Source organism: Natronomonas halophila (assembly GCF_013391085.1).
Taxonomy (GTDB): domain Archaea; phylum Halobacteriota; class Halobacteria; order Halobacteriales; family Haloarculaceae; genus Natronomonas; species Natronomonas halophila.
On the sequence record NZ_CP058334.1, the window covers coordinates 2305521 to 2415866 of the forward strand.

Consider the following 110346-nt stretch of genomic DNA (forward strand, 5'->3'; position numbering starts at 1 on the left):
CAAGATGGGCCAACTCATCCAGGAGTTCGAGACCAAATACGAAGGGCAGGGCGCCTCTGCGCCGTCTCTCGAAGGCTAAACTGCCGATTCGGCCGATATTCTACTTCTCTCCTCGCTCGCCTCGACAGCGCGAATCGTCGCTCTTGGTTTCTCGGTATTGTATATTTCTCCCAAAACTCTTAATTACTGACGGTGCCTACGAAGAGGTGATGGCAGCAGACACCGCATCCGAGACCAGCACCGAAACGCCCACCGAACCCATCCACATCGACGGGCAGGCACACCTCCAGGAGGTCGCCGACGAATACGACGTGCTCCTGACGGACTTCTACGCCGACTGGTGTGGCCCCTGTAAGATGCTCGAACCGACGGTCGAGACCCTCGCCGCCGAGACGGACGCGGCCGTCGCGAAGGTCGACGTCGACGCCAACCAGCAGCTCGCCGCCGCCTTCGGCGTGCAGGGCGTGCCCACGCTGCTCCTGTTCGTCGACGGCGAGCAGGCCGAATCCATCGTCGGCGTGCAGGGCGAAGACCAGCTGCGGTCGCTCATCCAGCAGTACACCGAATAAACGCCCGGCGACGAGCCCGGCGGCCAGTTGACGCTGACCACCGATGTCGAGAACTTCCTCGGCTTCCCGAGGGCGTCGGCGGGATGGTATGCTCTCTGCGAGCGCGCTATGCCCGCGGGGAACTCCCCGACGAGGCGTTCGAACGGCAACGGCGACGCCTGAAGACTGCGGCTGACCGGACCGACTGTTCTCGGCCGCCGACACATACAACTCCCCACCCTGAGTAACCGTTCCCGATGAGCGAGCAGGACGACGATTCGGAGATGTCCAAGTGGTCGTGGCTCGGCCTCGGCGGCATCGCGAGCCTCTGTTGTGTGTTCGCGGCGCCGTCGGGTGCTGCCGCCTTGAGTGGCGCCGCCGCGGCCGGTGGGACGACTGCCGCTCTGGGCGGTGACCTGATTCGCATCGCTGTCGTGACTCTCACCGTCGGCGCCATCGCTCTGGCGTTGCGGCTCCGCGGATAGTACTACCGGGGCGTTCCGGACAGCGGCCGTTCCCGTCGTACGGGCGAACCCTTATGCAATATTCGCCCAATGTAGGGATATGTTCGCTCCCCTCCAGCTCGGTGGCACCATCTTCCCCATCGTCGCGCTGCTGTTGCTCGTGGTGGCGGTCGTGGCGGTCTATCAGGCCGTCGAGATAGTCAACGCCTACGAGAAGCGGGCGCTGACGGTCTTCGGCGAGTACCGCAAACTCCTCGAACCGGGTATCAACTTCATCCCGCCGTTCGTCTCACGGACGTACACCTTCGATATGCGGACCCAGACGCTCGACGTCCCGCGACAGGAGGCTATCACGCGGGACAACTCCCCGGTCACGGCCGACGCCGTCGTCTACATCAAGGTCATGGACGCCCGGAAGGCGTTCTTAGAGGTCGACAACTACAAGAAGGCCGTCTCGAACCTCGCCCAGACGACCCTCCGGGCCGTGCTGGGCGACATGGAACTGGACGACACGCTGAACAAGCGCCAGGAGATCAACGCCAAAATCCGGAAGGAACTCGACGAACCCACCGACGAGTGGGGGATTCGCGTCGAGAGCGTCGAGGTCCGCGAGGTCAACCCCTCGAAGGACGTCCAGCAGGCGATGGAACAGCAGACCTCCGCCGAACGGAAGCGCCGTGCCATGATTCTGGAAGCCCAGGGTGAGCGGCGCTCCGCCGTCGAGAAGGCCGAAGGTGACAAGCAGTCCAACATCATCCGCGCGCAGGGTGAAAAGCAGAGCCAGATTCTGGAAGCACAGGGTGACGCCATCAGTACGGTCCTGCGGGCGAAATCCGCCGAATCGATGGGCGAACGCGCCGTCATCGAACGCGGCATGGAGACCCTCGAAGAAATCGGCAAGGGCGAATCGACGACGTTCGTCATGCCGCAGGAACTCACCTCGCTGATGTCGCGGTACGGCAAGCACCTGACCGGCAGCGACGTGGCGACCGATGGCGAGATGCTCGAGAGCATGGACTTCGACAGCGAGACGCGCGAACTGCTCGGCCTCGACGACATCGAGGAGATTCTCGGCCAGATCGAGGAGGAAACCGAGATGGACATCGAGGAGATGGAACAGCAAGCCCAGGCCATCAAGGAAGGCGCGGACCCGGCCGACATCAAGGACCCCGACGAGGTCATCGCCGAGATGGACGAGGAGATGCCCGAAGGCGAGGACTTCGAGACCGAGACGGAATAAAAACGCCCGGAAGCGGGCGGCGAAGGGGTTTTATCGGCGACTCGCCAAAGGCCTCCAATGAGCGAGCGGGGTATCGACGAGAGCAAGCGGGCAACGCTCAAGCGCTTCGCGGCGCTGGGAGCGACGACGCCGCTGGTCCGCCTCTCCGGCGAGGACGGCGACAGCGACGTCCGCGACGCCATCGTCGGCTACCTCGCGACGACGCCCGGGGCCCACTTCTCGAAACTCCGCGACGACCTGCAACTCGGGACCGGCGAGACCCAACACCACCTCCGCCGTCTGGAGCGGGACGGCGCCGTCGAACACCGCAAGGACGGCGAGTACAAGCGCTATTTCCCCGCCGACCGCTTTTCGGAATTCGAACAGCGCGCGCTCGGCTATCTCCGCCGGGAGACGCCCCGGAAGATGGTGCTGGCCCTGCTTGCGACCCCCGATGCGGCCGGTGCCGACATCGCCGAGTCGGCGGACGTCTCGCGGTCGACCGTCTCGAAATACGCCGCGGAACTAGAGGAGGCGGGCCTGCTCTCCCGCGAGGGCGGCTACGAAATCCGGCGGCCCGAAACCCTCTTGACGCTGGTCGTCCGCTATGCGGATTCCTTCGGCGACGACGCGATGGCCTTCGCGGGGCAGGCCGACGACCTGGTTCGCTACGACCCCTGAGACGTTTTGACAGGCCTCCCGAAAACCCTTACCGGGCGGCGGCGTCGACCGCCGTATGCCTGGCCCCGTATTCATCCGCGGCGACCACATCGACCTCAGAACCGTTACCGACGAGGACCTCTCGTTCGTGACGACGTGGCGTAACCATCCCGACGTCCGGCGGTGGATGCCGCGGAGTCGCCCCGACCTGACCGACGATATCGAGGCGTTCCGCGAGGGCTTCGTCGATGACGAGGGCGTCAACCTGTTGGCGTGCGACGGCGACGAGCGGCTCGGCCTCGTTTCGATGTTCCTCGTCGACGCCGACTCCCGGCGGGCCCGCCTCGGCGCGTGGTTGAAACCCGACGCGCAGGGTGGCGGCTACGGGACGGAAGCCGCTTCGCTACTGGTCGAGTACGCTTTCGAGGAGCGAGCGCTCCGGAAACTCGTCGCGAACGCCCGCGCGGACAATGCGCCCTCCCGCGGAACGCTCGAGAAACTCGGGTTCACGGAGGAGGGCCGTCAGCGGGACCACTACTACATCAACGGCGAGTACGTCGACCGGGTCATTTACGGCCTCTTCGCCGACGAGTGGCGAGGAACCGTCTAAACCGTGACCTTCCAGGTCGTCCCCGAGGAGTAGCCCCACTTCTCGACGTCGATGTCGAAATCGCCCTCACAGATGGCGGTCATGTTCGTGCCGACTTCCTTCGCCGAGAGGTCGAGTTCCTCCCCGATGAGTCGGGACTTGAAGTAGGTCTTCATCTGGCCCTTCTCACGGAGATACGAGAGGATGCGCTGTTGTTTGTCCGAGAGGTCGGTCGCCGGTGCCTGGACAGTCGCGCTCATACACTACTGAAGGCGGTCACCCACAAAAGGCGGTTTGGTACGGTCGGACAACGGGCCGCTGTATTGCGGTTTTGGCGGCCAGAGGCCCGAAACAGGAGGCTCCATGCCCCGGTATTGGTACGAGCGGTCAACGATGCGCGAGTCCCGATTACTCCGCTTCCGCGTCGTCGGACTCGTCGTCCTGTATTAGCCCCCGCCGAAGGGCGCGAATGAGTGGTTCGAGGTCTTCGGGGTCCGCATCGAGGTTGACATCCAGCGAAAGCGCGTGGTCGGTGCTCGCCGACGAATCCGAGCCGGCGGTGACGTTCACCGACCCGTCGGCATTCGCGTCGGCCGCCCCGCCTGCCTCTTGGGCCGCTTCACGCGCCTCCTCGGCCGCATTCCGGGCCTCCTCGACGGCTGAAGTAATCTCCGCCAGTAGCGCCTCAATATCCGAGACGTCGGCTGATTCGGCGAGCTCTTCGAGTGCGGCTTCGACGTCTACCTCGCCTTCGCCTGCTTCCTCCGACGGTTCCGCTTCGGTTTCGTCCTCTTCAGCGGCTTCTTCGGTTTCCGATTCTTCCGTCTCGGTTTCCGGTTCTGCTTCCGCCTCCTCGGTGGCCTCCGCCGCGCCCTCGTCGGCCGTTTCCCCGCTTTCTTCGACCGCCGCCCCGTTTGCGGCTTCCCCCTCGCTGTCGACGGAGATGGTAATGCCCGGTCCGGCGTCGATTTCGACCGTCACACCGTCGCCTTCGGAAACGTCGATATCGCTTCCCCCGCTCGACTCGTCCCCATCCTCGTCCTCGGAGACGTCGATGCCACCGTCGGTCTGTAGGTTTTCGGCTCCCGTATCGCCGTCCGATTCCTGGTCGTTTTCGCTGCCGGCGACGCCGATGTCCCCGAGGTCGATATCGCCGTCGAGGGTAATCTCGACGCCGTTCTCCTCGTCGACGCCGATCTGAACCTCCGTCCCGTCGCCGAGTTCGAGTTCGACTTCGGGCTGGGGTTCGGATTCGGACGCCGCTTCTGCCGCTGCTTCGGCTTCACTGGCGGCTGCTTCTCCGGCTTCGCCGTCGGTCGCTTCCGTTTCCTCGACGGTAGCCTCCGCTTCCTCAGTGACCTCTTCGACGGCGGGTTCGGCTTCCTCGATAGCCGCCCGGGCCTCTTCGAGTGCGTCGTCGGTCACCGATTCGGCGGCTTCCTCACCTGCCTCGGGGACAGTCTCGACTGCCTGGCCCGCTTCGGCTATCGTTTCGGCCGCCTCCTCGGCGAGTCCCTCGACTCGCTCGGCCTCTTCGGCGGCTGATTCGGCCGCCTCTTGGGCAGCCTCGGCAGTGGCTCGTGCTTCTTCGGCCGCTTCCAGCGCGGCCCGAGCGGCCGCCTCGACCTCGTCGACCAGCGACGCGACTTCGGAACTGTCCGCGGCGTCGAACGATTTCTCCGCCGTTGCCGTTTCCTCGGCTTCTTCGACCGTTTCCGGCGTCGCTTCGGCGACTTCGTCCATCTCTTCGGCGACCTCTTCGACCTCCGCGACTGCTTCTTCGGCTTCCGCTACGGCCGCTTCGGCCCCCCTCTCGGCAGCCACCGCGTCTTCGCCTCCGGGGGGTTCCGCTCCGGCGGGGGCAGTCCTCTCCGTATCCTCGGTGACCTCCCCCGTCGCTTCGGTCATTCGTTCGATCTCCGCGGCGGTCGCTTCGACGGCTTCGGGAACGCCCTCGTCGACTTCGGCCGCCGCGGTTTCCTCCGGTTCTTCCGGCGCTTCGGGTTCCTCGGCCTTTTCGTCGGGAAGCCGATATCGGTCCTGCTCGTCTCGGTCGAGCAAGCCGGCCCACTCGTAGAGGTCCAACAGCGTGGTGATGCCGCTCCGCACCCGGCTTACGTCGATGTCTTGGCCCGTGACGTCGGCGACCAACGGCACCAGCGTTTCCTCGTCGGTCGGGTTCTGTCGGAGAATGCCCCGGACTTCGTCGGTGACCGGCCACTCCGATAGCAGTTCGCGGGCACGTTCCTTCGCGCGCTCTTCGTCGTCGGCTGCGAGCGCGCCTGCGAGGTCCTGTCCACGTTCCGTGAGCCGTTGCTTCTGTCCTTCCTCTTCGAGGACGCCCAACTCTTCGAGGAATCGGGTCTGTCGACCGACCGCATCTGTAACCCCCGTCTCCTCTTCGACTGCCGAGGTGTACATGGGTTCGGCCGCGGCGCCGACCGCATCCCACCCGGCGATGATTTCCCGGAGCGTGTCGAGGCTCACGCCCTTCGGAACGTGATGTGTGGTCATATCCGGGATTCAACAGCTACTATTTAAAAAATCGGATGCCTAAATGATTGCCACACCTCTCCTCACTCCAGTGTCTTTGCGGGTCCACAGCCACTCCCGCGGCTTGGTCGGAGACTATACTTAAACCCACCCAGTACGGTGGGAGCTACGAGGATACGTCTACACGCCGTTTCTGGAGGTATGTCGCACGATAACTGTGCCTGCGGTGCGACCACGGACGACCGAATCGATAGCGGAGGAACGTTCCTCGGTCGACAGGACGAACCGCTCGAAGCGCCGCTTCCGAACGATGTCGGGACGGCGCTGGGACGACTCTTCGAGACGGGGTCCGTACCGACGCTCGGTGCGTGGGTTCGGGAGGTGCGCCGTCGAACCGGCGGGGGCGCCATCGCCGTCGAGGACCTCTGTCACGCGGCGGACGAGACGCCGCACTGGGGCGAAATCGACGGTACTCGTCATCACTTCGTCTGCTTTTACGACGCGGTGGTGCTCGCGGCGTTGCGCGACCGACCGGTCGATATACGGACGGAAAGCCCCGACGGGGAGCCAATCGAGTTACGTGCTGTCGGGGAAGACGAACTGAACGTCTCCCCCGAGAAAGCGGTCTTTTCGTTCGGCGTCGAGAAGGGCGCCGAGCCACCCGCGGACCGTGACCCGCGGCGCGAAGACGTCTATGCGGCCGTCTGTCCGTACGTGAAGGCGTTTCCCGACGTGCAATCGTACAAGCGGTGGGCGGAAACGGTGCCGGCCGCAACCGTCGCGATGCCGCTGTCGGGGGCGACGGAATTCGCGAGCGAACTCGTCAGCTAATCCCCGAGGAACTGTTCCAGCAGGTTCCGTTCGGCGCGTTGCAGATGCTCGACGACAGTCGAGTCGTCGAGGTCCAGTTCGGCGGCGATGTCCTCGGCGGCTGTCGCCCGCGGCACCTCGAAGTAGCCCATGTCGTAGGCGGTTTCCAGCACCTCGCGCTGGCGGTCGGTCAGTTCGTCAAGCGGTCGGTCGCGGCCCTCGTAGGCGCCGAGTTTTCGGAGGTCGGGGTCGACGCCCGCGGTCTCGTAATCCCGAAGCGTCGCGGAAATCGCCTGCTGTGGCCCGACCAGCGACATCGTCGCGGATTCGTCGGCAATCTGCGGGTCGCAGGTCCCGACCAACTCCTCGGAGCGGTCGGCGAGACTGGCCGGCAGGTCGGGTGCTCGGAAGGTGATGACGTAGACGTGGCCGGCATCGGTTTCGGCGACGTGTTCCCAGTTGTCGACGTACTCCAGTGCCGACAATCGGGGCTCGTCGTACCGGGACTCGACTTCGGCCCGGACGACCGAACTCGTCCCGTGGCAGGCCAGTTCCTCGAAATCAACGACGGTGGCCTCTCGGGTGAGGGCGACGAGTTCGTCGATGCCCATCTCCTCGAAGGCACCATCCCTGATGGTGAGGTTCGCTTCGCGCACTAATTGGGGTTCGTCAAAGACCGAATAAAGCGTTGTGCCCAGAATACTGGGCATGATGATAGAAGTGGAGTAAACTGCCGTACTGGTTCGGGAGTATGGGATATAAATAGAGGTAGCATCCGCGAGCGCCCGCAGGGCGCGAGCGGTTCCGCCGCGCGACCGGAGGGAGCGCGGGACCGAGGCCCGACCGTAGGGAGGGCCGACGGTCTTTTTCATGAACGTTTTTGCCGGCGCGGGTTGCGGGCGTAGCCCGCAACCGAATGACGTGGCGGCGAAGCCGCCACGCTCGCGAAGCGCGCCGTGCAAAAAGTTTCTATTCGATAATCTCGCCGACCGCGAAGTTCGACTTGACCTCGGAGATTTCGACCTTGACGCGTTCGCCGACCTCGCCGCCGGGGACGATGATGACGTAGCCGCGCTCGACGCGGGCGATGCCGTCGCCCTGCTTGCCGAGGTCTTCGATTTCGACGTAGCGGATTTCACCTTCCTCGACGGGGGGTTGCGGTTCGTCGCTCGGGGCGGGGCCAGCGGCCTCGGACGTGGAAACGGCCTCGCCCTCGCCGGAGATGAGTGCAACGCGGTAGGTGTCGCCGGGGTCGACGGCGCCGGTTTCGATTTCCCGTTTGGGTACTTCGACGATATAGCGGTCCTCTTCTTCTTCGACCTCGGCGCTGAACAGACACAGGAGTTTATCGGAGATTTCCATAGACCTTCGGTCCGGACATGAAGGCCCCGCTATATAGTAGTTACCGGCTCTCAAGCGGCGTTCCGTCGGGTCGCTTGGCGCCCTCCGAATCGTGAACTACGACACCGTCGACGTCGGGGCGGGGTTCGTAGGCGTCCCGGAGGTCGATGGCCTCCTCCAGTTCGCGGACGGCGCGTTCCTTGAGGGCGGCCGCCAACTCTTCGGCCTCCTCCCGAGAGATGTCGCGTCCGAGGCCCTCACACTCGTGTGCGCGGACCATCCCCTCGCTGTCGACGGCCTCGCCCATGGGCTGGCTGGTGCCGCCCAGGGCGACGCTGAAGGGGTAGGTCCGGCAGACGAGCGGCCGGCTGTCGTGGACGGTACAGGCGCCGGTGCCGTCGTCGTCCTCCTCGTAGAAGGTGCAGTTCCCGCAGTCGTCGGTCCGGATAGCCCATTCGAAGGTTTCGCCCTCCGGGCCGTCGTCGCCCTCGCTGATGCCGTAGGGCATCGGGCGGGCGACGTCGCGCCAGTCGTACTCCTCCTCGAAGTCGTCCGCGGTGGCGTCCTGCAGTTCGCGGGCTTCGTCCGGAAAGAGGGTCGCGGTGTGGGGTTCTTTGCCGCCGTCGTCGGTATCGGCGGCCTTACAGCAGGCGCCACAGCGGGTGCACTCGAAGCCGATGGATTCGATGGCATCGGCCAGTTCGGCGACCGACAGGTCCTTGGCGCGTTCGAGTTCGGCTTCGAGGCTCTCCATACCCGACCGTTTCGCGTCGGGAGGCAAAAGGCCGCCGCTTAGGCGAGTTTGTAGCTGATGATGTATATCATCAGGCCGACGGTGTTCAGCGCCAGGCCGAAAATGGAGATGAGGATGTTCCAGGTGTTCTGGGCGTTCCACGTCTCCGGGTCGAGGGCGTTCGGGACGGTCATGCCCATCATCGCGTAGATGACGACGCCGACGCCGAGCAGGAAGACGCCGAGCGAGAAGGCACGGAGCGTACCGAGCCATCGTCGGCCATCCGGCCGTTTGACGTATTCGTCGGTGTTGTTGAGCGGGGCCGTCAGGACGACGTTCCTCGTGGCGCTGCCGTGGACGTGGCCACAGCGGCCGCATTTCACCGGGGAGCCGTTGATACGGTTGACTCGCGGGCTGCCACACCGGTCACAGGTCGGCGTGGTCAAAAAGAGGGCGGCGAACGCGAGACAGCCGCCGACCAGTATCCCCACCGCCCCCAGGAACTGTCCTTGTAGATACATGCCGGCCACCCCACCCCCGGCGACTAACGCCAGGGGACCCATGATTCTGGCCGTCCTCACCCACTGAGTCATGTGCGTTCTTGGAGGTTGTTCGACTATATTTCTTGCGTGGATACCGTCCGGGGAATGGAAGTTCAGGCCGGTCGCGCTCGCTCGCCGTCCCACTCGACCCGGCCCTCGGCGGCGAGTTTCTCCAGATGCGCCCGGACGGTGGCGCCCGCGAGGTCACGGACGCCCGCGAGGTCCTTCTCGTAGGCCGCGTCGAGAATCGCCGCGACGGACTCGTTGCCCGCGGTTACGGCCTCGAACACGCGTCGCTCGCGAGTGAGACGGTGGTCGATGAGTCGCTCGCAAGTCTCGCGTGGCTCCTCGATGACGGGGCCGTGGCCGGGATAGATGCGGTCGGGCGACAGTCCGAGCACGCGCCGCAGCGAGGAGATGTAGGCGCGCATATCGCCCTCGGGCGCGCCGACGACGACGCTGCCGGCGGCGACGGCGAGGTCACCGCCGACGAGGGCGCCGGCGGCCTCGAAGCCGACGTGTTCGGGCGCGTGACCGGGCGTATCCCGAACGACGACGGGGCCGCTTCCGGTTTCGATGTGTGTTCCCTCACGGAAGGTGCGGTCCGGTTCGACGTCCGTTGCGGCGGCGAAGGCCGACTCGCGGCCGTAGCGACACCAGACGGTGGCGTCGGTGATGGCGGCGTACTCGGCGGCGGCACCGACGTGGTCGGGATGGTGGTGGGTGACGGCGACGTGTTCGACGTTGTCGAGTTCGGCCTCGATGCGTTCGTCGGGGGCCGGCGGGTCGACGAGCAGGGCGTCTTCGCGGCCGAGAACATAACAGGCGGTCTGTCCCGTCGGCGCGCGGGTCGGGACGTCCACGGAGATTCGCTCGATGTGCATACCGGGAGGTGCGACGGGGGAGGCTTAAGAGTGGGCGACGGTAGCGTAAACATCGAAGAAGGGCAAGCATCTGCGCGAGCGAAGCGAGCGCGGTTCCCCGGCGCCGACCGTAGGGAGGCGCCGTAGCGCGCACGGACTGGAGCGGCGCCTCCAGCGCCGCGGAAGGAGTACGCGCGCATATTTTCACCACGTTTTTGCCGCGGAACCGTGTCGCGCCCCTCCCGGGCGCGACCGGCGGAGCGTGCAAAAAGTGGAGTCTATTCAGTAAGGAAGTAGACCTGCTTGCGGGCGTCGTGGAAGGAGTATCGGGAGTCGACGAGGTCCTCGTCCTCGAGGCGGTTCAAGGCGTATCGAACCGTCCGGTCGGGAAGCAGGGACTCCTCGGCGAGCTGGCCCTGCGAGAGCGGCGAGGCGCCCTCCAGCACCTTGGCGACGAGTTTGGCGCTCGGGGGGAGTTCGCGCAGGGTATCGCGGAACTCGGGGTCTGATAGTGGCGAGTCGGTCTGGCGTGAGCGTTCCTCCGTGGTCGTGCTCATGAGTGCCCGTGTGTGAAACCTACTGGTAAAACTTCGCTATATGTGTGACAAAACAATACGTACACTTGGGTGTGTATAATGGTCCCTTATACTTTGAACGCTTACATAGTATGGACTGGCAACAATTGCGGCAAGATATGTGGGTGAAATGCCGGTCCTTCACGGTTCTTTCATATACGAACGGCCAGTTCCTGCGTCAAGGTAGCACCCCCGACGGACAATATACTCTGTATTCTGATATGTAATGCCGGGAAACAACCGGTCGCCGGAATCGTTCCTTCGGATGAAGGTCGGCCGGGATTGTGGGCTAACATGGCGATTATCCGACTGGCGCGCGAGCGGTCACCATGGAGACGATTCCCGAACGGTTCCACAGTCTGTTCGACACCCGGACAATCGCGCACTTTTCGACACTCATGCCGGACGGCACGCCGCAGTCGACGCCCGTCTGGATCGATTACGACCCCGAAGCCAATCGTCTGCTCGTCAACACGGCCCGCGGCCGACAGAAGGTCGATAACGTCGAGCGGGAGCCGAAGGTCGGGGTGAGTATGTGCGACCCCGAGGACCCCTATCGGTACGTCTCCGTGCGCGGAGTCGTCGACGAGGTGACCGAAGACGGCGCAGTCGACCATATCGACGCGCTCGCAGGGCGGTATATGGGCGTCGACGAGTATCCCAATCACGGCGAGGAATCGGGCGCGCGCGTTCTGATTAAAATACGACCGAAGCGGGTCGTCACGAACGGCGACTGACCGGTCCATCGGTACGAAAGCGCGTCTCGGAAAGCGTTGTATCCAGCATCCTTTTATGCTGTGGGCGGGTCGATTCGGATAACGTGAAGGGACAGGAGTGGTATCAGGCGGACGACATCGCGGAAGCGTACGACGAAAAGCGCTTCTCGCAGGGGGGTCGGTTTATCGACCGCCGCGAAAAGGAGGCGGTGCTGAACGCGCTGTCGCCGCTGGAAGACCGGAAGATTCTGGAAGTGGCCTGCGGGACCGGCCGGTTTACCGTCATGCTCGCCGACCAGGGCGCCGATATCGTCGGGATGGACATCTCCGAGGCGATGCTCGAACAGGGACGTCGGAAGGCCCACGCCGCCGGCCTCGAAGACACCATCCAGTTCATGCAGGGCGACGCCGGCCGACTACCCTTCCCCGACAACCATTTCGACGCCGTCTTCGCGATGCGCTTTTTCCATCTCGCGCCGGACCCCGAGGGGTTCATCAAGGAGATGCGCCGGGTCGCCAAAGAGCAGATATTCTTCGATACCTTCAACCGCTATTCGACCCGCTCTATCTATAACTGGGCGCTCCCGATGGGGTCGCGACTCTACTCCGAACGCGAGGTCAAGGAACTCGTCGTCGGCGCCGACCTCGAGTTGGTCGATGCCGCCCACGATTTCGTCTTCCCCTACGGCTTCTACCGGGAGGTCCCGGGGTGGCTGGCCCGCCCGTTCCGGAAGTTCGACCAGACGCTGGGTCGGACGCCCGTCGGCGACAAACTCGCCTCGGTCTCCTACTGGGACACCCGCGTTACCGAGTAACTCGGTGCACCACCACCCGCGGAACTTTTAGGCATCGGCCCCGCTATCCGGTGTATGGACCTCTCGGTGGTCGTCCCGACGCTCAACGACCGCGACGAGCTTCGCCGCTGTCTCGACGCGCTCGCCGCGGAGGACTCCACCGAAACCATCGTCGTTAACGGCCCCTCGACGGACGGCACCTCGGGCATGGTCAGAGACCACGAGGCTGCCGACGTTCTCGTCGAAATCGACGAGCGGAACGCCAACGTCGCTCGCAACGCCGGCCTCGACCGGAGTCGGGGTGATGCCGTCGCCTTCGTCAACCCGTCACTGACCGTCGAACCGGGCTGGCGGGCGGCGGCCGTCGAGACGCTCGCGGATACCGACGTGGCGACCGGCCCGACCCACGAGGAGTTGCGGGCCGGCGTCGCCACCGACAGCGTCGAATCCCGGACCATCCGTGGCCGCTCTGTCACCTACTTCAACGGCGGCAACGTCGCCTTCGACCGCGAGGCTATCGAGGCCATCGACGGCTTCGACGAGTACCTCGATACGGGCGGGGCCCGCGATGCGGCCCACCGACTCGCCGCTCAGGACTTCGGCGTCGCCTGGAGCGCCGAGATGTGCGTCTCCCGGGAAACGGCCGCGGACGGCGGCCTCGCCGAACGCGACTGGACCTCGCGGTATCGGTCGCTTTCCTACCGGCTGGCGAAGAACTACGGCTTCCATCCGACCGTCCCGTATCGGACGGTTCGCCACGCGATGGCCGACGCCTACAGCACGCTCCGCGACGTCGCCAGCGGCGACGCGAAACCCACAAGCTGGTTCGGCAACGGCCGGAGCGTCCTCGTCGGCAGCGTCGACGGCTACGCCGACGGTATTCGAGCCCGCTATGCCGACCGAAGCACACAGCGGAACCCGAACGGCTGGTCGGACCGCACCGACCGCGCCGTCGCCGTCTACGACAACAGATAAACCCCCCGACGCGAGCCCCGTCGAGCGCTCCCCATCTCCCGGTCGTTGCGGAATCTTTATATAGAACTGCTGACCACATATTCAATGAACATGTCACAGCAGATGCGCCAGCGGCGCGGTCAGCCGCTTTTCATTCTCAGCGAGGACACGGAGCGTACCCGTGGCAAGGACGCCCAATCGTCGAACATCACCGCCGGAAAGGCCGTAAGCGAGTCCGTACGGACGACGCTCGGTCCCCGCGGGATGGACAAAATGCTGGTTTCCGACTCCGGCGACGTCGTTATCACAAATGACGGCGCGACCATCCTCCAGGAGATGGACATCGAGCACCCGGCCGCTCAGATGATCGTCGAGGTCGCTCAGACACAGGAGGAGGAGGTCGGTGACGGCACCACGACCGCCTCCGTGCTGGCCGGTCAGCTCCTCGCGCAGGCCGAGGACCTGCTGGACGACGACGTCCACCCGACCACCATCGTCGAGGGCTACCGAGAGGCCGCCGACCTCGCGCTGGAAGCCATCGAGGACGTCACCCTCGCCGACGACGTCGACGAGGACGAACTCCGCGCGGTCGCGGAATCCTCCATGACCGGCAAGGGTACCGGCGACATCGACGCCGCCGCACTCGCCGAGACCGTCGTCGACGCGGTCCTTCAGGTCCAGACCGACACGAGCGTCGACCGCGACGCCATCACCATCCGCACCCAGACGGGTGCCGGCGCCTCCGCGACCGAACTCGTTCAGGGTGTCATCAGCGAGGAAGAACCCCTCCACGAGGACATGCCCCGCGCCTTCGAGGACGCCGAAGTCGCCGTTCTCGACCTCGACCTCGAGGTCCGCGAGGCCGAAATCGACGCCGAATACGACATCTCCGACGTCGACCAGCTGAACGCGGCCATCGAGGCCGAGGAATCCGAACTCCGCGGCTACGCCGAAAGCGTCGCCGACGCCGGCGTCGACGTCGCCTTCGTTACCGGTGACGTCGACGACGTCGTCGCGTCCTACCTCGCCAACAAGGGCGTGCTCGCCTTCGACGGCGTTGACGACGACGAAGCCGCATCCATCGCTCGCGCAACGGGCGCGACGACGGTCGGTACGCTCTCGGACCTCGACAGCGAGGTCCTCGGTTCCGCCGACTCCATCAGCGTCCAGAAGTTCGGTTCCGACGAACTCGCCTTCATCGAGGGCGGCGCGGCCGCGAAGACGGTCACCGTCTTCGCCCGCGGCGGCACCGAACACGTCGCCGACGAACTCGAACGCGCGCTCCGTGACGCCCTCGACGTCGTCACCGCCGCCATCGAGGAAGGCGGCGTCGTCCCCGGCGCCGGCGCGACCGAAATCGCCATCGCCGACCACATCCGCTCGGAATCCGCCGCCGTCGAGGGCCGCCGGCAGCTGGCCATCGAGGCCTTCGCCGACGCCGTCGACGTCCTGCCGCGCACCCTCGCGGAGAACACGGGCGCCGACCCCATCGACGCCCTGGTCGACCTCCGTTCGACCCACGACTCCGAGGGCCGCGCCGGCCTCATCAGCGAAGGTCAGACCGGCAACGTCGGCGACCCCGTCGAACACGGCATCCTCGACCCCGCCGCAGTCAAGCGCGAGGCCGTGGAAGCCGCGACCGAAGCGGCGACGATGATCGCCCGCATCGACGACGTCATCTCCGCCAGCTAAGGGCCGCGTTCCCGTCTTTCGAATACTCCTTTCTTTCGACGCCACGCCGGTAGTCCCGCATCTCGCCGCGCCCCTCGCGTTTTTCCGGGTGCCTTCCAAGAGACCACTATGGGACGACTCGACGACGAGACGGTCATCGTAACCGGTGCCAGCCGCGGTCTCGGCGCGTCGATGGCGAAACGCTTCGCTCGCGAGGGCGCGAATACGGTACTTTCGGCCCGCAGCGCCGACGACCTGCAGGCGGTCGCCGACGAGGCCGACGGCGAGACGCTCGTGGTTCCGGCGGACGTGACCGATGAGGAATCGGTCGAAGAACTGGTCGCCGCGACGGTCGACGAGTACGGCGACCTGACGGGGCTGGTCAACAACGCCGCGACCGGCCTGTTGACCCTCTACGACGAACTGCGGGAGGTGCCCGATATCGACGCCGACGACTGGCGACACATCATGGAGGTCAACACGACGGGGCCGTTCCTCTGTGCGAAACACGCCGTCCCGGAGATGAACCGCGGCAACGTCATCAACATCTCCTCGGGACTCGGCCGCCGTGGTGAGGCCGGATGGGCACCCTACGTCGCCTCGAAGTGGGCGCTGGAGGGCTTCTCGCGGACGCTCGCTGACGAATGCGAACCCGATATCAACGTCAACTGTCTGGACCCCGGCGGCCGCGCCGAGACGGGCTTCTGGGATCACCTGCCGGAGGCAGAACGCGAGTCGATTCTCGACCCCGACGTGATGAACGACGCCGCCGTCCTCTTGCTCGAACAGGGGCCGGGCGGCGTCACCGCCGAATCGATGCCCGCAGGGGACTGGGAACAGCGACTCGGTTGACGGAAGTAGCCGTATCGACGGGTACACAAGCCGCGAACCCCGAGCGCGTTTATGAGCGAACTCAGCGTCGAACCGGTCGAATCGGTCGACGACGCGGACGTGCCGGCGGGCATCGACGCCCCCGAATACGTCCTCTACGGCGGCAAGGGCGGCGTCGGCAAGACCACCTGCGCGGCCGCGACGGGCCTGGCCAGCGCCCGCGACGGGACGGCAACGCTCGTCGTCTCGACGGACCCCGCCCACTCCCTGTCGGATACGCTCGGGACCGACATTCCGTCGGAACCGGCCAAAATCAAAGAGGACATCCCCCTCTTTGCGGTCGAAATCGACCCGGAGGCCGCGCCGGAGGGGCCCTTCACCGGCCCCGAGGGCGGACCCGAAGTCGAGGGCGAGAGCGACGCCGACGCGGGCGGGTTCGGCCCGATGGGCGGCGACGACGGCATGAGCGGTATGGGTGGCATGGCCGAGATGCTCGGCGGCGGTGGCCACCCGCTCGCTGGCGGTGCGATGCCCGGCGCCGACGAGGCGGCGGCGATGCAGTTGCTCTTGGAGTACCTCGACGACCCGCGGTTCGACCGCGTCGTCGTCGACACGGCGCCGACCGGCCACACGCTCCGACTGCTCGAACTGCCGGACGTGATGGATTCGATGGTCGGCCGTCTGCTTTCCTTCCGCGAGAAACTCTCGGGGATGGCCGGCAGTCTCGGCAATTTGGGCGGCCTCTTCGGCGGCGACGATGCCGACGAGCAAATGGACCAGGGCATGGACGACCTGAAGGAACTCTCGGCGAAAATCGAGCGCCTGCGTGCGGCGCTTCGGGACCCCTCACGCACCGACTTCCGAGTCGTGATGGTGCCCGAGGAGATGAGCGTCGTCGAGAGCGAACGCCTCATCGACCGCCTGGAGGAGTTCGAAATTCCGGTCAACACCGTCGTCGTCAACCGCGTCAGCGAGGACTTAGCGGACGTCGCGGACTTCGACCAGGACTGGTTCGTCGCGCCGGATACCGAACACTGTGAGTTCTGCCAACGCCGCTGGGAAGTCCAGCGCAACGCCCTCGGGCGCGCCCAAGAGTTGTTCCGCGGCCGGGACGTCAAGCGGGTGCCCCTGTTCGCGGAACCCGTCCACGGCGAGGCGATGCTCGGCGTCGTCGCGGCCTGCTTAGAATAATCGACGCCGGTCCTTTTTCAGGCACTTCGCGCGATACCGATACCGAGTACGACGATAAGCGCCGCGAGAACGCCCTGTAGAACCGCGTTGACGGGGTCGTCGTTGAGCAGGTTCCAGACCGCAACGGCACCGAACAGCACCGCTCCCACGACGTGTAGCGACAGTATTCCGACGATCCGTGGCTCCACGGCCGGCCTGACGCGGGACTATGGCAAAACGGTGTCGGCCGTGCTACCCGTTCTCGGGAACGACGACGACCCGGAGGTCGTTGACGTTCGTCCCCGTCGGGCCGGACCGGAGCAACGCGTCGCGTGCATCGAGGAAGTGGTAGCTATCGTTCGCCGTGAGGGCGCGGCGCGCGGCCTCTACATCGTCGACCGCGTTCGAATCGACGATGGCGCCCGCGGCGTCGGTGCTGCCGTCGCTGCCGTCGGTATCGACCGCCGCGAAGACGGTACCCTCGGGCGCGTCGAGGGCCGCCGCGAGCGCCCATTCGAGGTTCGGCCCGCCCGTCCCGTCGCCGGTGACCGTCACCGTCGTTTCGCCGCCCGACAGCAGGACTGCTGGCGGCGAGACCGGATTATCGGAATCGAGTGATTCCGCGGCGATAGCGGCGTGGAACCGCCCCGCGTCGCTTGCTTCCCCTTCGATGCGGGTCGACAGCAGACACGGCTCGTAGCCGGCCTGATGGGCGACGTCAACGGCGGCGTCGACGGCGTCCCGTCCCGAGGCGATGACGTGGTTCTCGACGGTAACGGCGGGTGCGGCCTCGGAGGCGGCGGCCTCCAGCCACGCCTCGACGTCGGGTGCGTCGACGTCGTACCGGTCCAGCACCGTGAGGGCGGCCTCGGGGTCGACGGCCGCGGGAACGGTCGGCCCGCTGGCGATGACTGCGGGGTCGTCGCCGACCACGTCGCTGACGAGTAGACCGACGACGGTGGCGGGGGCGGCCGCCGCCGCGAGGCCACCGCCCTTGATGTTCGAGCAGGTCCGCCGCACCGTGTTCACGTCCTCGATGGGTGCGCCCGCATCGAGCAGCCCGTCGGTGACCCGCTGGAAGGAATCGAGCGAGAGGCCCTCGGCCGGCGCACACAGCAGCGCGCTACCGCCGCCGGTAATCGCCGCGAGTACGAGGGTGCGGTCATCGGCCGACTCGGCCGCCTTCAGCACCGCCTCGGCGCCGGCCACGCTGTCGGCGTCGGGAGTTGGATGGCCGCCCGTTCGGACGGTCACACGCTGGGGGTCAGCAGTCCGCTCGTTGGTCACGACGGCGCCGCCGTCGATACGGTCGCCGAACAGGGTTTCGAGGGCCGCCGCGAGGTCGTCCGCGGCCTTGCCGCCGCCGAGAACGAGGATACGGTCGAAGTCGTCGAGGTCGTATTCGGCGTCCCGGATACGGAGCGTGTCGTCCGCTACGGCACAGTGACGACGCACTGCGGTTTCGGGGTTGGCAGCCTCGATGCCCGCCCGCAGGCAGTCGATTGCGAGTTCGTGGGCCGGCGACTCCGGGTCGCGGTCGAACACGCTACGAGGTGAACTTCCGGACGGCCGCGAAGACCCGGTCGCTCAGGGGGTCGGGCAGGTGGCTGGCGAGCAACATCGCCTGTGCGACGCCGCCGACCGGGTAGCGTGGGTCGGGGTCCGGCGTGACCGCCGCCTCGACGATGACTTCCGCGACTTCGGCGGGATGGACCGCGATGGGGCTGTCCGAGCCGAACAGCGAGGCGTCCTCCTGGAACTCGTAGAGGTCCTCGTAGGCGTCGGTGCGGTCGAGGCGTCCGAGTTCGTCGCCGACCCGGTCGCGGAAACTCGTTTCCACGGGACCGGGCTGGACGACGCTAACGTCGATGCCGAAGGGTTCGACCTCCAACCGAAGGGCGTCGCTGTACCCCTCGATGGCGTGTTTCGAGGCGGAGTAGGCGCCCATCCCGGGTGCGGCGAGGCGGCCGGCGACCGAGGAGACGTTGACGATGGTGCCGTCCTCGCGTTCGCGCATGTGCGGGAGAACCTCGCGGATGAGGCGATGCGGGCCGAAGACGTTGACGTCGAACTGCTTTTCGAAGAGGTCGTCGTCGACGTCCTCCAGCGGGCCGTGCTGGCCGTAGCCAGCGTTGTTCACGAGGGCGTCGATGCGGCCCTCCTCTTCCATGATGCGGTCGACGACGCGTTCGACGTCCTCGGTGTCGGTGACGTCGATGGTGCCGATGTCACAGCCCGCTTCGCCGAGTTGCTGGATGTCGGCGGGGTTGCGTGCCGTCGCGTACACTCGCCACTCCTCGTCGAGGAAGGCGTAGGCCGTCGCCCGGCCGATACCCGACGAACAGCCCGTAATCAGAACCGTCCGATTGCTCATACAGGCGGGTCGGCGGGCCGGTAGTTAGTGTTAGTCCTTCGTCCGCCCGGAGACTACAGGTCGCCTTTCAGGTCGTCGGCGTACTGGTCGGCGAGGCGTGTGGGTCGGGGGAGTTTATATTGCCCGCCGCTGGCTTCCACGCAGTCGACGGCCGTCTCCGCGGACACGCGATGGCCCGCCGAGACGTAGAGCGGGTTGATTTTCGTCGAGTCGGGATACTGGCGGCTCTGATAGGCGTAGCCGACCGTCTCGCCGTCCGGCGCGGTCATCGAGTCGTCGGCCTCGATGGCGACGCGGGCGCCTTCCGGCAGCGAATCGACCGACTGGCGCGGGCGGCCACACAGCAGGCTCTTGGCAACGCCGACGGCGGGCGTCTCGAAGATGACGCCGACGTGGGTCGCGATGCCGGCCTCCCGGAAGTGGATGCGGCCGCTGCCGTCGAACACGAGCAAGTCGGGGTCGACGTCGAGTTTTTCGAGGGCGGCAACGATGGGTTCGCCCTCGCGGAAGGCCAGCAGGCCGGGGATGTAGGGAATCTCCAGCGGCGTGACGGCGTGGGCGCGGGCGACGACTTCGTCGCCGCGCAAGACGACGACCGCCGAGAGTGCCCGGTCGTCGAGAAACGCCTGGTCGACGCCCGCGACGAGGACGTCGCCGGCCGGGATGTCGGCGGGTTCGAAGTCGATATCGTCCTCGAAACCCGCCGTCTCGGCGATTTCCCGCTGCATCGCCTCCATCTCCTCGTGGGAAAGGGCGGGGTCCGGAAGGAACCGCTCGCGTTCGACCTTCATGGGAATCGGCCGGGACCGCCGGGGCCGTTACCGCCGCGGCCGGGTCCGAGGTTGACCTGCTGTGGGCCGCCACGGATGCGGTCCTTGACGCGGTTGCCGTACCAGAGGCCGATGACGAGGCCCGTCAGGTGTGCGAAGTGGGCGACGCCGCCGAGGATGTCCCCGGAGACCGCAAACAGCGAGAAGGCCGCAAAGAGGATGGTCAGCGTCCGGATGGACATGGGGATGAAGAAAAACAGGAGCACCTTCAGGTCCGGCGAGGTAATCGAGAGAACGCCCATGATGGCCATGAGCGCGCCGGAGGCACCGAGGACGCGGACCGTCTCGCCGGTCGCGAGGCCGAGGCCGACCTGTGCGAGACCGGCGGCCATGCCGCTGATGAGGAACAGCGCGGTGAACTTCTTGGAGCCGACCTGTCGCTCGACGATGGGCGCGAAGAAGTACAGCGCGATGCCGTTGAAAAGCAGGTGGGTCGGCCCGTTGTGGGCGAACACCGAGACGACCCACGTCCAGACGTATTCGGGGTTGGTCGTGGTGAGCGTAAAGAGGCCGTACCACTGCTGGGAGCCGATGGGAACGCCGAAAAGCGGCGCGAGGAGGTACTGGATTCCGAAGACGACGACGATGACGCCGAGGAACAGATACGAGACGTTGTTCCGGAAGTAGCCCAGCGGACCGCCGGCGCCGGTATCGAGGCCGACCTTGGCCAGCAGCCCCTGCGAGCGACCGCCTCGGCTTTCGACGGAGTCGTCGAAGCCGCTATCGAAGACCCCCTTCGGGTCGTTCCAGTTCTCGAGGCCGGGACAGCCGTGGTTCTCCGGCAGGCGGTGGTCGCTACAGAAGGTCCCACCGCAGTGCCGACAGTTGTACGGCATGTTCTCGTGGGCCCCGCACACGTCACACTTCGCCATTACCCCGTCGTAGCCGTCGAGTCGGCAAAGTCGTTGGGATGTGTGGCAACCGCTGGAACGCCCTCCGCCCCCGCCAAACGGTGCCGCGGCGGCCAGCGTTATCCCCCCTTCACGAGATAGCTAGCCTATGGTCGCCCATCTCGGCCACGTCCACCTGAAGGTTCGCGACGTCGAACGGGTAGGTTCCTTCTACACCGACGTGTTCGACCTCGCGATTACCGAACGGGTCGGCCGATACGCCTTCCTCTCCTTCGGCGAGCAGCACCACGACGTCGCCTTACAGGGTGTCGGCGCGGATGCGCCCACCCCCGCTCCGGGCGTCGGCCTGTACCACGCCGCCTTCGAAGTCGAGAGTTCGGACGAACTGCGTGCTGTCTACGAGACCCTCGATGAGCGCAGCGTCGACGTCTCGCCGGTCGACCACGGCATCAGCAAGGCGCTCTACTTCGATGACCCGTCGGGTAACGGACTGGAGGTGTACCTCGACACGCGCGATACCATGGAGGAGGACTGGGTGGGCACCAACAGCCGATTCGACCCGACGGCGCTGTAGGCCGCCCTATTTCACCTCGAAGGCGTCCGGCGGTTGGCCGGCCGCTTCGAGCACTTCGTCGGAGACCCGAATCGGGCAGTCGACGCGGAGGGCGATGGCGATGGCGTCGCTGGGGCGGGCGTCGAGGACGACCTCCCGGCGTTCGCCGTCGGCGTACCGCTCGGCGTCGATTTTCGCGAGGAAGGTGTTCTCCGAGAGGTCGTCGATGCGCACCCGGTCGATGGCGCCGCCGAACTCGGTGAGCATCTCCACGAAGAGGTCGTGGGTCAGCGGCCGCTCGAAGGGCCGGCCCTCCAGCGCGTGCGAGATGGACTTCGCCTGGTCGGCGCTGATGAATATCGGTATCGCCTCATCGCGTGCCCGCAGCACGACGACCGGTGCGCCTTCGTCGCCCCCCTCTTCGACGCTTACCCCAAGGCCGTGGACGGTCGCCTCGTGTGTCATCATATACCAATCGGGCGAGCGGCACCAAAACTTTTCGCACGAGGGGGTCCCACCGAGGGGTATGAGCGACCCCTACGTCGTCGTTATCAAGCCCTCCGCACGACGGGTGAGCCGTGCGGCGGGCGAGTGGGTCGCCCGGGAGGGCCGCTTCAGGCCCTTCGATTCGAAGGCGCTGGCCCGCGAGTGGGCCCGCGAGGCCAGCCCGCAGGGTCGGACGCTCTGGGTACAGGATGCCCATCCGGACGACGACGGACCCGCGGACGGCTATCTGCTCGCTCGGGCCAGTCGCCTCAGAAGTAACGAAACGGAGTTGCCCGGCGAGCAGCGGGCATTCGGTGACTTGCTCGCCAACGGGCAACGGAACCCGGGGCCGAAGGCGGACCGGTCCTGAACGCACGGGTCAGCCATCGACGGGTACATCCCCACCCCGCTTGCGCGGCCCCGACCGAAGGCAAGGCGGCGAGGGAGCATTAGAGTACCCCGTGCAATCGTTGCACGGTGTGCACACTGGATTCAGAACGCCTCGGCCGGGATGACCGTTGCCTCGGCGTGGTAGGCCTCGTAGAGGTCCTCCGCCCACTCGCGGACGCGCTCGTCGGTCGCCTCCAGCAGCGCTCGGGGAAAGCCCTCGTCGTCCTCGACGCCGATCTGGACGGTTTCGCCGTCGGCGATACCGAGAAAGAAGGGCGGGTCCGACGACATCTCGAGGACCGTCATCCTGCCCGTCGCCAGTTTCTCGCGGAACAGCGGCGCGAACTCCCCTGACGTAATCGTCTCCTTGACCGAGGGCGAGACGATGAGTTCGGCTTCGAGGGCGTCGCTGGTTATCTGCTCGTGTGCGAGTCTCGTCCCTTCGATATCGACCGAGGGAAACACCGCACGGAATCGGTCGGCATCACGGATGCGTTCGACCTGCGCTCGCGCGGGCGTGTAGGGGTCGCCCTCCGACGGTGTCACCACCCTCGCGTCCGACAGCGCCGTAATATCGAGGTCGAACTCCTCGGTCGGGAACCACCGCAGGAAGGGCGCGAGGTCCTCGGCGGCCTCGACGGTTTCGGCGAGGTTCCGCGTGGCCTCGATAATCTGCTGGCCGACCGGCGTCAGTCGGTAGGTATTCCCGCTGTTTTGGACCCATCCGCGGTCCTGGAAATCGTTGAGCGCGCGGGTGACCGTCGAGCGGGAGGTATCGAGGTCGACCCTGAGTTCCCGCTGGGTCGCCGCCCCCTCGTCGAGCAACCGCTCCAACAGCCGGACCCGGGTCTCCGACCGGGTCAGAAAGGAGATGCTGTCTATCGTTGCTTGGTCCATTCGATTGGGTGATGATTCTTCGTGAATAAAACACCTGTCCCGTTTCCCCGCCACGTTTTAATATCGACCACGGGACAGCATCGGTATGGAATCAGTTGGCACGGGTCTGGCAGCAATCGACTACGAGACGCCGCGGGCGGACGTCTATCTCTCGCGGCCCGACAAGCGCAACGCGATGACGACCGACCTGATGCGCGACCTGACGACCGCCATCGAACAGGTCAGCGCGAACGACGATGTCTACGCGATGACACTGCTCGGCGAGGGCCCCGTCTTCTGTGCGGGGATGGACCTCGAGATGATGCGCAACCGGGTCGAGGAGGACTCCGACATCGAGCGGGACGTCTTCCCCGAGTTGCTCGATACCATCGAAACCGCCCGCCAGCCCGTCGTCGCGGGCATCAAACGCGCCGCCCCCGCGGGTGCCTTCGAGTTGACGCTGCCCTGTGACTTCCGCGTGCTCGGCTCGGAGGCGACCTACGGCGTCATCGAGGTGAAACTGGGGACCTTCCCCCACGGCGGCGCGACCCAGCGACTGCCCCGGCTTGTCGGCCTCTCGAAGGCCAAGGAACTCGTGTTGACCGGCGAGTTCATCGACCCCGAGGAGGCGCTGGACTGCGGGCTGGTCCACGAGGTCTGCGAGGACGAGGCCGTCGACGAACGGGCGAAGGCCTTCGCCGACCGTCTCTGTGAGAACGCGCCGCTGGGGCTCCGAGAGGGGAAGAAAGCCCTCAATGCGGCCTTCGAGACGCCGCTGGAGCAGGGTCTCGAACTCGAACGCTCGCTGGGGCGGGCACTTGACGACACCCACGACTACCGCGAGGGCTTCGAGGCGCGCATCGAGGACCGAGAACCGGAGTTCCGCGGCGAATAGGCCTCGGGCCACGAAACTGCCATAAGATACTTTCAGGCCCAGCGATAGGAATCGGTATGCGCTTGTCACCGCTGGCTCTCGGACTCGCGGTTCTACTGACAGTCAGTCTGGCGGGGATGCCCGCCGCTGCGGCCGTACAGGAACGCGAGAACGACCCCGGCGCCGGCGAGGTTGCCGCGGCGTACAACGAGAACGTCGATAGCCTCCCGGGCGTCATCAAAGACCGGGCCGCCAACGAACGAGTCGAGTTGAATATCGAGTCCTCGGAGGGCGGCACCGAAACCTACACCGCCATCACCGACGGTGATGCCCGCATCACCGGGCTTCAGGAGGGCAGCCACGACCCCACCCTCCGTGTGAGCACCGACGAGGCGACCATCCGTGAAATCGCGAACGCGGAGAACACTGGCGCGGCCGCCGCCGAAGCCTACGAATCCGGCGATATCCGAATCGAGGGCGTCGGCATGGTCAACACCGTCACGGTCGAGGCCGTGAAGGTCGGCCACAGCGTCGGTTCGGCGCTCGGCCTCCTGTAACGGCTCTCTTTCTGCCGCTCGCGTTCCCCGACGACTAACGAGGCGTTTTTCTCGCCAGCGTTCCAAGGTCGGATATGGACGACACCGACGGGGGGTTCCAGAAGGGCCGCAAGGCAGCGACGTTCCTCATCCTCCCCTTCGTCGCGCTGGGCATCGGGAATCTGATTCTCATCCTCCAGTGGGGTATCGACCCGCTGTGGGGCTTCGTGCTCCTCCCGCCGATTCTGTTCATCTCGGCTATCGGCTGGATTGCCATCCGCGGCGGCTTCGCCGAGGACCGGACCGGGGACAGCGACTACAACGGCGGCGTCTAGGAATTGGTGTTCTGTAGGTTTTTCTCTGATGTTTAAAAGGGGTCACTACCTCCGAAGCCCTCGGCCGGCTGGCGGTCGCTACGCGGGATATCCTCACTTCGTTCGGATAGTGCCCGCTTAGCGACTAAATTGAACGCCACCCGCCCTCGCCCTTCGATTCCGCCAGGAAACCGCAGCCACACACCTCCCCAACCGACTCCCTCCTTCGCTTCGCTCAGTCGGTCGTCCCTCGCGCGCTTTCGTCCGACCGCCGCTCACGGGTGCGTTCGCGGCGGTCGGCCAGCGCGCGCCATTTATAAAAGCCAGTCGGCCGGGAGGATGGGTCGGCCGCACGGCCGACCATCCGACCCGGGGAAGGGCAGGTGCTGTCCCTGGGGGACTGAAAGGGCGAGGCGCGCGAGACGCGAACGGAGTGAGCGTCTCGGTCTGGCTGAACGGCGAACGAAGTGAGCCGTGAGGCCGTCTGGCGCCGCAGGGGAGTCGCTACGCGGGCACTACGCGAGCGAAGCGAGCGTATCCCGCGTAGCGACCGCCAGCGCGCCGAGGGCTTTCGAGGTGGTTGCAGTCCGGTTGTCGCCAAGCTCAACTTATAAACGAACTCCTAGTGCCCGTTCCGAACCGGGGCGGGAGCGTACGACTGGTCGCGAGCGACGACGGATTCAGGCTCTATCCGAACCAGCAGCGCGGTGTCGGTCGGATCGGCGACGTAGCCCGAAAAGCGGGGGTCCCAGTCGGTACGGTCGGGGCCGAGATACCGGGCCAGCAGTCGCTCGGCGAGGTCGCGGTCGAACGGTTCGACGGTGCCGGTGCCGCGGATCCCGACGTGCTGGACGAGGCCGCGTTCGGCGTCGAAATCGACGACGCCGAGGGCACACCCGGAGTGCTTCTCGACACGGTCGGGGAAGGTATCGGTCGCGGAATCGCCGAGTATCCAGGCGGCCTCGTCCTCCCAGAGATACCAGACGGGCGATTCGCGGGCGCCTTCCGGCGCCGCCGTAGCGAGATGGCCGAACAGCGGCCGGGCGAGAAAGGCCTCGATGCTGGCACCGAGGGTGTTCTCGACGACGTTCATACCCGTACTGCGGGCGGTTCGGGGATGAATGTGGCGATATTTGCCGGAAAAATTGCGGTCCCGTCGCTGGTCGGTGTGGAATGTTGAGAACGCCGAGGAGGAGATTTGAACTCCTGAGTCCGTGAGGACAGTTGCTCTCGAAGCAACCGCCTTGGCCAGGCTAGGCTACCTCGGCTCACCTATTCGTGGGGGTGTGGCGACTTTATGGGTTTCGGTCCGCGGCCGTCCGGTGGTTCGGGAGAGCCGATAGCACCTCAGTCCTCGTGGCGAACGACGGTGACGGGCACGGGCGAGCGGCGGACGACCGTCTCGGCGACGCTGCCCAGCAGGACCCGCGAGACGCCCTCACGGCCGTGGCTGCCGATGACGACGTGTTCCATGTCGTGTTCCTCGGCGTAATCGACGATGCCTCGCGCGGGCCGGCCGACGACGGAGTCGGTCGTGATGTCGATGCCGGCCTCGGCGGCCATCGCCTCGGCCTCCTCGAGGACGGTGTCGGCCCGCTCCTCGGCGGCGGCCATCCAGTCGTCGGCGCTCCCGGGCCCCCACGCCGTCGCACCGTCGACGGGGTCCATCACGTAGAGCGCGGTAATCGAGTCGGCCGCGAACTGTTCGAACGCGTGTTCGAGCGCGACGTCGGAGGGGTCCGAGCCGTCGACGGGAACGAGTACCTGCATGGACGACGGTTGCAGGGGCCGACATATAAAGCCGGTAGGCCTTTGGCCGGCGGCCGTGAGGGCCACGGTATGTACGATGCGGTGCCGTCGCTGCTGGACCGGACCGCACGCATCGCGGCGTTTCCCGACGGCAGTCTCGATATCTACTCGGAGGTCCGCGGCGCCGACGGCGGCCACCTCTCGAAGGCGGCGTTTCAGGACCGTCTCACCGGCGTCCGTTCGCGGGCTTTCCACCTCGACGAACGCGTCGTCGAACCGGGCGGGCAGGCGGTCAACGCCGCCCAGCAGGCCCACGCACTCGGCGACGAGGTCCGTCTCGACGCCTGTCTGGACCACCACCGCCTCGACCTCCCGTTCGAGTGCCACTCCCACGGCAAACCGAGCCGGGTCCATATCCACGAGTTCACCGACGGCGACCTCATGTACGTGTCCGAGAGCGACGACGTCGCGGACTGGACGGCCGCTGACTTCGACACCCTGCCGGACGCCGACGGCTACTTCGGCGCCAACTGGGCCACCGTCGACGGGATGACCGGTGTACTCCGGAGTCTCGCTGGCGACCTCGATGGGGAGGCGTTCGTCTTCGACCCCGGCGACGTGACAACCGCCGACCCAGAAGCGGTTCGGAGCCTCGTCGCCGCTCTGGGTACGGTCGATGACGGTATCGACACCTCCCTCAGCGTCAACGCTCGCGAACTGGCGGCGTTCGCCGACGCCCTCGGCGTGGCGGCCGAGGAAACGGCCGTTCGCGACGAAGCCGACATCTCGGCGGTCGTCGTCCACGAGGAAGAATCGGCTCGCGCCGCTTACGAGGGCGGCACCGCGGTGGTTCCGAACCTCAAAATCGACCACGCGACCCGTAACACCGGCGGCGGCGACCGCTTCGGTGCCGGCTACCTCCATGGCCTCACGGTTGGCAGCGACGTCGAGGCTGCCCTCGCGCTCGGAAACGCCTGTGCCAGTTACTACGTCGAGACCGGCGAGACCGCGACCGCGGACGAACTGGTCGAATTCATCGACGACTGGTCGATGCTGTAGGGGCCGGTTTCGCTGTGGCCCACGCTTCGGGCTTTCCGGTTGCTGAACCCTTTTGCGGCCGTCGCGTCTATCCTCGGGCATGTCACTCGACGACCTCGACCTCGATTTCGTCCAGTTGGGCGAGACGGGCCTCCAGACCAGCGAACTCCAGTTCGGGACGTGGCGTTTCGGCCGCGAAACCGAGGAAGGCACCCTCGAAATCAGCGAAGAGCGCGGCCACGAACTCCTCGATGCCTACGAGGCCGCGGGCGGCCGCTTTATCGACACCGCCGACATCTACGGCGGCGGCGTCGCCGAGGAGTGGATCGGCGACTGGCTTGCGGACCGCGACCGCGAACGCTACACCATCGCCTCGAAGGTCTACTGGCAGACCCGGCCGGGCGACCCCAACAGCCGCGGGACGAACCGCAAGAGCGTTCGTCACCGCATCGACGCCCTGCTGGAACGGCTCGACACCGACTATGTCGACGTCCTCTACATCCACCGCTGGGACGACCAGACGCCCGCCCGCGAGATGATGAAGACGCTCAACGGCCTCGTCGAGGACGGCAAGGTCCACTACCTCGGCGCCTCGACGCTCCGGCCGAACGCCTGGAAGGTCGCCAAGGCCAACGAAATCGCCGAACGCGAGGGCTGGGAACCCTTTACCGTCGCCCAGCCGCGATACAATCTCGTCGACCGGGAAATCGAGGGCGACTACCTCGAAATGGCCCGCGACTACGGCATGGCGGTCTGTCCATGGAGCCCGCTCGGACAGGGCTTCCTCACGGGCAAGTACGACCGCGAGGAGGGTCTCACCGGCGAATCGAAGGCCGCCGAATCCAGCCACTTCGACTCGTATCTCACCGAGACGAACTTCGATGTCCACGACGAACTCGACGCGGTCGCCGACGAGGTCGACGCCTCACCGGCCCAGACCGCGCTGGCGTGGCTCATGCACCGCGAGGGAGTCACCGCGCCCATCGTCGGCGCGCGAACGGTCGAACAACTCGAGGAGAACCTGCGTGCGGCCGAAATCGACCTCTCCGATGAGCAGGTCGACCGCCTGACCGAAGCCAAGGGCGGCCCGTACGCGGGGCTGTAGCGGCCTCACACAGCAGATACACCACGGCAGAGGTGGTGACGCGGGGGTGTGCCACTCAAGCGAGCCGGTCACCTGAAACCATAGCAGGCAAATGAGCGACATTCGAACCACCACTAAGAGCTACGAGAAATGATAGCGGTATCCGGAGAGGCAGTCGTCGAGTTCGTGACGACGGTCTTCGTGCTCTCGACGATGTTCTCGATGGGGGTGAAGTTATCCGTTAGCCAGCTCCTCGACGCGCTCCGGGAACGACAGCTGCTGGTCAAATCCTTGGCCGTGAACCTCGTTGCGGTTCCGCTAATTGCCTATCTCCTCGTTCGGACGGTCTCGGTGGAGACCGGGTTCGCGGCCGGCATCGTGCTGCTCGCGGTCTCGCCCGGTGCCCCGTTCGGCCCGAAACTCGCGGAGATTTCGGACAGCGACGTGGCGTTCGCGAGCGGCCTCATGGCGATTCTCTGTATGCTCTCGGTCGTGACGATTCCTGTCTCCCTGTTGCTGTTGCTCCCCGGCGACGTCACCGTCGACCCGCTCGCAATCGGGCGGATGGTGCTGGGCATCCAACTGGTTCCGCTACTGCTCGGGCTCGGAACGTCGTTCGCCCTCCCGTCGCTCGCAGAGCGGCTGTACCCCCCTGTTCAGCGACTCTCCGACCACACGTTCATCGGGCTGATTCTGCTGTTAGTGGTCGTCTACAGCGACAGTATGGTGTCCCTCGTCGGGACGGGAACACTCGGGCTCTCGGCCATCGCCGTAGGCGCGTCGTTGGTCCTCGGATACGGTCTCGGTGGGCCAGCACGGGGGACTCGAGAGGTGTTGGCGACGACGACTGCCGCCCGAAACGCGGCGATTGCGCTGTTTATCGCGACGACCGGGTTCTCGGACCCGAACGTCCTCACGACCGTCCTCGCGTTCTCGTTTATCGGGGTCGTTGGCTCCGGATTGATCGCGGGCGTGTGGCGACGACAGGTCAAACCGGTTTCATCACACGGCTAACGCAGCACGGCGCCGTGATAGATGCGTTTGGTCGTCGAATGAAGTAAAACCGACTTCGCTGTCGATTGGCCCGAATCTCGGTCCCGACTCAGTCCTCGCTGTCGGCGTAGGTGCTGCCCGTAATCTCCCGAATCCGCTCGGCGGTCACCTCACCGACGCCGTCGACTTCCTGCAGGTCGTCCTCGTCGGCAGTCATCACGGCCTCGACGCTGCCGAAGTGCTCCAGCAGGCCGCGGGCAGTAATCGGGCCGACCTCGGCGACCGACGACACGACGTACTCCTGTTTCTCAGTGAGCGTCTTGCCGCCCTTCTCGCCGTGGACCGACACCTCGCGATCGTCGGTCTCCTGTTCGCGCGTGGCGATGACCTCCAGCAGGTCGGCGGTCTCCTCTGGGTCAGTCGTCTGCATCACGCTCGCCCCGAAATCGACCGCCAGTGAGGCCAGCGCGCCCCGAATCGCGTTCGGGTGGACGTTCCGTTTCTCGTAGAGGCCTTCGCCCTCGATGATGACGACGGGCCGACCGTAGTAGCGGGCGGCCGACCCGACCTGTTCGAACATCGAGCGGTCGCCGCCGGTCAGCGTATCGAGGAAGTCCTCGACGGCCTTCCGTTCGACGACGACGCGGTCCGAGAGGACGTAGTCGCCGACGTCGAGGGTTTCGAGTTGCGTCTCGATGCCCTCGCGGGTCGAGAGGTCCCGGGCGATGTGGGAGTCGAGTTCCCGCTGGTCGGCGACGATTTCGACCGTCTCGCCGTCCGGTTCGGCGACGGGGACGGATTCAGGTTCCTCGTCGGGTTCGGCGTCTACCTCCGAGGCGAAATCGGTGAGGCCGGCCTGTCCGTCGCTGCCGTCGGACGAATCGGTCGTTTTGCCGGTCTCGGTTTCGGATTCGTCGTCGGCCCCTCCGGCCGACGGTTCGGTTTCATCGGCATCCGAGTCCGTCTCCTCTTCGTCATCCGCATCTTCGGCCTCCCCCTCGAACTCCGAGAGGCCCTTCTGCTGGGCGATTTCGGCCTCGATTTCGCCCTCGATGTTCTTCAGTTTCCGGAGTTCCTCCTCCATCTTGTCTTCCTCCCTGCGCGAAATCCAGAAGAACGCCTCGTCGCGGGTGTCCTCGGCCAGCAGGACGACGACTGCGCCCTCGCTGGCGCGGCCGGTTCGGCCCTTCCGCTGGATGGAGCGAATCCCCTTCGGGACGGGTTCGTAGAATAACACGAGGTCGACGTCCGGGACGTCCAGTCCCTCCTCGGCGACGCTCGTGGAGACGAGCACCTCGAACTCCCCATTGCGGAACGCGTCGAGCGTCTCCTTCTGTTCCTTCTGGGTCATCCCGTCTGAGCCTTCCTTGTCACCTTGTCCGACGAACCGCTGAGTCTCGAAGTGTTCGCCGAGGAACTCCGTCAGCGTCTCGGCGGTGTCGCGGGATTCGGTGAAGACGATGACGCGTTCGCCGTTCTCGATGCCGAGCGTCTGCGCGAGCAGGATGCGCGTCCGGCGGAACTTGGGATGGAGGTCGTCGAACTCCTCGGCTTTCCGCATCGCCTCCTTGACCTTCGGTTCGGAGACGAACCGCTGGGAGGCCTTCGAGGACCCCGAGGAGCGGGCGGCATCGCGCTGGCGTTCGAAATACCGGCGGAGCGATTCGACGCTCTGGGTCTCGACGAGTTCGACGGCCCGCCGGAGTTTCATTATCTCCGCGTGGGCGGACATGCCCTTGTAGCCGTTGCTGTCGTCGCTGTTGATGAGTTGCTGGAGTTTCGCCCGAATCTTGTTGAGGTCCCGCTGGGACATGTTCGGGTCCGTCGAGTTCGTGACGCCGAGTCCCTTCAGTTTCTCCAGCCGCTCGGAAATCACTTCGTTGAGCGCGTCCCGAATCTCGATAACGGTGTCCGGCAGTTCGACGCGCTCCCACTCGACGGAGGTCTCGTGGGTGTGTTCCTTGACGTCGGCGTCGTCCTCGGTCATCACCGCCACGTCCCGAAGCCCGAGGTTGTCGCAGACGGTGAGGATTTCCTCCTTGTCGCCGCCCGGCGAGGCGCTCATACCCGTCACGAGCGGTCGGTCGGCGTCTTGGTGGTAGCGGTCGGCGATGTAGTTGTAGGCGTAATCGCCGGTCGCGCGGTGGCACTCGTCGAAGGTGATGTGGGTGACTGCGGACAGCGAGACGCGGTTGCCGACGAGGTCGTTCTCGACGACCTGTGGGGTCGCACAGATTACGCGGGCGTCGTCCCACAGTTCGGCGCGGTCGTCGGGCCGGACGTCGCCGGTGAAGACGACCACCTCGTCGTCGTCGACGTCGAGGGCCTCCCGGTAGAAGGTCGCGTGCTGCTGGACGAGGGGCTTGGTGGGGGCGAGCAGGAGGGATTTGCCGCCGTACTCGGCGAGGCGGTGGGCCGTCACGAGCAGGCTCACGGCCGTCTTCCCGAGGCCCGTCGGGAGACAGACGAGCGTGTGGCCGGCCTTGGCCGTCTCGGCCAGTTCCCGCTGGTAGCGGCGGTCCTCGATGAAGCCGTCGACCAACATCGGCCCCTCGATGTACTCCGCGTCCTCGGTGGCTGTCGCCATCTACTCCTCGCTTCGTCGTTTCGGCGGATAAGGGTTCGGTCAGCGGAGTGGAAGTGAAAAACCGAGGTGGCGGGGCCGATAGTGGGAGATGCGCACTGACCGTTCGCCTACTCGACTGTCGGCACGGGCACGGAATCGAGCGTATCGGCGATGACGTCGGCCTTGCTGACGCCGGAAACGGTGGCGTCGGCGGTCAGCACGATACGGTGGGCGAAGACGGGCTGGATGCTTTCGGCGATGTGGTCGGGGGTGACGAACTCCCGACCGTCGATGACTGCGCGGGCACGGGCGGCCTCGAAGAGTCGCTGGACGCCGCGCGGGGAGACGCCCACGTCGACGCGGCCGTCCTCGCGGGTCGCACGCCCGAGTTCGGCCATATAGGTCAGCAGGTCGTCGTCGACGCGGACGTTTTCGGGTGCCTCCCGGAGGTCCTCGACCGCGTCGGCGTCGATGACCGAATCGATGCTCGGACTGCGTTCGAGGCGGCCGGCCCGCCGTCGGAGGAGTTCCACCTCGCCGTCGAGGTCCGGATAGCCCATCGACGTCTTGACGATGAATCGGTCCAGTTGCGCCTCGGGAAGCGGGAACGTCCCCTCCTGTTCGACGGGGTTCTGCGTGGCGATGACGAAGAACGGGGAGGGTAGTGGGTGGGTCTCGCCGCCGACGGTGACCTGTCCCTCTTCCATGGCTTCCAGCAGGGCGGCCTGGGTCTTCGGCGGCGCACGGTTGATCTCGTCGGCCAGCACGACGTTGGCGAAAATCGGGCCGGGGGAGAACTCGAACTCGCGGTCCTTCTCGTCGAAGACGTTGGTCCCGGTCACGTCGCTCGGAAGCAGGTCGGGCGTGAACTGGATGCGGGAGAATTCGAGGCCGAGCGCCGTCGCGAGCGTCCGGGCGGTCAGCGTCTTGCCGGTGCCTGGCACGTCCTCGACCAGCGCGTGCCCGCGGGCCAGCACGGCGACGAGCAGGTCCTCGAAGAACGCCTCATCGCCGATGACCGTCTCGCCGATGGCGTCGACGACTTCGCGGCAGACGTCGTGGGGGGCGGGGTCAGGGCTCACACCATGGCCTGTGTCGGCGGCGGACAAAAGCGCTGGTGTGGACGGGAGCCGCCAGTTCCCGACGTCTGGGTCGGCCGATTCGTTCCAGCCCACCTGCTGTTCCGTCTCCGAAGGTGGTTTTCGGGATGAAGCCTAACGCGGGGTATGGACCAGCAAACACGCCGGGGCTTTCTCGCGGGGGCCGCGGGCATCGCCGCCGGCCTCGCGGGGTGTTCGACCGGCCGCCGGCAGTCGCCGGACCCGGTCGAGGTGCCACAGCAGGAGTCCCCAAGTGATTCGCGGTACGCCGCCGTCTACGACGCGATTATCGATTCGGTCGCCTTCGTCGGCGACTCGACGGGCGGTGGTTCCGGCTTCGTCTACGACGGCTACGTCATCACCAACCAGCACGTCGCTCGGGACGCCGAGACGATGGACGTCCGTTTCGAGGGCGGCGACTGGCGCGAGGCGGGCGTCACCGCGACCGACGCCTACGCCGACCTCGCGGTGCTATCGACGGACGTTCCCGACTACGCCCGGCCGCTGTCGTTCGTCGATAGCGTGCCGCCGGTCGGCAGCGAGGTCGTCGCCCTCGGGAGTCCCTTCGGCCTCGAATCGTCGATTTCAGCGGGTATCATCAGTGGGAAGAACCGCGCGCTCCGGAACCCGGTGACGAACTTCTCGATTCCCAACACCGTCCAGACCGACGCGGGACTTGACCCCGGCAACAGCGGCGGCCCACTGGTGACGATGGACGGCGAGGTGACCGGCATCAACGTCGCGGGCGCCGGCACGAGCGTCGGCTTTGCCATCTCGCCGCTTTTAGCGGCGCGCATCCTCCCGGAACTCATCGAGACGGGCACCTACGACCACCCGTTCCTCGGGATTACGCTGCTGTCGGTGACGCCGACCATCGCCGAGGCCAACGACCTCGACACCCCACGCGGCGTCCTCGTGGTCGATATCCTCGATTCGGGGCCGTCGAACCAGACCCTGCAGGGGTCGGACGGCGAGGAAATCGTCGACGGCCGACGCGTCCCGACCGGCGGCGACGTCCTCGTCGAACTGGCGGGCAACGAAATCCGGTCCGACGCCGACCTCGGGACGACCATCGCCCTGGAACTGTCGCCCGGTGACCGCGTGCCCGCGACGGTCATCCGCGACGGCGAAGAGCGCGAGATTCAGGTGCCTATCGGCACTCGGCCGGAACCGAACCGGTAATTCGCGGCGAACCCGCAGCGTTGAGGCCTCCCCCGACCGTTTCAGTTCCTGAAATCCGTCCTATCTTTAAGTACTACCCTCCGGATGCACCCGTTACTGGCTGGAAAGCCAGCGTGCCCCCACCTGATGGGTATTCCCCACCCCCCCTAACGGTCCGCCCCTTGTCGGACCGCTTTTTACCACCCCTCTAGCGCCGCCTCCCGAGCCTCGCCGACGTAGGTTTATAAACAAAGGCGCGGCCAGCACCGCTCGGGGCAGTCTCACCCCCGAAGCGCGGTGAGCAGGAGGACGCCGCCGAGCAGGAGGAAGACGAGCGCGGTCGTCGGCTGGCCGCCCGTCGCGACGAGGTAGCCGCCGAAGGCGAGGGCGCCGGCGGTTCCGGTGACGGCGAGGCTCCCGGCGGCGTGGACGAGTTCGTTCCGCGAGGTGCGGGCCTCGCGGCCGACGTGGCGGCCCAGACCGATGCCGTGGTCGGCGACGTCCCACGCGCTCGTGGCGAGGACGGCGCCCCCGACCAGCGGTGCGACCGGCGCGCCCGTGGCGCCCCCGGCGACCAGCGCGAGCGCGAAACACCCGCCCGCCAGTCCACACAGGCGGGTCGACGCGCGAGCCAGCGACGCCAACAGGACGGCGACCCCGAGCAGGGCGACGGCGCCGGACAGCGGCGACCCGGCCGCGAGGAAGGCCGCGGCGACGGTCCCGAGCCCCACGGCCAGTCCCGTCGAGAGCCGCGGCGGGGCCTCGGTCGGTTCGGCGGCGTCGACCGTGGTCTCGGCGTCCGCTGGCGATTCGGACCCCGAATCACGCCCGTCCTCGGAGTCGCCCGCCGCGTCGGCATCCGGCGTCGTTCCGCCGCTGGCTGCGGCCCGAGCGTCGCTCATCGCGACCACCGCCCGGCAACACGGTCGGCGGCAATCGCGAAGGGTTCCTCCGGCGCCCAATCGAGGACGCGAACCCCGCCACGCCGGAGGTCGGCCAGCCGCAGGTCCCGCTCGATGCCGACGAGTTCGCCGCCGAGGGTGGCCTCGGTGGTCGGGTCCGGCGAGATGACGGTTACCAGATGACCGAGCGCGTCGAACCGCTTTGCCAACTGAACCGGCGGGTCGTCGACACACGGCGAGACGAGCATGACCTGTGCGTCGGCGGGGAGTCGCTGCCGGAACTTCCAGCGCCATAGTCGCGGGACGAACTGGCGGTCGGCGGCCGCCGGTGTTGGCCCGAAGGCCGGGTCGGTCGCCAGCAGTTCCCGCAATTGCGCGCGATGGGCCGTCCCGCTGCCGGGCGAAAGCCACGAATCCAGTGGCGAGAAGGCCGTCGCACCGACGCGGTCGCCGTTCGATAGCAGCGCCTCCGCCAGTCCAGCGGTCGCCTCGATGCCGCGTTCGACCGCGCCCTCGGCTTCGGGTGCGGGGGCTGCGTAGGCCGGCGCACGGGTATCGACCACGAACACGACCGTCGCGGCCCGCTCCTCGCGGAGTTCGAGCGTTGCCAGTTCGCCGGTCCGGGCCGCCCGGTTCCAGTCGACGCGGGCCTGCGGGTCGCCACGCCGGTACTCCCGGACGGCATGGAACTCGACGCCCGAGCCGCCGATGTCGGTCGGGACACGCCCCGAATACGGCGTCGTGAGGCCGCGAAGCGGGAGGTCCGAACCGCTCTCGAAATCGGGGACACACCGGAGGGTCGTCTCGGCAGCGACGGTCGTCTCGGTTTCGTGGGCGCCCATCGGGTCACGGACGATTGCTCTCAGCCGCCGCCAGTCGTGGTCGCCGCGGGCGGCCCGGACGGTGTAGGCGAACGTGGCCGCGGCGCCCGGTCGCAGGGCGGTCGCGTGTCTCGCCGGACCGTCGACGACGGCCAGCCCATCGGGTACCTCGTCGACAAGCCGGAGGTCATAGAGGGTACTTCCCTCGTTGGTGACAGTCACCTCGACGCGAACCTCCGATTCGGGCGCCGGCGTCGGGTCTTCGACGGTCCGTTCGACTCGAAGCGACGGTCGAGTAGGGGCGGAAGCGCGAGCGGCCAACACCCCAGCAGCGACGGCGCCTGCGATGAGCAGGCCCGCGGCGCGGAAGAAGACCCCAGCGCCGACGACCATCAGGGCGAGGCCGCCGAGGCCGAGCCAGCGGTTGGTCCTCATCGGCCGCCGCGCACCTCCCGGAGTGCGTCCAGCGTGTGGCGGACGAACACGCGCGTGGTCGACCGACGACGGAAGAGTTGCCGGACCTGTAGCCGTGGCGGAATCTTCATCGGTTCGGCGAGGTAGCCGGCGGCGACCTCGTCGTCGGTCCACGTGCCGTCGTCGACAGCCTGCCGGGCGCCCTCGGGCCGATAGCCCCCGTTGGCAACGAGCACCTCGGCCGTCACCTCCCGCAGGCGGTGCCGGATTTGACTTCGGCGTTCGGCGCCCTCGGCCCCGCCTGCCGCGAGGTCGGCGTCGACGTCCTCGCCGGGGACCGTCGACCGATAGCCCGGTTCCGGCGGGTCGACGTCCGCGGTGTTCCGGAGCGTTCCGCGACGGCGCCGGAGGTATTCGAGGCCGACGACGACCGTGAGGCCGCCGATACCGCTGACTGCGACCGACCCGAGCGGGAGGGCGTTCGCGAGTTGCCCGAACCACAGCATTCCGAGACCCAGTGCGGCGGCGATGAGACCAGCCAGCGCGCGCCGGCGCATCAGGCCGCACCCCCGTAGGTTTCCTCGATGTGTCGGAGCGTCTCGACGGCCCGTCGCTCGCGCTCTTCGGTCGCATCGAAGCCGCCGTACCGCACCGTCTCGAAGAGGTCGGTCAACTCCGCGACGTCTTCCGCATCCATCCCGGCCGCAATCGCAGCGTCGGCGAACTCGCCGGGCGTCGTCGCGTCGGGGTTTTCGACGGCCAACTCGTCGGTCATCTCCCGCCACGCTCGGTAGACCTCGTTTTCGGTGGCGGCGTCGGCCTCGATGCGGTCGGCGGCCGTCCCGGCGACGCGGCCGACGGCGGCGACGTCCTCGTCGTTGGCCACCGGTTCGAGGTCGGGTTCCTCGTCGGGCATGTCGTCGCCGCGGGCACCGAGGACCGCGACGACCGCGATACCGACCGCGAGGACGAAAAGCAGCGCCACGAGCACGCTGGGCGACGAGAGGGTATCAGCGGCGACCTCGCCGAAACCGCCACCGCTGCCGCCTTCGGCAACCGAACTGCCATTGGGGTCCGTTATTCCGGGCGTTGCCGTGGCCGACTCGTTGTCGGGTGGGTCCGGCGAGGGACACGTCGCCAGCGTTCCCCAGATGATGGCGACGGGGACGACCGCGGCGATACAGACGGCACCGCCGGCGAGTTTCGAGTCGGTCGCTCGCGCCACGAGGGCGAACAGGGCGACGAAGAGTCCGACCAGCGCGAGCAGAGCGGGCGGTTCGGTGAGGAAGGGCCAGCAAGCGGTGGCCGGCGCCCCGCTGTCGATGGGGGCGGCCGACCGATTCTGTTCGGGCGTCGGCGTCCGTGGGGTGTCGTCGCCGATTCCGGCGTCGCTGCCGCCGGAGCCGGAACCGCCGGGAGCCACGGCCGAATCCAGCGTCGCGGCTGCCAGCCCCAGGGAGACGATAGCGAGGAGGGCGAGGGCAAGCGGGAGGGCGCGGTCGCGATCCACGCCCCCCGTTACGGGCCGAGTTTCAAAAGGATTCGTGCTGATCTCGGTCATTTCCAGCCTGTGACCGTTCGATAATCGCCGCCGTGACCCGAGACGTGCGCCGCCGATTCGATAGGCATTTGCCTGACTGACCGGTCAGTTAAATTGTCGCTGTGTCTCTCGTTCCGAACCCCGTTCGACTGGCGATACTCGCTATCGGCCTGGCGCTGTCACGCGTCGGTCTCATCACCGAACAGCGGGCACGCCGGACGACCGAACTCGCGTGGCCGCGGGTCGTGACGGGTATCGCTCGGATGTCGAAAAACGCCGTCGACGTGGCGATGGTCGGCGTCGGCGTCGGCTCCGCAGCCATCGCCGGCGTCGGTATTGCCGGCCCCTTCTGGGGCCTCGCCTTCTCCATCGGCGGCGGCATCGCCGGCGGCACCATCGCGCTGGTCAGCCAGCGGTTCGGCGCCGACGCCTACGAGGAACTCGGGCTCGCGGTCCGTTCCAGCGTCTTCCTCGTCGTCGCCGCGACGATACCTATCACGGCCGTCTTCTGGACCTTCTCGACGGAACTCATCGACCTGCTGAGTAGCAACGACGCGGTGGTCCGCCTCGGCGGCGACTACCTCCGCATCGTCGGCCTCGGAGTCCCCTTCGCCGGCCTCAACCTCGTCGGCAGCCGCGTCCTCGTCGGCACCGACGACTCCTATACGGCGATGTTACTCCGGGCCGGCGGCGCCGTCGCCAACGTCGTCATCAACGCCGTCCTCATCTTCGGCCTCGGGTGGGGCGTCGAGGGTGCCGCGCTCGGAACCGTCCTCTCGAACGTCGGCGTCACCGCCGCCTTCGCCATCGGTCTCACTCTCGGACGCTTCCCGGGTGCCGGGCAGTTCCCGGTCACTATCGACCCCCGCGGGAGTTACGTCGACAGCGAGAACATCGCCGACCTCGTCTCCATCGGCCTGCCGGTCATGGGCCGGAACCTCGTGTGGACCGTCGCGGAGTTCCCCATGTTCGCCATCCTCGACATCTTCGGACAGGACGTCGTCTCGGCGTTCGTCATCGCCCGCCGCATCTGGGGGCTGATGAACACGCCCGGCTGGGGCTTCGGGTTGGCCTCCTCCAGCCTCGTCGGTCAGGAACTCGGTACCGGCGATGAAAGCGTCGCCGAGGCCTACGGCCGCGAAATCATCCGATTCTCCTTCGCGGTCTACGTCGCCTCCGCGACACTGGTGTTCGTCTTCGCGGACCCCATCGTCAACCTCTTCGTCGCCGACCCGACCGCCCCCGAGATACCCATCGCCACGACGCTGGTCCGGGTCGCCTGCGGGGCCATCCTCCTGCAGGGGATTTCGGGGGCCGCCGCCGGCCCGCTCGATGCCTCCGGGGACACCCGCTGGACGTTCATGAGTCAGGCCCTCGGCATGTTCGGCTGTTCGATTCCGCTGGTCTATATCGGCGCGACGACGCCACTCGGGATCTACGGTCTCTATCTCGCCTTCATCGCCGAGACGTCGATTCCGGCGGCGCTGAACTACTACCGCTTCCATACCGGCAAGTGGAAAGCAAAGAGCCGCGAGTACCGCCCGGAAACGCCCGCGGACGACTGAGGACCGCGCCGGCCGGCCTACGACGACGCCAACGTGGGGATGTACTCGCTTCGTTCGGCCGCCCGCTCCCACGAGACGATGATGGACGGCAGCAGCAGAATCGAGCAGGCGTAGGCGTAGAAGACCCCGAGCGCCAGCAGGAGGCCGAACTCCTGGATGAGCGGGATGACCGCGAAGAACAGCGCGCCGAGCCCGAAGACGGTCGTCAGCATGCTGCCGGTGAGCGCGCCGCCGGTCCCCTGAACGGTCACCCGAAGCGCCTCGAAGACGTCGATACCCGGTTCGTACTCGTCGACGAACCGATGCATGAAGTGGACGGCGTAGTCGACGCCGAGGCCGATGGAGACGCCGAGAATCGGCGCGTTAATCGGCGACAGCGCGATACCGAAATACCGCATCGACGCCGCCAGCAGCGCGACGGTCACGAGGATGGGAAGCAGGTTGACGATGCCGTAGACGGCCCGGCCCTCCAGCAGGCGATACGAGCCCATCAGGAAAATCGCCGTCAGTATGAACGAGGCGAACAGGCTCTGGATGGCGGACTGGAGGATGACGTCGATAACCGCGGCGTTGACGATGAGGGTGCCGGTGGCGACGGCGTCCATCGGCAACCGCTCGGCGACCCTGCGGGCGTCGGCGACCACCGCGTCGTCGTTCGCGTCGGATTTCAGCGTGAAGTCGATGCGGGCGCTGCCGCGGTCCTCCGCGAGGTACTGTCTGGCCTCCGGTTCGGCCGACGATTCGAGCAGTTCGTCGTACACCGTATCGACGTTTCGGTCGGGGACGCCGTTGCCCGTATAATCGTTGCGGGCGACGAGTGCGGCGAACTCCGGGTCGCGTTCGGCCTGTGAGTCGATAACCGTGACGATGCTGCTGGCTTGGGCGGTGCCGTCGTCGTCCCGCTGGAAGCTATCGGGCGGCTGTCTGGTCGCCCGATGAATCCGTTCGAGCGAATCATCGTCCCGCACCGGTTCGTCGATGTATATCGTGACGGTACTGAACCGCCGGCTTCCGAACTCCTCCTCGAAGAGTCGGAGTGTCGTCGTGAAGGTGTATTCTGTGGGTGCGAACGGTTCCGGAAGCTCCTGGTACAGGTCGACGCGTTCCTCGTCCGGGAAGAAACTGTCCTGGGAGAACTCGGCGTCGACGCCGGTCCCGTAGACACCTGCGACGCCGCCACCGACGAGCGCGACGACGAGGACGACCGCAGGGGCGACCCGGGCAAGCGAGATGCTGGACCCGAGTACGCGGCCCATCAGCGACCCTTCACGGCCCAGCGGCGTCGTTCCGAAGTCGGGGAACCGCGGGATGCGGTCCCGCCCCCGGTCGGCGAGCACCTTCGCGGCCGGCAGGAACGCGCCGAATGCGAGGAACGTAATCGTGATTCCGAGCGCCGAGACGATGCCGAACTCGCGCAGGGACCCGAGCGGACTGGTGAGGTTCGCGGCGAAGCCGATGGCCGTCGTAATCGTCACGATAGCGAAGGCGACGAGCAACTGGTCGGTCGTCCGGCGCATCGCCGGGACGATGGCTTCGCCTGCGGTTCTGGACTCCCGGTATCTGTTGATGGTGTGGATGCCGAAGTCGATACCAACCGCCAACAGCAGCGGAAACAGCGGCACCATCACGTTCGAGAAGGGGATGCCGAGCCAGCCCATCAGCCCGAAGGTCCACACCAACACGAGGCCGAGCGTCCCCAACCCCAGCACCATGTCGATGGGGTCGCGGTAGGCCAAAAGCATGAAGCCCAGAATGAAAAGCACCGCCAGCGGGAAGACGATAATCGCGGTGTCGCCGAGCAGGGCCTGAAACTCGCTTTGGATGATGCCGCTGCCGAACAGCACCGCGTTCTCGCCGGGTTCGTTGCCCTCGACCGTCCCGATGACGTCGACGGTCCGCTCCTGTAGCGTCGCCACCTCGGCCGTCGAGGCCGACGACGGCAGGTCGTAGGTCACGCCAATGATGGTCCCGGTCGCGTAGCCGCGGGTCGGGTTGTAATCCGTCGAGAGTTGGGCGGCGAGTCGACCGTTCGCGTCGGCGTCGGCGATGGCCGCACGGAGTTCCCGGTCGGTCGCTTCCTCGACGGCGCGCTGCTGTTCTTCCGGTGTCTCCGCCGTCGGGTCGAGTTGCCGTGCGACGATGTTGGCGTGGCTGTTCGTCGAACTGATACGGAGGCTCTCGTGGGTTTCGAGGCGATGTTGGGTCTCCAGAATCCGGACCAGCGCCCCCTGCGAGAGGACGTTGTTATCCTGGATAATGAGGGTGCCAGCGGTGTCCGAGCCGGTGATACTCCCCTGGAACTCCTCGTCGATTTCCTCCTGGGCCTGCTGGGCCTCGACGTCCTCGGTGAACTGGTCGGTTTCGGCGGCGGTCGATATCATCCCGATACCGGGGACCATGAGCGCGGTTACCGCGAGGAACGCGAGGATGACGAGCCCCGGTCGCTCGACGACGAAGCGGTCGACCCGTGTGACGAAGGACCGTTCGTCGCTGTCGGTATCGCTCATCGTCGCCGAAGGAGTGCGACGCCGACGAGTAGGGCGACCGGCACCACGAGCGGCGACAGCGAGCCGTCACCGTCGGTGGATTCGGTCACCTGTATGGGAAGCTGTGAGATCTCGGAGATGCGTTCGTCGCCCCGCGAGTCGGTGTACTGGAAGTCCATCTCGACGGCGTAGGTGTTCGGCATCGCGCTTCCGGCCGCCGAGAGTTCGAACTGCACGGTCGTCGTCTCCCCGGGTTCGAGTTCGTCGACGAACGATTCGTCCGTGCCGGTTGCCAGCGGACTGTTCGCATAGAGGTTGGCCGTGATGTCGGTCAGCGTCTCCGCGCGGTTGTTCGTGATGTCGACGGTGAGCGTCGTCGAGCCACCGGCCTGGATGGACTCGTTGGCCGAGACCTCGAAGACCGGCTGGCGCGGTGCGACCTCGACGCGACTCGTCTCTCGGTCGCTGCGCAACTCCGACCCGCCGTCGGTGTATTCGACGACGAAGCCGAACTGTCGCGGCCCGGGGTCGGCCTGCCCGCTGACCTCGGCGTCAAATGAGAAGTTCGCCGATTCGCCGGGTGCCAACGCCGGCAACGCGTACTGCCCCTCGCCGAGGGCGATGCGCTCGCTGCCGGTCGTTACCACCAGAACGCCGTTGTCGACGGCGGTCGGCCCCTCGTTGGTGACCGTGCCCGTCACCCGCCCCGTCGCGCCGACCGACAGCGTCGTCTCGACGCCGTCGACCGCGAAGGACTGTTCGGCGACCGGCGACAGCGACCCGACGGCCGGACCGGCCTGTCGCTGGAGCCCCTCGATGGAGCGATACTGAAAGGTCGCCTCTATCGGCCGGTCGCTCGCGCCGACCGACTCCGCGAGGCGCGCATCGACGGCGACGGTCGCGTTTTCGCCGGGGTCGAGGTCGCCGACGAACGTCTGGGAGGCCCCGCCGTCGAAGGTGAGGCCGCCGCTCCCGGTCAGGGTCGTCCGGACCGCGCGTGCGGTCTCGCTGCCGACGTTCCGGATGGTGACGTCAGCCGTGCCGGAGGTACCGGGCTGGACGTCGGAATCGACCGACGTAATCTCGAAGCGGGGCTCGTCGACGACCTCTATCGTGACGCTGCGAGTGACCGAATCCGACTCCCGTTGAAGCGTCTGTTGAGAGCGGTATTCCGTGTAGGTGTAGTCGACTCGCACGTCGATTTCGTAGGTGCCCGGTTCGACGTCCTCGGGAACGACCAACTCGACCGACGTGGGCAGCGACGAGCCGTCGGGAATCGTCCCGACCGACTGCTTGCTCGTCCGCACCTCGAAGGGACCGTCGTCGCTGACCCGGGCGGTCACGGACTTGGCGGTCAACACGGCGTCGGGTTGGGTCCCCGTATCCAGGTCGCCGTCGTTGGCTATCTGCAGTTCGAGGACCGTTTCGCTGCCCGGTGATACCGTGTTGTCCGGCGCGTAGACCTTGATGTCGGGTTCGCCGCGGTTGACGTCGGCGGCGACCGGCCCCGCAGTGAGAGCCAGAACCGCTGCACAGGCGACCGCGATGACGAGCGCGCGGTTACGCGACACGGGAGTTCCCCCGGACCGCTTTCTCCCCAGTCGTACGTGTCCCACTCCGCTGGACGTCCGTTCGGGGCGCCGATGAAGAACGCATTAGCGATACTGTTATACCGGCAGCCAATAATCGTTTTGATTGAATGTTCAATCAATTCCGATACACGGGGGGTCGATGATGACCGACCCCTTCGAATCGCCGGATTCGACCCGCGAGGAGATACTTGCGGCGGCCTACCGGGCCCTGTGTCGGCACGGCTACGCGCCGCTGACCATCGAGAAAATCGGCGCGGAACTCGACAAGAGCACGTCGCTGGTCTATCACCACTACGAGGGCAAGGACGACCTGCTGTTGGCGTGTCTGGAGTTCATGCTCGACCGGTACGAATCCGAGTTCGTCGAGTCGGACATCATCGACCCGAAGGAGACCCTCGAAGCGGCCTTCGACGAGTTCCTCGCCCCGCGGATGCCGGCCGAACGCTACGAGTTCGTCGGGGCGCTCGTCGAACTCCGGGGGCAAGCCCCCCACGACGAACGCTATCGCGAACAGTTCGACCGGAGTGACCGCCTTTTCGAACGGCGCTTCGCCAATATCATCGAGGCCGGCATCGAAACGGGCCAGTTCCGGGCGGTCGACGCCGAATCGGTCGCTGCCATGCTCCATACGCTCCTTGCCGGTGCGCTGTTCAAACACGCGACCGCCGAGGAGGAATCGGCGACGGCGATTCGTGCGGAAATCGACGCCTACCTCGAAGCCCGACTGTACGACTGACCGACGTTGGCAACTGAGTTGCCCACAACCGTCATGCCGGGGGCGCCTGTATCCGAACTGATGACGACCGACGAGGAGCTTCGGGTCGCGGCCGACGCCCTGGAGGAGTCGGTACTGGTCGTCGGCGTCGGCGAGGCCGGCGAGGCGGCCGCCAGAGCGGTCGCCGACCGCGACGTGCCGGCGACCGACGACGCCGCGACGCCCGACGCCGTCGTCTACGCGGTCGACGGTTCGGCTCCCGACGCCCTCGACCTCCCGGACGTAATCGAGGGCGTGCCCGTCAGCGTTGCCATCGTAACCCTTCCGGGACGCCCTGCGTCCGGGGAACGCGCTTTCCTCGGCGCGCTTGCCGACCGCGTCGGCACCGTCGTCGTCGCGCCGAAGCACGGCCCCGACGCCCTCGCCGATGCCGTTGCCGTGTTCGTCTCCATCGTCCGCGACTCGGGGTTCGTCAATATCGACCTCGCGGACGCGCGGACGCTTCTGGCAGACGTCGACCGGGCGGCTCTCGGCATCGGTACCAGCGAGGAGGGCTCGCCCGAGGCGGCCGTCGCCGTGGGCTTTGCCTCGCTGCCGGCCGGCATCGAAACCGACCCAGCCAGCGGCGTCCTCGTCGACCTGCTCGGCGGCCCCGAAATGAGCGTCGAGGACGTCAGTGACGCGGTGACGGCCGTCCGCGGGCGGGTCGGTCCCGACGCCCACGTCATCTGGGGCGGGGCCGTCGACCCGACCTTGGGGGACGCCGTTCGGGTCCGTCTCGTCGTCGCCGGGGTCGGCTCTTCTCGCGTGACCGCGGGCGACCCCTGTCCGCGGTGCGGGTCGCCGCTGTCGGCCTATACGCTCGATTCCACGGCGACTGTCTCCTGCGATAACTGTGGGTTCGCCGGGGTCTCCGCGAGGCTACGGGACTGACTGAATCGTCAGGAGAAATACTCGGCCAGCCGTTCGGCCGCCTCGTCGGCCCGCGGCGTCACCAGCGCGAAACGGAGCCAGTCGTCGCGGGAGTCGCCGAAGGCGTCGCCGGGCATCCCCGCGACGCCGGCCTCGTCGATGAGGCGTTCGGTGTTCGCCAGCGTTCCGGGGAAGCCCTCGAAGCGTGCCATGACGTAGAAACTGCCGCGCGGACGGGTGTACTGGGCGTCGGCCTCGTCGAGCGCCGCACAGAAGTCCCCGATGCGCCCGTCGAGCATCTCGCGGTTCTTTTCGTAATAGCCCGCCGGCGTCTCACGGAGCGCCTTCAGGACGGCGTACTGTGCGGGCCGAGAGCCGGCGACGTTGACGAGCATGTGGCGGGTTCGGACCGCATCCATCAGCCACTCGGGGAAGACGGCGTAGCCGACCCGAAAGCCGGTGATGGCCATCGATTTCGAGAAGGCGTTGGTGACGACGGCCTGCTCGGAGTCGAACGCCAGCGCGCTTTCGAAGGCGCCCTCGTCGTAGACGAAGTGGTCGTACACCTCATCCGAGACGAGCAAAGCGTTGTGGTCTTCGGCAATGGAAACGAGTTCCTCCTTCACGTCGCCGCCGTAGACCGCACCCGTCGGGTTGTTCGGGGAGTTGACGACGATTGCGGCGGTGTCGTCGCTGGCGGCCGCGCGGACGTCCTCGGGGTCGAGGTTCCCCTCCCCATCGCAGGCGACGAATCGGGGCGTGGCATCCAGCATCTCCGTCCGCTTGTGGTAGTAGGGGTAGACGGGGTCGGTCAGGAGGATTTCGTCGCCGTCCAGCGCTTTCAGTGCACACGCCATCGCGAGGTAGTTGGCCTCGCCGGCACCGTTGGTGATGATGACGCGGTCGACGTCGACGCCGCGGCGGGCCGCGATTTCCTCCCGGAGTTCCAGCAGACCCTCGCTGGGCGGGTACTGGAACTCGTCGACGGAGGCGTCGGCGTACTCCTTGAGGCCCGCCCGGAGCGCTTCGGGGGCCTCCCAGTCGGGGTTGCCCGAGACCATATCGACGACGTCCCGGTCGGCCGAGTCGGCGTACTCCATGAGATGGAAGAAGAGGGGTCGCTCGTAGTCGTCCATGGGCCCGCTTGTGTGGCGGGTTACGTCGGTTTGTCGTTTTTCGTCCTCTCCGGCCCGCCGGGTTTGAAGGGTCGGCCGGCCGTCGTCCCGGACATGGCAATCGAGGAACGAATCGGCGAGGTACTCGCCGACCGCGGCGAATACGTGGCGACGGCCGAATCCTGCACGGGCGGCCTTATCGGCTCCCTTCTCACCGACGTCCCCGGTTCCAGTGACTACTTCGACCGCTCGGTGGTAACCTACACTTACGACGCCAAACTCGAAGAGCTGGGCGTGCCACGGGAGATACTCGATGACGTGGGCGCGGTCAGCGAACCCGTCGCCCGACAGATGGCCCGCGGGGTCCGGGACGGCGCCGGCGTGACGTGGGGGGTCGCTACCACGGGCATCGCCGGCCCCACGGGGGGTACCGACGAAAAGCCGGTCGGAACCGTCTATATCGGCGTCGCCCACGCGGCCGACTGGGGGACCGGCGACTCGTGGTGTGCGGTCGAACGCTACGTCTTCGACGGGTCTCGGACGGAAATCAAGCGGAAAACCGCCGAGCAGGCCCTCGAAGACCTCCTCGATGCGACCGGGCGAGCGGACCCGCGCGACCAGTAGGCCGACACCGCGCGGCGAGTAGGCTTTTGAGGGGGCCGTTCGACGCTCCCGGTAATGGACAAAGAGGGGCACGTACTCAACGCGATTCTGCTCGGCATCGGCCTCGGAATCATCATCGAACCGTCGGGGACCGTCGACACGCTTCGGGCCATCGTCGCGGTCACCATCCCGGTGACTCTCGGTGCGCTCTTCCCCGACGTCGACACAGCCTTCGGCAAGCACCGCAAGACGCTGCACAACATCCCCGTTATCGCCGTCTTCCTCGCGTTCCCGGTCGTCTTCGGGAACCTCCAGTACGTCTGGATCGGCGTCCTCACCCACTACGTGCTGGACTATCTGGGGAGCCGCCGGGGAATCGCGCTGTTCTACCCGCTTTCCAGCAGCGAATACGGCTTCCCATCGGGGGTCACCACTTCCAGCAAGTACGCCAACGCGGTCACTATCGTCGTGACGTTCGTCGAACTCGCCATCGCGGCGGCTATCGTTCACGTCCTGCCGCAGTACGTCGACCTGAGTCAGTACACGGCGATGCTGCCGGTCTGATTCGAAGCAGACCTTGGTTTATGAGCATCCGCGAGCGCCCGCAGGGCGCGAGCGGTTCCGCCGTGCCGAACGGAGTGAGGCACGGGACCGAGGGCCGACCGTCGGGAGGCCCGAAGTGTCTTTTTCATCGAAGTTTTTGCCGGTCGCCGAGCGCAGCGAGGCGACCGTGCAAAAAGTTCGGGGTTTAGTAAACACTAACCCCGTCAAATCGCCCATTATAGGCGATGTGGTCGGGGTGGGTGGGTTCGGTGCCCGAGAGGAAGAGGCGGTCAACCTTCTCCCAGGTGTTCTCGTAGAAGAGGTGGCCGAATTCGGCCAGACAGCGAGCGCGGTGGCTGAAACCATCCCGGTGGTAGACGCGGCGGTCGACGCCGGTTTTGAGCGCCTCGACCAGTTCGGCCTCGGTGTCGAACGACTCGTCGAAGGTCGTCCAGACTTCGCCGACGGTCTTGGGGAGGTGGGCATACGACGAACCGAAGACGGGTTTATCGAATTCGCGGGCCAGTTCCCGGGCGCGTTCGTTGTGGTGGGCCCAGTGTTTCGGGTTGTAGACCTCGATGGCGTCGATGTTGTTTCCGTGGGCCCGCAGGTCGTGGGCTTCGAGGCTGACGGTGGCGAACTCGGGATGCGGTGCGAGGACGGCCGCGCCCTGCCGTTCGAACTCGGCCATCGCGCCCTCCAGTGAGATGAAATCGGGAACCGGTTCGTCGAGGCCGACCGCGAGGACGTGCTTGCGATTCCGCCAGTCGCCGGTGAAAACTTCGCGGGCGGGGACGACGAGCAGTTCGTCGTCGGAGAACCGCTCGGCCCGAGCGCGGATGTCGGGGAGGCGCGTGAAATGCGGCGCGTATACGAGCGCGTCGAGGCCGCGGTCCTTGGCCCGCTGGGCGACGGTTTCGTCGAGTACCTTCACGTGGAAATCCACGCGGAACTCGTCCATATCTCCGTGTTCGCTCGGAGGGCGTTATCCGTTCCGATTCATACGGACTGTTGTGGTCTCTTACCGGCAACCGTCGACCGTGTCAGAGCGATTGCCAGTAAACCGGCACACAGCCCGTATCAGCGAGTGCCTTTTTATCCCAAGGTGCCGAGGGTCGGTGTATGTGGGAATGTGCTATCGCGGGGTGCGACTACGACACGGGGGACATCGAGGAGCTGCTCGTCCATCAGGCCGATGCCCACGATAGACACCAGTGTCAGATCTGCGGGACTGTCGTGCCGGACGGCTACTTCGCCATCCGACACGTCTTTTCGGAACACTCCCGGGCGGAGTACCTCCGCAACTACGACGCGGATACCGACGACATCCGTGTCCGCGAGCGAGTCCTGAGGGAAATCGAGTCCGAGGCGGATATCGAGGCGGTCGTCGACCGTATCGGCGGCAACGCGGGCGCCTGAACTGGTTTCGAGACGCGCAGCTATTCGGTATCTTAAAAACGGGTATCGGTAGAACCCGGCTTACCGTTCCTCGCTATTCTCGTGAACAAAGCGAACGAGAAGCGAAGAGCGCGTTAGCGCTCTTCGGAGTCGAGAACCCGAATCTGGTCGCCACGGACCGTGACCGGAATCGGAACCGTCGCCTCGTAGAGTTCGACGGTGACCTGGTCTTTGCCCTCGTCGATACGCTGGACCTGCGCTTTCTCGCCTTTGAACGGCCCGGCGATGAGTTCGACGATGTCGCCTTCCGCGATGCCCTCGACGTCCGGTTTGGGGCTGAGGAAGTGCTCGACTTCAGCCATCGAGGACTCGCCGGGAACGAGGTTCCGCGCGTGAGGAATGTCCTCGAGTGCGCGGTCGATGGCGGCGCTGCCCTCGGCTTCGACCATCACGTAACTGGTCAGCGAGTCGGGTGCCAAGGCGGCGTGAATGTCGTCTTCCTCGCGGCTGATAATCATGTCAGCGACGGTCTGTTCCTGGCTCGCGGTGGTCTTGACGGCGAAGATGCCCATCACGGACCCCCCGGGATGAACGTCATAATCGCGAAGATGACGAAGCCCATGAGTCCCACGAGGACGATGCCGAGTCCGGCGACCAGCGAGACCTTCGAGAACTCGTCCCATGAGGGCGTACTCGCCAGTTTGAGCACGCGAACGTAGGACGTGAGGTCGGTCGGCGTATCCATATCCGACAGTTCCATCTCAGGGGTTTTCTACCTGTTGGTTATAAACGTCGCAAAAGGCGGACTCGATGAGGTGGTCGCTGTCGGCGGCACCGACCGCTCGATGGGACGGGAGACCGACGGCCCGGCGGCGTTATTCGACGTAGTCGATATTGTCGCCGCCGTCCTGTACGGCGCGTTCCTGCTCGGCCTCGCTCTTGCCGTAAATCTGCGGGCTCTCGACGCCGGTGACGACGATCATCGTCTCCATCTTGCCGTCGAACTCGGGGTTGACCGAGGCACCCCAGATGATGCGGGCGTCGGGGTCGATGCGGTCGTAGATTTCCTCGACGACGCCCTCGGCTTCCTCGATGGACATGTCGGGGCCGCCGACGACGTTGACGAGCGCGCTGTTGGCGCCGTCGAACTCGACGTCGAGCAGCGGCGAGCGGAGCGCGGAGCGAATCGAGTCCTGGGCCTTGTTCTCCGAATCGCTCTCGCCGAGACCGATCATGGCGACGCCGCCGTTCTCCATGATGGTCTTCACGTCGGCGAAGTCGACGTTGACCAGCCCGGGCTTGGTAATCAGTTCGGTCATGCCCTTGACCGAGCGCATCAGGACGCGGTCACAGATCTTGAAGGCGTCCTGCAGGGGCATGTTCGGCGCGTAATCCAGTAGGCGGTCGTTCGGGATGACGATGACGGTGTCGGCGACCGCACGGAGGCGTTCGAGGCCCGCGTCGGCGTTGGCGCGGCGACGTTCGCCTTCGGCGGTAAACGGAATCGTCACGATGGCGATGGTTAGCGCACCGGCGTCCTGTGCGGCCTGGGCGACGACGGGCGCGGAACCGGTGCCGGTGCCACCGCCGAGGCCGGCGGTGACGAAGACCATATCGGAGTCGTCGATGGACTGATTGATGTCGTCGATATTCTCCTGGGCAGCCTCCTCGCCGATTTTCGGGACGGAGCCGGCCCCACGGCCGCCGGTTCGCTGGCGGCCGATGAGGATCTTCTCGTCGGCTTCGACCTCGGTTGCGAGGTGCTGGGCGTCGGTGTTCGCGGCGACGAGTTTCGCCCCGTGGATGCCGGCCTCGGCCATCCGGGTGACGGTGTTGCCGCCGGCGCCGCCACAGCCGACGACGGTGATTTTCGTCTCGAGATCTTTGACGACCTCGGCGAGTTCCTCGTCGGTCATGGTGCCTGACCCTTTTACGTCCTGGTCGGCGGCGGTGCCGCCGTCTGTGGCGTTGCCGTTCGCCGCGGACGCTGGCGCCTCGCTGTCCCCATCCTCTTCAGCTTCGTCGATAGCGTCCTCGATAATCGAGTCCATCTATGAATGGCGGTGTCGCGCACGCGCTTAAAGTATCTTTCCCCCGCGTCTGACGTTCGTCATACGATTTGCGGCCGTTTCAGCCCTCGATAGCGGAAATCTGCGATAAACCATTAGCCACGATATAAAATCCGCCCCGCTCAGAACGGGAAGCGCTGCTCGCGCGCGCGACGAACGTCGTCCGGCGTGACCGTCTCGCCGTCGATTTCGACGCACTCTCCAGCCGAGAGGCGACCGAAGGCCGGTCCCTCCTCGATTCCGGCCTCGCGTGCGAGTTCGGGGTCGAAGGCTTCGCGCCGGGCGACGACCGCGTCGTCCTCGACAGTGACGGTGTCGTATTTCGATTCGAGAACGGCCGCTAGTTCGTCGATGAGCGCTCGGTAGGTGGCAGCCTCGGGGAGTGCGACGGGTCCCGACGCGAGTGAGCCACCCTCCGCAGTCTCGTAGGCGAGGGCGTGTGCGGACACGGCATCGAATACGGCCTCGCGGTCGACCCCGTTCGCCTCGTCGAGCAGGTCCGTCGGCAGGTCGTCGACGTAGAAGCCACCCTCGTATCCCTCGGCGGGGTCGCCGAACCGAAGCCCGTCGTCTACCGGCGCTAGGTCACGCTCCAGTTGCGCGACGAGGTCCAGCGGTACGTCCGTCGTCTCCCGAAGCCACGTCTCCGAGACGGTCTCGAAGCCGAGGTCCTCGATGACGGCTTCGAGTTCGGGGTAGTCGCCGTCGACGAGGGCGTGGTCGGCGCCGCTCGCCTGAAACGCCTTGGCGACGACGGCCCGGGCCTCGTGGGGGTCGCCCATCTCTTCGAGGCCCCAGTTCGCGGCGATGTGGCCGACGCCCCAGTCGGTTTCGGTCAACACGCGGTCGAAGCGGGGCGCGTAGTGGTTGCCGCCGAAGCCGATAACCGCGCGGTCGGTCCCGGGGTCGACTTCACAGAGGTCCAATATCGCGCGTGCGACGGCTTCCGCTCCATCGGCGTCTCGCCATTGGTCCTCACCGCTGCCCAGTTCGACGAATAGTGAGGGACAGCCGACGCTGCTCGGTCCGTGGTGGGTACACTCGATACCGGCGTCGTAGCTCTCGGGTGCGTGTTCTTCGAAGGCTTCGCGGACGGCGGATAGCGCGTTCGGCGCGGCACGCGCGAGTGACCCGGCGTAACCGCCGTATTCGGCGGGGCCGAAGTTCCCCGTCGCGTGGGCGGTCAGGAGGGAACCGGTATCGCCCGCATGCCGTGAGGCGAAAACGAGCATGTCGGGTTCGTCGAAGGTGGCTGCGACGCCGTCGAGATGGATATGTAGGTCCTCGAAGGTCCGCAACTCCGCGCCATCCGTCCGATAGTATCGGCCGCCACCGTTCTCGTCAGAGCGGCTCTCATCCTCGTGTTCGGTCCAGAAAGCGATATCCAGCAGATGGTCGCCGATGTGTTCGGAGGCCTCGTCGGCCCGAGAAACGACGATAGCGAGCATACGCTATCTCGGCGTGCCGGCCGCTAAAGGCGTCCGGTTCAGCGAACGCCCCGTGTCGCCCGCGATTCTGTGCCCCGGGCGTGGCGCTTCTGTCGCATTTGCTATCTCGATATACGGTTTATCACGCGTTCGGGAACCCTTTTGCCGATGGGCGGAGTCGACGTTCCATATGCAGGTTTACGGTCTCATCGGCAACCCCGTCGGCCACTCGGTATCGCCGCCGATGCACGAGGCGGCCTACGAGGAACTTGGAATCGACGCCCGCTATGTCACCTTCGAGCCGAGTCCGGAGTCGCTCGGCGTGGCGCTCGATGGCGCCAGTGCGCTCGGGGTTCGCGGCCTGAACGTCACGATTCCGTTCAAGGAGGACGTACTGCCGCTGGTCGACCCGGACCCGCTGGCCGAGCGCATCGGGGCGGTCAACACTATCGACTTCGAAGGCGAACCGACTGGCCACAACACCGACGCCGCGGGCGTCACGCGCGCGTTCGAACATCACGATGTCTCGCTTTCGGGTACGGGCGTCGTCGTCGGTGCCGGCGGTGCGGGCCGGGCCGCTGCCTTCGCGCTCGCGGACGAGGGCGTCGACGTGCGAATCGCCAACCGGACCGTTTCGCGGGCCGAGGGACTCGCCGAGGAGGTGCCGAACGCCAGCGCGCACGGACTCGACGGCCTCGATGCCCTCCTCGACGGCGCCGACCTGCTGGTCAACGCGACGAGCGTCGGGATGGAAGCCGACGAAACGCCGGTCCCACAGTCGGCCCTCCACGCCGACCTCGCGGTGCTGGACGCCGTTTATAAGCCGCTGGAGACGCGGCTGCTCCGGGACGCCGCCGACGTCGGTGCCACGACCATCGATGGCGCGTGGATGTTGCTCTATCAGGGGGTCGAGGCCTTCGAACACTGGACTGACCGCGACGCGCCTGTTGCCGTAATGAACAACGCGCTTAGAGCGTCGCTATAACCGGGTTCGCGGGGTTTGCGGCAGTGGTCGGGGTTTAAGTAATCGCCGATTAATATTCCAACTATGCCAATCGTCAAACTACTGCGATCGGTTCTGGGAATCAGCGATTCCAAGTCCGAGGAACCGACCGAATCGACGGACGTCTCCGTCGAGCACGAACCCGACGTGGACGACGCGGCGGCGGCCGGCACCGACGCGACCGCCTCTACGGGCTCGATGACCGAGGAACCGCCCGAAGACGAGGAATCAGCGGCCGAACCCGCCGAAACCGGTACCGATGTGAGCGACCACAGCGGAACCGATACGGCTGCTGCCGAATCGGCCGAAGCCGCCGGCCCTGTTCCCGAGGAAGCCGAGGGCGGCTCGGACCCCGTCGAGAACGTGAGCGGTATCGGCCCCGCGTACGCCAAACGCCTCGAAGAAGCGGGCATCGAGTCGGTTCAGAACCTCCTCGACGTCGACCCCGAGGAGTTGGCCTCGAAGACGGACCTCTCCGAAAAGCGCATCAAGCGCTGGCAGGAGCGGGCCTCCGAAGTATAGACCGCAAAACGGTTACTCCTTCGCTGCCTCTCGGGTGGTAATGCGAGTCGTTACCGACCGGAGTGCGTTCCGTTCGGCAGCCACGTCGGCGGCCGTCGACGCCCGCGTCCCGGTCGAACTACAGGTCCGTGTTGCCGACCCCTTCGAAGCCTACCGCCGCGCACGACGCGGCGACGGTGGGGACGTGTTTCTGGAGACCACGGGCGGACAGGAAGGCTGGGGCTACTTCGCTACGGACCCAATCGAACGCGTGACCGTCGGGAGCGAGGCCGTCCATCGCGACGGTGGTTCGCCGTCGCTGGCGACGCTCGATGGCCTCCTCGGCAGCGAGACGCTCGAAGGGGGCGACTGTTCGGTTCCGTACCCGTGCGGCGTCTTCGGTTGGCTCTCCTACGATATCGCCCGCGAACTGGAGGCACTCCCCGGTGGGACGATTGACGACCGGGGCCTTCCCCGCCTCCAGGTCGCGAAATACGACCGAGTCGTCACCTGGGAGGTACCGTGGACCGGCGAGGCGACCCTCCGAGTGACCGCCTGCCCCCGTCTCGACGAGTACGAATCGGTCGATGCGGCCTACGACTGGGCGGTCGGGCACGCCCGTGAACTCGTCGCGCGTGCAGTCGCGGGCGACCGGTCCGTCGGCCGCGCACCTGCCGAAACCGATGAGGCAACCTTCGATGCCGGCTGTTCCCGGGAGGCCTTCGCCGACCGGGTGCGCCGCGTCAAGGAGTACATCCGCGATGGCGACACCTTTCAGGCCAACGTCTCCCAGCGGCTTTCGGCGCCTGCGGCGGTCCACCCCGTCGAGGCCTACGCCGCGCTCCGCCGGGTCAACCCCGCGCCCTACTCGGCGCTCGTCGAGTTCGACGGCGTCGACCTGGTCAGCGCGAGTCCCGAACTCCTCCTCGACGTGGAGGGCGACCGCTTGCTGACCGAACCGATAGCCGGTACGCGCCCCCGCGGGCGCACGCCAGAGGAAGACGAGGCGCTAGAAGGCGACCTCCTGTCGGACGAGAAAGAGCGGGCCGAACACGCGATGCTCGTCGACCTCGAACGAAACGACCTCGGGAAGGTAAGCGAATACGGTACCGTCGACGTCCGGGAGTACCGCCGCGTCGACCGCTACTCCGAGGTGATGCATCTGGTCAGTCTCATCGAGGGCCAACGGCGCGAGGACTGCTCGCTCGCCGACGCCGTCGCGGCGGTCTTCCCCGGCGGCACCATCACGGGCGCCCCAAAACCCCGAACGATGGAGATTATCGACGAGGTCGAAGCCACGCGCCGCGGGCCCTACACTGGCGCAATCGGCGTCTTCGGCTTCGACGACCGCGCGACGCTCAATATCGTCATCCGAACGCTGGTTCGCCACGAGGACCGCTACGACCTGCGGGTCGGCGCCGGCATCGTCCACGATTCTGACCCCGAGAGTGAATACGAGGAGACGCTCGACAAGGGTCGGGCGCTCGTCAACGCCCTCGACCGGGCGCTTGACGAACGGACCGCTCTCGCTCTGGAGGTGGCAGACTGATGGCCGTCCCCACGATTCTCGTCATCGATAACTACGACTCGTTCGTCTACAACCTCGTCCAGTACGTCGGCACCCACGCCGAGGTCGTGGTCCGTCGAAACGACGCCATCGACGTCGACGGGGTCCGCGAACTGGACCCCGACGGTATCGTCGTCTCACCAGGGCCCGGAACGCCCGCGGATGCGGGCGTCTCGGTATCCATCTTCGAGGAACTGGACTATCCGACTCTTGGCGTCTGTCTCGGTCATCAGGTATTGTGTGCCGCAAACGGCGCCACGGTCGGCCACGCGCCGCACGTGGTCCACGGCAAGCCCTCCGTCGTGACCCACGACGGCCGTGGCCTCTTTGCGGACCTCCCCGACCGGTTCGAGGTCGGGCGATACCACTCGCTGGCCGTCGACCACGACGACCTGCCCGCGGACCTCGTGGAGACGGCCCGTACCGACGCCGAGGGTGGCGTCGTGATGGGTGTTCGCCACTGCGAGAAACCCCACGTCGGCGTCCAGTTCCACCCCGAAAGCATCCTCACCGACACCGGTGAGCGCATGGTCGAAACCTTCTGTGACACATGCAGTACCACGTAAACGGCGAACTGGTCGACCGGGAGGAGGCGACCGTCAGCGTCGACGACCGGGGGTTCCGATACGGCGATGCGGCCTTCGAAACGTGTCGTGTCTACGGCGGGACTGTCTTCGCGTGGGACCGGCATTTCGACCGTCTCGAAACCACCTGTGAGACGCTGGGGATGCCCGAGGCGATACCCGACGACATCGACACCCGCATCGACGAGACGCTGACGGCGAACGACCTCGAAGACGCGTACCTCCGCGTGTCCATCAGCCGCGGGGTCCAGCCAGGGAAGCTGACCCCCGACGAGGACGTCGACCCGACGGTCGTCGTCTACGTCAAACCCCTCCCCCGTGGCGGTACCGAGGGCGAACGCGTCTGGGACGACCCTGCAGTCGTCCAGTCGGTCACGCGTCGGCGGCCCCCGGAGAGCGTGCTCCCGGCCGACGCGAAGACCCACAACTACCTCAACGGCATCCTCGCGCGTCTGGAACTCCGGCGGGCGTCCCGCGAGGGGTATCAGCCCGACGAGGCGCTGATGCGGGACACCGACGGGAATCTGGCCGAGGGTGCGACGAGCAACGTCTTCTTCGTCGACGACGGCATTCTGCGGACGCCCGCCGAAGACTCGTTGCTCCCCGGTATCACCCGGGAGACCGTCATCGAACTCGCCGAAGAGGAAGGGTTTACCGTCGATTCGGGACGGTATACGGTCGACGACTTGCGTCAGGCTGACGAGGCCTTCCTGACGAATTCGACGTGGGAAATCAGGCCGATTGCGACGGCGGACGGAATCGATATCGGCGACGGCCCGATGACGAAACTCCTCCAGCGGCTTTACGACCGGCGAATCGAGGCCCGCTGTTACTGATACGTTGTCCGAACGGACAGCGCTCAGGCCGGCTCCTGATGCGGGACTTCGAGAAGGCGGTCACCGCAGTCCTCGCAGGCGACCGCGACGACGGTCGTCGACCGACAGCAGGATTCGACGACTTCGGTATCAGTGGTGACGGGTCCCCCACAGGTCGGACAGTCCGTGATGAACACGCGGAGGCCGCCGAGCAACTGGCTCCGGTGCTGTGAGGGCAGCGACGACCAGTAATCGATCCAGTCGGGGAGTTCCTTGGCCGCCGCCAAATCGGCCAGCAGCGCGGCTCGGGATTCCCACTGGCCGATCTGTTCCCCGTCGCTGTGAGCGATGAAGGCGTCGCCGTAGGTCTCGAAGTCGATGGTCTCCCGTTCCAAATCGAGTTGGTCGGCGAGTTCGTCCCGGAGGGCGTCCTCGTCTTCGAGTGCCTCGATGCGACCCAGCCACGCCGTCTCGAAGTCGTCGGTCAGACAGAGGTCGTCCACGTCAGCACAGGGCTCGACGGCACCGGCTTCCAGTAGGACTTCCTCCGGGTTGAAATCGCTCGGCGGTTCGGGGGTCGGCTCCGGTGCCTTGTCGAACTTCGCGAGCAGCCACTCCGGGAAATACCGTTTCGTGAGTTCGGGCGTCTTCGGGACGAGATAGCCTCGAAGCCAGATACTTCCCGCAGCGAGGACGGCGAAAACGCCCGCGAGCGGCGGTGATACGAACGCCAGTACCCCTGTCAGCACCACGGCGATGACGATATTCGTGACGGTACAGGGAATACAGCGGTTCTCCCCCGTGTATTCGGGCTGGCGAAGCCTCGATACTACCTCGCTCGTCGTTTCCATGGAGAACCGTATAACACGGGACGGGAAAACTGCGTGGGGTCAGTTACCGCTGAACCGTGCGCCCCGACGAGAGGTCATGGTCGCTTTTCGGTCCGACGTGGTCGAACTCGTATTCGTCCTCGGTGAGATAGACGCCCCCGCCCTCGACGTCGACTCCTTCGAGGGTCGCGCCCTCACAGGGGCCAGACTGCTCAAAACTTGTAGTTCGACTTCGATTCCAGATCTATCTCGTCTTTCTCGAGCGGCCCCTGACGCACGAACTCGAAGTCCTCGTCGGTGAGAAACACGTCCCCCTCGTCGACCGAGACGTCGACCTCGTTGAGATACGCGCCTTCACACGGACCGAACGTACAGAAGCCGGTGTCCTGTTCGAAGTACGCCGCGTGGTTCGTACAGACGATTTCCCCGTCGCGCATCTCCGCTCCCGAACCCTTGTCGAGCTTGATGTGGGTGTAGTGCTGGCAGTAATTCAGCCACCCGTGAATCGAGTCGTCATCTCGAAGCAGGATGGCTTCCTTCTCGTCGCCGGAGTCGACTTCCTCGATGGTGAAAATGTACGTCGTATCGACGGGTACGTCATCGACAGCTACGATTCTGCTTCCCGAGTCCATTACTGGCCGCTAGCAGGCGCCGGGACTTAGATGTGTAGTTTGAAGATTCGTTCGCGGTACCTCGGTTCGGTGTCCTCGCCGTGCGTCGGATATAGCAGTCGATGCTGCCTCCGGAGGCTTCGGTTCCGTCCTTATCCCGCGGATGTGGTTGGCCCGTTCGTGTCCGAATTATATTGGTGGATTTACTCGACGTTCAAAATATAATGATACTGTCTGAAACTCAAAAATGATAACTTTACAATGAATCTTGGTTTGCGAGTTCAATAATCTCCTCGGATGGCCGCTCACGCTCGGCGACCGCGACGTCGATACGGCCGATAAAGCAGCTTATCCGGCCGTTTTGGCATGGAACTTGGAAGACCTATCGTCTTATATTTAAGTCAACAGCGCCGCGGACCGGCTGTGCTTAGTTACGGATGAGGCGAGTGAAACTTCGGCTGGCTAAATGGGCAAATAGTTGCTCTTAGCGCTTTTAACGGTTGTATTTGGTGGGGAAATGTTGGGGGTGAGAGCGGACACAGAGCGAATCGGTGAAACTCGGTATTCAGTTCTATTTGTCTAAGATATATGTTTTAAATACTAATCAAAAATATGGTAGTATCTGTGTCAAACGGCATAGATGCAGGCCTTCGACGGTTGGTGAGATCCGCTCGACTAAACACGATGTTTGCAGAGAGGGTACTTTTTTGAATAGCGGCGTAAGAGTGAGCATATGGGCGAATTACCCGGACAGGCAGCAGGCCGTCTCATCGACACGCACGCACATCAACCGACGGCGGAGTTCTTGGTGGACGCCGGCGGCGAAATGATGGCCGATGCCGCCGACAAATTCGGAACCGATCTCGAGACGTGGGATTACGAGGAGATGTACGATGAGTACCGGAACGCCGGCGTTGGACACGCCGTCTTGCTGGGGTGGGATGCCGAAACGAATACCGGCAATCCACCGGTTCCGAACGACTACGTCGCGGAGATTCGCGATGAGTATCCCGATTTCTTCGTCGGGTTCGGAAGCGTCGACCCGCACAAAGACGACTGTGTTCGAGAGGCTATTCGCTGCGTCGAAGACCTCAACCTGTCGGGGTTCAAATTTCAGCAAATCGCTCAGGGCTTCGACCCGTCCGACCCCGAGCACCGCCACCTCTGGAACACGATCGAGGACCTCGACGTTCCGGTCGTCTTTCACGGCGGAAACTCCACGCTCGGTGCCTGCAGCGCCGGTGGACGGGGATTGAAAGTCAAATACGGGAATCCGATGCTCATCGACGACGTGGCGGCCGAGCATCCCGGAATGGACATTCTCATCGCACATCCTGCGTTCCCGTGGGAGAAAGAACAACTCGCTATCTGCCAGCAGAAAGGAAACGTCTACATGGACCTCTCAGGCTGGCTCCCGGAGTACATCGACGACCAGGTCCTCCAGTATGCGGGCACGGTTCTCCGGGACAAAGTGATGTTTGGAACCGATTACCCGATGATTCGTCCCGACGACTGGCTCGATTCGTTCGCCGAACACACGAACTACGACGAGGACACCCAGCGGAAACTCCTCTTCGAGAACGCCGAATCCTTCCTCGAGCTTTGATCGAACGTAGGTGATCGTCCTTCGAGACACCGTGGCTTCTCGATGCGCGGACGCCCGCCAGTAATCAGGGTCGCTCGAAAATCGTCGCGACTCCCTGTCCGAACCCGACGCACATCGTCGCCAGGCCGTACGTCGCGTCCTGTTTTTCCATCTCGTGCAGCAGCGTAGTGGAGATACGCGCACCCGAACAGCCGAGCGGGTGTCCGAGCGCGAGAGCGCCACCGTTGACGTTTACTTTCTTGTCGGGAATCCCGAGTTCGCGCACGCAATGGAGGCTCTGTGCGGCGAAGGCTTCGTTGAGTTCCACGAGGTCGATGTCGTCGATGGTGAGGCCAGCGTCGTCAAGCGCCGCACGAGTCGCGGGAATCGGCCCTTTCCCCATGACCAGCGGGTCGACACCGGCGACGCTCCGCGTCTTGACAGTGGCCATGACGTCGAGCCCGTGATCCTCGGCGTACGATTCGGACGTCACGAGCATACCGGATGCCCCGTCGGTCAGCGGCGAGGCATTGCCCGGTGTGACCGACGCCGCGTCGTCGTCGCGGAAGACGGTCGGCAACTCGCCCAGTTTTTCGACGGTCGTGCCCGGCCGGGGGGTCTCGTCGGTATCGAACGACCCGTCGGTAGTTTCGACGGAAACGAGTTCGTCATCGAACCGCCCCTCCTCGGCCGCCGCGACTGCACGCTCGTGGGAACGCATGGCGAACGTATCCTGAGCCTCCCGGCTGACGTCGTGGCGGCGCGCGATAGTTTCGGCGGTCTGGCCCATCGGTAGTCTGTCCGAGTCGTAGCGCTCCTCGATGGCAGGGTGGAGCCAGTCGGAGAAGGGAATCCGACTCATCTGCTCGACGCCGGCGACTGGATAGACCGCGCCGTCGCCGGCCTCGATGGCGCGGGCGGCGTCGTTGAGCGCAGTCAGCGACGACCCACAGAGGCGCGTCGTGGTGGACGCCGGTATCGATTCCGGGAACCCACCGGCGAGTAGCGACTGCCGGGCGAGGTTTCGGCCCTGTTCGTTCTCTTGATTCGCACAGCCGAGGCGAAAGTCCGCCCACTCCGCGGCCGGGACGGAAGTTCGCTCGACCAATGCGTCGAGGATAGTCGTCACCAGATCCTCTGGGTACACGTCAGCAAGCCCGCCGTCTTTCTTGGCCATCGGTGTACGAACGGCCTCGACAACGACGGCTCGTGTGCCAGAATCGCTCATAGTCGTTTCTCCGTTTTTGGAAGGAAGACATTAATGTACTGGTCGTGCTCCACACCGCCTCTGGCTGGCAACGGTTCTGGTCTCGTACGTGGTGCAAGTAGCTGTACTCGGAGATGGCACTGTGGGTCACGCCATGGTCTCATCCTCTCGGGTGAGCGCGTCTACAACCTCGCCGCGTCCATGGCCGCGAGGAGCCGTGTTACACTCGAGTTCGCGAAGACGTCCGTGACGGCTGCGTCGCGGATGGATATCGAAGCCGGCATCGAGTACGAAGCCGAACTGTTCTCACAACTGTTCGGGACGCGAGAGAAAAACGAGGGAACCGACGCGTTTCTCGAGGACCGAGACTCCGAATGCACGGTGAGTCGACGCCAACCTTCCGTGTGAAAACGCCGCCGGCCGACTCCCGATGGTGAGTGCCGGCTACTCCTTCGGGATGAGTTTCCCGGCGAACGTCTGGAAGCGAATCGTGTCCTCGGGGATGTAGAACGTGTCCGTACAGAACTCGTAGACGGTCTCGTCGGTTTCTGCGTGCCAGACGAGGTACGCGAAGTCGTCCTCGACGTGCGTCTCGTCGACGTGGAGCGTGGCGTCCGCCGCTGCGAACTCGGAGAGCATGTTCTCGAAGACGCCCCGGATTTCGTCGCGTCCACGGAACACGCCCATCGTGGTGACAAGCACCGAGTCCTCGGCGTAATCCGCGAGCGTGGCGTCGATGTCGTGGGCGGCGAGCGCGTCGCAGTGTCGGTCGAACGTGTCCTGAGTGGTCATTCGAGGTTGATGTGGACGTTCTTCACTTCGGTGTACGACTCGATTGCCTGCTCGCCCTGCGCGCGGCCGTGACCGCTCGCCTTCGTCCCGCCGAACGGCGTCTGCGGCCACGTGTTCGGTGTCTCGTTGACCATCACCATGCCGTAGTCGAGTCGGTCGCTGAACGTGTGCGCACGGGAGAGGTCGTTCGTCCAGACGCAGGCGGTCAACCCGAACGGCGAGTCGTTCGCGACTTCGAGGGCTTCCTCCTCGCTACTTACTTCGATGACGGACAGGACGGGGCCGAATATCTCCTCGCGGGCGATGGTCATGTCGTTCGTGACGTTCGTGAACACCGTCGGTTCCACGAAGTGGCCGGTGTCCGTATCGTCCGGGACGCCGCCACCGGCGGCGACGGTCGCGCCTTCCTCCTTCCCGGTCTCGATGTAATCGAGGATGTCCTGCTGGTGGGCCTCGCTGACGACCGGCCCCATCTGGCCGTCGTCGTCGATACCGCTGCCGAGCGGGATGTTCTCCGCGATGGACGTGAGGGAGTCCACGAGTTCGTCGTGGACGTCCTCGTGGACGACCAGCCGCGAGTTCGCCCAACACATTTGACCGGCGTTCATGAAGATGCCGTACTGGACGCCACGGGCCGCGGCTTCGAGGTCTGCGTCGGGGAAGACGACCGCCGGGCCCTTTCCGCCGAGTTCGAGCGTCACATCGGCAACGGCATCAGCCGCGTCCCGCTGAATCGTCTTCCCGACGCCGGTGCTGCCCGTGAACGTCACGTGGTCGACGTCGTCGTGGCTCGCAAGCGCGCTTCCAGCCGTGGCTCCCGACCCTGGGATGACGTTGAGAACGCCGTCCGGGAGCCCTGCCTCCTCCGCCGCTTTTGCGTAGTAGAGTGCGGATAGCGGCGTCATACTGGACGGTTTGAGGACGACGGTATTCCCGGTGGCGAGCGCGGGCGCTACGCCACGTCCGGCGAGCTGGAACGGGAAGTTCCAGGGCGCGATGTGCGCGGTGACCCCAACGGGGTCGCGCTTCGTGTAGTTGAGTCGGGAGTCCGAGACGGGAATCTCGCTCCCGCCGTCCTTCTCGGTCCACCCCGCGTAGTACCGGAACGTATCGACGACCATCCCGACTTCGAGCTTCGCCTCGAACGGCGTCTTCCCGTTGTCGTGGGATTCGACGAGGGCGATTTCGTCCTTCATCTCCTCGATAGCGTCCGCCATCGCATGGAGCTTTGCGCGACGCTCCTCGGGGTCTATCGTCCGCCACTCGCCGTCGCGGGCGGCAGCCTCCGCGGCCGCCGCAACCGCATCGTCCACGTCGTCCGCGCCGGCTTTCTGCACGGTCGCGTACGTCGACTCCGTGGCGGGGTCTTCGGTTGCGATAGTGCCGTTGCTCTTTGCTGCAGTCCATTCGCCACCGATATACAGGTCTGTGGGCCCGGAATACTCCATTACGTATGAATCCTGAGCAGAGAATACCTTAATCGTTTTCGTTACTGAATCCACCTGAACGATTGATAGAACGGGAATCGCGGCGTCAGTTCTGTTTCTTCACGAGGAACTTCATGTCACCCTCGAAGACGACGGTGTCTTCCTGGTTCTCCATAACCGTATCGAGGACGACGATACCCGCGTCGTCCCGACTGTCCAGGTCCTTGCGGTTCGCGACCTCGATTTCCAATTGGAGGGTGTCACCGATGGTGACGGGGTTCGGAAGGTCCATGTAGTTCATACCGAGGAACGCAACGGCGGTGCGCTCGACGATGCCCGTCCGGTAGACGAACCCGGTCGCCTGGACGAACGTCATCGGGCCGTGTGCGATGCGTTCCCCAAACTGCTGGTCTTCCGCGTACTCCTTGTTCGTGTGGAGCTCCGTCCAGTCGCCGCTCAACGCCGAGTGCATCATGAAGTCGGACTCGGTGACGGTTCGACCGACGCTGATGAACTCCTTTCCTTCTTCGAAGTCCTCGAAGTGGTGTGGCTCGTAACTGTATGCCATACGCCTCATATTCCCGACCTGTGGTAAATAAGTCTTGTCGTGAGCGTCGAAGCGGCTATGTAGGTGGCTTCGATAAGCGGCACTATGCAGATTCCTGAGAGTTGGCGTTCTCGCCATGCGACCGTCAACGGCTGCCGGCACCACTACGTGACCGGTGAGCGTACGGATCGCCGAACGGTCGTCGTCGCGCACGGGTTTACGGACAACTGGCAGTGTCTCGCACCCCTCGCCGCGACCTTCAACGAGACGTACGACGTCGTCCTCTACGATGCACGCGGCCACGGGCTCAGCGAAGCCCCCGCGGACGGCTATGACGCGGCGACGATGGCCGACGACCTCGCCGCGCTCTGCGACCACCTCGACGTCGAGCGACCCGTGTTCTACGGCCACTCGCTCGGGGCGGACTCCGTTCTCCGGGTCGCGTGCCGGCCGGATTTCAACCCGCGAGCGCTCGTCCTCGAAGACCACCCTGCACAGCTGTTCGCGGTGCTCGGTGACGACCACCTCCACGAGAAGCAACAGGAGCTCGAAGCGTGGGGGACCGCAACCCACGAGGACGTTCGACAAACGTTCGAACAGCGCGGAAACGCGTTCGCAGACGCACTCGCGACCGCACGCAAGCAAGTCCGGCCCGCGATCATCGGCGTGACCCGTCGAGGGTTCGAGCCACTCACTGATACTGCGCCCAGTCCGCCGTGTCCGAGCCTCCTGCTCCGCCCCGACCCCGACATCGCGCCGTACACGAACCCTGCGCGTGACTGGACGGACGACGATGCCGTCCGCCACGTCGTCGAGGAAGCGGGCCACACGGTGTTCCGAAACGCACCCGAGACCTGTCGGTCCCTCGTCAGGGACTTCTTCGAAGAGAACGGCCTACCGTCCTGACTACTGTTCGCGGTGGTCGTAAACTCGCTTTACCTTTCCCGTCTCCGTGCGTTCGATACCGCCAGGCTCCGCGATTTCGATCTGGTCCGGCGTGAACGACAGGACGTTCGAGAGGCGGCGCTTGATGCGGCCGCGCAATTCGTCGGTCTCGAACGACGCGTCGGGCTCGCGTTCGACCTGCAGTTCGAGTCGGTCGAGGTTGTTCTCCCGGTAGAGGTCGATCCGGTAGAACGGTGCGACTTCGTCGAACTCGAGGACGACGTCTTCGATTTCGCTCGGGTAGAGATTGACGCCGCGGACGATGAGGAGGTCGTCGGCGCGACCGGTGACGTTGTCCATTCGAACCATCGTCCGTCCGCACTCGCACTCGTCGTAGGTAAGCGTCGTCAGGTCACCGGTCCGGTACCGGAGCACGGGGAGTGCTTCCTTCGTAAGCGAGGTGAGGACGAGTTCGCCTTCCTCGCCCTCGGGAAGGGGTTCGCCGGTCTCGGGGTCGACGACCTCGGGATAGAAGTGGTCCTCCCAGACGTGGAGTCCATCCTGTGCTTCGTGGCACTCGTTGGAGACGCCGGGGCCCATGACCTCGGACAGCCCGTAGATATCCACGCCCGTGATATCGAGGCGCTCTTCGATCTCGTTGCGCATCGGCTCCGTACAGGGTTCGGCGCCGAAGATGACCGTCGAGAGTGGGAGATCACGGATATCAATGCCGTGTTCTTCAGCCGTTTCAGCGAGATAGAGGGCGTAGGACGGCGTACAAGTCAGCGCGTCGCTCTCGAGGTCCTCGAGGAGTTCGATCTGACGCTGGGTCTGGCCACCGCCGATCGGAATGACGGACGCACCGAGTTCCTCGATACCGTTGTGGACGCCGAGCCCGCCCGTGAACAGCCCGTACCCGTACGCGTTCTGGACGGTATTCCCGGGAGAGACGCCGGCCGCGGTGAGCGACCGTGCAACGACTTCGCTCCACACGTCGAGGTCATTCTGGGTGTAGCCGACGATTTTGGGCTTTCCGGTCGTTCCTGAGGAAGCATGAACTCGCCGGAGGTCGGCGTCATCGACGGCGAAAAGGCCGTCCGGATACTCGTCGCGGAAGTCCTCCTTCGTCGTCATCGGGAGTGCCGTAATGTCGTCGACACCGTCGATATCGGCAGGCGTGACGCCTGCATCGTCGAGCGCGCGTCGATAGAAGTCGACGTTCTCATAGGCGCGTTCGACGGTTTCTCGGAGTCGTTCGTCCTGTAACTCCCGAATCGATTCACGGTCGGCTGTCTCAACGCTACTCCATGACATGTATGACCACGATATAGTGGTTATATTATTAAAATATACCGGGATCGGCAGGAGTTACGCGAACAGGTCTCGAAACAGGGAGGCTTGCGCGCGCCGGAGACGTTCGAGGAACGCGGATTTGCTGATATCGAGTGCGTCGGCTACCTTGCTGGCATCCGCCTCTCGGGGGATGGCGAAGTAGCCGAGTTCGCATGCGGTTTCGATGCTCTCGACCTGTGAGGGGGTGAGGTCCCAGCGTTGGGCAACGGGTTCGTCGTCCTCCTCTCGGAGCGGGTAGACACGCTGCAGTTGGACACCAACGGTGTCGCTTGCCGTCTCCATGACGCCTTGGAGAACCGTGTGGCCGACGACCGCGCCGGTGAGACGGGCGGCGCCATTCTGGTACTGGATGGAGTCGACGAGAAGGCCATCGCTGATGAGCTCGTGGACGATGCACGGGTGTTTGGAGAGACAGCGGAAGTTGTCGCGAGGGCCCGCAGTCGAGCGATGGAGGTATCGGATTCGGGAGTCGGTATCGAGCGCCGCGGCGAGGTCGTCTCCGGCGCTCGTGCTGAACTGGAGGAGGACGTTCCCGTCCTCGCGGAGTTGAGGTGGTTGTGCGGTCGCGGTCGCGCTGGCAGTCGCGGTCGCGCTGGCAAGTGGACAGTCATCGCCCTCGACGTCGAATTCGACGATGAGGCATTCGTCGATCATTACGCCCCGATACGCCGCACTAGTATTTAAATCCCGGATATGTGGTGGTCAATCTCTATTCGGATAGGGTCGATACACTGTATCACGATGAACATCACCGAGGTCAAAGAAAACGCCGGTCCGCGGGAGTTCGGTCCCGCGGACGACATGCCAGAGGAGTACCGCAAGGCAGCCACCCGGATGATTCAGTTCCACGCGAACAGCGAAGTTATGGGCGGCTACCTCGACAAGGAGTTCACGCGGCATGCGCCCTCTATCGACCGGAAACTCGCGAACACCGCGAAGGTCCAAGACGAGATCGGGCACGCTCAACTCCTCTTCCGGGCCGCCGAGACGCTCGGCGTCAAGACCCGCGATCAGATGCTCGACGAACTCGCGGAGGGTGAAGGGAAGTTCCTGAACTGCTTCCACTACCCCGTGGATTCGTGGTACGAGGCGCCGATGATTGACTTTTTCGTCGACGGCGGCGCGATGCGTCGGCAGGCGACGCTCAAGTCCACCAGCTGGACGCCGTACGCCCACGCGATGGATAAGGTCTGCTTCGAGGAGGGGTTCCACGTGAAACACGGCGAATCCATCCTTCGCGAACTCATGCAGGGGTCGAAAGCCACGCAGGAACGCGTCCAGGAGACGTTCGAGACGTGGTGGCCGCGCATCCTCCAGTTCTTCGGTCCGACGAACGACGAGTCCGTCCACGATGATTTCGCCCAGAGCGTCGGGCTCAAGACCACGACGAACGACGCGCTCCGAAACTCGTTCCTGAACATGTACATCCCGAAGGCCGAGAAGTACGGCCTCGAAATCCCGGACACGCCGCGCATCTACGAGCGCGACGACGGAACCATGGCCGTCCGTGAGGAGGACCTCGACTGGGACGAGTTCTGGACCATCTCGAAGAACGAGTACGATGGCTCGAAAGAACAGATCGGCTCACGTCGCCGCCGACAGGAGGCAGTCGAGTGGGTGCGGGACGCGCTCGACACGTGGGAGTCGACCGACAGCACGCGCATGGAGGTCGCACAGTCATGATCTGGGAAGTGTTCCGCCAGGAGTCCGCCGGGGATACGTACGAACACGTCGGGAACGTCCACGCTCCGGACAGCGAATTGGCGGAGCAGTTCGCCGAAGTCCAGCACGCCCGCCGTATGCAAACGAACAGCCTCTGGGTCGTTCCTGCGGACGAAATCAGCGAGGTCGGCGCGCAGGACGCGGCGTTCGGCGGTCGCACCGACAAGTCGTACCGGTGGGCGATGACGTACAACGATATCGACGCGTCGTTCGCCGAAGAAGTCGCGGACAGCGAGGAAGAACAGCGCGAGGCCGCGCGAAAACGCCGCGAAGCGCTCGCGGAGGAGGGTGACGCATGAGTCCCGCCGCTGGCACCCTCGACCGCGACGACCTCACGCCCGAAGAGCAGGTCGCGCTCGAACGCCTCCTGTTCCGTCTCGCCGACGACGAGTTCGTCCACGGTGAGCGGCTGACCGAGTGGCAGATATTCGCGCCGACGCTCGAGTCCGACCTCTCGCTTGCGAATATCGCACAGGACGAGTTCGGTCACGCACGCCTCTGGTACGACCTCCTGCAGGAACTCGGATACACGGAAGCGGAGTGCGTATGGGAGCGTCCCCCGGAGGACTGGCGACATAGCGTCCTCGTCGAACGACCGTTCGACGAAGGGAATTGGGCCGACGTCGTCGTCCGGAGCTACCTCTACGACGTCGCGGAACGCATCCGTCTCGAAGCCCTGGTCGACACGAGTTACGCGCCGCTGGCAGACCGTGTCGGGAAAGCACTGGACGAGGAGTCGTACCACCGCGAGCATGCGCAGAACTGGCTCGAACGGCTTACCGCCGATTCGGACGCCCACGACCGGGTTCAAGCAGCGCTTGATGACCTGTTTGCCCCCGCCCTCACCCTGTTCGTGCCCGGCGAATACGAGGAGACGATTATCGAGGCCGGATTCCGTACCGCTACGGCCGACGAGATGCGGACGGAATGGCTCGACACCGTCAGCACGTTCCTTACCTCGCTCGACCTCACGGTGCCGGACGCGCCGTCGCCCGGTGTTGACGTTTCGGACGCGGACGCGCTCGCAGAACTCGACGCGCACGGTCGCGATGGCAGCCACACGGACGCGTGGGCCGACCTCTACGAGGAGTTCACCGCGACGTATCGCGAACTCGACCCGGGTGCGCCGGCCCGACTGCGGTCCGAAGGGGTGACACAATGACAACGAACGCGCCGCTTGATGGCGGGAAAGCCTGCGCATACACGGACTACGAATCCGGCGACGTTCCGGCCGAGTACCCCAAGACTGGTGCGGATGCGACGGGCACGGAAGCCGAGGTCTGGGAGGCGCTCCGCGAGGTCGAAGACCCGGAGATGCCGGTCAGTATCGTCGATCTCGGCCTCATCTATGACGTGACCGTGGAAGACGAACAGTGCACGGTCGAGATGACGCTCACATATACGGGCTGTCCTGCTCGGGACATCCTCCTGAACGACGTGAAGTGCGCCGCCGAGACGGCGCGGTCGGTTCAGGACGCGGAGGTTCGGCTTCGGTTCACGCCGGAGTGGACGGTCAACATGGTGACCGAGGCCGGCCGAGACGACCTCCGTGAGTTCGGGTTGAGTGTATGACTGTCGACCCGAGCACTGCCACGGCGGACGATAATGCGACCGTGGAGTGTCCGTACTGTGGGTCGACGGACACGGAGCGAGAGCACCCGAAGGGGCCGTCGCTCTGCCGGTCGATGCACTTCTGTGCCGACTGCCAGCAGCCGTTCGAACGGTTCCATTGATGACCACGAACGACGACGTGGACGCGGCGGTCCGGGACCGCATTGAGAGTGATCCGTATTGCAATCGTCTCGGGATCGACATCGTGGCGCTCGACCCCGGCGTCGCTCGTGCGGAACTCACACTCGAACAGTCGCACTGTAACTTCCACGGAACGCCACACGGCGGAGCGATCTACTCCCTCGCGGACGCCGCGTTCGCGGCGGCATCGAACGCCAGTGGTGAGACGGCGCTCGCACTAGAGACGAACATCTCCTATCTGGATACGGTTGATGTCGGAACGACCATCACGGCTACCGCGGAGCGGGACCACGGCTCCTCGAAAACAGGGACCTACGACGTCCGAGTTGAGGGCGATGGGGAGGCGATTGCGGTCTTCCGAGGACGCGTCTACCGACCCAACGGGGGGTGACACGGCACCCCCTGCCGACATAAGAACTGGCTTTCCTGATTTCTTGGCTGTTGCGACGGAATCGCCCCACTCTGCGATAACGGTACGAGCTCGTCATTTCCAGATTGAATAACAGTGTTAGCTTTGTTTGTATTGGCGGTACTCGTGTGGGAGTCGAACAGATCACGATCTGGACCGTACCGGGGTTGTCTTTCCTCTCGTCAACCGCTTATTCGAGCAGTGTCCTATGTCGGTTTACACAACGTCTTACGCTTATGTATCCATGCGTTTCAGATTGTGAAAATCATATAATAGAACGTTATATGGGTTACGTTGGCGGGTGTTGGTAATGTTACATCGGTCGGAGAAGAATACGAGGACGACAAATCCGAACGGCAGAATATCTCGATCACTTACTAGCTATCCGGTACAGAGTGAGTAACCCCATCGCGGACGGTAAACAGCAGCGTCGAATTGTCAGGAACCGCTTCGAGCCCCGCGCTGCTCGCCAACCATTGGAGGTTCGTAGCGGCCGGCGGGATTTCGGTTCCTGTCCTGCGACGGTGTTCGTGGTCTCAGCCCTCGAAGAAGGAGCCGGTTCTCACGTCGCTCTTCTCGCCGCCAACGACGAGGTCGCCGGTCGATTCGGTCCCGAGGACGATAGCTCCGCCGGCGAGAATCGGCGCGACGAGTCCGGCGGCGACGACGCCGGGGTCGGTAAACGCCCCATGGACGGCCACCTCGTCGCCGCTTTCGAGTCCGGCCTCGTCGATAACGTCTTCGGCGGCCGTGAGTATCTCCCCGTGGGTGTACGTCCGTTCGGCGGTCGCTACGAGCGGGTCGCCCGGTTCGACGCGGTCCGGTGGCTGTGTCGGGTTCTCGCTCCAGACGTCCCGCTCGAAGTAGGCGACCGAGGGGTCTTCGGAGCGACTGCCGTACGCGATGATTTTCGTCCCCGGTTCCGGGTCGTGAGTGTCCACCTCGGGTTCGGGGACGACGAGTGCTTTCGGACTTCCCCCGGTCGAATCGAAGCGGACGACGGCACCCAGCAACGCCGCCCCGTAGAAGGTCAATACCGGCTCGGGAAGGGGGTCGTCGGCGATGCCGACACCGGCGCCGCCGCGGACGCCGTGGTGGCGGAGGAAGTTGCCGACCTTCCACGCGCTCGTACAGAACCGCCGATAGTCGTAGCTTCGTCCGACGGTCGGGACCCGAAGTGCGGTGGCCGACGAGCGGCGGTCGCGGCCGATGGCGTCGCCGAGTACGTCCATACGACGCATTCGGCCCACCGAGTCAAAAGCGCCTCGCGTCCGGCCGGGTTTTTACCCTCGGCCACACACCGGCATCTATGGACGCCCAAACTCGTGTCGCGGAGTTCGTCGAAGCCAACGACCTGCAGGCTCCCGCGGCGTACCGCCTTCTCGATACGGTCTCGGAACTCGGTGAAGTTGCCAAGGAAGTCTGTACCTCGACGGACTACGGAAGCGACCCCTCCGCTGTCGACGCTCCCGAGGACGAACTCGGCGATGCACTGTTCGCCCTGCTGGCGCTCTGCGAGGAACTGGACGTTGATGCCGAGGAAGCGCTGGAGACGGCGCTCGGCAAATACGAGAACCGCATCGACGAGAGCGGCGACGCTGGAAGCGGCCAGTAGCGAGCAGGCGGAACGCTTCGGGCTGGCTCGATGCCCGTTCCTCGGCGGCGGTGCTCCGCACAACGGCCCAGACCTGCCGCCGACTGGTAATTATGTCACGGGCTGTCTGGTCGCGTTATCGCTTATAAATAAACGGGAGAAGCATACGTGAGCGCGCCGGACGCGCGCGAACGTTTCACCGCGCGAGCAAAGCGAGCGCGGGACCAAGGCCTGACCGTAGGGAAGGCCGCCGTGTCTTTTTCATGAACATTTTTGCCGCGAGGGCGCCGCAGGCGCCCGAGCGTGCAAAAAGGTTCAGTAGAACTCGCGAACCAGGTCCATCGCGTCGTCAGGCGCGCCGTCCGGAATGTCGGTCATCGGCTCGGTGACGCCTTCGCGTTCCTCGAAGCCGACGGAACTGTCGTCCTGGTAGATGACGCCCTGATACTCCTTGTCGCGGTCCAGGATGAGGTCCTTTGCGGCGTCGTAGTCGGAGGGGTCGTGGTCGAAGTCCTCGTCGCCGACGTCGACGATGGCATCGCGGAAGTAGTCGTAGGTGTCGACGTCGTTGAACGTGACACACGGCGAGTAGACGTTCACGAAGCCGAAGCCGTCGTGCTCGATGGCCTCCTGAACGATTTCGGCGTGTCGCTGGGAGTCCGAGGAGAACGACTGGGCGATGAACGTACCGCCGGCAGCCAGCGCCAGTGCAAGCGGGTTGACCGGCTGCTGGTGGGTGCCGTCGGGGGAGGTCGAGGTCTCGAAGTCCTCACGCGAGGTCGGCGAGAACTGGCCCTTGGTTAGGCCGTAGATGCGGTTGTCCATGACCACGTAGGTCATGTCGACGTTCCGGCGGACGGCGTGGACGAAGTGGCCGGCCCCGATGGAGTAACCGTCGCCGTCGCCGCCGGCGACCATCACTTCGAGGTCGGGGTTGGCCATCTTCACGCCCGTACCGACCGGCAGCGCGCGACCGTGGACGCCGTGCAGCGCGTAGCTGTGCATGTACGTCCCGATCTTGCCGGAACAGCCGATACCGGCGACCACGAACGTGTTGTCGGGGTCGTTGCCGGTGTTGGCCAGGGCTTTCATCATGCCGTTCATCGTGCCGAAGTCACCGCACCCGGGACACCAGGTGGGCTGCTTGTCGGACTTGAAGTCTGTGAATCGGATATCGGAGCTCATGCTTCCACCTCCGTGGTTTCGCCGAGTTCTGCTTTGATGTCTTCGGCGAGTTCGTCCGCGTTGAAGCGGACGCCGTTGTATTTGTTGATGCGCTTGACGCGACTGAGCGCGTCGTGTTCGACGAGGTCCGCGAACTGCCCGGTCGCGTTACACTCGACGACGATGGTCTCGTCGGCGGCCTCGATCTCCTCGCTGAGGTCGGGTCGCGGGAAGATGTACGGCACCGAGAGGAACCGCACGTCGATGTCGTCCTCTTCGAGGAAGTCGATGGCTTCGAGCATCGGTCCCTCGTTGGACCCCCACGAGATCACGAGCGTGTCGGCGTCTTCGTTGCCGAACTCGCGGTAGTCGAAGTCCTCGCGTTCGCGGGCGGTCTCGACCTTTCGGTCGCGCTTTTCGACCTGTTTGACCCGCATCTCGGTGTCCTCGGTCCGGCGACCGAGTTCGTCGTGTTCGAGGCCCGTCGACATGTGGGCACCGTCGGTGGTGCCGGGGAACGAACGCGGCGAGATGCCGTCGTCGGTGAGCGCGTGGGGCTTGAACTGGCCCTTCTCGTTGGTCCACTCGTCGATGTTGTCCTCGTCGACGACCTTGCCGCGGTCGATTTCGACCGCGTCCATGTCGAACTCGTCGGGTTCGAACGTCTGTTCGGTGACCGCAAGCGAGAGGTCCGCGGTCAGGTAGACGGGTAGCTGGTATTTCTCGGCGAGGTTGAACGCCTCGACGGTCTTGTGGAAACACTCCGCGATGGTGGTCGGCGCGAGCACGAACCGCGGCACTTCGCCGTGGCCACCGTAGAGCATGGCGTTGAGGTCGCCCTGCTCCTGCTTGGTCGGCATCCCCGTCGAGGGACCGGAGCGCATGACGTTACAGATGACGAGCGGCGTCTCCGAGGTCGCGATTAGCCCGAACGTCTCGGTCATCAGGTCGATACCCGGACCGGACGTGGCGGTCATCGAGCGTGCGCCGGCGCGGGCGGCACCGAGCGCCATGTTGATGGCCGAGAGTTCGTCTTCGGCCTGTACGACGACGCCGCCGTAGTTCTCGACGCGGCCCTTCATGTACTCCATCACGTCCGTCGCGGGCGTGATGGGGTAGCCGGCGTAGAACCGACAGCCGCCGGCGATGGCGCCCATCCCGATGGCCTCGTCGCCGTTCAGTAGGACGTAGTCGTTGTCCGTGGTTTCAAGGTCGTACGGCGTCGTGAGGTCGAACTCCTCTTCGACGTATTCGGCGCCGAGACGCGCGGCCTTCTTGTTGTTCTCGACGATGGCCTCGCCTTTGTCGCCGAAGCGCTTTTCGAGCGACTCGTCGAGGTATTCGATATTGAAGCCCGTCACCGCACAGGCCGCACCGAGGGCGACGATGTTGCGCATAATGGCGCCACCGGCGTCCTCGGCGAGGGCCTTCAGCGGGACGTCGAGGCCCGTGGTCTCGCCGGGGGCCTCGAAGTCCTTCATCATCGTCCGCTCGCCGTCGTAGATGATGATGGAGTCTTCGTGGAGCTCGTCGAGGTTCTCGTCGACGGTCCGCTCTGTGAGCGCGATCAGGATATCGAGTCTATCAACGACACTCTCGACGCGGTCGACCGACGTCCGTACCTTATAGGCGGTGTAGCCGCCTCGGATTCGTGAGGCGAAGTCCTTCGAGGTAAAGACGTGGCGCCCCGCACGTGAGAGCGCCTGGGCAAAGATCTTCCCGGTTGAGTCGATCCCGTCGCCGGCCTCCCCGCCGACGGCCCAGTTGAGGTCCTCTGGCATACTACGTTCGGCTTCTGCGCGACGCACGTTAAGCCTTCTGAATATTGCCGCAGTTGAGTGGTTTTCCGGTTTCTCGCCCCGAACGCCGACGTTAACGATTAACGGCACGGAACCGACGACCGGTTTATCCTTCGTCCCGAGTACCTTCGAAAACGCCTTCCCTCCGGCGCGGCGCCTAGTCGAGTATGGACCCTATCGAGACGACCGTCGCTGCCGTCCGCGATGTCGGCCCCGACGCCGTCGCTATCGACCTCGAAACCCCCGAGGATTTTTCGGCTGAACCCGGCCAGTTCGTCAAGCTCTCGACCGAAATCGACGGTGAAACCGAAGCCGGCTTCTACACCGTCTCCTCGCCTGACACCGACGAGACCTTCGAGTTCACCATCTCCTACGACCCCGAGGAAGGCGGCGCCTTCAGTGAATACCTCCTGAGTATCGAGGCCGGCGACGCCGTCACCATCACCGGCCCCTTCGGCAGCGACTACTACGAGGGCGAAGCACGCGTCGTCGTCCTCGCTGGCGGGCCCGGCGTCGGCCCCGCCGTCGCCATCGCCGAACGCGCACTCGCCGACGGCAACGAGGCTGCCATCGTCTATCGCGACGACAACCCACTCCACGAGGACCGCCTCGCCACCATCGCCGGCACCGGCGCGGACGTCTTCATCCTCAACGAATCCGAGCCGCTCACCGCCGCCGTCGACGAGGTGCTCACCAACGACGCAGGCGAACAGGTCTTCATCTACGGCTTCGCCGACTTCCTCGAGGACGCCAACAACGCCATCAGTGCGGCCGGGGGCGACCCCGACGAGGCGAAGGCTGAGAACTTCGGTTGAAACTTTTTGCACGGGCGCCTGCGGCGCCCGGCAAAAACTTTCATGAAAAAGACACGGCGGCCTTCCCTACGGTCAGGCCTTGGTCCCGCGCTCCCTTCGGTCGCGCGGTGAAACCGCTCGGCGCTACGCGCCTCGCGGATGCTTCCCCTATTGCTTGTATAGACAGCCGAAATTCGTTGCCTGTTGAGAGTGCCGAAACCTCTTGCTTGTGTAGACTGCTGAAACTCGTTGCCTGTGAAGTCTGCTAGTCGATGAAGTCTGCCGTCGCTTCGATTTGCGCTTCGGCTTCCTCGACCAGTTCTTCGACGACTGCTCCTGCTGGCTGTATTTCGTCGGTCAGGCCGCTGCTTTGGCCCGCATAGAGCGCGAGGGCTTCGAGGTCTCCCTCCACACCTTCCATCGGCAGATCGTCGCCGTAGCGTTCGATTGGGTAGCCGCCCGGATATTCGGCGATGACCTCTCCCTCCCCGGGACGGTCGCCGGACTGCGGACGGCCGGCTTCCTCCCACGATTCGACGGTGCTGTTGCGGATGACGCGATGGGGCATCCCCTCCCAGCCAGCGTCGAACAGTTCCGAATAGAGGGTGTCGGTCTCGTCGGCTTCGACGATACGCTCGCGGTAGAGCGATTCGACGGCTGCCTCCTCGGTGGCAACGAAGCGGGTCCCGAGCCACGCACCATCGGCACCGGCGGCGAGGACTGCGGCGACACCTCTGCCGTCCGCGATACCACCGGCGGCGATGACCGGGACGTCGACCGCGTCGTCAACGCGGGGCACCAACGGGAGGGTGGCCACCTCGCTTTGGACGTGGCCGCCGGCTTCCCAGCCCTGCGCGACGACGGCGTCAGCACCGGCGTTTGCGGCCCGTTCGGCCTCCTCGGCGCTTCCGACGGTCACCAGAACCTTCGCCCCTGCGTCGTGTACGCGGTCGATGTAGGGTGCTGCGTCACCGAACGAAAACGAGACGATGGGGACGTCCGCCCCGAGGACGGCGCCGAGGTGGTCCTCGGTATCGACCTCTTTGGCATCCGGGTCCAGTACGATGTTCACGCCGAACGGGGCGTCGGTTAATTCACGAGTCCGCTCGACGAACTCGGCGGCTTTCTCCGGCGGGCGCCACGTCACCGCGAGCGTGCCGAGGCCGCCGGCGTTGGAGACGGCCGCCGCGAGTTCCGGACGGGTCGCGCTCCCGATTGGTGCCTGCACGATAGGGTGGTCGATGCCGATGATTTCACAGAGGGGCGTCGACAGAGTCACGTCCGGGGGTCGTTCGAATGGCGAATAAATCCCTGGCCTAGTGTTCGACGAATTCGGTGAGGACGCCGCCGGTCGACCCGGGATGGAGGAAGGCGACCTGATGGCCCCACGCCCCGCGGCGCGGTTCCTCGTCGATGAGGTCGACGCCGACGTCCTCGGCGGTTTCGAGGGCAGCCTCGATGTCGTCAGTCTCCACCGCGATGTGGTGGAGCCCCGGGCCGTGTTCGTCGAGGTACTTCGAAATCGTGCCTTCCTCCTGCGGTTCGAGCAACTCGAAATAGCCGTTGTCGAGTCCGAGGAACATGACTTTCAGGTCCTCGAACCGCTCTTCGTGGACGATTTCGCAGTCGAACAAATCCTCGTAGAGGAATGCCAGTCCTTCGGCGTTGTCGGTGGCGACGCCGGCGTGGTCGAAGCGCATATCCGAGGCGTGGCGGGCCGGCGGCAAATAGTTCGTGTTCCTTAGACGGGGTGCTTCTCCTCGTATGGCTTGACCCCCGCTCCCCACGTAGATAAGTATCCGCGGAGTGGGGCGCTTGAAAAGCGCCCCCGAGGCGGTTCCCGGCGACGAGCGAAGCGAGTCGCCGTAGCGAGAGCCGACTAACGCGGCCCGCAGGGCCGCGGCTGGAGGCTCTCACGCATATTTTCCCCACGTTTTTGCCGAGAACCGGGGTCGCGGCAACGCCGCGACCCGCGTTCTCGTGCAAAAAGTGGCTTCAGATACCAGCGCGGTACTCACCGAAGACGTCTCGCAGGGCGTTACAGATCTCGCCGGTGGTCGCGTAGGCCTTCACCGCATCGACGATGTAGGGCATGACGTTCTCGTCGCCCTCGGCCGCTTCTTTCAGGTCCGCGAGGGCGGCCTCGACGGCCTCGCTGTCGCGGTCCTCGCGGAGTTGCTGGACGCGCTCGCGCTGCTGGCGCTGTTCTTCCTCGCTGACCTCCTCGATGTCCTCTTTCGGTTCCTCGTCGACCTGATACTCGTTGACGCCGACGATGATGCGCTCGCCCGACTCGATTTCGCGCTGGCGCTCGAAGGCGACATCCTGAATCTGGCCCTGCACGTACTCGTTTTCGACGGCTTTGCGCATGCCGCCGCGTTCCTCGACCTCGTCCAGAATCTCGAAGGCCTCTGTTTCGAGTTCGTCGGTCAGCGCCTCGACGTAGTAGGAGCCAGCAAGCGGGTCGATGGTGTCGGCAGCACCGGATTCGTGGGCCAGAATCTGCTGGGTCCGCAGGGCGGTCCGCACTGACTGTTCGGTCGGCAGCGAGAGCGCTTCGTCCTTGCCGTTGGTATGGAGACTCTGGGTGCCGCCGAGTACCGCTGCGAGCGCCTGATAGGCCACCCGGACGACGTTGTTCTCGACCTGCTGGGCCGTCAGTGTCGACCCGGCGGTCTGGGTGTGGAACTTCAACTGCTTGGAGGCGGGCTTTTCGGCGTCGAACCGCTCGTCCATCATCTTGTACCACATCCGGCGGGCCGCCCGGAACTTCGCGACCTCCTCCAGAATGTTGTTGTGGGCGTTGAAGAAGAACGAGAGTTGGGGAGCGAACTCGTCGACGTCGAGGCCGGCATCGAGTGCGGCTTCGACGTATTCGAGGCCGTCCCCGAGCGTGAAGGCGAGTTCCTGTGCGGCGGTCGCGCCCGCCTCGCGGATGTGATACCCCGAGATGGAGATGGTGTTGAAGTTGGGCACCTCATCGGCGCAAAACTCGAAGATGTCCGTGATGATGCGCATCGACGGCTCCGGCGGGAAGATGTAGGTGTTGCGTGCGATGTACTCCTTGAGAATGTCGTTCTGGATGGTCCCCCGCAACTCCTCGCGGTCGACGCCCTGCTTGTCGCCGACGGCAATGTACATCGCTAGCAGGACGGACGCGGGCGCGTTGATGGTCATCGACGTCGAGACCTCGTCCAGCGGGATACCGTCGAAGACGGTCTCCATGTCGTCCAGCGAGTCGATGGCGACGCCGGCCTTGCCGACCTCGCCTTCGGCCATCGCGCTGTCGGAGTCATAGCCCATCTGCGTGGGGAGGTCGAAGGCCATCGAGAGGCCGGTCTGTCCCTCGTCCATGAGGTAGTTGAACCGCTCGTTGGTCTCGCTGGCCGTGCCCATGCCCGCGTACTGGCGCATCGTCCAGAGGCGGCCGCGGTGCATCGTCGAGTAGACGCCGCGCGTGTAAGGTTCCTCGCCCGGGAAGCCGATGTCCTCCTCGTAATCAAGGTCGGCGACGTCGGCTGGGGTGTACAGCGGGTCGACCTGCTGGCCGCCGGTATCGGTCGTGAACTCCTCTTTGCGCTCCCCGAAGCGCTCGACGGTTGGGCCGTAGGTGTCGTCTTTCCAGTCCTCGTGGCCCTCCTGAATGGCTTCGAGGTCGTCGGGGTCGAACATTGTCGAAGAAAGGGGGCGGGCGGGGCTTAAGGGTTGGCGAGTCACGCCCCGATATGCGGCTAACCCCTCGATGGTCAGCTACAATGAGGGAAGTATGTCAATAAGATCAGATCGGCTCAGGCGTCCGTCCTTCTCGACACCGCTACCAGTTCCGGTTACTTTCCATCTACCGTTGGCTTTCTGGAGGCCGGGATGCACGTAGGTCTTGTCGACTTCCCCAATGTAGATGGCCGCGAACGAGTCCTGTGACTCACCGAGGTTTTTCGGTTGAAGTGTGGTGTTTCCGCCGATACCAGAGAGGGTTTGGCTCTCTACTAGGTAGGGAGTTCGATCGTCTTTGTCCAGTAGCCATGCATCTATCGTCATCGTCGAGACCCCTGATGCGGTGGTGAGTCGAACGTTCCCTGCACCCGTAAACCGAAGCGACTGGATGAGGTTATCAGTCGTCTTGGGACATTCGACTCGGATGTCTCGGCTTTCGGTCGTCTCGATCGAGACGCCGGTCCCGGAAACAGCTACGTCGAAATATACGGTCGCGGTTTCCGTTTCGAGGCGAACCGACGAACACTCGATATCGACCAGTACATCTCCACTTTCCCCAATATCGAGGATGTCGGGAACATGACTTAGTTCGGCTTCGACGCCGTCGTCGGTTTCGACATCGATTTCGAACTCGTCGACCGTGAGCGCGACACCGAACTGGTTCAGTAATTCGACGAGTCTCTCCTCGTAGTCGGAACGAAGGGTAGTAGGCTCGACATCGTTCGGTGGTTCCTCAACCGCGAAATCCTCGTAGAGAAGACCGAGAAAGGCGTCTTCATCGCCGACAACATCGACGCTCACGTCCCGCTCGACTTCTGCCGAAGTGAAGCCGTTCGAGCCGATCACCAGACTCCCACTCGCGGTAAATGCTCCCATCGAGGCGAGGACGCTTCGTCGTTTCATTCCTCGCTCACCTCGTACTTCTCCGAGCCGATTCGGTTCCGGGCAGCGTCGTAGGTGTGAACCCCGGCCGATACCGCGAACAATACGACGAGAATAACAGCCAATCCAAGTCCCGAAAGTTCGACGAATGGATACACCCCCAACCACACGGCAGCAGCGAGCGCCGCTCCGACTGCCGAGAGCCCGAGGTAATACTCGCTCCACGGGATATCGTTGCTCGGAACGAACTCTAAATACATCTGTACTTCGCGCGCGTCCTCGGTCAGTTCCACCTCCCCGCGCATGTGTTCGTACTCGATGATGCCTGCCTCTTCGAGCTTCGGCAGGTGGTTCTGGCGGAGGGCAGTGTAGACGCGCTTGCGTTCGCTACTGTCGATTTCGGCGGTCGATATGTCGTTCTCCCAGGCTGTGACGTGATCGACGAGTTCACGCAGTTCTACGCGCCGCCCATCGTGTTGCTTGAGATAGTGCAGCGCACAGCGGCGCCGATCGTTACTAAGTACCTCGAAAACCTCGTCGCGCGGTAGCGACGACCTGTTCTCGGAAGGTGCCAACGACTCGGAGATAGATGTCCCTTTCAGACTCATGTTTCCCCACCCAAGGGTCGATTGCGTCTGACGTACGTCGCCTTAATTAAACCCTATGGTTGTTTTGTGATATGAGTGGTGGCGTGATGTCTGAAATGCCGCCGCACTCTGTCGGTTTCTGAGTGTTTGTACTTAATAAGCCGGTAATCTGACGGTTGGATTTTATATATGGGTGAGCAGAGGCTTGTAACGGGATTTCTCGGTGTCGGAGAGTACGTAAAATCGGCGCTAATGGTTGGTTAAGTGACTTCACGGGCTGTTTCAGCCTGAGGCTGTGTGTGATTCAGTCCTTTCGTGTCGGTTCGCAGGTCGGGGCTGTGTTCGTTTCTGCCAGTGCATACAGAAGGGGGTTCCACTACTGGGGGTAGGTAAGCGCGGAGCCACTGACGCCCGGTCGGTCGAGGTGAGGTGTGGGGGCGTGGGGCCGCGCGAAAACAAGGTGAAACAACATGGAACGACGCAAATTCTTGATCGGTATGGGATCGCTCGCCGCCGGCTCGGCGGCCGTAATGGGTACTGGTGCCTTTGAGTCAGTTCAGGCTGAACGGGCAGTCAATGTTAATGTTGAGGGCGACGCAGGTGCCTACCTTCGGTTAGACGCGAATGATGATTCTGAGTTTGTGAACAATAATAGCCCGCTGTCATTTGATTTCTCACAGTCTCTACAAGGTGGCGGGTCTGGTGTGAATAACAACGGTACGACGGAATCACGCCCAGGGTTCACGATGGAGAACCAATTTGAGAATACGATGCATATTGAAGCACACAACCCGTTGGCCAACAGTGACCTAAGTGACGGCGGGGTTGATTTCCAACTTATAGCGGTTCGAGATGCTACCAAAGGTGTCGGCTATGGGTTTAATGGCCGTTTGAACAAAGGAGTGATTTTTGATCGGACTGAACCCATTGAAATTGTCGGTGGAAAAACCGATGCAGCTAACCCGGCGACAATCAGCCCCTATCCAGGAGATTCAACGTCTGGAAAGGGACTCCAAGGAAGCATGTGGTCGGGTAATCCCGGCTCGTATCCCGGAAGTATTGGAAACAACCCGAGGTATATCACTCTTGATCCTGGCCAATCAGTCGATGTGATTGTCCGTGTGGTTGCCAACAACGCAGATGTAGGCGAAATTGGAGGGGAAGTACAATTTGAAGCATTCGAAAAAGAGAGTAGCACTACGATTAGTGAAGGATATCAGCCTCCCCAGCCACAGTCCTGAACATTTCAAAGAGGTTCTATTGAATTCGGATAGCACCAAGAGAAACCGTCAGAGTTGTATCCTCCGGTGAAACGTTTTTGTTAATAACCGCTGAGACTCACAATACGTGTCGCTTCGACGCTACGCCACCTGGGGGGTGGAGATTCTTCTAATAGTGGTACTTATATCCCTCATTGCGGGCGCCGCCCTCGGCCAGCCGATACTGCTGTCCTTCGTCGAAACGGGGAGCATGGAGCCGACGATGGAACCCGGCGACGGCTTCATCGCGGTTCCATCGCCGGTCGCCGGCGAAATCGACGAGGGCGACGTCATCGTCTTCGAGGCCCAGAACCTCCACGGCGGCGGGCTGACGACCCACCGCGTCGTCGGCGAAACCGAATCGGGGTACATCACACGCGGCGACGCCAACCCGTTCACCGACCAGGACGGGCAGGAGCCACCGGTAACGGACGGCCAAATCGTGGCCGTCGCCTTGCAGGTAAACGGCGACGTCGTCGTCATCCCGGAACTCGGGACGGTGGCCGAGACGATGCGAGGGGTCGTCGAAGGTCTGCAGTTCCGGTTGGCGCAGGTATTCGGCACCCGGGCGTTCCTCGGGACGCAAGGGTTGGCGCTGTTGCTCTCGGGGATTGGGCTCGCGGTGCTTCTGTTCGGAGCGCTCTTCGACGACGAGCGACGGAAACGAGCCGTCAAGCGAAGCCGGAATCGGGAAGGGGTCTATAACCCACGCCGGTTGGTCCTTGCCATGGCGATATTCATCGCGCTCGTGTCGGGCGGGACGATGGCGGCGATGTCGGACACGCAGGAATACGGCATGGTCAGTGCCTCCTTCGATTCGGAGAACCCGACGACGGTACCGACCGGCGAGGAGAGCGACCTGACGTATCCCGCGCTCAACGGCGGGCAGTTGCCAGTTTATGCCTTCTATTCGCCGGCCAGCAGCAACGTCGACGTCGAACCGCGGTCGATGCGGATGAACCGGGGTGAACAGGAGAACGTCACGGTGACGCTTCAGGCGCCGCCGGACACGGGCTATTATCCCCAGTACGTCACGGAACACCGGTATTTCGCGGTGCTTCCCTTCGGTCTCGTCGCGTGGCTCTACGGCGTCCATCCGTGGCTGCCGACGATCGCGACCAGCGGAGTCATGGGCGGGGCCTTCCTCGTCGTGGGGCTGCTGGTGGTCGGTGCCTCGCCAATCCGGACGCGGGAGCGTTCGCGCGGTTCGTGGCTGTAAGCGGTGGAAATCCTTTTATTCCCCTGCCACAATCAGCCTGATAATGGGACTGTGGGGGGTTCGTGTGAGGGCGTCGCTCGATGAATATTTCGTCGTCGCAGTCGTGGCGCTGCTCGTCTTCGGAGCGATGGGTGGCGCGGCTGCCTACACAGCACACCTCGACCCTGGAACCGAAACGCGGACACAGGAGGTCGGCGCCTGGGAGTCGACGGCCGGCTACGACCATCAGGCGACGGTCACCGAGGCAAACCAGGTGTACCCGATCGGCTACCCGCTCGAAAACCGGAGCGTCTACTACACGAGCATCGCGCCGAAACTCAACGGAACGTTCCGCTACGGCTTCGCGGGCGGCGGCGAACTCGACGTCGAAGCCGAGACGACGCTCGTGCTCCGGTCGGTCGGCGAGGAGGGCGAAACTTTCTGGGAGGTGACAGACACTCTCGAAGAGACGTCAACCACCATCGGACCCGACGGGACGGCCACGACGACGTTCTCGCTGAACGTCTCCGAGGTGCGTGCCCGAATCCAGTCTATCGAGGAGGACCTCGGCGCCTCGCCCGGAGCGACACAGGTCCGGGTCGTCACGAACGTCACCGCGGCGGGGGCGGCCGGCGGTGCCGATGCCAGCCACGAGACGGGCTACGTGCTGTCGATAGACCCCGGTTCAGATACGTATAGCGTCGAAGGGCCGAGGGGCGAGACCGAACGGCACCCCCACACGGGAACGGTAACCGTCGAGCGGGAATACGGGCCGCTTCGGAGCCTCGGTGGCCCCGCAGTGCTGGTGTTGTCGCTGCTCGGTCTGGTTGCCCTCGGCATCGCGCGCGACCAGGAGATGCTCGCCGTCAGCGAAGCCGAACGCGCCGCGCTGGCCGCCGAGGCCGAACGCGAGGAGTTCGAGGAATGGATTTCGACCGGCCGCGTCCCCGAGACGGTTCGGTACCGGGATGCGGTGGCTGTCGACTCGCTGGCGGACCTCGTCGACACGGCTATCGATAGCGACCGCCGGGTCGTCCACGACCCCGCGGACGACACCTACCACGTCATCGACGACGCGCTCCGATACGAGTACAGCCCCGACCCGCCGGTCGACGTATCGGGGGAATCCACCGACGGGAGCGTCGGGGGACCGGAGGACCGGACACAGTCGAACGACGGAGTCGACGCCGAGACCGATTCTCAGCGGGAAGACGAGCCATCCTCCTCCGAAGCATAACCTCGTCGCATCCACGAGATTGATGCCGATGCCGGATTAGCGGGTTCAGAACCGAGGGCCGCTATCGTCTCGCGAACGGGTCGCTGAGCGAGGAACGGTCAGTGAGTCGATTCTCCGGACTGCACGATGCTGCTTGGGGCCCTCTCAAATCGCTCGGTTTTCTGTCGTACCGGTCACGTTTTCGCTCGCGTCGGCCGCCGGATGTTGGAGTCCGGGCGGGTCGACAGGTAGCGCTGCTGTATCGATACCGTCACCGCCGGGAGAACACTCGACTGTCGTCTCACGCGATAATTCTCCGGTGGTGTCCGGTTCAGGCGATTCCACGCCGAGCGCGACTGTAGCCGTCGTCTCCGATGGAGCGCGTATCGCGGCGGTTACGTTCCCATCGCCGGTCCGGGACAGCACGACTGGGCACTTCACGTCGACGGTCACGTTTCTCTGCTGGCCGATATCGAGCGTATCGGCCGTCCCGGCGAGTTCGATGGCCGGATACCTATCCGCAGTCGTGACTTCGGACGTGACGGATAACTCGGCCGGGAACCGGTTCGTAACCGTCGCTATCGGCACGCCCTCGTAGACGAACACGACGACTGCGCTGGTACCCGACTCGCTCGTGGCGATATCGGTGTTCGTCTCGACCCGGTCGACCCCGTCGGCCGGTGTCACCTCGACGCCGTGGACCTGGACGCCCAGAAGTGCCTCGGAATCGTCGACGACCGTCACGGTCGCGTTGCGGTCGGCGTCGTTCGCGCTAAACCCGCCGCTGGCGACGACGAGGGTGGCCGCCCCAGTAACTATCAGGAGAGTCACTACTCGCCGGAGTGCGATTCGGCGTGTCATCACTCCTCCAGTTCGTATTTCCCGGTTCCGAGGCGCTTGACTGCGGCCTGACGCGTGTGTATCGCTGCCGAGAGACCGAACAGGCCAGCGAGGATGGCGGCGAGTCCGAGCCCGGATAGCCCCCCGAAGGGGTAGACGTTGAGCCACGTCGCGACGACGAGCGCGGCGCCGACCGCCGACAGCCCGAGATAATACTCGCTCCACGGGATGTCGCCGCCCGGGACGTACTCCAGATACAACTGCGCTTCTCGGAGGGCATCCGTTAGCTCTACGTCCCCGCGGAGGTGGTCGTATTCGATAAGTCCCGCGTCTTCGAGCTTCGGCAGGTGCGTTTGTCGAATCGCCGAATAGACGCTCTTGCGTCTGTCGCTATCGAGCCTGTCGATCGACGTATCATCCTCCCAGGCGGCGACGTAGTCGACTATCTCTCGGAGTTCGACCCTGCGTCCTTCACACTTCTTCAGATAGTGGACGATACACCGCCGCCGAGCGTTACAGAGCACCTCGAAGACCGCCTCGCGTTCGAGACCGCTGCGTTCGAAACTGTCCCAGGGCTGGTGACCCTCGTTTATCGGGAGTACCTCCCCAAACTGACTGCCTCGTTTCATACATTCAATCCCCACCCAGGTAGGTAATCTCTCACAACTCCGGATAAATCAGTTTCGTCCGTTCACGAGATTATAATAAAGGGGCGGATATAGCCGGTTCCTCCTCCCTATCTAAAACACACTATGACGGCGAGTAACGTCCGATTACTCATAGTGAGGTTCGATTTCCGGTCGAACTGCGCTGCCACAACACCGGGTTTGCGCTGATAACGGTCGCATACCCGTTCTCAACGGCTCGGTTCGAGGGAGAAACGCTCCGGTGGGATTCGGTGGGGCGGCAAATACCAACGTGGGTCCTCCACGACCATCCCATGAGCGTGCTCCACGGAGCGTGCGCACGCGAACGAGGCTATACCATGGAACGACGCAAATTCCTACTCGGCGTGGGGGGTGCCTCTCTCGGTACCGGCGCACTGGTCGGTTCGGGCGCGTTCTCGGCGATGCGGGCCGAACGCACCGTCTCGATCGACGTTGTCGAGGACCCCGGCGCCCTCGTTGGACTGGATAGCTGTCCCGGCTCGGATAACGCGATGTATTCGGGAGTCAACGAAAACGGCCAGCTGTATATCGACATCTCCGAGGAACCGAACGAAGGGGATGGCGTCAACGGCGATTCGCGCTACTGGTTCCACGACACCTTCCAGGTCTGCAACCAGAGCGACCACAGCATCTGCCTGTGGGTGGTCGAACACGAGGGCTGGCCCGAGACCAGCGACGGAAACCCACGAGTGGATTTCTACCTCGGGGACAATCCCGACGAGTCGATTCTCGGCGCCGCGAACGCCCACGAACTCGGCTCGGGTGAGTGTACGTGTGTCGGTATTTACACGAACACGCTCGGACTCACGTCGGCGGACGTCGACACGCTGCTTGAGAATCTCGACGACGAGATTTCGATTCGTGCGAATGCCGAGTGTCCTGATGTGGAAGATGAGCCCGGTCAGAGTGGGCCGGAGTGTCAACCCTGTCAGGTCTCGGAGAGCGACGGCACCGAGGACTTCCTGACAATCGAGAACCTCGATGCTGGGAACTTCCCTGAGATTACCGCGACGGCGCGGGTCGAGACGGATGATGGTGGAGACGGTGACTTGACTGCGAACGATTTCGAGGTGTGTGAAACGTTCGGCGGCGACAACTTCGGACAAGACTCGACGGTGGCGTTCGCAGGCGAAGACGAAAGCGCTGAAGCGGATGTGATGATTGTCCTGGATACGTCCTCGTCGATGACGTTCGAGTCCGGAAAGTTCCAGAACGCCAAGGACGGGGCAAAGACACTCGTCGATACCTTAGGTCCGGGCGTCAACGTCGGTCTGGTTGAGTTCGAAAGTTCCGCGACGTTGGTAACTGGTTTGACATCCGATCACGGAAGCGTCAAAACGGCCATCGGAACGCTTACTGCCGTTGGTGGAACCGACGTCGGATCCGGTATCGACAGAGCGCAGACCGAACTTGACAATAACGGTCGTGATGTCCCGAGATACATGGTTGTGTTGGGTAACGGTGACACCAGCGGTGGTGAAATCCCGGCGAACAACGCGAAGAACGAGGGTACGACCATCTACGGAATAGCATACGGGACGGGGGCATCCTTGAGCGCGTTCGAGTATATCGTCGGTGAAGTTCCGACTGGCCGAGATCCCCAAGATTCGGTCCCGGATCTAGACGAAGACCGATCGGATCCTGATTGGGAAGATTACGCATACGATGCGGGTACAGACGACATCGCCAGTATCTTCGAGGACATTGGTGAGATAATCTCCGGGACCTACTCGATCACGTACACCACCTGCAATCCCGATACCGACGGGTCGATGCGCGACGTGCTGGTGCACGTCGATGACCCCGAAGGCGTTTCGACGGCGACCGAATCGTACACAGCACCGTCGTCCTGACGCGACCCTCTTTTTCGGCCCCGTGTGTCGAGCGGATGTCGAGCCAGCCCCCGTCGACCGAGCTGCCGATACTGCCTATTGAGTGAGATGGCCCGTAGTCGTCCGGTGAAACCAGACATTACCGTAGGAGTGAGCAGGGTCTTCGTGCGATTATAGGTCCGAGCGCCGATTCAACGACTGCTTTCTCGACTGAATTCAGCCGTTTCGGAACGGCATTGAACGGTTGCGAATAGTCTGCTAGCTAATACCAACGTAGGTATGGGTGTATGGTGTTTCCAAGCGCTCCCCGATGGCGCGGTCGGCGTTGTGGTGTCCGTGTGGGCGGGTGGGCGCGGAACAAGGTGAACGAAATATGGATCGACGAAAATTCCTGATCGCGGCAGGCAGTACAGCAGTCGGAACCAGCGCGCTCGTCGGCTCGGGTGCATTCAGTTCTGCACAGATTCGAAATCGTGAGGCAAACGTGGCGGTCAGTGCCGACGACGCTGCACTCATCCAGTTGCTTCCCGGCTGGCATCAAGACGTCGCCGGTAACAACTCAACCGTCTCGAAAAGTCGGGTCGGCTACGAGGATGGCCAACTCTACATCAGCTTCAAAGCGGATAACCAGAGCGGCAACGGCGTGAACGCCAACTCCACTTACCAAGTCGGGGCGCTCGGTCAAGACGACGCCGAAGACGGCCTTGACAATCAGGGCATCGCTGGTGTCAGTTCCGACGACGCCCTCTACGGCAGCGCTGCGCCCGGCCCTTCGGACAACGAAATCGAGGACGACCCGGCGTTCGCGCTCTGCAACGAGAGCGACGAGACCTACGAGTTCGAACTCACCTACGATGCGGATTCGGCACCAACCGATTCACCCGATGTTGACAGCGAAGACGCGGCGGCCGTGCTCGTCGGTAGCGCCGACGACACGTGGGGTGCCGCCTTCGCGATGGATATGACGGATAATGCAGGCCGTGTGAGCACGGAACTTGCCCCCGGTGAGTGCCTCTACGTCTCGCTGATTATCAACGTCGGCGACGTCGACTCGACAGACACGCCCGACTGGGAAGGATCGCTGGTCGTCAACGCTGGCGAGAACCCGCCGTCCGGGAACAACATCGACAACTGAAACGGGCCGACAGCAGCCGCTTTAGTCGGTCCTTCGGCCCTCCAGCGTGAGTCCGCTGGTGGTCGTCAAAGCACCGACAACACAACTATGAAACGAAGAACCATACTCGTCGGCCTCGGAAGCGCGTCCGTAGGTGCGAGTACCCTCGTCGGTTCGGGTGCGTTCAGCGCGGCCAACGTCCGACGGGACACCAGCATCGATGTCGTCCCCGATTCGGATGCGCTAGTCGGACTGGGGCCGTGTACGGGCCCGCAGGGCCAACCAACCTCGAACGGGGTCTACGTCGTCGAGGAGAACGGACAGTTCGCACTCCAGATAAGCGACGCTAACGACGCCTTCGACGGCGACGGCGTAAACGTAGAATCGATTTACTGGTTCGACAGCGTCTTCGAAATCTGCAACCAGAGTGGCCATCCGGTCTGTGTCGATTTCCAGATCGACGTCCCGCCGGTTCCCGGGCCGGTCCCGAACGAATACGACTTCGAGGCGGGCGACGACGCCGTCGTCTTCTACGAGGGCGACGACCGTAGCGCCGTCATCGACGTCTCCGAATCCAATCCTCGGGAATCGGGGTTCTCCCTCGTTCCCGGCGAGTGCCTCTGTGTCGGCTTCGTCGTCCGTGCGTTCGGTTTCGACGCCGGCACCGATATCTTCCGGAACGCGACGTTGACAATCAACGCGTTCGCGGGAGACGAGTGCGGCACCGAGGGACCGGGTAATGGCGACGACGGCGACGGCGAGGATGAGGGAGACGGGGACGAACCTGATGAAAAGGAGGACTTCGAGGACCTCAAAGCCATCAGTTTCGTCGCGTTCTGTACGGGCGATGATACCGTCCCCGATATCGAACGCGTTGACGTGAAAAACACGAAGGATAACGGCGAACCCGTCGAAATCGAGTGGGAATCGAACGACCCCGTCGAGGAAGTCGTCCTGTTCGGCGGCCAAGAATGGTACCTGTTCGACGTCGGCAGCGCGACGCAGGGAACGGCCCTCATGTCGGCCGACGGTAGCAGGTTCGGTACCGGTCGCGTCGCCGACGACTTTGCCGCAGGCGATGGGCCAAGCGATATTACGTTCGATACCGACGGAAGCGACCACGTCCGGTGTCAGTCCTCTCCCTGCTACGGTGAGAAAGGGTACAAAGTCGAGGAAAGCGGCGGCAGCTTCGACGTCGACGACGGTGAGACGACGAACGAGACGTGCAACCAAGCCCCGACCTGAACGGGGCCACCAAGCCTCTCTTTTTGGCGCCGGAACCGAGCCCTAGCTCCCGGTGTCGTACTTATAGGTCGCTTCCTCGGAGTCGATACCGAAGTCCTCTGGGGATTCCTCGGGTTCGGTTTCTTCGGCTGGCTCGGCTTCCGCGGCTGCCTTGAACCGCTCGCGGAACCGGTCGGGCATCTCGAAACTGTCGGTGTCGATGCGCATGGGGACGGCCTCGGGGTCCAGCGACTCGCGTTTGGCTTCGAGGCGGTCCTGCAGTTGTTCGGGGAGGTCATCCGCCGAGACGCCCTCGAAGCCGAACTGCGCGAGGTACTCGTGTTCGCTCGTCAGCGAGTAGACGTGGTCGAACCCCTCCGCTTCGGCGCTGTCGACGAGGCGTTCGATGACGTGGGCGCCGACGCCCTGTCCGCGCCAGCCGTCGAGGACGCCGATACTGGTGAGTTCGCAAACCTCGTTGTCGTCGTCCTTGTGGACGCGTATCCGGCCGAACCCGGCGCGGGCGTTCGACTCCTCGTCGACGGCGATGACGTAATCCCGCGACCGAAAGGACGTCTCGTCCAGGCCCATCGACTCGATGTGGTCCAACAGCCAGGCCTCGTCACGATTGCGTGCGTCCCGGACGTACATATCCCGGCCTACGAGTGGGGAACGCAAAACGGTTCCCCCGACGTGTAAAAACGCTAAACACATTTCCTGTTTGCGAACGTAAGAAAACTACTTGCCGGCGGGTGCGAACACATGACACCATGGAGTCTCTCGAGGAGTTCGACGAGGTGGTTTACGAACCCGACGAGGAATTCGTCGAATCCACGAACGTCAAGGCGTTCATGGAGGCGTACGGTATCGACGACTACGAGGAATTAATCGAGCGGACGACTACGGATATCGACGGCGTCGAGGCCTCCGGCGTCGACTGGTTCTGGGACGAATTGCCCGACTACCTCGGCATCGAGTGGTACGATGACTACGACGAGGTCCGAGACGACAGCGACGGCCCGCAGTTCACCGACTGGTATCCCGGCGGCGAACTCAACATCGCTCACAACACCGTCGACCGCCACGCTGCGCGCGATTCGGGGACCCGAAACAAGGTCGCCTGCCTGTGGGAAGGCGAGGACGGCGAGGTCCGGAACTTCACCTATCACGAACTCGCCCGCACGTCGAATCAGGTCGCCAACTACCTCGAATCGGTCGGCGTCGAACAGGGCGATACGGTCGCCCTCTACATGCCGATGGTGCCGGAGGTCATCTCGATTCTCTACGGCTGTTTCAAGGTCGGCGCCATCGCTGTCCCCATCTTCTCCGGGTTCGGCGTCGAGGCGACGGCGACCCGCATCGAGGACCCCGAAGCGGACGTCCTCTTTACCGCGGACGGATTCTATCGGCGCGGGTCGGAGGTGACGCTGAAGGACACCGCCGACGACGCCATCCAAGAAGCCGACCACGACGTGACCGACGTGGTCGTCTACCGGCGCTTCGAGGACTCTGACCCGCCGTTGACTGAGGGTCGGGACGCCTACTGGGCCGACACCGTCGCCGAGCAGGCCGACGACTACGAGACGACGGAACTGGACTCCTCGGACGAGTCGATGCTGCTGTACTCGTCGGGGACAACGGGCAAGCCGAAAGGCATCGTCCACACCCACGCCGGCGGGCAACTGCAGGCGGCCAAGGAGGTGTATTTCGGCTTCGACCTCAAGCCGTCGGACCGCTTTTTCTGGGTGTCGGACATCGGTTGGATGATGGGGCCGTGGACGCTCATTGGCACCCACACCTTCGGCGGGACGATGGTGATGTACGAGGGCGCGCCGGACCACCCCAATCCGGACCGCTTCTGGGAGATGATCGACCGCCACGACATCACCCAGTTCGGCATCTCGCCGACCGCCATCCGCGCGCTCCGCAAGCAGGGCGACGAATGGGTCGAGGGCCACGACCTCTCCAGTCTCCGCCTTTTGGGATCGACGGGCGAACCGTGGGACCCCGAATCCTGGATGTGGTTCTACGAGGAGGTCGGTGGCGGCGACACGCCCATTATCAACATCTCCGGCGGCACCGAAATCATGGGCTGTTTCCTGATGCCGATGCCCATCCAGTCGCTGAAGCCGTGTACGCTCGGTGGCCCCGGCCTCGGGATGGACATCGACATCGTCGACGAGACGGGCGAGTCTATCAAGGAGGACAACGAACGCGGCTATCTGGTCGCCCGCGACTCCTGTCCGTCGATGACCAAATCGCTGTGGCAGGGCGACGACCGCTATCTCCACGAGTACTGGTCGTCCTTCGAGGACCCGCCGATGTGGGACCACGGCGACTGGGCCCAGAAGGACGAGGACGGCTTCTGGTACCTCCACGGCCGCGCCGACGACGCCCTGAACGTCGCCGGCCGCAAAGTGGGACCGGCCGAAATCGAGGGCGCACTCATCGAACACGAGGCGGTCAATCAGGCCGCCGCCGTCGGCGTTCCCGACGATACGACGGGGACGGCCGTCGTCACTTACGTCGTGCTGGAATCCGGATACGAGGAAACCGACGAACTGCGCGAGGAGTTGCGCGAGAAGGTCGGCGAGGAACACGGCAAGCCGTTCAAACCCCGTGAACTGCTGTTCGTCGACGAGTTCCCCAAAACGCAGTCGGGCAAAATCATCCGTCGGGCCATCGAGGCCACCTACACCGGCGAGGAACTGGGCGATATGTCCTCCATCGAGAACCCCGGCGCCCTCGACGAAATCGAGAACGCGCGATAGAGGCCGGTCCCGGTAATCGGCCGAACCGTTCGTTCACCGCGTTTTCAGCCCCTGTGACGCTCCCTTTTGAAGCCGCCTCGGATGCTCCGCAGTATTGTTAACGAGTCACGAACCTTTCGTCCGCCGCAGGTTGTGCTCAGCGGTACATGAACGAACGAAATCCATCATCGATGACACGACGTGGCATGATGAAAGGGGTCGGGGGCCTCGCCGCGTTGTCGATGTCGAACACGACGGCTGCGGAGGCACAGGACATCCTCGAAAGCACGCTGGAAAGCGACCCGCACACGGTGGATACCTATCGGTCCATCGTCGACGCGATTATCCCGCGGACGCCGCAGTTGGAGGACGAACTCGGGCCGGAGCACGTCCCGGGCGGACTCGCGGTCGAACTCGAGAAGTTCCTCATCTGGGATTTCAACCATTTCCACGAGATTCGCTCGGAGACGGTCACCCAGTCAGGGTTGGTCTCCAGCGTGGGACAGACGCCGCGCTCGCGGTTCGAGGTCGACCTCGATATGCGCGCGGTGGACTCCGTACTCGATGCGCTGCCGGTCGATATCGGCCTCGATACGCTGGCTATCGACACCGACGCCCTCGACGAGCACCTCGATTTCGGCGCGACCGACCGGTATCAGGTGTCGTTTGAGGACCTCGAGTCGGTGGATGAAGGGCCCGTATCATTCGACCGCACGATAATCTCGGACGGCGATACCTATCACCGCGTCGTCCAGAACTACCCCTACGCGAACGCCTTCCCGTTTGCCTTCGACCTCGCGGCGGCGGATTTCCTCGCCCGCGGGCAAAACGAGGACCAGCCGTCGCCGAACGAGCAGTTCGCGGGCGGCGGCACGTTCGTTCGGCTCTCCCGGAAGGACCGCCTCCGGTGTCTCTGGACCATCGTCGACGGCGGCGTCATCGACCGCCTCGACGGCCTGCTCTCGTCGTTCCTGCCAGCGGTCGGCCTGCTGAAATACGTCGTCATGGCCGCCAACGGCCTCCACGGCTTCGGCTACTACACCGAGTGGTCCGGCTACGGCGAGACGAAGACGAACACGCCGAGCGAGCGGGAGATGCAGGTCGACGAAAGCGAGGTCCAGAGTCGCACACAGACCGAGTACCCCGGTCCCTCGGACGGCTACGCCGCGGACTGGCGCCACGCCGTCGACGGCGGCTTCACCGACGAATGGGAGACCGAGGACGACGAGGGCGACGAGGGCCCGCCGGTCGAGTTACCTGACCCGGTGCCCGACGGCCTGGACGGTGATATCCTATGAAGAACCCCGACGTCACCATCATCGGCGCGGGCGCCGACGGGCCCGCCGCGGCGTGGCGGCTCGCGGAGAAACACGGCGTCGACGTACTCCTCATCGAGGGCGGTCCCTTCTTCGGCAACGAGGAGTGGCCCGAACCCCACGTCGACAAGGGCGGCACCGTCAGCACGGACCCCGACGACCTCGACGGCAAACTCCTCGACGACCAGATTTCCCATCAGGAAGCCGGCGCCAACGACCCCACGGCGGGCTATCTCCGCGTCGGCCCCGCCAACAGTTCGCGGGCGCCGTGGTTCCGCAACCTCCATCAGAACGCCTTCATCTGGCAGGTCGCGGGCGTCGGCGGCACCTCGCTGCACTACTTCGCGAACCACCCGCGCGGCTATCCGATGGCCTTCGACGAGCAGCCCCACTGGCCCATCGACTACGAGGACATGCTCCCGTACTATCGGCTCAACGAGGAGATTACCTCGACACAGCAGGCGCCGATGACGGCCCGCGAGGAGGTGTTCATCGAGGGCGCGAAGGGTGCCGGCTACGACCTGCTGGAGGACCTCAACGTCACCGAAACCGGCTGGCGGCCACAGCCGAACGCCATCGCCGAACCGCCGGAGTACCTCGATTCGGACTACGAGGGGAGCTTCAGTTACGACGACGGCTACCGTGGCGACACCCTCGTCGGCGACCACTTCCAGGGGTCGTCGACCCCCGTGGATGCGCCCGTCCGCGAGAAGGCGCGTAAATCCAGCAACATCAGTTACGTCCCCCGCGCGCTGGATACCAACACCAACGACGGGGCGGGCAACGTCGCCATCCGGCCGAACACCTACGTCACGAACATCAACGCCGTCGAGGGGCCGGCGACCGGCAACCTCGAAGCCACCGGCGTCGAGGTCCGCGATACGTGGTCCGGCAGCAGCGAGACCATCGAGTCGGACGTGGTCGTCCTCGCCGGCGGCTGTATCGAATCGCCGCGCCTGTGGCTCAACTCCGACCTGCCGGACGACGGCTGGGTCGGCAAGGGCCTGACCACCCACTGGTTCGACTGGGTCGTCGGCGTCTACGACGACGAGGCCGTCGCCGACATCAACCCCGACCGCCAGCATATGGACCCCTACGTCGGCCAAAACTCCGCGGTCCGGTTCGACAAGCCCGGCGTCGGTGGGCTGGAGGACATCGGCATGTCGCCCGGCCTCGTCTCCTTCGCGGATTATCTCTTCTCGGAGGCCGGCTACTCCTTCGACGCGGAGGTCGACGCCGGCGAACCGTGGGACACCCGCGGCTACATCGTCGGCGAGGAACTGAAGCGCAAGATGTCCAACTACCGGCAGACGAAGGCGATTCTCGTCCTCACCGACGACCTGCCGCGACAGGACAACGGCGTCACGCTCGATAACACCTTCAGCGACGAGCACGGTCCGGTCCCCGACGTCAAGTGGGAACCGCATCCCGACGACGACGAGAAACGGGACGAACTCGCACGCATCGCGGCGGACATCCACCGGGAAGCCGGCGCCTCCCACGTCCACCGCGCGGAGTGGCCGCCGCTGTTGCTCCACATGCAGTCGTCGATGCGTATCGGCAAGGTCCTCGATGCGGGCGGCGAGGCCAAGAACGTCGACCGCCTCTTCGTGGCCGACCACTCGGCGCTGGCCAACGGCGTCGGCGGGCCGAACCCGACCAACTCGGGGCAGGCGAACGCCTTGCGGACCGCCGACCACATCGCCGAGCGATACTTTTGACGGCGGTCGAGCTCCTATTTTTAATGCGACGAAAAGGACCACCCGTGTGGGTGGGAGAGCGAAGAGGGGTCTCGACCTAATCGTGGTCCGATACTATGCTGGTCGTGGGCGGGGTGTGGCGGTAGACTCCGTCACCACCTCCGTTACTTCGTGCTAGGGAGTGGCACACAAAATATCTTGTGCCTAAATCCCACACCCCGGAACCCGCTTCAGACGTGTTCGTTCAGGAACTCGACGATGGCCTCGTTGGCCTCGATACGGTTTTCGAGTTTCGTGAGGCCGTGCCCCTCGTCCTCGAAGACGAGTTTTCGGACGGGCACGCCCTGTTCGGCGGCTTCCTCGGCGATCTGTTCGGCCTCGCCGACGGGGACGCGGGGGTCGTTCGCGCCGTGGAGGACGAACAGCGGCGCCTCGATGGCCTCGATGTTGTTGATGGGCGACATCTCCTCCAACAGTTCACGGTCCTCGGCCAGCGAGCCGTATTCGGCCTCCCGGAGGTGGCGGCGCCACGACCCGGTGTTTTCGAGGAACGTGACGAAGTTGGCGATGCCGACGACGTCGATGCCGGCGGCCCACAGGTCGGGGTATTCGGTCAGCGCCGCGAGCACCATGAACCCGCCGTAGGAGCCGCCCTTGGCGATTAGTCGGTCGGCGTCGACCTCGGAGCGGTCGGCCAGCCAGTCGGCCGCGGCCTCGATGTCCGCGACGCTGTCCATCCGCTTTTCGACGTCGTCGAGGTGGGTGTACTCCCGGCCGTAGCCGGTCGACCCCCGAACGTTCGGCTCGAAGACGGCGTAGCCGTGCGCGAGGAAGTACTGCTTGGTCGGCGAGAAGGAGGGCCGCCGCTGGCTTTCCGGGCCGCCGTGGATATCGACGATGGTGGGTGCCCCACCTTCCGGCACTTCGTGCGGAAGCGAGAGAAAGCCCGGAATCTCGCGGCCGTCGAAGCTCTCGTAGTGGCCCAACTCGGCCTCAAGGAACGATTCTTCGGGGATGCCCGCCGTCGACGCATGGGTCCACCGCTCCGCCTCGCCCGTCTCGATATCGACGACGTAGACGTTGGTGTTGACCGTATCCGCGGTGACGGTGATGGCGAACCGGTCGGCGTCGGCGTCGAAGGCGACCCCACCGGAGACGCCGTCCGGAATGTCGGGGTCGGGATACTCCTCGATATCGGTCGGGCCGGCGAGTTCGCCGACGGTCAGGTCGGTGTAGCCGTCGACGTTCCGGGAGTAGACCAGGCGGCCCGTCTCGTCGTCCAGGGCGATGCCGTCGAGGTTCCACTTTCCGTCGGACGGGTCCGACGACGTTCGCGCTCCCTCGCGCTCACCGCCGCCCGTCTCGACGGTCTCCAGTTCGCCCGTTTCGACGTCAAGTCGAGCCAGATACAGCGTGTCGGCATCGAGGTCCGTACAACAGTAGAGTGCGTCGCCCTCCGGCGCCCACGAGAGGCTTGAATAGCGGATTTCCTCGTCGCTGTGGTCGGTGAGATGGGTCATCTCGCCCGACTCGATATTGAGGACGTGGACGTCGTGGTCGAAACTCGTGTGGGCCTCGTGGACGAGCAGGCGGTCGTCGCTCGGCGACCAGCCGGCGACCGAGAGCCAGCCGTCTCCCTTATAAATCATCTCAGCGGCGTCGCCCGTCGCTCCTCGGTCCTGCACGTAGACGTCGAAGACCGACTCATCGCGACGGTTCGAGGCGAAGGCGAAGCGGTCGCCGTCGTGACTCCAGCCGCCCCACCGGTGTTTCGCGTCGGTGTCCGTCCAGTTCGTGACCTGCCCGTCCGCATCGAGGCGGAACAACTGCTGGCGTTCGTTGCCGCCCTCGTCCATTCCGAAGGCCAGTTCCTGCCGTTCGGGCGACCACGAGGCGAAGGTGACCCGTTCATCGAAGAAGGTCCGCTGCTCGGGCCACTCGCCGGGTTCGGTCAGCGTCCAGACCTGCGGCGTGCCGGTCGCGTCCATCCGAAAGGAGAGGGTGCCGTCGGGGGCGAAGGATGCCCCGAAGGCGCTTCGGATGTTGAGATAGCGCTCGATGTCGTACACGTCCGTGCCGTGGGGGCGGCGGGTAATATCGGTTCGCCCCTCGTGGCCGAGGGAAATCCAACCGCTTTAGGCGCACACCCGCGGACTACGACCCGAGTGCGTCGAAATCGAGAGGAGTCGGTCCCCGACGACGAGCGCGAGGCGCTGTTGACTATCGCGCACGGCGCCGTCGTCACTTCCGGTGGCGTCTCCGGCCAGCGGGTCCTGACGACGGCCGTGGAGGTCATCCTCGCGCGTGGGCTCGGTCCCACCGCCTACGGCGTGTACGCGCTGGCGTGGCGCATCGCACAACTGCTCGTCCAACTCGTCACGTTCGGCAGCGTCCCCGCCCTCCAGCGGTACATCCCGGCCTACGGGGAGGACCCGGGCCGTCGCTCGGTCGTCGCGGGACTGGCCTACGCCACGACCCTGACCTTCGGTGCCCTGATAGCTGCCGGCATCTGGGTCGCCGCGCCGCGAATCAACGACCTCACCGTCTCACAGCCGTCGTTCCCGGCGACGATGCGGGCGTTCGGCTTCCTCGTCGTCCTGCTCGGCGTCGTGGCGGTCGCCGCCGCCGTCTTCCGTGCGGTCGGCTCGGCACGCGGTGAGGTGACGTTCAACAGACTGCTCCGGCCCGCCGCCCGCCTCGTCGGCGGAGTCGCGGCACTGTGGGTGGGCAGTAACGTCGTCGGGGTGGCCGGCGGAATCGTCGTCGCTACGGGACTGCTCGCAGTCGCCGCCGTCCCGCTTTCCTCGCGGGTGACCGGCATCACCCCGTCGTTGCGCGGCGTGCGAAGCGAGGCCCGTCGGTTCTACAACCACGCGGCGCCGGTCGCGATGAGCAGCCTCGGTAAGGTGTTCCAGAGCCGCATCGACGTGCTGCTGGTTGGCGCGCTGCTTTCGGCCGTTGCAGCCGGGGTCTACAACGCCGTTCTGGTGTTGATTGCCATCGCGTGGATTCCGCTGTTGTCGTTCAACCAACTGCTGCCGCCGGTCGCCTCCGAACTCTATGCGGACGGGGAGACGGGGACGCTCAACGCCGTCTACTCGTCGGTGACGCGGCTGATAGTCACGACGGTCGTCCCGATACTGGCCGTCCTCGTCGTCTACGGCCGGGAGTTGCTCGGCGTCTTCGGCCCGACCTACACGCAGGGCTACGTGGCCCTGGTCGTCTATCTCGCCGGCGTGTTCGTCGGGAGCGCTGTCGGCGCGACAGGGTGGCTCCTGATGATGACCGACCACCAGTACGCGCGGATGGCCCTCGACTGGTTCCTCGCGGCCCTCAACGTCGGCCTGACGTACGCGTTCATCCTCGAACTCGGCCTCGAAGGCGCCGCCCTCGGCACCTCGCTTGCCATCGCTATCCAGAACGGCATTCAGGTCTTCCTGTTGCGCCGGTTCGAGGGGCTGTGGCCCTTCGACCGGACGTTCCTCACCCCGCTTGCGGCGGGCGCCGTCGCCCTCGTGGTCATGTGGGCGGTTCGACTCGCCGTGCCGGGACTGGCCGCCGTCGCCGTCGGTGGCGTCGTCGGCGTTCTCGCGTACGTGGGGTGTCTCTACGTCCTCGGCGTCGACCCGCGGGACCGACTCGTGGTCCGCGAGTTGGCCGACAGGTACGCCAGCGACCTGACGCGCTTGCTTCCCCGGTGACCCCCTCTGTGGTGGGGAATCGGCCCCGCCCCCGATTCCAATCCCTTTTTGCCACCCGCCCTCGTCGTCGGTTCCATGCGAGTCGCGGTCGTCTTCAGGTCCCCGCCGCCCCAGTCCGACCGTGACGGTGCCGCCCGCCTCAAACGGCTCGCGGTCGCCTTCGCCGACCGCGGCCACGACGTGACCGTCTACTGTGTCGGCTGGTGGGGCGAGGACACCCGCCGAATCCAACTCGACGGCGTCACCTACGAGGCAGTGGTTCACGACCGGCCCGCCCTCTTTTATACTCGGATTACGGGCCTGCTGGCCCGCCACCGCCCCGACGTCGTCCTCGTGTCGCCGGACCCGCCGGGCGCCGTCGTCTCCGCCCGAATCGGCGCCCTCGCTGCCCGCGCACCGCTTGTCTGTGACTGGTACGGCGACGAACCCGGCGCGGCTGATTCCCGGTGGGGCGGCGCGGCTGCTCGCCTGCCGACCCGCGTGGTGGCGCCCTCGGAACTCCAGCGCACGCGGGTGCGGGAACGCGGTGCCTCCGGCGAGGGGACCGTCGTCGTGCCGAACGGCATCGACTTCTCGCTCGTGGAATCGACCGACCCCGACGAGCGCCGCGAGGTGGTCTACGCCCGGCGCCTCGACGAGGCGGCCAATCTCGAAAGCCTCCTGCTGGCGCTGGCGGAACTCCGCGGCGAGGACGGCTGGACGGCGACAGTCGTCGGCGACGGCCCACAGCGGGCCGACTACGAGAGACAGGCTCGTGACCTCGGTATCGGCGACCGCGTCGAGTTCGTCGGCGACCTCGACCGCGAGGACCGCGTCGCCGTCTATCGCGGCGCCCACACGTTCGTCCAGACGTCGAGACACGAGACCTTCGCCGACGAACTGCTCTGGGCGCTGGCCGCCGGCTGTGTCGGCGTCGTCGAGTATCAGGAGGATTCCAGCGCCCACGAACTCGTCGAGCGACGGGAACGCGGGATTCGCGTCACCGACATGGAGGCCCTCGACGAGGCCATCGCCGACTCCTGGGAGCTAGCGTTCCGCGACATCGATAGCGACTTCGAGGAGTTCGACCACGGGGCCGTCGTCGACGATTATCTCGACCTCTTTCGGGACTGCGGCGCGGAGTAGCTTCCTGCGAACCGATTGACAATTCTGTTTGGAGGCGTTCTGACGCCTAGTTTGATGTGTGGGTGGCAATATTTACCACGCATGAGTTGGCGTCAGGCCGAACGGGAGTACACGGACGAGGTAATCGGGGAGACGACCATCCCGGAGTTAATCTTCGGCTCGGTCGACCGCAACGCCGAGCGGGACGCACAGTTGTACAAGGGGGGCATCTACGACCGGTCGCTGACGCCTGAGATTGCCCCGGAACCGCCGGCAGGCGAATACGGCGCCATCACGTACGCGGAGTTCGGCGACATCGTCCGCAACCTGACGGCGGGGTTCCGCGACCTCGGCGTCGGACCGGACGACCGGGTCGGTATCTACGCCGACACGCGGATGGAATGGATTCAGTCCGACTTCGCCGTCCAGGCCGCCGAGGGCGTCGTCACGACCGTCTACACCGAATCGTCCGCGCCGCAGGTCGAGTACCTTCTCGACGACAACGACGCGATGGGGTGTGTCGTCGGCACCGAGGGCCTACTGGAGACGCTGCTTGAAGTCGAAGCCGACCTCGACCTCGAGTTCATCGTCACGCTCGACGACGTCAGCGACGAGTACACCAACCGCGATGACGTCCACACGCTGGCGGACGTCCACGACATCGGCGCGGAAACCTTCGACGAAGCGGCGTTCCAGTCGTGGCTCGACAACCGGGAGTGGACGGACCTCTGTTCGCTCGTCTACACCTCGGGGACGACCGGCGACCCGAAGGGCGTCCAGTTGAGCCACAAGAACTGGCGGACCTCGTTCAATCAGTTGCGCAAGCGCATCGGCCCGCGACCGGACAAGGGCGAGGACGTCCCGGCCATGGAGGGCGGCATGACGGCGCTTGCGTTCCTACCGCTGGCGCATGCCTTCGAGCGCATCAACCACTTCCACGAACTCGCTATCGGGATGACCGTCGCCTACGCCGAAAGCGCCGACACCGTCGGCGACGACCTCCAGCAGGTCCAACCCGAGGCCGCCGCGTCGGTGCCGCGGGTCTACGAGCGCATCTACGCCCAGATGCGCGAGCAGGCCTCCGAATCGCCGGTCAAAAAGCGCATCTTCGAGTGGGCTGTCGACACCGCTCAGACGTACGACGACGCCGACGACCCCGGGTTCCTGCTGGAGACGAAACTGAAACTCGCCGACAAACTCGTCTTCTCGCAGGTCCGGGATGCGCTGGGCGGCAACATCGAACTGTTCGTCTCCGGTGGCGGCTCGCTGTCGGCGGACCTCGCGAAGCTCTATCGGGCGATGGGGCTGACGATTCTGGAGGGATACGGCCTGACGGAAACCGCGCCGGCGCTGACGGTGAACCCGCCGGAGGACATCCGCATCGGGACGATGGGCGTCGCGCTATGCGACGTCGACCTCGAACTGGACCCCAACGTCGTCAGCGAGGAGACGAAGGAAAGCGCCGACGGCGAGGTGGGCGAGTTGCTCGCGAAGGGGCCGAACGTCTTCGAGGGCTACTGGAACAAGCCCGACAAGACCGAGGCGGCGTTCACCGACGACGGGTATTTCCGGACCGGAGACATCGTCGCCCGCGACGAGGACGGCTACGTCACCTTCGTCGACCGCCTCAAGAACCTCATCGTGCTGGATACGGGCAAGAACGTCGCGCCCGAACCCATCGAAGACGAGTTCGCCACCTCGGCCCGTATCGACCAGATAATGGTCGTCGGCGACGACGAGAAGTTCGTCGCCGCCATCGTGGCGCCGAACTTCGAGGAACTGTGGGAGTGGGCCGACGAGGAGGGCCTCGACCTCCCCGAGACCCCCGAGGACGCCATCGAGACCGACGAGGTCCGCGCGTGGATCGACGAGGAAATCGACCGCGTCAACGACCGTCTCGCGAAACACGAGCAGATCAAGGCGTTCCGACTCGTCGCGACCGAGTGGACGCCCGACAATGACCTGCTTACCCCGTCGATGAAGAAAAAACGGCGGAACATCCGCGGCACCTTCGAGGACGAACTCGACGAGATTTATGGGCGGGCAGCGGCCGACGAGACCGGTCCCGAAGCCGAGGCGACGACGGACTGACGCTCCGCCGTCGGCCGGCGGGTTTCCGGCCGTGAGTCGGTCGACCCGCTTAAAAGGGCGGAGGCCGAACACGTTCCTATCACATGGGCCGGGACTCGACACTGTTTGCCAACCTCGGCCGGCGGCTCTTCGAAAAGGCGGTCGAAGCTTCGGGCCACTCGGTGTATTTCACCGACCGGAACGGCGTCATCCAGTACGTCAACCCCGCCTTCGAGGAGGTGACGGGGTATACCGCCGCGGAGGCGGTCGGCAAGACGCCGCGCATTCTGAAATCGGGCGAGCACGACGAGGCGTTCTACGAGGAACTGTGGGAGACGATTCTCGCCGGCGACGTCTGGCGGAACGAACTCATCAATCGCCGGAAATCCGGCGAGCGATACGTCGTCGACCAGACCATCGCACCCGTCGAGGACGACGGCGAGATAACCCACTTCGTCGCGATAAACGTCGATATCACCGACCAGCACGACTACGAGCGCCGCCTCGAACGGCAGAACGAACGGCTCGACGAGTTCGCCTCGGTCGTCAGCCACGACCTCAACAACATGCTGACCGTCGCCAGCGGCAACACCGAACTGGCCCGGGAAACCGGCGACCACTCGCGGCTGGACCGCGTCGAGGAGGCCCACGACCGCATGCAGGAACTCACCGACGAACTCCTCACCCTCGCTCGGTCCGGTCAGGCCGTCGAAAACGAGCAGGCCGTCTCGCTCGTCTCGGCGGCCAAGGAAGCCTGGAGTACGACCGCGACCGCCGACGCGACGCTGGCGTGTGAGGACGACGTCGACGTCGTCGCCGACAGAGAGCGGCTGAGACAGCTCTTCGAGAACCTCTTTCGCAACGCCGTGGAACATGGTTCCACGAGCCCTCGCTCGTCCACTCGCGAGGACGCTGTCGAGCATGGTTCGACAAGCCCTCCTTCGCGGACTCAGGAGGACGCTATCGAATGCGGTTCGGCAAGCCCGTCCTCGTCATCTCGGACGGACGCCGTGGAACACGGATCAGACCCCCCGGCATCGGAGCCGCCCACGGGTGGCGACGCCAAACGCGACGGCGACGGGGTCACCGTCCGCGTCGGTGTCGACGACGACACCATCTACGTCGCCGACGACGGCGTCGGTATCGACCCGGACGAGCGAACCGAGGTCTTCGAGAAGGGGTATACGACCGATGACGACGGCAACGGCTACGGCCTCACCATCGTCAGGAACATCGCCGAGGCGCACGGTTGGGGGGTCAACGTAACCGAGAGTTCCGCAGGCGGCGCCCGCTTCGAGATTACGGACGCCGAGTTCGACGCCTGAGCGGACTGCCCCTCTCGACCGGTCGCGGTCTCATTTCTTGGCGAACCGTTCGGGGTCGGCAGCGGCCTCGGCGGTCCGGACCGCAGCGGCGTTCTCCGCGACGTCGTGGACGCGGACGATATCCGCGCCGCGCTCGGCGGCGATGGCGCTGCCGGCGACAGTCGAGGCGAGTCGCTCGTCAGGGCCGCCGTCGTCGACCAGTCCGAACATCGATTTGTGGGAGTGACCGACCAGAATCGGACAGCCGAGCGCGCGGAACTCGTCGACGCGACCCAGCAACTCGAAGTTCTCGGCGGCGGACTTCCCGAAGCCGAGGCCGGGGTCGACGATGATTTGCGAGCGGTCGAGACCCGCCTTCTCGGCCAGCAGGACGCGCTCGGTCAGCGAGTCGATGGTGTCGGCGACGACGTCGTCGTACTCCACGTCGGCGCCGGGGTCGACGGGCGTCTCGATGGAGTGCATCACGACGACGGGCACGTCGTAGTCGGCCGCCACGAGGCGCATCTCGGGGTCTTCGAGGCCCGAAACGTCGTTGAGGATGTCGGCGCCGGCATCGAGGGCGGCGCGGGCGACGTCGGCCTTTCGGGTATCGACGGAAACGAGAGCGTCGGTCTCGGCGAGTGCTTCGACGACCGGGACGACGCGGTCGATTTCCTCCTCGATGGGCACGGGGTCGGCGCCGGGGCGGGTGGATTCCCCGCCGACGTCGATGATGTCGGCGCCGTTTTCGACCATCCGTTCGGCCCGCTCGACGGCGTCGTCGAGGGTGTCGTAGCGGCCGCCGTCGTGGAACGAGTCGGGCGTGACGTTGAGGATGCCCATGATGGCGGTGCCGTCCGCCCAGGGGTAGTCGCCCGTTTCGGGTCGATACTGGATGCCCAGCGCCTCGCGGATTTCGGTCCCGACGGCGGGAAGGCCGTCGGGTTGGCCCTGGAGTTTCTCGCTCAGGCGCTTGAACTGCGAGAGGGTGCCCATCAGGACGACGTCGACCAGTTCTCGGTCCTGTGCGTCGACGCCGGAGGTGGCACACTCCCCGCCCAAAGAGAGCAGTTCCTGCTTGAGGTAGGCGGCCTGTTTCGGGCGAACACGGGTGGCAAGGACGCGGTGGACGCCCTTGCCGCGCATGCGGTAGACACCGCCCTCGGTGACGTTCGCACCTTCCAGCACGTCGGCGGCGGTGTCGATGTCGGGCACGCGCTTGGGGACGTACTCGCGGGTCCAGCGGCGGCGGGCCTCGGCGACGACGAACAGCGAGCCACAGACGAGGACGGCGTCGTCCTCGCCGGCGTTTTCCACGGCGGTTTCGACCGCGTGGGTAACGGAGCCAACGGCGTCGACCGTTTCGGCGTCGTCCTCGAAGACCGCTGCGAGGGCATCGATGGACTCCGCACGCTCGAAGTCCGGTCGGCAGGTGTAAACGTGGTCGGCCGTCGGGAGCGCGTCGGCCATCCCCGCGTGGTCCTTGTCGCACATCGCGCCGAAGACGAGGTGCAGGTCGTCGTAGTCGAACGTGCCGAGAGTCTCGCTGACGCCCTCGCAACTGCCGGGGTTGTGCGCGCCGTCGAGAACGACGAGCGGCGCCTGTTCCATCACCTCGAAGCGGCCGGGCCAGGAGGCGTTCCGGAGGCCGCGTTCGATGTCCTCGACGGCAACGCTTCCCAGTTGTCGGGCCAGTGCTGCCGCCACGCCGGCGTTGCGGGCCTGATAGGACCCGAGCAAGGCGAGGTGGGTTCTGGCCGACCAATCCGCGGCCGACAAATCCACGGCCTGTTCGATGTCCTCCCGGCCGCGGTCGGTGACGCGAACGTCGGCATCGTCGTCCTCACCGACGCGAACCACGTCGCCGGCGACGTCCTTGACGGCGGCCAGCACGCCGCCGGTCGTCGCGGTGACGAGGGGCTTGTCTTCGGGTACGACGGCGGCCTTGTCGCGGGCGATTTCCTCGACCGTATCGCCGAGGATGTCGGCGTGTTCGAGGGTGACGCTGGTGACGGCGGCGGCCTCGGCGTCGACGGCGCTGGTGGCGTCGTGTTTGCCGCCGATACCGACCTCCAGAACGGCGATATCGACGTCCGCGCGGGCGAAGGCCCAGACGGCAAGCGCCGTCGTCGTCTCGAAGAAGGTGGGCGACTGGCCCTCTGCGGCCTCATCGGTGACGTAGGGTTCGACCTCCTCGACGAACTCGGTAACGGCCGCCTTCGGCACTTTGCGACCGTCGATGCGGACACGTTCGCGAATGTCGTCGAGGTGCGGCGAGGTGTAGAGGCCGACGTCGTATCCGGCCTCGCGAAGGATGCGCTCGACCATACGGGCCGTACTCCCCTTCCCGTTCGACCCGGCAATCTGGACGACACGAAGGCCGTCGTCCGGTGCGTCCAGATAATCGAGGAGGCGCCGCGTGGACTCGACGCCCGTCCGCGGCGAGTATCGGCGGAGGTCGAACAGGAAGTTCGCCGCCTCGTGGTACTCCATATTAGAGGGATTGTGGGCGGCCGCTTTAGCGTGTCGAAGGACGATACTGTTCGCGCCTCGCCCGGCCGCGGTGGGTTTCTTACGACGGCGCGTGTGGAGTCGGTATGGTCTCGAATACACGGCTGTACGGGGCGGCCATCGCGTTCGTCTCGGGCCTGTACTCGCTGTGGAGCGCGTCGATGGCCTCGCGAATGGTGACGAGCGGTTGGCTCATGGGCGTTCTCGGTGTTGTCGTCATCGTCCACGGCGCCGTTCTCCTGACCGAGTACGCCGAGCGACTCGCCGGTGCCAGCGGCCCGCTCATGATTGCCTATTCCATCGTGATGCTCCTCAATCAGGCGTTTCTCGGCACGGGCATGATGAACGATGGAAGCGAGATGGGCATGAACGGCGGTATGAGCGGCGGCATGGCCAGCAGTTCGATGACGACCGGAATGGGGTGGGATGCGGGCATGGTCGCCCTCGCGGTGTTGATGCTCATCAGCGGTCTCATCATGGCCTCACGTGAGTCGGACGATACGACCGACGGGATGTGACCGGGCACCGAGACAGACTGCCGATTCGCCCACCGCCTTCGGCATAATCATTAACCGGACTCTCGACGAATATCCGGACGTATGCTCGAACTTTATCAGGCCGAAGACTGCCCGTACTGCCAGAAAGTACGCGAGAAACTGATGGAGTTGGGCGTCTCCTATGTCAACCACAACCCGCGGACCGCCGAAAACGACGTCCGGAACCAGCAGGTCCTCGAGGAGATGGTGGCTCTCGGCGGCAAGGACCAGGTGCCGTTCCTCGTCGACAATCAGCGCGGCGCCCAAATCTACGAGAGCGACGATATCGTCGAGTACCTCGAAGAACACTACGGGTGAGGCGTCGAAGCGGTAGGGTCGTACAGAAGGCTCTTTTGAAATCCTCAACAAATGATAGGTAATAGGCTTCGTACTGTATACAGGGCGCGTATCTCGCAAGCAGCTTTGACCAATTCGATTCGGTCGATATAGATGACCCACATACCGACATAGGATGCAAACCTATCGACGTGGTGTCAGAGATTATGTCCGAGATACAGAGGGTGTGTTAGCAATGTCATCCTGCCAATTTTATTGGTGCAGGAGTGGTCTGGTTTTGGGACGCGTTGAGTCACTCTATCGGTGTGTCTGTCACTTGTTCCGTTGTTGTCGTTGCCGTTGACCGTGAGCGAAGGACGTACCAGACCGCAAGGAAAGCGATGGCGTTCACGCTTTCACCGACCGCCCCCCGTATGTTCGTGGAGAACGTCCCTGAACCGAGTAACACGAACAGGATTGCAACAGAGGCGACCAGCATCAGACCACCAACAACCGTGGGGAATGCATCGGTTCGGAGTCCTGCGATGCCGAAGAGGATGAACGAAAGGAGAGTAAATACAACTGTACCGGCCCCGAAAACCGCGATAAGTGGTGTGGTAACACCGAGATTTTGCAGTATCGATGTGGCTATCAACCCCACAGCAAAAACCATCGCCCCGCTGAGAAGGACACGGCTCAGTTTTCCTATCCGGGGATGGAGTTCTATCAAGCCAACGGAGAGGCCGGCTAATCCGAGGAGGACGGCCAAGCGACCAACGATGACAGTCGGGTATATCCAGTCAAAAAAGGTGACACTTTCTACCAGATACGCGGCCCCATGGTTGAGTGCAAAGATGAGTTCAAGGACGAAGCCAACGAAAAACAGCGTCGGACTCCACGCCTCAAGCGCTTTCCAATATTGCTTGCTAATGATTGACATAGGAGGGGAGATACAGCGATAATACGTATAAAAATTTCTTAACAATAATTATGTTTAATAGGAGAGACCTAATTGTTGAGTCGGCCAATACCCAAACACGTCTCACGGCTGGTTCCGCCTCGCAACGCTGGAACTATCTCAGACCAGATTCGGTCGGTGTAGAGGACGTTTCTATCAGAGACGGCATAAACCGGTTCCTCATCCCATGAACGTACCATTACTTCGTAGTTGGATCGGGCGTTGGCTCCGCGTGGTCGGTCGGGATGCCGTCAGTGGGGAGCAAATAACCGATAGTAAGCGGAAAGACGCCAGTTGCCACGAGGAGAACGACCGGGAGCCATTCAGTTCCGCTTATAAGTGGAGATATAGTTGCGATTCCCAGAATCCATATACCGACAAATCCCAGCAAAAGACCACCGACAGTGCGGGACAGAGTTCTCGTCCAAAGGATGGTAACACCGAATAGGAGTAACCCGAGAAGCGTAATTCCAACAGTTATCGGGATGAGCATTCCCGGTGGTAACGGCTGGTTGAGGATTGTCATCATGACTGCCCAGATGATGAGGGTGAGGAGAGAACCAGTACCGACAGCAACGAGGGTGAGGCTGATACCCGCCAATCGAGGAGCCTGATTCGTTAATCGACGATAAAACCCTAAGACTCCGACGACAGCAACCACCAAGCCAGAAATGTAAATAACGAAGTTCTGCAATCCAGTATCCCCCAGATACGGCGTGAGCCGCTGGAATAACTCGTAGATTGCGTTAAAGAAGAAAAGTCCACTAGAAAGAAAAAATAGCCACGCACTACTTTGTTCGAGCGATCCCCATATTTTCTTGCTAACAATACCCATGCCCTCCATTGTATTTAACAATTATAAAAAGTATTGGCCATATTGTCTCAGCGATTTATAGTGAGTGTCACCCTAATACCTTCGCAGTCGAACTGTGATGGCTGTTTCAGCGGTTCTGTTGAATTCGTATTCACTCGACACTATATGTGGTGTAACAGCCCGTAAGTAGGATTACGAATTGACCGGGATACTTCCATCAGAATTAGCTGATGACCGAGATAGTGTGCGAGATACAGAGCGCGTCTTCATCACTCAACAGTGGACTCTGGCGCTGGCTCTGTGGTGTCGGACGGAGCAGCCTCGGTTCGGAGAACGTAGGCGATGGCCAGCATGGTCAGAGCCAGCCCGCTGAGGATGAAGATGGTGACTTCTGACGGACGTGGATTGGGTACGCCTAGCGCTGACAGGACGAAAAAATTCGTGATGATAAACAGTGCCGGCATCAGCAGGAGTATGCTGAGGGCCCGCGAATGGACATCGCTCCGAAGGCTGACGATACTGAATGAGACAAACCCTAGGATGGCCCCGATTAACACGCCGACGATTGTGCCTACGAGGACGAACATGGGGAAGGCTTCTGTTGGTGGGACATCTCTGACGAACGCGACGAGCGCCGTCGCGCCATTACCGACGAAGCCCACCACGCCGATTACGGCGAAGACGCCGCCAGCACCGGCCAGCCAGCGGTTCTGGTCGGCAAGGTTCGGATACAACCCAAGTAGCCCGGTGAGGGCGGCAATCCATCCGGCGGCGATGAATGCTTGGCCAACTCCAGACCTCAGGTCTTCAAGCCCCACTAGTATATTGGCCACATCGAATGCTGCGGCGATGATAAACATCAATCCACCAATACGGAATAGCGTCGTGCTTCTCTCTTCAAGCAAGTTCCACCGTTGTGTGCTAATCCCCACCATGATAGTGGTTGATACCCAAGATATTATAAAATACTTTGGATGCAGG

113 protein-coding genes, 1 tRNA gene and 2 pseudogenes (1 of these 116 cut by a window edge) are annotated in these 110346 nt (G+C 64.6%); 60 read left to right on the forward strand and 56 right to left on the reverse strand.

Features of this window, described 5'->3' with window-relative positions:
- The 7 genes and pseudogenes from HWV23_RS12305 to HWV23_RS12330 all read left to right on the forward strand — a co-directional run.
- A protein-coding gene (locus HWV23_RS12305) for a helix-turn-helix domain-containing protein (RefSeq protein ID WP_178290694.1) crosses the window boundary here: on the forward strand, positions 1-79 show its 3' portion. Its footprint begins 326 nt before the window's first position; 79 of the gene's 405 nt are visible here — the last part of the coding sequence; the start codon falls outside the window, past its left edge; the stop codon is at positions 77-79.
- Between the two features lie 130 nt (positions 80-209).
- The gene (trxA, locus tag HWV23_RS12310) at positions 210-569 is read left to right on the forward strand and encodes a thioredoxin (RefSeq protein WP_178290695.1); all 360 of its coding nucleotides are present in this window, start codon (positions 210-212) and stop codon (positions 567-569) included.
- Between the two features lie 6 nt (positions 570-575).
- Positions 576-653, forward strand: a pseudogene (locus HWV23_RS17295) (NAD(P)/FAD-dependent oxidoreductase); the annotation flags it as partial.
- A gap of 152 nt (positions 654-805) precedes the next feature.
- Positions 806-1033: a hypothetical protein gene (locus HWV23_RS12315; protein ID WP_178290696.1), complete on the forward strand. Its 228-nt coding sequence runs from the start codon at positions 806-808 to the stop codon at positions 1031-1033.
- 79 nt (positions 1034-1112) lie between these two features.
- Positions 1113-2252 (forward strand): SPFH domain-containing protein, encoded by a 1140-nt coding sequence (locus tag HWV23_RS12320; RefSeq protein WP_178290697.1) that lies wholly within the window; start codon positions 1113-1115, stop codon positions 2250-2252.
- Between the two features lie 57 nt (positions 2253-2309).
- Complete coding sequence (locus HWV23_RS12325; RefSeq protein ID WP_178290698.1) at positions 2310-2912, forward strand: winged helix-turn-helix transcriptional regulator; 603 nt, start codon at positions 2310-2312, stop codon at positions 2910-2912.
- A gap of 55 nt (positions 2913-2967) precedes the next feature.
- Positions 2968-3501, forward strand: a complete 534-nt coding sequence (locus tag HWV23_RS12330) for a GNAT family N-acetyltransferase (RefSeq protein WP_178290699.1) — start codon at positions 2968-2970, stop codon at positions 3499-3501.
- Here HWV23_RS12330 and HWV23_RS12335 read toward each other — a convergent pair.
- Positions 3498-3740 (reverse strand): DUF7123 family protein, encoded by a 243-nt coding sequence (locus HWV23_RS12335; protein WP_178290700.1) that lies wholly within the window; start codon positions 3738-3740, stop codon positions 3498-3500. The genes HWV23_RS12330 and HWV23_RS12335 overlap by 4 nt on opposite strands.
- 148 nt (positions 3741-3888) lie before the next feature.
- A complete protein-coding gene (locus HWV23_RS12340) occupies positions 3889-5994 on the reverse strand; it encodes a hypothetical protein (protein ID WP_178290701.1) in 2106 nt (701 codons plus the stop codon).
- A 180-nt stretch (positions 5995-6174) separates the two neighbouring features.
- Here HWV23_RS12340 and merB point away from each other — a divergent pair, with 180 nt between their 5' ends.
- On the forward strand, positions 6175-6804 hold the full coding sequence (merB, locus tag HWV23_RS12345; RefSeq protein ID WP_178290702.1) for an organomercurial lyase: 630 nt from the start codon (positions 6175-6177) through the stop codon (positions 6802-6804).
- Here the strand turns inward: merB and HWV23_RS12350 are convergent.
- The 6 genes from HWV23_RS12350 to HWV23_RS12375 all read right to left on the reverse strand — a co-directional run bounded on the left by HWV23_RS12350 (position 6801) and on the right by HWV23_RS12375 (position 10819).
- The gene (locus HWV23_RS12350; RefSeq protein WP_178290703.1) at positions 6801-7439 is read right to left on the reverse strand and encodes a helix-turn-helix domain-containing protein; all 639 of its coding nucleotides are present in this window, start codon (positions 7437-7439) and stop codon (positions 6801-6803) included. The genes merB and HWV23_RS12350 overlap by 4 nt on opposite strands.
- A 313-nt stretch (positions 7440-7752) precedes the next feature.
- Positions 7753-8145: a TRAM domain-containing protein gene (locus HWV23_RS12355; protein ID WP_178290704.1), complete on the reverse strand. Its 393-nt coding sequence runs from the start codon at positions 8143-8145 to the stop codon at positions 7753-7755.
- Between the two features lie 40 nt (positions 8146-8185).
- Positions 8186-8878 (reverse strand): YkgJ family cysteine cluster protein, encoded by a 693-nt coding sequence (locus tag HWV23_RS12360; protein ID WP_178290705.1) that lies wholly within the window; start codon positions 8876-8878, stop codon positions 8186-8188.
- A 38-nt stretch (positions 8879-8916) separates the two neighbouring features.
- On the reverse strand, positions 8917-9378 hold the full coding sequence (locus tag HWV23_RS12365; RefSeq protein ID WP_178290706.1) for a hypothetical protein: 462 nt from the start codon (positions 9376-9378) through the stop codon (positions 8917-8919).
- Between the two features lie 134 nt (positions 9379-9512).
- Complete coding sequence (locus tag HWV23_RS12370) at positions 9513-10283, reverse strand: MBL fold metallo-hydrolase (protein ID WP_178290707.1); 771 nt, start codon at positions 10281-10283, stop codon at positions 9513-9515.
- A gap of 257 nt (positions 10284-10540) precedes the next feature.
- Positions 10541-10819, reverse strand: coding sequence for a MarR family transcriptional regulator (locus tag HWV23_RS12375; RefSeq protein WP_178290708.1), 279 nt, complete (start codon positions 10817-10819; stop codon positions 10541-10543).
- 347 nt (positions 10820-11166) lie between these two features.
- Between HWV23_RS12375 and HWV23_RS12380 the strand changes: the two genes are divergently transcribed.
- The 6 genes from HWV23_RS12380 (at position 11167) to HWV23_RS12405 (ending at position 16994) form a co-directional block, all read left to right on the forward strand.
- Positions 11167-11574, forward strand: a complete 408-nt coding sequence (locus HWV23_RS12380) for a pyridoxamine 5'-phosphate oxidase family protein (protein WP_178290709.1) — start codon at positions 11167-11169, stop codon at positions 11572-11574.
- Between the two features lie 83 nt (positions 11575-11657).
- Positions 11658-12368 carry a class I SAM-dependent methyltransferase gene (locus tag HWV23_RS12385; RefSeq protein ID WP_178290710.1) on the forward strand — a complete coding sequence of 237 codons (711 nt, stop codon included), beginning with the start codon at positions 11658-11660 and terminating at the stop codon, positions 12366-12368.
- A gap of 54 nt (positions 12369-12422) precedes the next feature.
- Positions 12423-13322: a glycosyltransferase family 2 protein gene (locus HWV23_RS12390; protein WP_178290711.1), complete on the forward strand. Its 900-nt coding sequence runs from the start codon at positions 12423-12425 to the stop codon at positions 13320-13322.
- Between the two features lie 90 nt (positions 13323-13412).
- On the forward strand, positions 13413-14993 hold the full coding sequence (gene thsA / locus HWV23_RS12395) for a thermosome subunit alpha (protein ID WP_178291666.1): 1581 nt from the start codon (positions 13413-13415) through the stop codon (positions 14991-14993).
- A 108-nt stretch (positions 14994-15101) separates the two neighbouring features.
- On the forward strand, positions 15102-15824 hold the full coding sequence (locus HWV23_RS12400) for an SDR family NAD(P)-dependent oxidoreductase (protein WP_178290712.1): 723 nt from the start codon (positions 15102-15104) through the stop codon (positions 15822-15824).
- A 51-nt stretch (positions 15825-15875) separates the two neighbouring features.
- On the forward strand, positions 15876-16994 hold the full coding sequence (locus HWV23_RS12405; RefSeq protein ID WP_178290713.1) for an ArsA family ATPase: 1119 nt from the start codon (positions 15876-15878) through the stop codon (positions 16992-16994).
- A 17-nt stretch (positions 16995-17011) separates the two neighbouring features.
- Here the strand turns inward: HWV23_RS12405 and HWV23_RS12410 are convergent, their stop codons facing one another.
- The 5 genes from HWV23_RS12410 to HWV23_RS12430 are packed head-to-tail and all read right to left on the reverse strand — an operon-like array spanning position 17012 to position 21049.
- The gene (locus tag HWV23_RS12410) at positions 17012-17182 is read right to left on the reverse strand and encodes a hypothetical protein (protein ID WP_178290714.1); all 171 of its coding nucleotides are present in this window, start codon (positions 17180-17182) and stop codon (positions 17012-17014) included.
- A gap of 43 nt (positions 17183-17225) precedes the next feature.
- A complete protein-coding gene (locus tag HWV23_RS12415; RefSeq protein ID WP_178290715.1) occupies positions 17226-18518 on the reverse strand; it encodes a glycerate kinase type-2 family protein in 1293 nt (430 codons plus the stop codon).
- A gap of 1 nt (position 18519) precedes the next feature.
- Positions 18520-19347, reverse strand: a complete 828-nt coding sequence (locus HWV23_RS12420) for an SDR family oxidoreductase (RefSeq protein ID WP_178290716.1) — start codon at positions 19345-19347, stop codon at positions 18520-18522.
- Positions 19348-19400: 53 nt separating this feature from the next.
- Entirely contained in the window at positions 19401-20138 is a 738-nt protein-coding gene (locus tag HWV23_RS12425) for an endonuclease V (RefSeq protein ID WP_178290717.1), read from the reverse strand.
- Positions 20135-21049, reverse strand: a complete 915-nt coding sequence (locus tag HWV23_RS12430; protein WP_178290718.1) for a rhomboid family intramembrane serine protease — start codon at positions 21047-21049, stop codon at positions 20135-20137. The genes HWV23_RS12425 and HWV23_RS12430 overlap by 4 nt, the downstream gene beginning before the upstream one ends.
- 127 nt (positions 21050-21176) lie before the next feature.
- Here HWV23_RS12430 and HWV23_RS12435 point away from each other — a divergent pair, with 127 nt between their 5' ends.
- Positions 21177-21602 (forward strand): VOC family protein, encoded by a 426-nt coding sequence (locus HWV23_RS12435; RefSeq protein ID WP_178290719.1) that lies wholly within the window; start codon positions 21177-21179, stop codon positions 21600-21602.
- Positions 21603-21608: 6 nt separating this feature from the next.
- Here HWV23_RS12435 and HWV23_RS12440 read toward each other — a convergent pair whose 3' ends face one another.
- A complete protein-coding gene (locus HWV23_RS12440; RefSeq protein ID WP_178290720.1) occupies positions 21609-22046 on the reverse strand; it encodes a bifunctional nuclease family protein in 438 nt (145 codons plus the stop codon).
- A 61-nt stretch (positions 22047-22107) separates the two neighbouring features.
- Between HWV23_RS12440 and HWV23_RS12445 the strand changes: the two genes are divergently transcribed.
- Complete coding sequence (locus HWV23_RS12445) at positions 22108-22437, forward strand: DUF8081 domain-containing protein (RefSeq protein ID WP_178290721.1); 330 nt, start codon at positions 22108-22110, stop codon at positions 22435-22437.
- A gap of 122 nt (positions 22438-22559) precedes the next feature.
- On the opposite strand, the gene HWV23_RS12450 is transcribed toward HWV23_RS12445, so the two are convergent.
- The gene (locus HWV23_RS12450) at positions 22560-23354 is read right to left on the reverse strand and encodes a helix-turn-helix transcriptional regulator (RefSeq protein WP_178290722.1); all 795 of its coding nucleotides are present in this window, start codon (positions 23352-23354) and stop codon (positions 22560-22562) included.
- An 85-nt stretch (positions 23355-23439) separates the two neighbouring features.
- Here HWV23_RS12450 and HWV23_RS12455 point away from each other — a divergent pair, with 85 nt between their 5' ends.
- The 3 genes from HWV23_RS12455 (at position 23440) to HWV23_RS12465 (ending at position 25078) form a co-directional block, all read left to right on the forward strand.
- Positions 23440-24228 carry an enoyl-CoA hydratase/isomerase family protein gene (locus HWV23_RS12455; protein WP_178290723.1) on the forward strand — a complete coding sequence of 263 codons (789 nt, stop codon included), beginning with the start codon at positions 23440-23442 and terminating at the stop codon, positions 24226-24228.
- A 56-nt stretch (positions 24229-24284) separates the two neighbouring features.
- Positions 24285-24764, forward strand: coding sequence for a hypothetical protein (locus HWV23_RS12460; RefSeq protein ID WP_178290724.1), 480 nt, complete (start codon positions 24285-24287; stop codon positions 24762-24764).
- A 74-nt stretch (positions 24765-24838) separates the two neighbouring features.
- Complete coding sequence (locus HWV23_RS12465; protein ID WP_178290725.1) at positions 24839-25078, forward strand: DUF8142 family protein; 240 nt, start codon at positions 24839-24841, stop codon at positions 25076-25078.
- A gap of 601 nt (positions 25079-25679) precedes the next feature.
- Here the strand turns inward: HWV23_RS12465 and HWV23_RS12470 are convergent.
- The 3 genes from HWV23_RS12470 to HWV23_RS12480 all read right to left on the reverse strand — a co-directional run bounded on the left by HWV23_RS12470 (position 25680) and on the right by HWV23_RS12480 (position 26827).
- Entirely contained in the window at positions 25680-26150 is a 471-nt protein-coding gene (locus tag HWV23_RS12470; RefSeq protein ID WP_178290726.1) for a pyridoxamine 5'-phosphate oxidase family protein, read from the reverse strand.
- A gap of 90 nt (positions 26151-26240) precedes the next feature.
- Positions 26241-26325: transfer RNA gene (locus HWV23_RS12475), tRNA-Ser, on the reverse strand.
- A gap of 79 nt (positions 26326-26404) precedes the next feature.
- On the reverse strand, positions 26405-26827 hold the full coding sequence (locus tag HWV23_RS12480; RefSeq protein WP_178290727.1) for a universal stress protein: 423 nt from the start codon (positions 26825-26827) through the stop codon (positions 26405-26407).
- 69 nt (positions 26828-26896) lie between these two features.
- Here HWV23_RS12480 and HWV23_RS12485 point away from each other — a divergent pair, with 69 nt between their 5' ends.
- The 3 genes from HWV23_RS12485 to HWV23_RS12495 all read left to right on the forward strand — a co-directional run bounded on the left by HWV23_RS12485 (position 26897) and on the right by HWV23_RS12495 (position 29942).
- Complete coding sequence (locus HWV23_RS12485) at positions 26897-27865, forward strand: PfkB family carbohydrate kinase (protein WP_178290728.1); 969 nt, start codon at positions 26897-26899, stop codon at positions 27863-27865.
- Positions 27866-27944: 79 nt separating this feature from the next.
- Entirely contained in the window at positions 27945-28949 is a 1005-nt protein-coding gene (locus HWV23_RS12490; protein WP_178290729.1) for an aldo/keto reductase, read from the forward strand.
- Positions 28950-29078: 129 nt separating this feature from the next.
- Positions 29079-29942, forward strand: coding sequence for a bile acid:sodium symporter family protein (locus tag HWV23_RS12495; protein WP_178290730.1), 864 nt, complete (start codon positions 29079-29081; stop codon positions 29940-29942).
- Between the two features lie 88 nt (positions 29943-30030).
- On the opposite strand, the gene HWV23_RS12500 is transcribed toward HWV23_RS12495, so the two are convergent.
- Both HWV23_RS12500 and HWV23_RS12505 read right to left on the reverse strand, forming a co-directional pair.
- Positions 30031-32508, reverse strand: coding sequence for a DEAD/DEAH box helicase (locus HWV23_RS12500; RefSeq protein ID WP_178290731.1), 2478 nt, complete (start codon positions 32506-32508; stop codon positions 30031-30033).
- 107 nt (positions 32509-32615) lie between these two features.
- A complete protein-coding gene (locus HWV23_RS12505) occupies positions 32616-33569 on the reverse strand; it encodes an AAA family ATPase (RefSeq protein ID WP_178290732.1) in 954 nt (317 codons plus the stop codon).
- A gap of 144 nt (positions 33570-33713) precedes the next feature.
- Between HWV23_RS12505 and HWV23_RS12510 the strand changes: the two genes are divergently transcribed.
- Entirely contained in the window at positions 33714-34769 is a 1056-nt protein-coding gene (locus HWV23_RS12510) for a S1C family serine protease (RefSeq protein ID WP_178290733.1), read from the forward strand.
- A gap of 260 nt (positions 34770-35029) precedes the next feature.
- Here the strand turns inward: HWV23_RS12510 and HWV23_RS12515 are convergent, their stop codons facing one another.
- From HWV23_RS12515 to HWV23_RS12530, 4 genes are read right to left on the reverse strand one after another with little or no spacing between them, the layout of a single operon-like run.
- Complete coding sequence (locus HWV23_RS12515) at positions 35030-35650, reverse strand: DUF7519 family protein (protein WP_178290734.1); 621 nt, start codon at positions 35648-35650, stop codon at positions 35030-35032.
- Positions 35647-36906: a DUF58 domain-containing protein gene (locus tag HWV23_RS12520; RefSeq protein ID WP_178290735.1), complete on the reverse strand. Its 1260-nt coding sequence runs from the start codon at positions 36904-36906 to the stop codon at positions 35647-35649. Before HWV23_RS12520 ends, HWV23_RS12515 begins: the two co-directional genes overlap by 4 nt.
- Complete coding sequence (locus tag HWV23_RS12525) at positions 36903-37442, reverse strand: DUF7269 family protein (protein ID WP_178290736.1); 540 nt, start codon at positions 37440-37442, stop codon at positions 36903-36905. The genes HWV23_RS12520 and HWV23_RS12525 overlap by 4 nt, the downstream gene beginning before the upstream one ends.
- Positions 37442-38395, reverse strand: coding sequence for a DUF4129 domain-containing protein (locus HWV23_RS12530; protein ID WP_178290737.1), 954 nt, complete (start codon positions 38393-38395; stop codon positions 37442-37444). Before HWV23_RS12530 ends, HWV23_RS12525 begins: the two co-directional genes overlap by 1 nt.
- A gap of 152 nt (positions 38396-38547) precedes the next feature.
- Between HWV23_RS12530 and HWV23_RS12535 the strand changes: the two genes are divergently transcribed.
- A complete protein-coding gene (locus HWV23_RS12535) occupies positions 38548-39990 on the forward strand; it encodes an MATE family efflux transporter (RefSeq protein ID WP_178290738.1) in 1443 nt (480 codons plus the stop codon).
- Positions 39991-40007: 17 nt separating this feature from the next.
- Here the strand turns inward: HWV23_RS12535 and HWV23_RS12540 are convergent, their stop codons facing one another.
- Positions 40008-42497, reverse strand: coding sequence for an efflux RND transporter permease subunit (locus HWV23_RS12540; RefSeq protein WP_178290739.1), 2490 nt, complete (start codon positions 42495-42497; stop codon positions 40008-40010).
- The gene (locus HWV23_RS12545; protein ID WP_178290740.1) at positions 42494-44047 is read right to left on the reverse strand and encodes a COG1361 S-layer family protein; all 1554 of its coding nucleotides are present in this window, start codon (positions 44045-44047) and stop codon (positions 42494-42496) included. The genes HWV23_RS12540 and HWV23_RS12545 overlap by 4 nt, the downstream gene beginning before the upstream one ends.
- A 160-nt stretch (positions 44048-44207) precedes the next feature.
- Between HWV23_RS12545 and HWV23_RS12550 the strand changes: the two genes are divergently transcribed.
- On the forward strand, positions 44208-44804 hold the full coding sequence (locus HWV23_RS12550; RefSeq protein ID WP_178290741.1) for a TetR/AcrR family transcriptional regulator: 597 nt from the start codon (positions 44208-44210) through the stop codon (positions 44802-44804).
- Between the two features lie 60 nt (positions 44805-44864).
- Positions 44865-45716 (forward strand): FtsZ/tubulin family protein, encoded by an 852-nt coding sequence (locus HWV23_RS12555; RefSeq protein ID WP_178290742.1) that lies wholly within the window; start codon positions 44865-44867, stop codon positions 45714-45716.
- Between the two features lie 8 nt (positions 45717-45724).
- Here HWV23_RS12555 and HWV23_RS12560 read toward each other — a convergent pair whose 3' ends face one another.
- Entirely contained in the window at positions 45725-46831 is a 1107-nt protein-coding gene (locus HWV23_RS12560; protein WP_178290743.1) for a pyridoxal phosphate-dependent aminotransferase, read from the reverse strand.
- Between the two features lie 93 nt (positions 46832-46924).
- Here HWV23_RS12560 and HWV23_RS12565 point away from each other — a divergent pair, with 93 nt between their 5' ends.
- Positions 46925-47434: a CinA family protein gene (locus tag HWV23_RS12565; protein WP_178290744.1), complete on the forward strand. Its 510-nt coding sequence runs from the start codon at positions 46925-46927 to the stop codon at positions 47432-47434.
- Between the two features lie 54 nt (positions 47435-47488).
- Positions 47489-47977, forward strand: a complete 489-nt coding sequence (locus tag HWV23_RS12570; RefSeq protein ID WP_178290745.1) for a metal-dependent hydrolase — start codon at positions 47489-47491, stop codon at positions 47975-47977.
- Positions 47978-48161: 184 nt separating this feature from the next.
- Here the strand turns inward: HWV23_RS12570 and HWV23_RS12575 are convergent, their stop codons facing one another.
- On the reverse strand, positions 48162-48917 hold the full coding sequence (locus HWV23_RS12575) for a PHP domain-containing protein (protein WP_178290746.1): 756 nt from the start codon (positions 48915-48917) through the stop codon (positions 48162-48164).
- Positions 48918-49078: 161 nt separating this feature from the next.
- Between HWV23_RS12575 and HWV23_RS12580 the strand changes: the two genes are divergently transcribed.
- Entirely contained in the window at positions 49079-49375 is a 297-nt protein-coding gene (locus HWV23_RS12580; protein WP_178290747.1) for a DUF7565 family protein, read from the forward strand.
- A 113-nt stretch (positions 49376-49488) separates the two neighbouring features.
- Here HWV23_RS12580 and HWV23_RS12585 read toward each other — a convergent pair whose 3' ends face one another.
- From HWV23_RS12585 to HWV23_RS12600, 4 genes are all read right to left on the reverse strand, one after another.
- Positions 49489-49926, reverse strand: a complete 438-nt coding sequence (locus tag HWV23_RS12585; protein ID WP_178290748.1) for a transcription elongation factor Spt5 — start codon at positions 49924-49926, stop codon at positions 49489-49491.
- Positions 49926-50099, reverse strand: a complete 174-nt coding sequence (locus HWV23_RS12590; RefSeq protein ID WP_178291667.1) for a protein translocase SEC61 complex subunit gamma — start codon at positions 50097-50099, stop codon at positions 49926-49928. Before HWV23_RS12590 ends, HWV23_RS12585 begins: the two co-directional genes overlap by 1 nt.
- A gap of 130 nt (positions 50100-50229) precedes the next feature.
- Positions 50230-51405, reverse strand: a complete 1176-nt coding sequence (gene ftsZ / locus HWV23_RS12595) for a cell division protein FtsZ (protein WP_178290749.1) — start codon at positions 51403-51405, stop codon at positions 50230-50232.
- A 140-nt stretch (positions 51406-51545) separates the two neighbouring features.
- A complete protein-coding gene (locus HWV23_RS12600) occupies positions 51546-52871 on the reverse strand; it encodes a D-aminoacyl-tRNA deacylase (RefSeq protein WP_178290750.1) in 1326 nt (441 codons plus the stop codon).
- Between the two features lie 169 nt (positions 52872-53040).
- Between HWV23_RS12600 and HWV23_RS12605 the strand changes: the two genes are divergently transcribed.
- The 5 genes from HWV23_RS12605 to HWV23_RS12625 all read left to right on the forward strand — a co-directional run bounded on the left by HWV23_RS12605 (position 53041) and on the right by HWV23_RS12625 (position 57341).
- Complete coding sequence (locus HWV23_RS12605) at positions 53041-53835, forward strand: shikimate dehydrogenase (protein WP_178290751.1); 795 nt, start codon at positions 53041-53043, stop codon at positions 53833-53835.
- A 63-nt stretch (positions 53836-53898) separates the two neighbouring features.
- Positions 53899-54375 (forward strand): helix-hairpin-helix domain-containing protein, encoded by a 477-nt coding sequence (locus tag HWV23_RS12610; RefSeq protein ID WP_178290752.1) that lies wholly within the window; start codon positions 53899-53901, stop codon positions 54373-54375.
- A gap of 40 nt (positions 54376-54415) precedes the next feature.
- The gene (locus tag HWV23_RS12615; protein WP_178290753.1) at positions 54416-55903 is read left to right on the forward strand and encodes an anthranilate synthase component I family protein; all 1488 of its coding nucleotides are present in this window, start codon (positions 54416-54418) and stop codon (positions 55901-55903) included.
- Positions 55903-56487, forward strand: a complete 585-nt coding sequence (locus HWV23_RS12620) for an anthranilate synthase component II (RefSeq protein WP_178290754.1) — start codon at positions 55903-55905, stop codon at positions 56485-56487. Before HWV23_RS12615 ends, HWV23_RS12620 begins: the two co-directional genes overlap by 1 nt.
- Positions 56472-57341: an aminotransferase class IV gene (locus HWV23_RS12625; RefSeq protein ID WP_178290755.1), complete on the forward strand. Its 870-nt coding sequence runs from the start codon at positions 56472-56474 to the stop codon at positions 57339-57341. Before HWV23_RS12620 ends, HWV23_RS12625 begins: the two co-directional genes overlap by 16 nt.
- A 23-nt stretch (positions 57342-57364) precedes the next feature.
- Here the strand turns inward: HWV23_RS12625 and HWV23_RS12630 are convergent, their stop codons facing one another.
- Positions 57365-58171 carry a DUF8054 domain-containing protein gene (locus HWV23_RS12630; RefSeq protein WP_178290756.1) on the reverse strand — a complete coding sequence of 269 codons (807 nt, stop codon included), beginning with the start codon at positions 58169-58171 and terminating at the stop codon, positions 57365-57367.
- A 191-nt stretch (positions 58172-58362) separates the two neighbouring features.
- Positions 58363-58782, reverse strand: a complete 420-nt coding sequence (locus tag HWV23_RS12635; RefSeq protein ID WP_178290757.1) for a Rieske (2Fe-2S) protein — start codon at positions 58780-58782, stop codon at positions 58363-58365.
- 712 nt (positions 58783-59494) lie between these two features.
- On the opposite strand from HWV23_RS12635, the gene HWV23_RS12640 reads away from it, so the two are divergent.
- On the forward strand, positions 59495-60367 hold the full coding sequence (locus HWV23_RS12640; protein ID WP_178290758.1) for an amidohydrolase family protein: 873 nt from the start codon (positions 59495-59497) through the stop codon (positions 60365-60367).
- A 64-nt stretch (positions 60368-60431) separates the two neighbouring features.
- Here HWV23_RS12640 and HWV23_RS12645 read toward each other — a convergent pair whose 3' ends face one another.
- Positions 60432-61574: a thiolase family protein gene (locus tag HWV23_RS12645; RefSeq protein WP_178290759.1), complete on the reverse strand. Its 1143-nt coding sequence runs from the start codon at positions 61572-61574 to the stop codon at positions 60432-60434.
- Positions 61575-61727: 153 nt separating this feature from the next.
- Here HWV23_RS12645 and HWV23_RS12650 point away from each other — a divergent pair.
- A pseudogene (locus HWV23_RS12650) lies at positions 61728-61961 on the forward strand (hypothetical protein); the annotation flags it as partial.
- 36 nt (positions 61962-61997) lie between these two features.
- Here the strand turns inward: HWV23_RS12650 and HWV23_RS12655 are convergent.
- The 3 genes from HWV23_RS12655 to HWV23_RS12665 form a co-directional block, all read right to left on the reverse strand.
- Positions 61998-62345 carry a nuclear transport factor 2 family protein gene (locus tag HWV23_RS12655; protein ID WP_178290760.1) on the reverse strand — a complete coding sequence of 116 codons (348 nt, stop codon included), beginning with the start codon at positions 62343-62345 and terminating at the stop codon, positions 61998-62000.
- Positions 62342-63793 carry an aldehyde dehydrogenase family protein gene (locus tag HWV23_RS12660; protein WP_178290761.1) on the reverse strand — a complete coding sequence of 484 codons (1452 nt, stop codon included), beginning with the start codon at positions 63791-63793 and terminating at the stop codon, positions 62342-62344. Before HWV23_RS12660 ends, HWV23_RS12655 begins: the two co-directional genes overlap by 4 nt.
- A gap of 85 nt (positions 63794-63878) precedes the next feature.
- A complete protein-coding gene (locus tag HWV23_RS12665) occupies positions 63879-64340 on the reverse strand; it encodes a MaoC family dehydratase (protein ID WP_178290762.1) in 462 nt (153 codons plus the stop codon).
- A gap of 84 nt (positions 64341-64424) precedes the next feature.
- On the opposite strand from HWV23_RS12665, the gene HWV23_RS12670 reads away from it, so the two are divergent.
- On the forward strand, positions 64425-65225 hold the full coding sequence (locus HWV23_RS12670; protein ID WP_178290763.1) for an alpha/beta fold hydrolase: 801 nt from the start codon (positions 64425-64427) through the stop codon (positions 65223-65225).
- Here the strand turns inward: HWV23_RS12670 and paaK are convergent, their stop codons facing one another.
- Positions 65226-66518, reverse strand: coding sequence for a phenylacetate--CoA ligase PaaK (gene paaK, locus HWV23_RS12675; RefSeq protein WP_178290764.1), 1293 nt, complete (start codon positions 66516-66518; stop codon positions 65226-65228).
- Positions 66519-66572: 54 nt separating this feature from the next.
- Entirely contained in the window at positions 66573-67211 is a 639-nt protein-coding gene (locus tag HWV23_RS12680; protein WP_178290765.1) for a helix-turn-helix domain-containing protein, read from the reverse strand.
- Positions 67212-67298: 87 nt separating this feature from the next.
- Between HWV23_RS12680 and HWV23_RS12685 the strand changes: the two genes are divergently transcribed.
- The 6 genes from HWV23_RS12685 to HWV23_RS12710 are packed head-to-tail and all read left to right on the forward strand — an operon-like array spanning position 67299 to position 70422.
- Positions 67299-68240, forward strand: a complete 942-nt coding sequence (locus HWV23_RS12685) for a Phenylacetic acid catabolic protein (RefSeq protein ID WP_178290766.1) — start codon at positions 67299-67301, stop codon at positions 68238-68240.
- Complete coding sequence (paaB, locus tag HWV23_RS12690; protein ID WP_178290767.1) at positions 68237-68578, forward strand: 1,2-phenylacetyl-CoA epoxidase subunit PaaB; 342 nt, start codon at positions 68237-68239, stop codon at positions 68576-68578. Before HWV23_RS12685 ends, paaB begins: the two co-directional genes overlap by 4 nt.
- Positions 68575-69441: a 1,2-phenylacetyl-CoA epoxidase subunit PaaC gene (gene paaC, locus HWV23_RS12695; protein ID WP_178290768.1), complete on the forward strand. Its 867-nt coding sequence runs from the start codon at positions 68575-68577 to the stop codon at positions 69439-69441. Before paaB ends, paaC begins: the two co-directional genes overlap by 4 nt.
- On the forward strand, positions 69438-69851 hold the full coding sequence (gene paaD / locus HWV23_RS12700) for a 1,2-phenylacetyl-CoA epoxidase subunit PaaD (protein ID WP_178290769.1): 414 nt from the start codon (positions 69438-69440) through the stop codon (positions 69849-69851). The genes paaC and paaD overlap by 4 nt, the downstream gene beginning before the upstream one ends.
- Positions 69848-70012, forward strand: a complete 165-nt coding sequence (gene paaE / locus HWV23_RS12705) for a 1,2-phenylacetyl-CoA epoxidase subunit PaaE (protein ID WP_178290770.1) — start codon at positions 69848-69850, stop codon at positions 70010-70012. The genes paaD and paaE overlap by 4 nt, the downstream gene beginning before the upstream one ends.
- Positions 70012-70422, forward strand: a complete 411-nt coding sequence (locus tag HWV23_RS12710) for a hotdog fold thioesterase (RefSeq protein ID WP_178290771.1) — start codon at positions 70012-70014, stop codon at positions 70420-70422. The genes paaE and HWV23_RS12710 overlap by 1 nt, the downstream gene beginning before the upstream one ends.
- A gap of 554 nt (positions 70423-70976) precedes the next feature.
- Here HWV23_RS12710 and HWV23_RS12715 read toward each other — a convergent pair.
- Complete coding sequence (locus tag HWV23_RS12715) at positions 70977-71672, reverse strand: class I adenylate-forming enzyme family protein (protein WP_211693250.1); 696 nt, start codon at positions 71670-71672, stop codon at positions 70977-70979.
- 77 nt (positions 71673-71749) lie between these two features.
- On the opposite strand from HWV23_RS12715, the gene HWV23_RS12720 reads away from it, so the two are divergent.
- A complete protein-coding gene (locus HWV23_RS12720; RefSeq protein ID WP_178290773.1) occupies positions 71750-72055 on the forward strand; it encodes a MazG nucleotide pyrophosphohydrolase domain-containing protein in 306 nt (101 codons plus the stop codon).
- A gap of 294 nt (positions 72056-72349) precedes the next feature.
- On the opposite strand, the gene HWV23_RS12725 is transcribed toward HWV23_RS12720, so the two are convergent.
- Together HWV23_RS12725 and HWV23_RS12730 are read right to left on the reverse strand one after the other, a co-directional pair.
- Complete coding sequence (locus tag HWV23_RS12725; RefSeq protein ID WP_178290774.1) at positions 72350-73219, reverse strand: 2-oxoacid:ferredoxin oxidoreductase subunit beta; 870 nt, start codon at positions 73217-73219, stop codon at positions 72350-72352.
- Positions 73216-74979, reverse strand: a complete 1764-nt coding sequence (locus HWV23_RS12730; RefSeq protein ID WP_178290775.1) for a 2-oxoacid:acceptor oxidoreductase subunit alpha — start codon at positions 74977-74979, stop codon at positions 73216-73218. The genes HWV23_RS12725 and HWV23_RS12730 overlap by 4 nt, the downstream gene beginning before the upstream one ends.
- A gap of 185 nt (positions 74980-75164) precedes the next feature.
- Between HWV23_RS12730 and HWV23_RS12735 the strand changes: the two genes are divergently transcribed.
- Positions 75165-75812 (forward strand): FAD-dependent oxidoreductase, encoded by a 648-nt coding sequence (locus tag HWV23_RS12735; RefSeq protein ID WP_178290776.1) that lies wholly within the window; start codon positions 75165-75167, stop codon positions 75810-75812.
- Positions 75813-76056: 244 nt separating this feature from the next.
- Here HWV23_RS12735 and HWV23_RS12740 read toward each other — a convergent pair whose 3' ends face one another.
- From HWV23_RS12740 to HWV23_RS12760, 5 genes are all read right to left on the reverse strand, one after another.
- Positions 76057-77070 carry an NAD(P)H-dependent flavin oxidoreductase gene (locus tag HWV23_RS12740; RefSeq protein ID WP_178290777.1) on the reverse strand — a complete coding sequence of 338 codons (1014 nt, stop codon included), beginning with the start codon at positions 77068-77070 and terminating at the stop codon, positions 76057-76059.
- Between the two features lie 37 nt (positions 77071-77107).
- Positions 77108-77491 carry a methylmalonyl-CoA epimerase gene (mce, locus tag HWV23_RS12745; protein ID WP_178290778.1) on the reverse strand — a complete coding sequence of 128 codons (384 nt, stop codon included), beginning with the start codon at positions 77489-77491 and terminating at the stop codon, positions 77108-77110.
- 295 nt (positions 77492-77786) lie between these two features.
- Complete coding sequence (locus tag HWV23_RS12750) at positions 77787-79463, reverse strand: acyl-CoA mutase large subunit family protein (protein WP_178290779.1); 1677 nt, start codon at positions 79461-79463, stop codon at positions 77787-77789.
- Between the two features lie 78 nt (positions 79464-79541).
- Positions 79542-80408: a hypothetical protein gene (locus HWV23_RS12755; RefSeq protein ID WP_178290780.1), complete on the reverse strand. Its 867-nt coding sequence runs from the start codon at positions 80406-80408 to the stop codon at positions 79542-79544.
- Positions 80405-80995, reverse strand: a complete 591-nt coding sequence (locus HWV23_RS12760) for a DUF7344 domain-containing protein (RefSeq protein ID WP_178290781.1) — start codon at positions 80993-80995, stop codon at positions 80405-80407. Before HWV23_RS12760 ends, HWV23_RS12755 begins: the two co-directional genes overlap by 4 nt.
- Positions 80996-81444: 449 nt before the next feature.
- On the opposite strand from HWV23_RS12760, the gene HWV23_RS12765 reads away from it, so the two are divergent.
- The 3 genes from HWV23_RS12765 to HWV23_RS12775 all read left to right on the forward strand — a co-directional run bounded on the left by HWV23_RS12765 (position 81445) and on the right by HWV23_RS12775 (position 84668).
- Positions 81445-82215 (forward strand): hypothetical protein, encoded by a 771-nt coding sequence (locus HWV23_RS12765; protein WP_178290782.1) that lies wholly within the window; start codon positions 81445-81447, stop codon positions 82213-82215.
- 136 nt (positions 82216-82351) lie between these two features.
- Positions 82352-83452, forward strand: coding sequence for a signal peptidase I (locus HWV23_RS12770; RefSeq protein ID WP_281362697.1), 1101 nt, complete (start codon positions 82352-82354; stop codon positions 83450-83452).
- A gap of 43 nt (positions 83453-83495) precedes the next feature.
- The gene (locus HWV23_RS12775; protein WP_178290784.1) at positions 83496-84668 is read left to right on the forward strand and encodes a DUF5305 family protein; all 1173 of its coding nucleotides are present in this window, start codon (positions 83496-83498) and stop codon (positions 84666-84668) included.
- A gap of 144 nt (positions 84669-84812) precedes the next feature.
- On the opposite strand, the gene HWV23_RS12780 is transcribed toward HWV23_RS12775, so the two are convergent.
- Both HWV23_RS12780 and HWV23_RS12785 read right to left on the reverse strand, forming a co-directional pair.
- Positions 84813-85508: a hypothetical protein gene (locus tag HWV23_RS12780; protein WP_178290785.1), complete on the reverse strand. Its 696-nt coding sequence runs from the start codon at positions 85506-85508 to the stop codon at positions 84813-84815.
- Positions 85508-86116 (reverse strand): DUF7344 domain-containing protein, encoded by a 609-nt coding sequence (locus tag HWV23_RS12785; protein ID WP_211693252.1) that lies wholly within the window; start codon positions 86114-86116, stop codon positions 85508-85510. The genes HWV23_RS12780 and HWV23_RS12785 overlap by 1 nt, the downstream gene beginning before the upstream one ends.
- A 311-nt stretch (positions 86117-86427) precedes the next feature.
- On the opposite strand from HWV23_RS12785, the gene HWV23_RS12790 reads away from it, so the two are divergent.
- The 3 genes from HWV23_RS12790 (at position 86428) to HWV23_RS12800 (ending at position 90346) form a co-directional block, all read left to right on the forward strand.
- Entirely contained in the window at positions 86428-88008 is a 1581-nt protein-coding gene (locus HWV23_RS12790; protein WP_178290786.1) for a VWA domain-containing protein, read from the forward strand.
- A gap of 352 nt (positions 88009-88360) precedes the next feature.
- A complete protein-coding gene (locus tag HWV23_RS12795; RefSeq protein WP_178290787.1) occupies positions 88361-89122 on the forward strand; it encodes a hypothetical protein in 762 nt (253 codons plus the stop codon).
- Between the two features lie 87 nt (positions 89123-89209).
- A complete protein-coding gene (locus HWV23_RS12800; RefSeq protein WP_178290788.1) occupies positions 89210-90346 on the forward strand; it encodes a hypothetical protein in 1137 nt (378 codons plus the stop codon).
- Positions 90347-90388: 42 nt separating this feature from the next.
- On the opposite strand, the gene HWV23_RS12805 is transcribed toward HWV23_RS12800, so the two are convergent.
- The gene (locus HWV23_RS12805) at positions 90389-90976 is read right to left on the reverse strand and encodes a GNAT family N-acetyltransferase (RefSeq protein WP_178290789.1); all 588 of its coding nucleotides are present in this window, start codon (positions 90974-90976) and stop codon (positions 90389-90391) included.
- 119 nt (positions 90977-91095) lie between these two features.
- On the opposite strand from HWV23_RS12805, the gene HWV23_RS12810 reads away from it, so the two are divergent.
- From HWV23_RS12810 to HWV23_RS12820, 3 genes are all read left to right on the forward strand, one after another.
- Positions 91096-93096, forward strand: a complete 2001-nt coding sequence (locus HWV23_RS12810; RefSeq protein ID WP_178290790.1) for an AMP-binding protein — start codon at positions 91096-91098, stop codon at positions 93094-93096.
- A 170-nt stretch (positions 93097-93266) separates the two neighbouring features.
- Positions 93267-94373 carry a hypothetical protein gene (locus HWV23_RS12815; RefSeq protein ID WP_178290791.1) on the forward strand — a complete coding sequence of 369 codons (1107 nt, stop codon included), beginning with the start codon at positions 93267-93269 and terminating at the stop codon, positions 94371-94373.
- A complete protein-coding gene (locus HWV23_RS12820) occupies positions 94370-96112 on the forward strand; it encodes a GMC family oxidoreductase N-terminal domain-containing protein (RefSeq protein WP_178290792.1) in 1743 nt (580 codons plus the stop codon). The genes HWV23_RS12815 and HWV23_RS12820 overlap by 4 nt, the downstream gene beginning before the upstream one ends.
- A 209-nt stretch (positions 96113-96321) precedes the next feature.
- Here the strand turns inward: HWV23_RS12820 and HWV23_RS12825 are convergent, their stop codons facing one another.
- Positions 96322-98160, reverse strand: coding sequence for a S9 family peptidase (locus tag HWV23_RS12825; RefSeq protein ID WP_246282684.1), 1839 nt, complete (start codon positions 98158-98160; stop codon positions 96322-96324).
- 96 nt (positions 98161-98256) lie between these two features.
- On the opposite strand from HWV23_RS12825, the gene HWV23_RS12830 reads away from it, so the two are divergent.
- The 4 genes from HWV23_RS12830 (at position 98257) to HWV23_RS12845 (ending at position 104291) form a co-directional block, all read left to right on the forward strand.
- Positions 98257-99792: a lipopolysaccharide biosynthesis protein gene (locus HWV23_RS12830; RefSeq protein WP_211693255.1), complete on the forward strand. Its 1536-nt coding sequence runs from the start codon at positions 98257-98259 to the stop codon at positions 99790-99792.
- A 75-nt stretch (positions 99793-99867) separates the two neighbouring features.
- Positions 99868-100917, forward strand: a complete 1050-nt coding sequence (locus tag HWV23_RS12835) for a glycosyltransferase family 4 protein (RefSeq protein ID WP_178290793.1) — start codon at positions 99868-99870, stop codon at positions 100915-100917.
- Positions 100918-100998: 81 nt separating this feature from the next.
- Positions 100999-102987: an AMP-dependent synthetase/ligase gene (locus HWV23_RS12840; protein WP_178290794.1), complete on the forward strand. Its 1989-nt coding sequence runs from the start codon at positions 100999-101001 to the stop codon at positions 102985-102987.
- Between the two features lie 83 nt (positions 102988-103070).
- The gene (locus HWV23_RS12845; protein ID WP_178290795.1) at positions 103071-104291 is read left to right on the forward strand and encodes a two-component system sensor histidine kinase NtrB; all 1221 of its coding nucleotides are present in this window, start codon (positions 103071-103073) and stop codon (positions 104289-104291) included.
- Between the two features lie 30 nt (positions 104292-104321).
- On the opposite strand, the gene folP is transcribed toward HWV23_RS12845, so the two are convergent.
- Positions 104322-106763, reverse strand: a complete 2442-nt coding sequence (gene folP, locus HWV23_RS12850) for a dihydropteroate synthase (RefSeq protein ID WP_178290796.1) — start codon at positions 106761-106763, stop codon at positions 104322-104324.
- A 104-nt stretch (positions 106764-106867) separates the two neighbouring features.
- On the opposite strand from folP, the gene HWV23_RS12855 reads away from it, so the two are divergent.
- Positions 106868-107299: a hypothetical protein gene (locus HWV23_RS12855; RefSeq protein WP_178290797.1), complete on the forward strand. Its 432-nt coding sequence runs from the start codon at positions 106868-106870 to the stop codon at positions 107297-107299.
- Between the two features lie 81 nt (positions 107300-107380).
- A complete protein-coding gene (locus HWV23_RS12860) occupies positions 107381-107635 on the forward strand; it encodes a glutathione S-transferase N-terminal domain-containing protein (protein WP_178290798.1) in 255 nt (84 codons plus the stop codon).
- A 271-nt stretch (positions 107636-107906) separates the two neighbouring features.
- Here the strand turns inward: HWV23_RS12860 and HWV23_RS12865 are convergent, their stop codons facing one another.
- The 3 genes from HWV23_RS12865 to HWV23_RS12875 all read right to left on the reverse strand — a co-directional run bounded on the left by HWV23_RS12865 (position 107907) and on the right by HWV23_RS12875 (position 110300).
- Positions 107907-108533 carry a hypothetical protein gene (locus HWV23_RS12865; protein WP_178290799.1) on the reverse strand — a complete coding sequence of 209 codons (627 nt, stop codon included), beginning with the start codon at positions 108531-108533 and terminating at the stop codon, positions 107907-107909.
- A 217-nt stretch (positions 108534-108750) separates the two neighbouring features.
- The gene (locus HWV23_RS12870; RefSeq protein ID WP_178290800.1) at positions 108751-109386 is read right to left on the reverse strand and encodes a hypothetical protein; all 636 of its coding nucleotides are present in this window, start codon (positions 109384-109386) and stop codon (positions 108751-108753) included.
- A 248-nt stretch (positions 109387-109634) separates the two neighbouring features.
- Positions 109635-110300 (reverse strand): hypothetical protein, encoded by a 666-nt coding sequence (locus tag HWV23_RS12875; protein WP_178290801.1) that lies wholly within the window; start codon positions 110298-110300, stop codon positions 109635-109637.
- Between the last annotated feature and the right edge of the window lie 46 nt (positions 110301-110346).

What these genes read in the sequence shown, in the direction of transcription:
- trxA (WP_178290695.1), top strand. Translation starts at nt 210, where the DNA reads ATGGCAGCAGACACCGCATCCGAGACCAGCACCGAAACGCCCACCGAA.
- HWV23_RS12315 (WP_178290696.1), top strand. Translation starts at nt 806, where the DNA reads ATGAGCGAGCAGGACGACGATTCGGAGATGTCCAAGTGGTCGTGGCTC.
- HWV23_RS12320 (WP_178290697.1), top strand. Translation starts at nt 1,113, where the DNA reads ATGTTCGCTCCCCTCCAGCTCGGTGGCACCATCTTCCCCATCGTCGCG.
- HWV23_RS12325 (WP_178290698.1), top strand. Translation starts at nt 2,310, where the DNA reads ATGAGCGAGCGGGGTATCGACGAGAGCAAGCGGGCAACGCTCAAGCGC.
- HWV23_RS12330 (WP_178290699.1), top strand. Translation starts at nt 2,968, where the DNA reads ATGCCTGGCCCCGTATTCATCCGCGGCGACCACATCGACCTCAGAACC.
- HWV23_RS12335 (WP_178290700.1), bottom strand. Translation starts at nt 3,740, where the DNA reads ATGAGCGCGACTGTCCAGGCACCGGCGACCGACCTCTCGGACAAACAA.
- HWV23_RS12340 (WP_178290701.1), bottom strand. Translation starts at nt 5,994, where the DNA reads ATGACCACACATCACGTTCCGAAGGGCGTGAGCCTCGACACGCTCCGG.
- merB (WP_178290702.1), top strand. Translation starts at nt 6,175, where the DNA reads ATGTCGCACGATAACTGTGCCTGCGGTGCGACCACGGACGACCGAATC.
- HWV23_RS12355 (WP_178290704.1), bottom strand. Translation starts at nt 8,145, where the DNA reads ATGGAAATCTCCGATAAACTCCTGTGTCTGTTCAGCGCCGAGGTCGAA.
- HWV23_RS12360 (WP_178290705.1), bottom strand. Translation starts at nt 8,878, where the DNA reads ATGGAGAGCCTCGAAGCCGAACTCGAACGCGCCAAGGACCTGTCGGTC.
- HWV23_RS12365 (WP_178290706.1), bottom strand. Translation starts at nt 9,378, where the DNA reads ATGTATCTACAAGGACAGTTCCTGGGGGCGGTGGGGATACTGGTCGGC.
- HWV23_RS12370 (WP_178290707.1), bottom strand. Translation starts at nt 10,283, where the DNA reads ATGCACATCGAGCGAATCTCCGTGGACGTCCCGACCCGCGCGCCGACG.
- HWV23_RS12375 (WP_178290708.1), bottom strand. Translation starts at nt 10,819, where the DNA reads ATGAGCACGACCACGGAGGAACGCTCACGCCAGACCGACTCGCCACTA.
- HWV23_RS12380 (WP_178290709.1), top strand. Translation starts at nt 11,167, where the DNA reads ATGGAGACGATTCCCGAACGGTTCCACAGTCTGTTCGACACCCGGACA.
- HWV23_RS12390 (WP_178290711.1), top strand. Translation starts at nt 12,423, where the DNA reads ATGGACCTCTCGGTGGTCGTCCCGACGCTCAACGACCGCGACGAGCTT.
- thsA (WP_178291666.1), top strand. Translation starts at nt 13,413, where the DNA reads ATGTCACAGCAGATGCGCCAGCGGCGCGGTCAGCCGCTTTTCATTCTC.
- HWV23_RS12400 (WP_178290712.1), top strand. Translation starts at nt 15,102, where the DNA reads ATGGGACGACTCGACGACGAGACGGTCATCGTAACCGGTGCCAGCCGC.
- HWV23_RS12405 (WP_178290713.1), top strand. Translation starts at nt 15,876, where the DNA reads ATGAGCGAACTCAGCGTCGAACCGGTCGAATCGGTCGACGACGCGGAC.
- HWV23_RS12420 (WP_178290716.1), bottom strand. Translation starts at nt 19,347, where the DNA reads ATGAGCAATCGGACGGTTCTGATTACGGGCTGTTCGTCGGGTATCGGC.
- HWV23_RS12425 (WP_178290717.1), bottom strand. Translation starts at nt 20,138, where the DNA reads ATGAAGGTCGAACGCGAGCGGTTCCTTCCGGACCCCGCCCTTTCCCAC.
- HWV23_RS12430 (WP_178290718.1), bottom strand. Translation starts at nt 21,049, where the DNA reads ATGGCGAAGTGTGACGTGTGCGGGGCCCACGAGAACATGCCGTACAAC.
- HWV23_RS12435 (WP_178290719.1), top strand. Translation starts at nt 21,177, where the DNA reads ATGGTCGCCCATCTCGGCCACGTCCACCTGAAGGTTCGCGACGTCGAA.
- HWV23_RS12440 (WP_178290720.1), bottom strand. Translation starts at nt 22,046, where the DNA reads ATGACACACGAGGCGACCGTCCACGGCCTTGGGGTAAGCGTCGAAGAG.
- HWV23_RS12445 (WP_178290721.1), top strand. Translation starts at nt 22,108, where the DNA reads ATGAGCGACCCCTACGTCGTCGTTATCAAGCCCTCCGCACGACGGGTG.
- HWV23_RS12450 (WP_178290722.1), bottom strand. Translation starts at nt 23,354, where the DNA reads ATGGACCAAGCAACGATAGACAGCATCTCCTTTCTGACCCGGTCGGAG.
- HWV23_RS12455 (WP_178290723.1), top strand. Translation starts at nt 23,440, where the DNA reads ATGGAATCAGTTGGCACGGGTCTGGCAGCAATCGACTACGAGACGCCG.
- HWV23_RS12460 (WP_178290724.1), top strand. Translation starts at nt 24,285, where the DNA reads ATGCGCTTGTCACCGCTGGCTCTCGGACTCGCGGTTCTACTGACAGTC.
- HWV23_RS12465 (WP_178290725.1), top strand. Translation starts at nt 24,839, where the DNA reads ATGGACGACACCGACGGGGGGTTCCAGAAGGGCCGCAAGGCAGCGACG.
- HWV23_RS12470 (WP_178290726.1), bottom strand. Translation starts at nt 26,150, where the DNA reads ATGAACGTCGTCGAGAACACCCTCGGTGCCAGCATCGAGGCCTTTCTC.
- HWV23_RS12480 (WP_178290727.1), bottom strand. Translation starts at nt 26,827, where the DNA reads ATGCAGGTACTCGTTCCCGTCGACGGCTCGGACCCCTCCGACGTCGCG.
- HWV23_RS12485 (WP_178290728.1), top strand. Translation starts at nt 26,897, where the DNA reads ATGTACGATGCGGTGCCGTCGCTGCTGGACCGGACCGCACGCATCGCG.
- HWV23_RS12490 (WP_178290729.1), top strand. Translation starts at nt 27,945, where the DNA reads ATGTCACTCGACGACCTCGACCTCGATTTCGTCCAGTTGGGCGAGACG.
- HWV23_RS12495 (WP_178290730.1), top strand. Translation starts at nt 29,079, where the DNA reads ATGATAGCGGTATCCGGAGAGGCAGTCGTCGAGTTCGTGACGACGGTC.
- HWV23_RS12500 (WP_178290731.1), bottom strand. Translation starts at nt 32,508, where the DNA reads ATGGCGACAGCCACCGAGGACGCGGAGTACATCGAGGGGCCGATGTTG.
- HWV23_RS12510 (WP_178290733.1), top strand. Translation starts at nt 33,714, where the DNA reads ATGGACCAGCAAACACGCCGGGGCTTTCTCGCGGGGGCCGCGGGCATC.
- HWV23_RS12515 (WP_178290734.1), bottom strand. Translation starts at nt 35,650, where the DNA reads ATGAGCGACGCTCGGGCCGCAGCCAGCGGCGGAACGACGCCGGATGCC.
- HWV23_RS12520 (WP_178290735.1), bottom strand. Translation starts at nt 36,906, where the DNA reads ATGAGGACCAACCGCTGGCTCGGCCTCGGCGGCCTCGCCCTGATGGTC.
- HWV23_RS12525 (WP_178290736.1), bottom strand. Translation starts at nt 37,442, where the DNA reads ATGCGCCGGCGCGCGCTGGCTGGTCTCATCGCCGCCGCACTGGGTCTC.
- HWV23_RS12540 (WP_178290739.1), bottom strand. Translation starts at nt 42,497, where the DNA reads ATGAGCGATACCGACAGCGACGAACGGTCCTTCGTCACACGGGTCGAC.
- HWV23_RS12550 (WP_178290741.1), top strand. Translation starts at nt 44,208, where the DNA reads ATGATGACCGACCCCTTCGAATCGCCGGATTCGACCCGCGAGGAGATA.
- HWV23_RS12555 (WP_178290742.1), top strand. Translation starts at nt 44,865, where the DNA reads ATGACGACCGACGAGGAGCTTCGGGTCGCGGCCGACGCCCTGGAGGAG.
- HWV23_RS12560 (WP_178290743.1), bottom strand. Translation starts at nt 46,831, where the DNA reads ATGGACGACTACGAGCGACCCCTCTTCTTCCATCTCATGGAGTACGCC.
- HWV23_RS12565 (WP_178290744.1), top strand. Translation starts at nt 46,925, where the DNA reads ATGGCAATCGAGGAACGAATCGGCGAGGTACTCGCCGACCGCGGCGAA.
- HWV23_RS12570 (WP_178290745.1), top strand. Translation starts at nt 47,489, where the DNA reads ATGGACAAAGAGGGGCACGTACTCAACGCGATTCTGCTCGGCATCGGC.
- HWV23_RS12575 (WP_178290746.1), bottom strand. Translation starts at nt 48,917, where the DNA reads ATGGACGAGTTCCGCGTGGATTTCCACGTGAAGGTACTCGACGAAACC.
- HWV23_RS12580 (WP_178290747.1), top strand. Translation starts at nt 49,079, where the DNA reads ATGTGGGAATGTGCTATCGCGGGGTGCGACTACGACACGGGGGACATC.
- HWV23_RS12585 (WP_178290748.1), bottom strand. Translation starts at nt 49,926, where the DNA reads ATGGGCATCTTCGCCGTCAAGACCACCGCGAGCCAGGAACAGACCGTC.
- HWV23_RS12590 (WP_178291667.1), bottom strand. Translation starts at nt 50,099, where the DNA reads ATGGATACGCCGACCGACCTCACGTCCTACGTTCGCGTGCTCAAACTG.
- ftsZ (WP_178290749.1), bottom strand. Translation starts at nt 51,405, where the DNA reads ATGGACTCGATTATCGAGGACGCTATCGACGAAGCTGAAGAGGATGGG.
- HWV23_RS12600 (WP_178290750.1), bottom strand. Translation starts at nt 52,871, where the DNA reads ATGCTCGCTATCGTCGTTTCTCGGGCCGACGAGGCCTCCGAACACATC.
- HWV23_RS12605 (WP_178290751.1), top strand. Translation starts at nt 53,041, where the DNA reads ATGCAGGTTTACGGTCTCATCGGCAACCCCGTCGGCCACTCGGTATCG.
- HWV23_RS12610 (WP_178290752.1), top strand. Translation starts at nt 53,899, where the DNA reads ATGCCAATCGTCAAACTACTGCGATCGGTTCTGGGAATCAGCGATTCC.
- HWV23_RS12615 (WP_178290753.1), top strand. Translation starts at nt 54,416, where the DNA reads ATGCGAGTCGTTACCGACCGGAGTGCGTTCCGTTCGGCAGCCACGTCG.
- HWV23_RS12620 (WP_178290754.1), top strand. Translation starts at nt 55,903, where the DNA reads ATGGCCGTCCCCACGATTCTCGTCATCGATAACTACGACTCGTTCGTC.
- HWV23_RS12625 (WP_178290755.1), top strand. Translation starts at nt 56,472, where the DNA reads ATGCAGTACCACGTAAACGGCGAACTGGTCGACCGGGAGGAGGCGACC.
- HWV23_RS12630 (WP_178290756.1), bottom strand. Translation starts at nt 58,171, where the DNA reads ATGGAAACGACGAGCGAGGTAGTATCGAGGCTTCGCCAGCCCGAATAC.
- HWV23_RS12635 (WP_178290757.1), bottom strand. Translation starts at nt 58,782, where the DNA reads ATGGACTCGGGAAGCAGAATCGTAGCTGTCGATGACGTACCCGTCGAT.
- HWV23_RS12640 (WP_178290758.1), top strand. Translation starts at nt 59,495, where the DNA reads ATGGGCGAATTACCCGGACAGGCAGCAGGCCGTCTCATCGACACGCAC.
- HWV23_RS12645 (WP_178290759.1), bottom strand. Translation starts at nt 61,574, where the DNA reads ATGAGCGATTCTGGCACACGAGCCGTCGTTGTCGAGGCCGTTCGTACA.
- HWV23_RS12655 (WP_178290760.1), bottom strand. Translation starts at nt 62,345, where the DNA reads ATGACCACTCAGGACACGTTCGACCGACACTGCGACGCGCTCGCCGCC.
- HWV23_RS12660 (WP_178290761.1), bottom strand. Translation starts at nt 63,793, where the DNA reads ATGGAGTATTCCGGGCCCACAGACCTGTATATCGGTGGCGAATGGACT.
- HWV23_RS12665 (WP_178290762.1), bottom strand. Translation starts at nt 64,340, where the DNA reads ATGGCATACAGTTACGAGCCACACCACTTCGAGGACTTCGAAGAAGGA.
- HWV23_RS12670 (WP_178290763.1), top strand. Translation starts at nt 64,425, where the DNA reads ATGCAGATTCCTGAGAGTTGGCGTTCTCGCCATGCGACCGTCAACGGC.
- paaK (WP_178290764.1), bottom strand. Translation starts at nt 66,518, where the DNA reads ATGTCATGGAGTAGCGTTGAGACAGCCGACCGTGAATCGATTCGGGAG.
- HWV23_RS12680 (WP_178290765.1), bottom strand. Translation starts at nt 67,211, where the DNA reads ATGATCGACGAATGCCTCATCGTCGAATTCGACGTCGAGGGCGATGAC.
- HWV23_RS12685 (WP_178290766.1), top strand. Translation starts at nt 67,299, where the DNA reads ATGAACATCACCGAGGTCAAAGAAAACGCCGGTCCGCGGGAGTTCGGT.
- paaB (WP_178290767.1), top strand. Translation starts at nt 68,237, where the DNA reads ATGATCTGGGAAGTGTTCCGCCAGGAGTCCGCCGGGGATACGTACGAA.
- paaC (WP_178290768.1), top strand. Translation starts at nt 68,575, where the DNA reads ATGAGTCCCGCCGCTGGCACCCTCGACCGCGACGACCTCACGCCCGAA.
- paaD (WP_178290769.1), top strand. Translation starts at nt 69,438, where the DNA reads ATGACAACGAACGCGCCGCTTGATGGCGGGAAAGCCTGCGCATACACG.
- paaE (WP_178290770.1), top strand. Translation starts at nt 69,848, where the DNA reads ATGACTGTCGACCCGAGCACTGCCACGGCGGACGATAATGCGACCGTG.
- HWV23_RS12710 (WP_178290771.1), top strand. Translation starts at nt 70,012, where the DNA reads ATGACCACGAACGACGACGTGGACGCGGCGGTCCGGGACCGCATTGAG.
- HWV23_RS12715 (WP_211693250.1), bottom strand. Translation starts at nt 71,672, where the DNA reads ATGGACGTACTCGGCGACGCCATCGGCCGCGACCGCCGCTCGTCGGCC.
- HWV23_RS12720 (WP_178290773.1), top strand. Translation starts at nt 71,750, where the DNA reads ATGGACGCCCAAACTCGTGTCGCGGAGTTCGTCGAAGCCAACGACCTG.
- HWV23_RS12725 (WP_178290774.1), bottom strand. Translation starts at nt 73,219, where the DNA reads ATGAGCTCCGATATCCGATTCACAGACTTCAAGTCCGACAAGCAGCCC.
- HWV23_RS12730 (WP_178290775.1), bottom strand. Translation starts at nt 74,979, where the DNA reads ATGCCAGAGGACCTCAACTGGGCCGTCGGCGGGGAGGCCGGCGACGGG.
- HWV23_RS12735 (WP_178290776.1), top strand. Translation starts at nt 75,165, where the DNA reads ATGGACCCTATCGAGACGACCGTCGCTGCCGTCCGCGATGTCGGCCCC.
- mce (WP_178290778.1), bottom strand. Translation starts at nt 77,491, where the DNA reads ATGCGCTTCGACCACGCCGGCGTCGCCACCGACAACGCCGAAGGACTG.
- HWV23_RS12750 (WP_178290779.1), bottom strand. Translation starts at nt 79,463, where the DNA reads ATGTTCGACCCCGACGACCTCGAAGCCATTCAGGAGGGCCACGAGGAC.
- HWV23_RS12755 (WP_178290780.1), bottom strand. Translation starts at nt 80,408, where the DNA reads ATGAAACGACGAAGCGTCCTCGCCTCGATGGGAGCATTTACCGCGAGT.
- HWV23_RS12760 (WP_178290781.1), bottom strand. Translation starts at nt 80,995, where the DNA reads ATGAGTCTGAAAGGGACATCTATCTCCGAGTCGTTGGCACCTTCCGAG.
- HWV23_RS12765 (WP_178290782.1), top strand. Translation starts at nt 81,445, where the DNA reads ATGGAACGACGCAAATTCTTGATCGGTATGGGATCGCTCGCCGCCGGC.
- HWV23_RS12775 (WP_178290784.1), top strand. Translation starts at nt 83,496, where the DNA reads ATGGGACTGTGGGGGGTTCGTGTGAGGGCGTCGCTCGATGAATATTTC.
- HWV23_RS12780 (WP_178290785.1), bottom strand. Translation starts at nt 85,508, where the DNA reads ATGACACGCCGAATCGCACTCCGGCGAGTAGTGACTCTCCTGATAGTT.
- HWV23_RS12785 (WP_211693252.1), bottom strand. Translation starts at nt 86,116, where the DNA reads ATGAAACGAGGCAGTCAGTTTGGGGAGGTACTCCCGATAAACGAGGGT.
- HWV23_RS12790 (WP_178290786.1), top strand. Translation starts at nt 86,428, where the DNA reads ATGAGCGTGCTCCACGGAGCGTGCGCACGCGAACGAGGCTATACCATG.
- HWV23_RS12795 (WP_178290787.1), top strand. Translation starts at nt 88,361, where the DNA reads ATGGATCGACGAAAATTCCTGATCGCGGCAGGCAGTACAGCAGTCGGA.
- HWV23_RS12800 (WP_178290788.1), top strand. Translation starts at nt 89,210, where the DNA reads ATGAAACGAAGAACCATACTCGTCGGCCTCGGAAGCGCGTCCGTAGGT.
- HWV23_RS12805 (WP_178290789.1), bottom strand. Translation starts at nt 90,976, where the DNA reads ATGTACGTCCGGGACGCACGCAATCGTGACGAGGCCTGGCTGTTGGAC.
- HWV23_RS12810 (WP_178290790.1), top strand. Translation starts at nt 91,096, where the DNA reads ATGGAGTCTCTCGAGGAGTTCGACGAGGTGGTTTACGAACCCGACGAG.
- HWV23_RS12815 (WP_178290791.1), top strand. Translation starts at nt 93,267, where the DNA reads ATGACACGACGTGGCATGATGAAAGGGGTCGGGGGCCTCGCCGCGTTG.
- HWV23_RS12820 (WP_178290792.1), top strand. Translation starts at nt 94,370, where the DNA reads ATGAAGAACCCCGACGTCACCATCATCGGCGCGGGCGCCGACGGGCCC.
- HWV23_RS12835 (WP_178290793.1), top strand. Translation starts at nt 99,868, where the DNA reads ATGCGAGTCGCGGTCGTCTTCAGGTCCCCGCCGCCCCAGTCCGACCGT.
- HWV23_RS12840 (WP_178290794.1), top strand. Translation starts at nt 100,999, where the DNA reads ATGAGTTGGCGTCAGGCCGAACGGGAGTACACGGACGAGGTAATCGGG.
- HWV23_RS12845 (WP_178290795.1), top strand. Translation starts at nt 103,071, where the DNA reads ATGGGCCGGGACTCGACACTGTTTGCCAACCTCGGCCGGCGGCTCTTC.
- folP (WP_178290796.1), bottom strand. Translation starts at nt 106,763, where the DNA reads ATGGAGTACCACGAGGCGGCGAACTTCCTGTTCGACCTCCGCCGATAC.
- HWV23_RS12855 (WP_178290797.1), top strand. Translation starts at nt 106,868, where the DNA reads ATGGTCTCGAATACACGGCTGTACGGGGCGGCCATCGCGTTCGTCTCG.
- HWV23_RS12860 (WP_178290798.1), top strand. Translation starts at nt 107,381, where the DNA reads ATGCTCGAACTTTATCAGGCCGAAGACTGCCCGTACTGCCAGAAAGTA.
- HWV23_RS12865 (WP_178290799.1), bottom strand. Translation starts at nt 108,533, where the DNA reads ATGTCAATCATTAGCAAGCAATATTGGAAAGCGCTTGAGGCGTGGAGT.
- HWV23_RS12870 (WP_178290800.1), bottom strand. Translation starts at nt 109,386, where the DNA reads ATGGGTATTGTTAGCAAGAAAATATGGGGATCGCTCGAACAAAGTAGT.
- HWV23_RS12875 (WP_178290801.1), bottom strand. Translation starts at nt 110,300, where the DNA reads ATGGTGGGGATTAGCACACAACGGTGGAACTTGCTTGAAGAGAGAAGC.